Annotated in this window: 101 protein-coding genes and 2 pseudogenes (1 of these 103 cut by a window edge); 70 read left to right on the top strand and 33 right to left on the bottom strand. The window is 63.9% G+C overall.

The window, feature by feature from the left end; genetic code table 11:
- Window positions 1-591 carry the 5' portion of an ABC transporter ATP-binding protein gene (locus RQH14_RS15570; RefSeq protein WP_311214090.1) on the bottom strand. The gene continues 165 nt to the left of window position 1, outside the view, so 591 of the gene's 756 nt are visible here — the first part of the coding sequence; it begins with the start codon at window positions 589-591; the stop codon falls past the left edge of the window.
- 158 nt (window positions 592-749) lie between these two features.
- On the opposite strand from RQH14_RS15570, the gene RQH14_RS15565 reads away from it, so the two are divergent.
- From RQH14_RS15565 to RQH14_RS15545, 5 genes are read left to right on the top strand one after another with little or no spacing between them, the layout of a single operon-like run.
- Window positions 750-1,103: a hypothetical protein gene (locus tag RQH14_RS15565; RefSeq protein ID WP_311214076.1), complete on the top strand. Its 354-nt coding sequence runs from the start codon at window positions 750-752 to the stop codon at window positions 1,101-1,103.
- Complete coding sequence (locus tag RQH14_RS15560; protein WP_311214075.1) at window positions 1,103-2,689, top strand: ATP-binding protein; 1,587 nt, start codon at window positions 1,103-1,105, stop codon at window positions 2,687-2,689. The genes RQH14_RS15565 and RQH14_RS15560 overlap by 1 nt, the downstream gene beginning before the upstream one ends.
- Window positions 2,686-3,345: a response regulator transcription factor gene (locus RQH14_RS15555; protein ID WP_311214074.1), complete on the top strand. Its 660-nt coding sequence runs from the start codon at window positions 2,686-2,688 to the stop codon at window positions 3,343-3,345. Before RQH14_RS15560 ends, RQH14_RS15555 begins: the two co-directional genes overlap by 4 nt.
- Window positions 3,342-4,862: an SLC13 family permease gene (locus tag RQH14_RS15550; RefSeq protein ID WP_311214073.1), complete on the top strand. Its 1,521-nt coding sequence runs from the start codon at window positions 3,342-3,344 to the stop codon at window positions 4,860-4,862. Before RQH14_RS15555 ends, RQH14_RS15550 begins: the two co-directional genes overlap by 4 nt.
- Before the next feature lie 22 nt (window positions 4,863-4,884).
- A complete protein-coding gene (locus tag RQH14_RS15545; RefSeq protein WP_311214072.1) occupies window positions 4,885-6,090 on the top strand; it encodes a glycerate kinase in 1,206 nt (401 codons plus the stop codon).
- 4 nt (window positions 6,091-6,094) lie between these two features.
- On the opposite strand, the gene RQH14_RS15540 is transcribed toward RQH14_RS15545, so the two are convergent.
- Complete coding sequence (locus tag RQH14_RS15540; RefSeq protein WP_311214071.1) at window positions 6,095-6,883, bottom strand: DeoR/GlpR family DNA-binding transcription regulator; 789 nt, start codon at window positions 6,881-6,883, stop codon at window positions 6,095-6,097.
- A 177-nt stretch (window positions 6,884-7,060) separates the two neighbouring features.
- Entirely contained in the window at window positions 7,061-9,106 is a 2,046-nt protein-coding gene (gene acs / locus RQH14_RS15535; protein ID WP_311214089.1) for an acetate--CoA ligase, read from the bottom strand.
- Between the two features lie 509 nt (window positions 9,107-9,615).
- Between acs and RQH14_RS15530 the strand changes: the two genes are divergently transcribed.
- The 4 genes from RQH14_RS15530 to RQH14_RS15515 all read left to right on the top strand — a co-directional run bounded on the left by RQH14_RS15530 (window position 9,616) and on the right by RQH14_RS15515 (window position 13,185).
- Window positions 9,616-11,187 carry a hypothetical protein gene (locus tag RQH14_RS15530; protein ID WP_311214070.1) on the top strand — a complete coding sequence of 524 codons (1,572 nt, stop codon included), beginning with the start codon at window positions 9,616-9,618 and terminating at the stop codon, window positions 11,185-11,187.
- Between the two features lie 11 nt (window positions 11,188-11,198).
- Complete coding sequence (nth, locus tag RQH14_RS15525) at window positions 11,199-11,993, top strand: endonuclease III (protein ID WP_311214069.1); 795 nt, start codon at window positions 11,199-11,201, stop codon at window positions 11,991-11,993.
- Window positions 11,990-12,667, top strand: coding sequence for a CoA pyrophosphatase (locus RQH14_RS15520; RefSeq protein WP_311214068.1), 678 nt, complete (start codon window positions 11,990-11,992; stop codon window positions 12,665-12,667). The genes nth and RQH14_RS15520 overlap by 4 nt, the downstream gene beginning before the upstream one ends.
- 170 nt (window positions 12,668-12,837) lie before the next feature.
- The gene (locus tag RQH14_RS15515) at window positions 12,838-13,185 is read left to right on the top strand and encodes a hypothetical protein (RefSeq protein ID WP_231340511.1); all 348 of its coding nucleotides are present in this window, start codon (window positions 12,838-12,840) and stop codon (window positions 13,183-13,185) included.
- Window positions 13,186-13,404: 219 nt separating this feature from the next.
- Here RQH14_RS15515 and RQH14_RS15510 read toward each other — a convergent pair whose 3' ends face one another.
- Both RQH14_RS15510 and RQH14_RS15505 read right to left on the bottom strand, forming a co-directional pair.
- On the bottom strand, window positions 13,405-13,806 hold the full coding sequence (locus RQH14_RS15510) for a hypothetical protein (RefSeq protein ID WP_311214067.1): 402 nt from the start codon (window positions 13,804-13,806) through the stop codon (window positions 13,405-13,407).
- A gap of 3 nt (window positions 13,807-13,809) precedes the next feature.
- Window positions 13,810-14,070 (bottom strand): hypothetical protein, encoded by a 261-nt coding sequence (locus RQH14_RS15505; protein WP_311214066.1) that lies wholly within the window; start codon window positions 14,068-14,070, stop codon window positions 13,810-13,812.
- 485 nt (window positions 14,071-14,555) lie between these two features.
- Here RQH14_RS15505 and RQH14_RS15500 point away from each other — a divergent pair.
- Window positions 14,556-14,802: pseudogene (locus RQH14_RS15500) on the top strand (recombinase family protein); the annotation flags it as partial.
- 117 nt (window positions 14,803-14,919) lie between these two features.
- Here the strand turns inward: RQH14_RS15500 and RQH14_RS15495 are convergent.
- The gene (locus RQH14_RS15495) at window positions 14,920-15,120 is read right to left on the bottom strand and encodes a DUF1508 domain-containing protein (RefSeq protein ID WP_311214065.1); all 201 of its coding nucleotides are present in this window, start codon (window positions 15,118-15,120) and stop codon (window positions 14,920-14,922) included.
- A 171-nt stretch (window positions 15,121-15,291) separates the two neighbouring features.
- A complete protein-coding gene (locus tag RQH14_RS15490; RefSeq protein WP_311214064.1) occupies window positions 15,292-16,983 on the bottom strand; it encodes a bifunctional 3'-5' exonuclease/DNA polymerase in 1,692 nt (563 codons plus the stop codon).
- Window positions 16,984-17,126: 143 nt separating this feature from the next.
- Between RQH14_RS15490 and ssd the strand changes: the two genes are divergently transcribed.
- The 7 genes from ssd (at window position 17,127) to RQH14_RS15455 (ending at window position 22,681) form a co-directional block, all read left to right on the top strand.
- The gene (ssd, locus tag RQH14_RS15485) at window positions 17,127-18,245 is read left to right on the top strand and encodes a septum site-determining protein Ssd (RefSeq protein WP_311214063.1); all 1,119 of its coding nucleotides are present in this window, start codon (window positions 17,127-17,129) and stop codon (window positions 18,243-18,245) included.
- Window positions 18,242-19,642, top strand: a complete 1,401-nt coding sequence (locus tag RQH14_RS15480) for a TadA family conjugal transfer-associated ATPase (protein ID WP_311214062.1) — start codon at window positions 18,242-18,244, stop codon at window positions 19,640-19,642. The genes ssd and RQH14_RS15480 overlap by 4 nt, the downstream gene beginning before the upstream one ends.
- Before the next feature lie 197 nt (window positions 19,643-19,839).
- Window positions 19,840-20,439, top strand: coding sequence for a hypothetical protein (locus RQH14_RS15475; protein WP_311214061.1), 600 nt, complete (start codon window positions 19,840-19,842; stop codon window positions 20,437-20,439).
- The gene (locus RQH14_RS15470) at window positions 20,439-21,122 is read left to right on the top strand and encodes a type II secretion system F family protein (protein WP_311214060.1); all 684 of its coding nucleotides are present in this window, start codon (window positions 20,439-20,441) and stop codon (window positions 21,120-21,122) included. The genes RQH14_RS15475 and RQH14_RS15470 overlap by 1 nt, the downstream gene beginning before the upstream one ends.
- A 175-nt stretch (window positions 21,123-21,297) precedes the next feature.
- On the top strand, window positions 21,298-21,792 hold the full coding sequence (locus RQH14_RS15465) for a DUF4244 domain-containing protein (RefSeq protein ID WP_311214059.1): 495 nt from the start codon (window positions 21,298-21,300) through the stop codon (window positions 21,790-21,792).
- A 62-nt stretch (window positions 21,793-21,854) separates the two neighbouring features.
- Window positions 21,855-22,322 (top strand): TadE family type IV pilus minor pilin, encoded by a 468-nt coding sequence (locus RQH14_RS15460; RefSeq protein WP_311214058.1) that lies wholly within the window; start codon window positions 21,855-21,857, stop codon window positions 22,320-22,322.
- Window positions 22,319-22,681, top strand: coding sequence for an Rv3654c family TadE-like protein (locus RQH14_RS15455; RefSeq protein ID WP_311214057.1), 363 nt, complete (start codon window positions 22,319-22,321; stop codon window positions 22,679-22,681). The genes RQH14_RS15460 and RQH14_RS15455 overlap by 4 nt, the downstream gene beginning before the upstream one ends.
- 33 nt (window positions 22,682-22,714) lie before the next feature.
- Here RQH14_RS15455 and RQH14_RS15450 read toward each other — a convergent pair whose 3' ends face one another.
- Window positions 22,715-25,057, bottom strand: a complete 2,343-nt coding sequence (locus tag RQH14_RS15450; protein ID WP_311214056.1) for a DEAD/DEAH box helicase — start codon at window positions 25,055-25,057, stop codon at window positions 22,715-22,717.
- Window positions 25,058-25,148: 91 nt separating this feature from the next.
- A complete protein-coding gene (locus RQH14_RS15445) occupies window positions 25,149-25,844 on the bottom strand; it encodes a GNAT family N-acetyltransferase (RefSeq protein WP_311214055.1) in 696 nt (231 codons plus the stop codon).
- A 160-nt stretch (window positions 25,845-26,004) separates the two neighbouring features.
- On the opposite strand from RQH14_RS15445, the gene RQH14_RS15440 reads away from it, so the two are divergent.
- Window positions 26,005-26,901, top strand: a complete 897-nt coding sequence (locus RQH14_RS15440) for a rhodanese-related sulfurtransferase (RefSeq protein ID WP_159707085.1) — start codon at window positions 26,005-26,007, stop codon at window positions 26,899-26,901.
- A 7-nt stretch (window positions 26,902-26,908) separates the two neighbouring features.
- On the opposite strand, the gene RQH14_RS15435 is transcribed toward RQH14_RS15440, so the two are convergent.
- Window positions 26,909-27,439 carry a hypothetical protein gene (locus RQH14_RS15435; RefSeq protein ID WP_311214054.1) on the bottom strand — a complete coding sequence of 177 codons (531 nt, stop codon included), beginning with the start codon at window positions 27,437-27,439 and terminating at the stop codon, window positions 26,909-26,911.
- Between the two features lie 64 nt (window positions 27,440-27,503).
- Complete coding sequence (locus tag RQH14_RS15430) at window positions 27,504-27,947, bottom strand: hypothetical protein (protein WP_311214053.1); 444 nt, start codon at window positions 27,945-27,947, stop codon at window positions 27,504-27,506.
- Window positions 27,948-28,039: 92 nt separating this feature from the next.
- Between RQH14_RS15430 and RQH14_RS15425 the strand changes: the two genes are divergently transcribed.
- The 7 genes from RQH14_RS15425 (at window position 28,040) to proC (ending at window position 36,956) form a co-directional block, all read left to right on the top strand.
- Window positions 28,040-29,689, top strand: coding sequence for a methyltransferase (locus RQH14_RS15425; RefSeq protein ID WP_311214052.1), 1,650 nt, complete (start codon window positions 28,040-28,042; stop codon window positions 29,687-29,689).
- Window positions 29,690-29,696: 7 nt separating this feature from the next.
- Window positions 29,697-30,407, top strand: a complete 711-nt coding sequence (locus RQH14_RS15420; protein WP_311214051.1) for a winged helix-turn-helix domain-containing protein — start codon at window positions 29,697-29,699, stop codon at window positions 30,405-30,407.
- A gap of 125 nt (window positions 30,408-30,532) precedes the next feature.
- Window positions 30,533-33,256, top strand: coding sequence for a type I DNA topoisomerase (topA, locus tag RQH14_RS15415; protein WP_311214050.1), 2,724 nt, complete (start codon window positions 30,533-30,535; stop codon window positions 33,254-33,256).
- Window positions 33,257-33,322: 66 nt separating this feature from the next.
- Window positions 33,323-33,757 carry an SseB family protein gene (locus RQH14_RS15410; RefSeq protein WP_311214049.1) on the top strand — a complete coding sequence of 145 codons (435 nt, stop codon included), beginning with the start codon at window positions 33,323-33,325 and terminating at the stop codon, window positions 33,755-33,757.
- A gap of 89 nt (window positions 33,758-33,846) precedes the next feature.
- Window positions 33,847-34,968 carry a Ppx/GppA phosphatase family protein gene (locus RQH14_RS15405; protein ID WP_311214048.1) on the top strand — a complete coding sequence of 374 codons (1,122 nt, stop codon included), beginning with the start codon at window positions 33,847-33,849 and terminating at the stop codon, window positions 34,966-34,968.
- Window position 34,969: 1 nt separating this feature from the next.
- Window positions 34,970-35,803, top strand: a complete 834-nt coding sequence (locus RQH14_RS15400; protein WP_311214047.1) for a sugar phosphate isomerase/epimerase family protein — start codon at window positions 34,970-34,972, stop codon at window positions 35,801-35,803.
- A 322-nt stretch (window positions 35,804-36,125) separates the two neighbouring features.
- Complete coding sequence (gene proC, locus RQH14_RS15395; protein ID WP_311214046.1) at window positions 36,126-36,956, top strand: pyrroline-5-carboxylate reductase; 831 nt, start codon at window positions 36,126-36,128, stop codon at window positions 36,954-36,956.
- Window positions 36,957-37,030: 74 nt separating this feature from the next.
- Here the strand turns inward: proC and RQH14_RS15390 are convergent, their stop codons facing one another.
- Entirely contained in the window at window positions 37,031-37,669 is a 639-nt protein-coding gene (locus tag RQH14_RS15390; RefSeq protein WP_396136312.1) for a potassium channel family protein, read from the bottom strand.
- A gap of 40 nt (window positions 37,670-37,709) precedes the next feature.
- A complete protein-coding gene (locus RQH14_RS15385; protein ID WP_311214044.1) occupies window positions 37,710-39,143 on the bottom strand; it encodes a potassium transporter TrkG in 1,434 nt (477 codons plus the stop codon).
- Between the two features lie 102 nt (window positions 39,144-39,245).
- On the opposite strand from RQH14_RS15385, the gene RQH14_RS15380 reads away from it, so the two are divergent.
- Complete coding sequence (locus tag RQH14_RS15380; RefSeq protein ID WP_311214043.1) at window positions 39,246-40,472, top strand: acetoin utilization protein AcuC; 1,227 nt, start codon at window positions 39,246-39,248, stop codon at window positions 40,470-40,472.
- A 17-nt stretch (window positions 40,473-40,489) separates the two neighbouring features.
- On the opposite strand, the gene RQH14_RS15375 is transcribed toward RQH14_RS15380, so the two are convergent.
- Window positions 40,490-40,966: a hypothetical protein gene (locus RQH14_RS15375; RefSeq protein ID WP_311214042.1), complete on the bottom strand. Its 477-nt coding sequence runs from the start codon at window positions 40,964-40,966 to the stop codon at window positions 40,490-40,492.
- Between the two features lie 157 nt (window positions 40,967-41,123).
- On the opposite strand from RQH14_RS15375, the gene RQH14_RS15370 reads away from it, so the two are divergent.
- Together RQH14_RS15370 and gdhA are read left to right on the top strand one after the other, a co-directional pair.
- A complete protein-coding gene (locus RQH14_RS15370; protein ID WP_311214041.1) occupies window positions 41,124-41,696 on the top strand; it encodes a metalloregulator ArsR/SmtB family transcription factor in 573 nt (190 codons plus the stop codon).
- Between the two features lie 207 nt (window positions 41,697-41,903).
- Window positions 41,904-43,241 carry an NADP-specific glutamate dehydrogenase gene (gdhA, locus tag RQH14_RS15365; RefSeq protein ID WP_311214040.1) on the top strand — a complete coding sequence of 446 codons (1,338 nt, stop codon included), beginning with the start codon at window positions 41,904-41,906 and terminating at the stop codon, window positions 43,239-43,241.
- Between the two features lie 81 nt (window positions 43,242-43,322).
- Here gdhA and RQH14_RS15360 read toward each other — a convergent pair whose 3' ends face one another.
- Entirely contained in the window at window positions 43,323-44,654 is a 1,332-nt protein-coding gene (locus RQH14_RS15360) for an alpha-hydroxy acid oxidase (RefSeq protein WP_311214039.1), read from the bottom strand.
- 90 nt (window positions 44,655-44,744) lie between these two features.
- Here RQH14_RS15360 and RQH14_RS15355 point away from each other — a divergent pair, with 90 nt between their 5' ends.
- Window positions 44,745-45,443, top strand: a complete 699-nt coding sequence (locus RQH14_RS15355) for an FCD domain-containing protein (protein WP_311214038.1) — start codon at window positions 44,745-44,747, stop codon at window positions 45,441-45,443.
- Between the two features lie 41 nt (window positions 45,444-45,484).
- Here the strand turns inward: RQH14_RS15355 and RQH14_RS15350 are convergent, their stop codons facing one another.
- Window positions 45,485-46,516, bottom strand: coding sequence for a LacI family DNA-binding transcriptional regulator (locus tag RQH14_RS15350; RefSeq protein WP_311214037.1), 1,032 nt, complete (start codon window positions 46,514-46,516; stop codon window positions 45,485-45,487).
- A gap of 180 nt (window positions 46,517-46,696) precedes the next feature.
- Here RQH14_RS15350 and RQH14_RS15345 point away from each other — a divergent pair, with 180 nt between their 5' ends.
- The 5 genes from RQH14_RS15345 to RQH14_RS15325 are packed head-to-tail and all read left to right on the top strand — an operon-like array spanning window position 46,697 to window position 52,640.
- Window positions 46,697-48,109 (top strand): Gfo/Idh/MocA family oxidoreductase, encoded by a 1,413-nt coding sequence (locus RQH14_RS15345; RefSeq protein ID WP_311214036.1) that lies wholly within the window; start codon window positions 46,697-46,699, stop codon window positions 48,107-48,109.
- 29 nt (window positions 48,110-48,138) lie between these two features.
- Window positions 48,139-49,161 (top strand): NAD(P)-dependent oxidoreductase, encoded by a 1,023-nt coding sequence (locus tag RQH14_RS15340; RefSeq protein ID WP_311214035.1) that lies wholly within the window; start codon window positions 48,139-48,141, stop codon window positions 49,159-49,161.
- On the top strand, window positions 49,158-50,063 hold the full coding sequence (locus RQH14_RS15335) for a 5-dehydro-4-deoxyglucarate dehydratase (protein WP_311214034.1): 906 nt from the start codon (window positions 49,158-49,160) through the stop codon (window positions 50,061-50,063). The genes RQH14_RS15340 and RQH14_RS15335 overlap by 4 nt, the downstream gene beginning before the upstream one ends.
- Window positions 50,063-51,208 (top strand): mandelate racemase/muconate lactonizing enzyme family protein, encoded by a 1,146-nt coding sequence (locus RQH14_RS15330; protein WP_311214033.1) that lies wholly within the window; start codon window positions 50,063-50,065, stop codon window positions 51,206-51,208. Before RQH14_RS15335 ends, RQH14_RS15330 begins: the two co-directional genes overlap by 1 nt.
- Entirely contained in the window at window positions 51,189-52,640 is a 1,452-nt protein-coding gene (locus tag RQH14_RS15325; protein WP_311214032.1) for an aldehyde dehydrogenase (NADP(+)), read from the top strand. Before RQH14_RS15330 ends, RQH14_RS15325 begins: the two co-directional genes overlap by 20 nt.
- Window positions 52,641-52,789: 149 nt before the next feature.
- Here the strand turns inward: RQH14_RS15325 and RQH14_RS15320 are convergent, their stop codons facing one another.
- Genes RQH14_RS15320 through RQH14_RS15310 form a run of 3 tightly spaced genes read right to left on the bottom strand, consistent with a single transcriptional unit; the run spans window position 52,790 to window position 57,284 of the window.
- On the bottom strand, window positions 52,790-53,959 hold the full coding sequence (locus RQH14_RS15320; protein ID WP_311214031.1) for a M24 family metallopeptidase: 1,170 nt from the start codon (window positions 53,957-53,959) through the stop codon (window positions 52,790-52,792).
- Window positions 53,956-56,049, bottom strand: coding sequence for a DUF6807 family protein (locus tag RQH14_RS15315; RefSeq protein ID WP_311214030.1), 2,094 nt, complete (start codon window positions 56,047-56,049; stop codon window positions 53,956-53,958). Before RQH14_RS15315 ends, RQH14_RS15320 begins: the two co-directional genes overlap by 4 nt.
- The gene (locus tag RQH14_RS15310; RefSeq protein ID WP_311214029.1) at window positions 56,046-57,284 is read right to left on the bottom strand and encodes a dienelactone hydrolase family protein; all 1,239 of its coding nucleotides are present in this window, start codon (window positions 57,282-57,284) and stop codon (window positions 56,046-56,048) included. Before RQH14_RS15310 ends, RQH14_RS15315 begins: the two co-directional genes overlap by 4 nt.
- Window positions 57,285-57,670: 386 nt before the next feature.
- On the opposite strand from RQH14_RS15310, the gene RQH14_RS15305 reads away from it, so the two are divergent.
- The 3 genes from RQH14_RS15305 (at window position 57,671) to RQH14_RS15295 (ending at window position 61,182) form a co-directional block, all read left to right on the top strand.
- Window positions 57,671-58,615 (top strand): sugar ABC transporter permease, encoded by a 945-nt coding sequence (locus RQH14_RS15305; protein WP_311214028.1) that lies wholly within the window; start codon window positions 57,671-57,673, stop codon window positions 58,613-58,615.
- On the top strand, window positions 58,608-59,543 hold the full coding sequence (locus RQH14_RS15300) for a carbohydrate ABC transporter permease (protein WP_311214027.1): 936 nt from the start codon (window positions 58,608-58,610) through the stop codon (window positions 59,541-59,543). The genes RQH14_RS15305 and RQH14_RS15300 overlap by 8 nt, the downstream gene beginning before the upstream one ends.
- Window positions 59,544-59,793: 250 nt before the next feature.
- Window positions 59,794-61,182, top strand: a complete 1,389-nt coding sequence (locus RQH14_RS15295) for an extracellular solute-binding protein (protein WP_311214026.1) — start codon at window positions 59,794-59,796, stop codon at window positions 61,180-61,182.
- Between the two features lie 157 nt (window positions 61,183-61,339).
- On the opposite strand, the gene RQH14_RS15290 is transcribed toward RQH14_RS15295, so the two are convergent.
- Window positions 61,340-63,370, bottom strand: coding sequence for a beta-galactosidase (locus RQH14_RS15290; RefSeq protein ID WP_311214025.1), 2,031 nt, complete (start codon window positions 63,368-63,370; stop codon window positions 61,340-61,342).
- A 219-nt stretch (window positions 63,371-63,589) separates the two neighbouring features.
- On the opposite strand from RQH14_RS15290, the gene RQH14_RS15285 reads away from it, so the two are divergent.
- The 6 genes from RQH14_RS15285 to RQH14_RS15260 all read left to right on the top strand — a co-directional run bounded on the left by RQH14_RS15285 (window position 63,590) and on the right by RQH14_RS15260 (window position 70,300).
- The gene (locus RQH14_RS15285) at window positions 63,590-64,876 is read left to right on the top strand and encodes an ABC transporter substrate-binding protein (RefSeq protein ID WP_311214024.1); all 1,287 of its coding nucleotides are present in this window, start codon (window positions 63,590-63,592) and stop codon (window positions 64,874-64,876) included.
- A 51-nt stretch (window positions 64,877-64,927) separates the two neighbouring features.
- On the top strand, window positions 64,928-65,878 hold the full coding sequence (locus RQH14_RS15280; RefSeq protein WP_311214023.1) for a sugar ABC transporter permease: 951 nt from the start codon (window positions 64,928-64,930) through the stop codon (window positions 65,876-65,878).
- Window positions 65,875-66,801 carry a carbohydrate ABC transporter permease gene (locus RQH14_RS15275; protein ID WP_311214022.1) on the top strand — a complete coding sequence of 309 codons (927 nt, stop codon included), beginning with the start codon at window positions 65,875-65,877 and terminating at the stop codon, window positions 66,799-66,801. Before RQH14_RS15280 ends, RQH14_RS15275 begins: the two co-directional genes overlap by 4 nt.
- Window positions 66,802-66,823: 22 nt before the next feature.
- Window positions 66,824-67,465: a Poxvirus protein I5 gene (locus tag RQH14_RS15270; protein ID WP_311214088.1), complete on the top strand. Its 642-nt coding sequence runs from the start codon at window positions 66,824-66,826 to the stop codon at window positions 67,463-67,465.
- A 105-nt stretch (window positions 67,466-67,570) separates the two neighbouring features.
- The gene (locus tag RQH14_RS15265) at window positions 67,571-68,860 is read left to right on the top strand and encodes an MFS transporter (RefSeq protein ID WP_311214021.1); all 1,290 of its coding nucleotides are present in this window, start codon (window positions 67,571-67,573) and stop codon (window positions 68,858-68,860) included.
- A 150-nt stretch (window positions 68,861-69,010) separates the two neighbouring features.
- A complete protein-coding gene (locus tag RQH14_RS15260) occupies window positions 69,011-70,300 on the top strand; it encodes an extracellular solute-binding protein (RefSeq protein WP_311214020.1) in 1,290 nt (429 codons plus the stop codon).
- Window positions 70,301-70,358: 58 nt separating this feature from the next.
- On the opposite strand, the gene RQH14_RS15255 is transcribed toward RQH14_RS15260, so the two are convergent.
- The gene (locus RQH14_RS15255; protein ID WP_311214019.1) at window positions 70,359-73,514 is read right to left on the bottom strand and encodes a family 78 glycoside hydrolase catalytic domain; all 3,156 of its coding nucleotides are present in this window, start codon (window positions 73,512-73,514) and stop codon (window positions 70,359-70,361) included.
- On the bottom strand, window positions 73,511-75,649 hold the full coding sequence (locus RQH14_RS15250; protein ID WP_311214018.1) for a DUF6807 family protein: 2,139 nt from the start codon (window positions 75,647-75,649) through the stop codon (window positions 73,511-73,513). Before RQH14_RS15250 ends, RQH14_RS15255 begins: the two co-directional genes overlap by 4 nt.
- Before the next feature lie 337 nt (window positions 75,650-75,986).
- On the opposite strand from RQH14_RS15250, the gene RQH14_RS15245 reads away from it, so the two are divergent.
- The 10 genes from RQH14_RS15245 (at window position 75,987) to RQH14_RS15200 (ending at window position 84,909) form a co-directional block, all read left to right on the top strand.
- Entirely contained in the window at window positions 75,987-76,730 is a 744-nt protein-coding gene (locus RQH14_RS15245; RefSeq protein ID WP_311214017.1) for a DUF624 domain-containing protein, read from the top strand.
- A 225-nt stretch (window positions 76,731-76,955) separates the two neighbouring features.
- The gene (locus RQH14_RS15240; RefSeq protein WP_311214016.1) at window positions 76,956-78,485 is read left to right on the top strand and encodes an extracellular solute-binding protein; all 1,530 of its coding nucleotides are present in this window, start codon (window positions 76,956-76,958) and stop codon (window positions 78,483-78,485) included.
- Window positions 78,482-79,456: an ABC transporter permease subunit gene (locus tag RQH14_RS15235; protein WP_311214015.1), complete on the top strand. Its 975-nt coding sequence runs from the start codon at window positions 78,482-78,484 to the stop codon at window positions 79,454-79,456. Before RQH14_RS15240 ends, RQH14_RS15235 begins: the two co-directional genes overlap by 4 nt.
- Window positions 79,456-80,328 carry a carbohydrate ABC transporter permease gene (locus tag RQH14_RS15230; RefSeq protein ID WP_311214014.1) on the top strand — a complete coding sequence of 291 codons (873 nt, stop codon included), beginning with the start codon at window positions 79,456-79,458 and terminating at the stop codon, window positions 80,326-80,328. Before RQH14_RS15235 ends, RQH14_RS15230 begins: the two co-directional genes overlap by 1 nt.
- A 63-nt stretch (window positions 80,329-80,391) precedes the next feature.
- Window positions 80,392-81,063: a rhamnogalacturonan acetylesterase gene (locus RQH14_RS15225; RefSeq protein WP_311214013.1), complete on the top strand. Its 672-nt coding sequence runs from the start codon at window positions 80,392-80,394 to the stop codon at window positions 81,061-81,063.
- Window positions 81,063-81,752 carry a DUF1961 family protein gene (locus tag RQH14_RS15220; RefSeq protein WP_311214087.1) on the top strand — a complete coding sequence of 230 codons (690 nt, stop codon included), beginning with the start codon at window positions 81,063-81,065 and terminating at the stop codon, window positions 81,750-81,752. The genes RQH14_RS15225 and RQH14_RS15220 overlap by 1 nt, the downstream gene beginning before the upstream one ends.
- Window positions 81,753-81,803: 51 nt before the next feature.
- On the top strand, window positions 81,804-82,823 hold the full coding sequence (locus RQH14_RS15215) for an acetylxylan esterase (protein ID WP_311214012.1): 1,020 nt from the start codon (window positions 81,804-81,806) through the stop codon (window positions 82,821-82,823).
- Between the two features lie 223 nt (window positions 82,824-83,046).
- Window positions 83,047-84,201, top strand: a complete 1,155-nt coding sequence (locus tag RQH14_RS15210; RefSeq protein ID WP_311214011.1) for a 3-deoxy-7-phosphoheptulonate synthase — start codon at window positions 83,047-83,049, stop codon at window positions 84,199-84,201.
- 232 nt (window positions 84,202-84,433) lie between these two features.
- Entirely contained in the window at window positions 84,434-84,646 is a 213-nt protein-coding gene (locus tag RQH14_RS15205; RefSeq protein ID WP_017199160.1) for a helix-turn-helix domain-containing protein, read from the top strand.
- Between the two features lie 164 nt (window positions 84,647-84,810).
- The gene (locus tag RQH14_RS15200) at window positions 84,811-84,909 is read left to right on the top strand and encodes a 30S ribosomal protein bS22 (RefSeq protein WP_003792170.1); all 99 of its coding nucleotides are present in this window, start codon (window positions 84,811-84,813) and stop codon (window positions 84,907-84,909) included.
- 198 nt (window positions 84,910-85,107) lie between these two features.
- Here RQH14_RS15200 and RQH14_RS15195 read toward each other — a convergent pair whose 3' ends face one another.
- Window positions 85,108-86,070: a DUF559 domain-containing protein gene (locus RQH14_RS15195; protein ID WP_311214010.1), complete on the bottom strand. Its 963-nt coding sequence runs from the start codon at window positions 86,068-86,070 to the stop codon at window positions 85,108-85,110.
- Between the two features lie 148 nt (window positions 86,071-86,218).
- Window positions 86,219-87,052 carry an HAD-IB family hydrolase gene (locus RQH14_RS15190; protein WP_311214009.1) on the bottom strand — a complete coding sequence of 278 codons (834 nt, stop codon included), beginning with the start codon at window positions 87,050-87,052 and terminating at the stop codon, window positions 86,219-86,221.
- A 199-nt stretch (window positions 87,053-87,251) separates the two neighbouring features.
- Here RQH14_RS15190 and RQH14_RS15185 point away from each other — a divergent pair, with 199 nt between their 5' ends.
- A complete protein-coding gene (locus RQH14_RS15185) occupies window positions 87,252-87,506 on the top strand; it encodes a glutaredoxin family protein (protein ID WP_311214008.1) in 255 nt (84 codons plus the stop codon).
- 72 nt (window positions 87,507-87,578) lie between these two features.
- The gene (locus RQH14_RS15180) at window positions 87,579-88,286 is read left to right on the top strand and encodes a redox-sensing transcriptional repressor Rex (RefSeq protein WP_396136309.1); all 708 of its coding nucleotides are present in this window, start codon (window positions 87,579-87,581) and stop codon (window positions 88,284-88,286) included.
- Between the two features lie 49 nt (window positions 88,287-88,335).
- On the opposite strand, the gene RQH14_RS15175 is transcribed toward RQH14_RS15180, so the two are convergent.
- The 3 genes from RQH14_RS15175 to RQH14_RS15165 form a co-directional block, all read right to left on the bottom strand.
- Window positions 88,336-89,097: a hypothetical protein gene (locus tag RQH14_RS15175; RefSeq protein WP_311214006.1), complete on the bottom strand. Its 762-nt coding sequence runs from the start codon at window positions 89,095-89,097 to the stop codon at window positions 88,336-88,338.
- Between the two features lie 261 nt (window positions 89,098-89,358).
- Window positions 89,359-90,039: a hypothetical protein gene (locus RQH14_RS15170; RefSeq protein ID WP_311214005.1), complete on the bottom strand. Its 681-nt coding sequence runs from the start codon at window positions 90,037-90,039 to the stop codon at window positions 89,359-89,361.
- A gap of 255 nt (window positions 90,040-90,294) precedes the next feature.
- On the bottom strand, window positions 90,295-90,846 hold the full coding sequence (locus RQH14_RS15165; RefSeq protein ID WP_311214086.1) for a YceI family protein: 552 nt from the start codon (window positions 90,844-90,846) through the stop codon (window positions 90,295-90,297).
- A 207-nt stretch (window positions 90,847-91,053) separates the two neighbouring features.
- On the opposite strand from RQH14_RS15165, the gene RQH14_RS15160 reads away from it, so the two are divergent.
- From RQH14_RS15160 to RQH14_RS15115, 10 genes are all read left to right on the top strand, one after another.
- Window positions 91,054-91,719 (top strand): histidine phosphatase family protein, encoded by a 666-nt coding sequence (locus RQH14_RS15160; RefSeq protein WP_311214004.1) that lies wholly within the window; start codon window positions 91,054-91,056, stop codon window positions 91,717-91,719.
- 4 nt (window positions 91,720-91,723) lie between these two features.
- Entirely contained in the window at window positions 91,724-92,329 is a 606-nt protein-coding gene (locus RQH14_RS15155; protein WP_280623452.1) for a TlpA disulfide reductase family protein, read from the top strand.
- 5 nt (window positions 92,330-92,334) lie between these two features.
- Entirely contained in the window at window positions 92,335-93,090 is a 756-nt protein-coding gene (locus RQH14_RS15150) for a cytochrome c biogenesis CcdA family protein (protein ID WP_014922639.1), read from the top strand.
- Window positions 93,090-94,811, top strand: coding sequence for a cytochrome c biogenesis protein ResB (locus RQH14_RS15145; protein ID WP_311214003.1), 1,722 nt, complete (start codon window positions 93,090-93,092; stop codon window positions 94,809-94,811). Before RQH14_RS15150 ends, RQH14_RS15145 begins: the two co-directional genes overlap by 1 nt.
- Entirely contained in the window at window positions 94,811-95,878 is a 1,068-nt protein-coding gene (gene ccsB / locus RQH14_RS15140) for a c-type cytochrome biogenesis protein CcsB (protein WP_311214002.1), read from the top strand. The genes RQH14_RS15145 and ccsB overlap by 1 nt, the downstream gene beginning before the upstream one ends.
- A 204-nt stretch (window positions 95,879-96,082) precedes the next feature.
- Window positions 96,083-98,101, top strand: a complete 2,019-nt coding sequence (locus tag RQH14_RS15135; RefSeq protein ID WP_311214001.1) for an Hsp70 family protein — start codon at window positions 96,083-96,085, stop codon at window positions 98,099-98,101.
- Window positions 98,102-98,104: 3 nt separating this feature from the next.
- The gene (locus RQH14_RS15130) at window positions 98,105-100,174 is read left to right on the top strand and encodes a LuxR C-terminal-related transcriptional regulator (protein WP_311214000.1); all 2,070 of its coding nucleotides are present in this window, start codon (window positions 98,105-98,107) and stop codon (window positions 100,172-100,174) included.
- Window positions 100,175-100,348: 174 nt separating this feature from the next.
- Window positions 100,349-101,617 (top strand): IniB N-terminal domain-containing protein, encoded by a 1,269-nt coding sequence (locus tag RQH14_RS15125; protein ID WP_311213999.1) that lies wholly within the window; start codon window positions 100,349-100,351, stop codon window positions 101,615-101,617.
- Between the two features lie 153 nt (window positions 101,618-101,770).
- Window positions 101,771-103,660, top strand: a complete 1,890-nt coding sequence (locus RQH14_RS15120) for a dynamin family protein (RefSeq protein WP_311213998.1) — start codon at window positions 101,771-101,773, stop codon at window positions 103,658-103,660.
- Window positions 103,657-105,132 carry a dynamin family protein gene (locus RQH14_RS15115; RefSeq protein WP_396136311.1) on the top strand — a complete coding sequence of 492 codons (1,476 nt, stop codon included), beginning with the start codon at window positions 103,657-103,659 and terminating at the stop codon, window positions 105,130-105,132. Before RQH14_RS15120 ends, RQH14_RS15115 begins: the two co-directional genes overlap by 4 nt.
- On the opposite strand, the gene RQH14_RS15110 is transcribed toward RQH14_RS15115, so the two are convergent.
- Both RQH14_RS15110 and RQH14_RS15105 read right to left on the bottom strand, forming a co-directional pair.
- Window positions 105,113-105,736: a hypothetical protein gene (locus RQH14_RS15110; protein ID WP_311213996.1), complete on the bottom strand. Its 624-nt coding sequence runs from the start codon at window positions 105,734-105,736 to the stop codon at window positions 105,113-105,115. The genes RQH14_RS15115 and RQH14_RS15110 overlap by 20 nt on opposite strands.
- Before the next feature lie 6 nt (window positions 105,737-105,742).
- Window positions 105,743-106,183 carry a PLD nuclease N-terminal domain-containing protein gene (locus RQH14_RS15105; RefSeq protein WP_311213995.1) on the bottom strand — a complete coding sequence of 147 codons (441 nt, stop codon included), beginning with the start codon at window positions 106,181-106,183 and terminating at the stop codon, window positions 105,743-105,745.
- Between the two features lie 87 nt (window positions 106,184-106,270).
- Here RQH14_RS15105 and RQH14_RS15100 point away from each other — a divergent pair, with 87 nt between their 5' ends.
- A complete protein-coding gene (locus RQH14_RS15100; protein ID WP_089596061.1) occupies window positions 106,271-106,582 on the top strand; it encodes a DUF4229 domain-containing protein in 312 nt (103 codons plus the stop codon).
- A gap of 6 nt (window positions 106,583-106,588) precedes the next feature.
- Here RQH14_RS15100 and RQH14_RS15095 read toward each other — a convergent pair whose 3' ends face one another.
- The 4 genes from RQH14_RS15095 to RQH14_RS15080 are packed head-to-tail and all read right to left on the bottom strand — an operon-like array spanning window position 106,589 to window position 110,089.
- Window positions 106,589-107,470 (bottom strand): 1,4-dihydroxy-2-naphthoate polyprenyltransferase, encoded by an 882-nt coding sequence (locus RQH14_RS15095; RefSeq protein WP_311213994.1) that lies wholly within the window; start codon window positions 107,468-107,470, stop codon window positions 106,589-106,591.
- Window positions 107,471-107,530: 60 nt separating this feature from the next.
- Window positions 107,531-108,670 carry an AMP-binding protein gene (locus RQH14_RS15090; RefSeq protein ID WP_311213993.1) on the bottom strand — a complete coding sequence of 380 codons (1,140 nt, stop codon included), beginning with the start codon at window positions 108,668-108,670 and terminating at the stop codon, window positions 107,531-107,533.
- Between the two features lie 9 nt (window positions 108,671-108,679).
- Window positions 108,680-109,630, bottom strand: a complete 951-nt coding sequence (locus tag RQH14_RS15085; RefSeq protein ID WP_311213992.1) for a 1,4-dihydroxy-2-naphthoyl-CoA synthase — start codon at window positions 109,628-109,630, stop codon at window positions 108,680-108,682.
- Window positions 109,631-109,651: 21 nt separating this feature from the next.
- Window positions 109,652-110,089: a VOC family protein gene (locus RQH14_RS15080; RefSeq protein ID WP_311213991.1), complete on the bottom strand. Its 438-nt coding sequence runs from the start codon at window positions 110,087-110,089 to the stop codon at window positions 109,652-109,654.
- A 269-nt stretch (window positions 110,090-110,358) separates the two neighbouring features.
- Here RQH14_RS15080 and RQH14_RS15075 point away from each other — a divergent pair, with 269 nt between their 5' ends.
- The 4 genes and pseudogenes from RQH14_RS15075 to RQH14_RS15060 form a co-directional block, all read left to right on the top strand.
- Window positions 110,359-111,633 carry an extracellular solute-binding protein gene (locus RQH14_RS15075; RefSeq protein ID WP_311213990.1) on the top strand — a complete coding sequence of 425 codons (1,275 nt, stop codon included), beginning with the start codon at window positions 110,359-110,361 and terminating at the stop codon, window positions 111,631-111,633.
- A gap of 3 nt (window positions 111,634-111,636) precedes the next feature.
- A complete protein-coding gene (locus RQH14_RS15070) occupies window positions 111,637-112,581 on the top strand; it encodes a sugar ABC transporter permease (RefSeq protein ID WP_311213989.1) in 945 nt (314 codons plus the stop codon).
- A 3-nt stretch (window positions 112,582-112,584) separates the two neighbouring features.
- Window positions 112,585-113,481, top strand: a complete 897-nt coding sequence (locus RQH14_RS15065; protein WP_311213988.1) for a carbohydrate ABC transporter permease — start codon at window positions 112,585-112,587, stop codon at window positions 113,479-113,481.
- A 9-nt stretch (window positions 113,482-113,490) separates the two neighbouring features.
- Window positions 113,491-114,466: pseudogene (locus RQH14_RS15060) on the top strand (hypothetical protein); the annotation flags it as partial.

Raw genomic sequence — 114,466 nt, 5'->3', positions numbered from 1 at the left:
CGTGCGCCCGTTGGCTGCTACCGAGCGAAGCAGGACGTCCAGGACTTCATTGGAGGTGGTGGAGTCCAAGGCACCGGTGGGCTCATCAGCAAAGACAACCCGGGCGCCCGTGACCTGGGCCCGGGCGATGGCTACACGCTGGACCTGTCCGCCGGACAGCTCGCCCAACCGGCGCTGCTCCATGCCGGCCAGGCCCAACGCTCCAAGCCACTCGGCAGCACGGGACTCGGAGGTTGCGCGGTCTGTGCCGTTGAGCATCAGCGCCAGTGCAACGTTCTCCACGGCGGTCAGTTCCGGCAGGAGCATGCCCTGCTGGAACACGAAGCCGAACTCTTCCCTGCGCAGGCGGGACAACGCTGCGTCGCCCAGGGTATCCAGACGCAATGGTGCCGTTGGCGTGTTCAAGGTGATCGAACCGGCGTCGGGCCTCAAAATCCCGGCGAGGCAGTGCAGCAGGGTGGTCTTGCCCGAACCGGAGGGTCCAATGATCGCGATGGATTCGCCGGCGTTCGCGGTGAAGTCGACGTGGTCCAGCGCAATGCTGCCGGGGTAATGCTTGGTGAGTTGCTGGGCGTGGAGGATGGCGTTCATAAATCCAGCTTCGCCGAATGGTGCCTCCGCCGGCGTCAGTCCCGCGGTTGAACTCTGCGGCCACGCCTCCACCCGGGGTATGAGACCCAAGGCCCCGGATGAAGACTTCTTCATTCCCGTTTCATCAACCCCTCATAGTGGCCTGCAACGATGAACGCATGCAAACAATGCGACGAGTTCTCCTGCTGGGGGCGCTGCTGGTGGTTCCGGTGCTTCTTGCGGTGGCCGGAACCCTGCTTGCGGCTCCTTCAGGACCGCCGGCCGTGGATGCGAATCCGATTGAGTTGGGGCCTGGGCCTGACGGCAGGCCGGCGCCGGGCCTTGAGCCCACGCCTTCACCGACGACGCCCGCCCCTGCGCCCACGACGCCCGCCCCTGCACCCACCACGACGCCTCCGCCGGTGGCCCCGGATCCCGCCCCGCCTGTCGTGCCACAGCCGGTGGTTCCTGTTCCGGTGGTGCCGCCCGTGGTGATTGATGACGATGACGATGCTGGAGAGGTGGACGACTGATGACGATGATGGACACCACCGCAAACACTGCACCACTGCCCGCCGTCCCGGAAAGGCATCCCCGCACTGGCAACCCCGGCGCCCGGTCCGGCTCGAAAGTTCCGGCCCGTTGGCGGATCGCGGGGTGGATCCTGCTGACCACGGCCCTGACGTTGCTCGCCGTGATGCTGACCATGCGTTCCCTGCTGTTGAACGGCGCGCAAACCCAGGCACATCAGGACATCACCCAGGAGCTCCAGGAATTCCGTGCTTTCGCCGCGGAGGGTGTGGACCCCACCACGGCCAAGCCTTTTACCTCGATTGAGAAGATGCTGGAGATCTTCCTCAGCCGGCAGTCGGCGGCGCAAGGCGAGGTGATTGTGGGAACGGTGGGCCAACGCATCCTCTACACGCCCACGGGTGCGCTCAGCTCGCAGGCAAACGGCCACGACCTCCCGCGGGATCAAGCGTTGATGGACTCGATCCGCACCGGCGATGCTTCATCGGGGATCGCGCATACCAGTGAGGGAGAGATGCACTGGGTTCGCCTGCCCGTGGTTTCCGGTAACGAGACGGGTCACCTGATTGTGGGAATTTACATGGCCCCGCGTGAGGCACAGGTGGCGGGAACAGTCCTCACCATCTTCTTCGTGTCGCTGGGTGGGTTGGCTGTGACGGCTGGCATTGCGTGGCTGGTGGCAGGCCAGATCCTGTCGCCGGTCCGTGAAGTCCGCCGCGTGGCGGAGGACATTTCCGAAAGCGACCTGACCGCGCGTGTTCCGGTCAGGGGCAGTGATGACATTTCGGCGCTCGCCGTCACGTTCAACACGATGCTGGATCGCATTGAATCGGCGTACCGGACCCAGCGGGCGTTTGTCGATGACGCGTCGCATGAACTGCGCACGCCCATCACAGTGATCCGGGGACATCTTGAACTCATGGAAGACAACGAGGCAGACAGGGCCCGCACCCTGGCGCTGGTGGACGATGAGCTGGCCAGGATGGGACGGATTGTGTCGGACTTGCTGCTTCTGGCCAAGGTGGACCGTCCGGGCTTCGCGCAGCCCCGGCGCACCGACGCCGCAACACTCCTGCTTGATATTGAGGCGAAAGCACAGGTTTTGGGGCCCAGGGGATGGCCCATCCTGGAGATTGCCGAGGGCAGCATCAGCGTTGATACGCAGCGGATGACCCAGGCGGTCCTGCAGTTGGCCACCAATGCGTGCCAGTACTCCCCTGAGGAGAGCACCGTCAGCCTTGGGTCGCGCTTTGAAGGCGAAGGTGGCGCCCGTCAGTTCACCATCTGGGTTTCGGATCAAGGACGAGGCGTGGAGGAGGAAGAAGCGGCCCGTATCTTCGGCCGTTTCCACCGGGGCCAGGCGGCGCAGGATACCGAGCGTGCCCGGCCGGGTGCCGGCTTGGGACTGGCCATAGTCCGCAGCATCGCCGAAGCCCACCATGGTTCTGCCTGGGTTCGCAGCACCCAAGGAAGCGGAGCAACGTTCGGCATCACGGTTCCGTCACCGATATACGACGACGACGGCGATGCCGGCTCGGGCGGGAACGTCACCGAACGCCTGGATGAAGTGAAGGAGCACCAACAGTGAGCAGGATCCTGATCGCAGAGGATGATCGTCGGATTGCCGACTTCATCGAAAAGGGCTTGAGGGCCGCCGGCTACACGTGCCTGGTGGTGGACGACGGCGCCAGCGCCTTGCTGCTGGCACGTTCCGGCGAGTTCGGCATGATCATCCTGGACATCGGCCTTCCCATGCTGAGCGGCTTCGAAGTCCTTGAACGCCTGCGCAGCGAAGGTTCCAAGACGCCGGTGATCGTGTTGACGGCCAGCGACTCCGTGGCTGACACCGTGTACGGGCTGGAAAGCGGCGCCAACGATTACATGACAAAGCCGTTCCAGTTCGCGGAGTTGCTGGCCCGGATCCGGTTGCGGTTGAACGATGACGCTGACAGTTCGCCGGTCCTGAACCTCACACATGGTGACATGGTCCTGGACCTTCGAAGCCGTAGGGTCCGTGTTGGTGATGCCGGAGCCGACCTGACAGCCCGCGAGTTCTCGCTCCTGGAGGTCTTCCTTCGCCATCCCGGCCAGGTGCTCACCAGGGAGCAGTTGATTTCGCACGCCTGGAACATGGACTTCGATCCAGCGTCGAACGTGGTGGACGTGTACGTCCGCGCACTCCGGGCCAAAATTGGAGCGGAACGGCTGGAGACCGTCCGCGGCGCGGGGTATCGGCTGACATGAGGCAGGTCTATTACAGCTCAGCCCCCTCCACACCGGCGGATCCGGCGGAGGTTGATACGGGCAGGAAGATCTTTGGCGTCCTCCGCCCGGCAGCAGCCATCGCACTGGTCGCGGCGCTGGCCATCATGGTGGCGTTCGCCGTGAACTCGGTCAACGGATGGGGTCTGGACGGCCATGCAGCGGTGACCCTCTGCATCTTTGTGGCTGCCATGTGGTTCTGGATTTTCTCCCCCGTTGAGGACACCTACGTAGCCTTGGGGGCCGCCGTCGCGCTGGTCATCAGCGGGACTCTTCCCACGCAGAGCCTCTTTGCTGCACTGGGCGAGGACACCATCTGGTTGTTGATGGCCGCGTTCGTCATTGCCAGCGCCGTCGCGTCCACCGGTCTGGCGGCGAGGGGCGCTGCCTTCATCATTTCCGGTGCACGATCGGTCCGTCAGTTGGCGTATCTGTCCTGCCTGGGCCTGGTAGTAACCGCCTTCGCGATTCCGGCGACCTCCGGCAGGGCAGCGCTGGTCCTGCCCATCTTCCTCACGTTGCGCAAAGTGCTCCAGGACCGGCCTGCCGTGGTGAAGATGCTCGCAGTGCTGTTTCCCACGGTGATCCTCCTGTCCGCGGTGAGCTCGTTCCTGGGCGCCGGAGCTCATTTGATCACCAGCCAGATCCTTCAGTCCGCTGGGTTTCCCGGCTTTGACTTTGCTTCGTGGCTGTTGCTGGGCCTGCCGTTGGCTTTGGTCTCGTCCTTCATGGCGGCTGAACTGGTAGTCAGGCTGTTTACGGCGGCCGGTGACAGGACCAAACCCCTGGCAATCGACCTGGCCGAGCTGCAGAGGGACAGCACCCAACGCATCAGCGGACCACTGGACCTGGACGAGCAACGGTCCCTTCTGTTGCTCGCCGCCGTAGTGACCCTGTGGTGTACCGAACCGATCCACGGACTCGACCCCGCCTTGGTGGCCCTGATGGGAGCGCTGGTGGTTTCCCTGCCATGCTACGGATCCGTCACCTTGGGTTCCGCGCTGAAGAAGGTGCCCTGGTCCATGTTGATCTTCATGGCCGCCACCCTGGCCCTGGGATCAAGCCTGGTGACCACAGGCGCGGCTGCCTGGCTTGCGAATTCCCTGATGGGACCTGTCGCCGTGTTCGGCGCGGCGAAACCCTACCTTTTCGTGGTGGTTGTGGTGGTGGTATCCACTGCAGCGCACTTGGTGATCCAATCCCGATCAGCCCGTTCCGCTGTCCTCATCCCCATCGTGGTGGCTTCGGCGGCGCCCATGGGCGTGGAACCGATGGCAGCTGCGTTTGCTTCCACCGCCGCAGCAGGTTTCTGCCACACGCTCACCAGTTCAGCCAAACCGGTGGCCATCTTTGCCGAGACGGACGGTCAGCCCAACTACCAGCCGGCGGATCTCCTCCGGCTCTCAGCCTGGCTGGCGCCCCTGAGCGCCGTCGTCGTCCTGCTGTTTTCCTTCCTGGTCTGGCCCCTGCTGGGCCTGCCGCTCATCACTTCGCCATAACCCACAAGAAAAAGGTGCCCTCATGGTCATGTCCATTCCGCAACGCATTCTGGTTGCACCGTCCGGTTTCAAGGAAAGTCTCGACGCCGTGGAAGTCGCCGCCGCGATTTCGGCCGGGATCCGCCGGGTTATCCCGGGCGTCAGCATCAACTCAGTCCCCATGGCAGACGGTGGCGAGGGCACCGCCGCAGCGCTCGCCAGCGCGACCGGGGGCAAGATCATCCGTACGCGGGTCACCGGTCCGGTAGGCCTGCCTGTGGATTCCCACTTTGCTGTCCTCGGCACAGTGGACCGGCCCACAGCCGTGGTGGAGATGGCTGCTGCCGCGGGCCTGCGCCTGGTCCCCGGAACCATGCGAAACCCCGGCCTGACCACCACCCGAGGTGTGGGGGAGTTGATCCTGGCGGCCCTGGACCAGGGTGCCGAACGCATCGTGGTGGGCTGCGGGGATTCAGGAACGTCCGACGGCGGGGCCGGCGCCTTGCGCGCCATGGGCGTAAGAATCCTGGACGTCCACGGCAACGACCTCCCGGAGGGCGGCGCTGCGCTGGCAGATGCCGGGAGCGTGGACTTCTCCGGCCTTGATCCGCGCCTGGCCGGATGCCGGTTGGAGCTGGCACTGAATCCGTTCAATGTCCTCTGCGGTCCGCAGGGCGTGGCCCGGGTTTTCGGGCCGCAGAAGGGTGCCACGCCGGAGCAGGTGGAACAACTGTCCCAAGGCCTGGACCACTGGGCCGCCCTGCTGGCCGAAGCCACCGGGACGCCGGAGGAATTCCTCAGGAACGGTGCAGGAACAGGAGCCTCCGGTGGACTCGGGGCCGGTCTCGCCGCGGTGGGCGGCCGACTGGTGCCGCGATTCGAACTCTTGCTGGATTCAGGACTGGCCGGGATCGACCTCGACGCTCACATCGCCAACGCTGACCTGGTGGTCACGGCGGAAGGCGCCATCGATTTCCAGACACCCCGGGGAAAAGTCCCGGCAGAAGTTGCACGCCGCGCCCAGCGGGCAGGAGTCCCCGTGCTGGCGTTCGCAGGTTCCATTGGCAAGGACGCAGCCGACGTCCACGCCGCCGGCATTGACGCGATCGCCGGGATCATCCCGATTCCCATGGACCTGGACCGGGCCGTTGCCGAAGGAGCCACGCTGTTGCAGGAAGCTACCGAGCGCACCTTCCGGGTACTGCTGCTGGGCTCGGCCATCTCCTCCCGGGTGGGGGCTGCAGCCTAAGCTCTTACGCTCCGGCGATCCTCACCCTGGCCACATTCTCGGCCAGCACGCGTCGGGCGTCCTCGCCCAGCAACGAATCCGTGATCAGCTCGTCGGCCTCCTCCAACTGCGCGATCGAGGCGATGCCCACCACGCCCCACTTGCTGTGATCAGCCAACACAACGGTGCTCCGTGCGGATGTCATGAAGGCCCGGTCAGTTTCTGCCTCCAGCAGGTTCGGCGTAGTGAAACCGGCCTGGGCATCCATGCCGTGGACTCCCAGGAACAGGACATCGAGGTGGAGCTGCTTCAGGGAGGCCGTAGCAATCGGTCCCACCAAAGCATCGGACGGCGTGCGCTCGCCGCCGATCAGGATCACCGTGGAACCGAACCGGGCGGGCCCTGATGAGGACCCGTGATGAAAGAGGTCGGCGATGCGCACGGAGTTGGTGACCACAGTAATGCGGGGGCCGTGGACCAGTTCCTGGGCAAGGGCCCACGTGGTTGTTCCGGCGCTGAGGCCGATCGCCATGCCTTCCTGCACCATCGAGGCAGCCTCGACGGCAATGGCATGCTTCTCCGCGGTAAGCTGCGTGGACTTCAGCTCAAAGCCCGGTTCATGGGTGCTAGCATCACCGGGCAGCTTGGCACCGCCGTGGATACGTTCCACGCGGCCGGTTTCCTCGAGTGCTTCGATGTCCCGCCGGACGGTCATGGGGGAGACCCCCAGCAATTGCGCGAGGTCAGAGACCCGGACCACGCGCTCACGCTGGACGGCGTCGATGATGGCGGAGTGGCGTGCTGCCTGAAGCATCAGGGCCTTTCTGGAACTTCGTCAAACAGGGGGCTGAGTCTGGCTCCAGTCTAGGACGCGGCCCCTCCGCCCGGCGGCTCATCGGGTCGCGGCGTCGTCACGCACGCGTCACGGACCTGCCCTAAAGCACGACGACGCCGCTCACCCCGTAAGGTGAGCGGCGCCGTCGTACATTACTTACTTGCGGAGCGAATCCGCGATCTGCTGCATGATGCCGGGGTCTGCCAGTGTGGTGGCGTCGCCGGTGTCGCGGCCTTCTGCGATGTCTTTGAGGAGGCGGCGGACGATCTTGCCGGAGCGCGTCTTGGGAAGTTCCGGGACGATCAGCAGCTGCTTGGGCTTGGCGATCGGGCCGATTTCCTTGCCCACGTGGTTCCGCAGTTCCAGGACGGTTTCGTCCCCGTTGTTCACGGCGTCACCGCGGAGGATGACAAACGCGACGACGGACTGGCCGGTGGTCTCGTCCGCGGCGCCAACGACGGCTGCTTCGGCCACGGACGGGTGGCTGACCAGCGCGGACTCGATTTCCGTGGTGGACAGGCGGTGGCCGGAGACGTTCATGACATCGTCCACGCGGCCCAGGAGCCAGACGTCGCCGTCCTCGTCCTTCTTGGCGCCATCGCCGGCGAAGTACATGGCCTCGAAGCGGGACCAATAGGTGTCCTTGAACCGCTCGGGGTCGCCCCAAATGCCGCGCAGCATGGACGGCCACGGTTCGCGGACCACCAAGTAGCCGCCTTCACCGTTGGCCACTGGCTGGCCGGCTTCGTCCACCACGTCCACGGCGATGCCGGGCAGCGGAACCTGCGCGGAACCGGGCTTGGTGGCTGTGACGCCGGGCAGCGGGGCGATCATTTGCGCGCCGGTTTCTGTCTGCCACCAGGTGTCCACGATCGGGGCGGGGTGTTCCTTCTTTTCGCCGTTCTTCCCGGCGTTGGCGCCGATAACGTCCCTGTACCACATCCACGCTTCGGGGTTGATGGATTCGCCCACGGAGCCGAGGACGCGGATGGAGGAGAGATCGTACTTGTCCGGGATGTCCCGGCCCCACTTCATGAACGTCCGGATGGCAGTGGGTGCGGTGTACAGGATGGAGACCTTGTACTTCTCCACGATTTCCCACCAGCGGCCCTGGTGCGGGGAGTCCGGGGTGCCTTCGTACATGACCTGGGTGGCGCCGTTGATGAGCGGCGCGTAGGTGACGTACGAGTGGCCGGTGACCCATCCGACGTCGGCGGTGCACCAGTACACGTCCGTTTCCGGGTGGAGATCGAACACAGCCTTGTGCGTGTAGGCGCCCTGGGTGAGGTAGCCGCCGGTGGTGTGCAGGATGCCCTTGGGCTTGCCGGTGGTGCCGGAGGTGTAGAGGATGAACAGCGGGTGTTCGGAGTCATGCCCGACGGCGGTGTGTTCCTTCTCCGCGGCGTCTACAGTGTCGCTCCACCAGAGGTCGCGGCCTTCCACCCAGTTGACGTCTTCGCCGTTGCGCTTGACCACCACAACGTTCTGGACGGTATGACCTTCTTTGGACAGGGCTTCATCCACTGCGGGCTTCAGGGCACTGGGCTTGCCTCGGCGGTAGGTGCCATCGGCGGTGACCACCAGCTTGGCTTCGGCGTCCTCGATGCGGGAACGCAGGGCATCGGCGGAGAACCCGCCGAAGACCACGGAGTGCACGGCCCCGATCCTGGCGCAGGCAAGGAGCGTGATGACGGCCTCGGGGATCATGGGCAGGTAGACGGCCACGCGGTCGCCCTTGGCCACGCCGAGGGACTCGAAAGCGTTGGCGGCCTTCTTCACCTCTTCGGTCAGCTGCGCATACGTGTAGGTGCGGGTGTCCCCGGGCTCGCCCTCGAAGTAGATAGCGACGCGGTCGCCCAAGCCATTCTCTACATGGCGGTCCAGGGCGTTGTACGCAGCGTTGACCTCGCCCCCGACGAACCACTTGGCGAACGGCGGGTTGGACCAATCCAAGGCCTCGGTGAAGTCCTTGTCCCAGGTCAACAGCTCACGGGCCTGCTTGGCCCAGAACGCGGGACGGTCCGTTTCGGCCTCTTTGTAGGCGTCAGCGCTTGTGACGGCGTTCGCGGCGAATTCGGCCGACGGCGCGAACTTGCGGTTCTCATGGAGGAGGTTTTCAAGTGCCTCCACGTGGGGGGCCTGACCATTCTGAGCAGTTGAAGCTGCAGCAGTGGCCGTGGATCCGGTGGTGTCCTGGGACATGGTGAACCTCATCATTCATCGATCTTTGCTGCGCGGAACCTGCCGCGAGGTTCCCGCCCGGGCCGTCGTCGGCGTCGAACGTCTCCCCGAAAGGTCCGCAGAGTGCTGTCCGCCATCAACACTATCGCTTTGGAAGGTCCTACGTGTGCGTCGTCACAAACGTGCCAGCGAGCGGCGCGGATTTAGCGACGAATGGCATCGCCGGGGGTGGGGAACCGTTTACATGACGCGCGACTTACCTGCGCGAGTTACCCGCGCGAGTTACCTGCGCGACGGCGGCGAATGGCCGCCGCAGCATGCGCTGCCGCGAACAGTCACTTTCTGTAAGGGACCTTGGAGTTTGCTGTGGGCGAAGCCGGATGGCCGTTTTCAGCTAGAACCCTGTCAGTGGGGTGGCATAGGCTGAAGAAGTCTTGGGACGCACCTCGAGCGTGACCGGTTTTCCGCGGAATCCTGCGGGGGTCACCTGTCCGGACTGCCCATGACGCCGCCGTACGAAGGAGAAATAGATGAACCAGCTGAGCCCAGGCCCGCACGACTCACCCCGGACGGGACCGGACACCACGGCTGGAACGGCCACCGCACCGGGTGGCAACGCTGCTGGGAATCCTGACGCTGCCAAGAACGACGCCACCAAGTACGACGCCGTCGCAGGGCCGTTCACCATCCGCGACCTGACAGTCTTCGGCTCCACGCTGCTGATGTTCGTCGCTTCCCTGCTGCCCATGTTCGGAGAGCGTTACAACCTCTGGAACCTTGGAAACCTGTTTTTCCTGCTGCTGGGAATCATTCTGCCGCTGGTTGTAGTGGCACTCTTTGTTGCCCGCAGATTGCAGCCGGGAACCATCGTCCGCGTAGGTTCGCTGTCTGTTGACCAGTTCGCGTCCGTCACGGCGTCATTCGCATTCCCGCTCTTCTTCCTGACCATCGCCAACTCCTTCAACGGCGGCGTGCTGCTGGGCCTGATCGGCTCCGTGGGCCTCCTGGCCGCAACCGTCCTTGCTCCGCACCTTCCGTGGCTGTCGGCCGATTTCAAGGGCCGCACCGAAACGCCGGCCCACGTTGTTGCCCGCGAAGCCGCTGTGCCCAGCCGCAAGCCCGCGGCCCCCAAAGCGCCCAAGGAACCCACAGCTCCCAAGACCGCCGCAGGAACGTCCGCGGCTGCTCCGGCGCCCGGGTTCCAAGGATCGACGCCCGGACACCAGGCTCCGGGCGCGTCCGTTCACGGGTCGCAGGCATCTGGCTCGCAGGCATCCGGATTCCAGGTCCCTGCCGCGGCGGCGGCTGCGGCGTCCACTGGAGCAGCCCCTACGGGAGCGCAAGGCACCGGTGCTTCCGGGGCTGGTGCTTCCAGCGCTGGTGCTGCGGGTGCCGGAGGCGCTGGTGCTACCGGTTCCAGCCCGTTCGCTCCGCCAGCCAGCTACGGAGCTGCACAGTCGGCCGCAACGGAGGCTCCCGCCGTCGTGCATTCAGCGGACGGCACCTCAACAGGCAGCATTCCCTCGGACCAGTCTTCCGACGGCAGTCCCTCATCTGAAAGTAAGCCAGCAGAAATGGGCAGCCCCTCACCGGCTGGTTCCGCGACGAGCCAAGCACCGGCCGGGCCCAGCGCTCCTTCTTCCGCGCCCACTCCGGCGCAGGAGCCAGAGAAGGGTGCTGAGGCAGCGACGGAAGCCGGTGAGACTCCGGCGGCCGCTGAGCCTGCCACTACCCAGCACGTGACGCAGCCAGCAGCGCAACAGCCTGCTTCCCAGCAACCCGCCGCGCAACAGCCGTGGGCTGCCACCATGGCCACTCCCATCGTTTCCGGCGACACCCGGAGAGTCAGCGACTCGATCGGTGCCACCGTGGACCCGGCCAGCCGTCCGGAAGAATCCGATTCCCCGCACTATGAGGCGTTCTGGTTTGCCGTGGCCCAGCCGAGGACTGCGTACGACGAACACTCGGGAGCTCCTGCCTTCAGCATCGAACCCGGTGGCTGGGTGCTCGCGCTGGAGGACCGGGGGCATGAATTCCTGGTGCAGGACACCGACGGCAAGGTTGGGGTTCTTCGGGAGCTCAGCAACATCGAACGCGGCTAAGCAGGGATCCCGTGGCCATCGCTGAAGCTGGTTCGCTGCTCGCACTCAAACGCCGGGCCCGTAAGATCAACCGGGTCCTGGCGGAAAAGTATCCGTACGCGCATGCGGAGCTGGATTTCCGCAACCCGTTTGAGCTGGTGGTGGCCACGGTTCTGTCCGCCCAGACCACCGATGTGCTGGTCAACCAGGTCACTAAGATCCTGTTTGCCCGGTACCCGGATGCGCGGGCCATGTCAGAGGCTGATCCCGTGGAGTTGGAGACCATCCTTCAGCCCACCGGCTTCTTCCGGGCCAAAGCGCGGAACGTCCTGGCTCTGAGCAACCGGCTGGTGGATGAGTACGACGGCGAGGTCCCGGGCAAGCTGGAGGACCTGGTGACGTTGCCTGGCGTCGGACGGAAAACGGCCAACGTGGTTCTTGGTAATGCCTTCGGCGTCCCCGGGATCACGGTGGACACGCACTTCGGACGGCTGGCCCGGCGCTTCGGGTGGACGGCTTCCGATGATCCGGTGAAGAACGAATTCGACGTCGCCGAACTGTTCGAACCCAAGGATTGGACCATGTTGTCGCATCGGGTGGTCTTCCACGGCCGCAGGGTGTGCCATGCCAGGAAGCCTGCGTGCGGTGCCTGTCCGGTGGCCAGTCTCTGTCCCAGTTACGGCGACGGCGAGACGGATCCGGTCAAGGCAGCCAAGCTTCTGAAGTACGAGCTCGCCCCGGGCAATGAGGCACTGCTGGAGCAGCTTTTGGCGGAAACCCACCGCGCCGCGGAAATCCGCATGGAATCGCAAAGGAGGCCCGGGTGACCGCGCTTGAGGAATTGTCGGCGCTGGTGACCCGCTTCGAGGCTGGCGAACAGCAGCACTCTGCCCTGTGGGAGAGGCTTCCCGTCCTCCCGGAAACCAACCGGCCCGCAGCCGTACTCATGCTTTTTGGCGTGTTGGATGACGTGCCGGCTGAGTCCGGGCGCCCCATAGCACCGGCCGACCTTGACGTCCTGTTGCTGGAGCGGGCACACACCCTTGACGACCATCCTGGCCAGGTAGCCTTCCCCGGCGGCATGGTGGACCCGGAGGACGAGTCGGTGGTGGCTGCGGCATTGCGGGAAGCAGTGGAAGAAACCGGGCTGGACGCCGGCGGAGTCCGCGTTCTCGGCGTCATCCCCGAGCTTGGTCTGATCCGCAGCAATTTCCGAGTGACACCCGTGCTGGGCTGGTGGGATGCGCCCTCGCCTGTCCGCGTAGTGGATTACGCCGAATCCGCACAGGTGTTCAGGGTTCCGGTGCGCGACCTCCTGGATCCCGTCAACCGGGTCACGGCCACCATTTCCCGCTTCGGACGCACGTACACCAGCCCGGGCTTCACCGTGAACGGCGTGCTGGTTTGGGGCTTCACAGGGATGGTCCTGAGCGGGCTCTTCGACGAACTCGGCTGGACCGTCCCCTGGGACGCGGAAAAACTCCACGACGTCGATCTCTAGCAACAGGGGCCTCCCCGCAGCGCCACGGGTCTGAGCAGCTGCCATTCTCAGAAGCTGACTGGACTGAATGTCAGAAGTGGTTTGCACTGCGAATTTGTGCACGATAGGGGATCCATCAGCGTTCATCTGGCCCAAAGCATTGTGGCGGGCTGTTATGGCAGCATTTGGTTATGAGCGCACAGCTTGAAGTTCCTAGGCTTGAAGACCTGAGTGATATCGGGATTATGGTCGAACCGTCTGAGCAGCCTTGGGTGGTCTCTCTGGTCGCGTGGGCGCAGGACGGAAGCACCGTAACGCTTACTTGGGACGAGATCGCTGGGTCAGCGAGGATCCGCTGGACCATCGGTAACGAGGTGCGCCTTGTTATCGAACGAGAGACCCCGGTGAAGATCAGTGTCCGAGACGAGCACGGCGCCATTGAGTTCCACGTTTGGTCCCGATGGGAAGGAATCGGCGGCGAATTGATCGTGCGTGTCGGCGAGCACGTGGCGGTTCACGACACACTTCTGCATACCTAGCAGCCATCCTGTGTTCGGTCGAGGATCCTGCAACGGGCATGCCCTCGAGCCTGGAGAAGAAGCTGACTCAACGATGAATCACCTCGCCAGGGTCGAACCCCAGCGATAAGAGGTCGAATTCGATTTGACTGAGGAACTCTCTTCCTTCACCGTGTGCTGGGAGCGGTTGGAGAGCTACCGGCTTACCGGCGCTATCGAGGGAGACTCCACGCGGGGCACCTAACCATTGACTGCGTGGTTAGGTATCGATACCCACACCCGACGACAAAGGATCTCTATTTTCCGATCCCAGCCCTCCCAGACGACCCTGAGGCGGAAGCGGCCATCCTCCGGTTCTAAGGTGACGAGGGAGACTTCGCTGAAACCCCAGTTGACCTCTTCAGGATGCTCCACAGAATAATCCATTAGGGCTCCTACGAGATTCAGGGAGTCCACTGCTTCCAGATGAATCTCGACATCATATGGAACGCTGAGCACGTCACCGCCATTATCGATGACGCGTCTGAAAACGGCCTGGACGGAATAGCCATATTTTTCGAGAGACAAATTATGGAGCATTGACTCTGAGAGTGAATCGTTTGCCTTCAACCAGCCCATGAAGGCCTCTGAATCAATGTTCATTTTTCATCCATCTCTATGGTCCAGCTGGGAAGTCATGCGAAAGACCGGTTGTTCGAAGGCCGCCAAGTCGCCAGCCCAGAGGTCGTCTGCCCTGTAGGTCACGAAGCGGAAAGCAGCGGAGGGGTACTCCTCGTCGGGACCATAATCCACGGATATCCAGACGTCGACCGGCTTGCTTCCTAGATCAGCGGCAGCCGAGGCGATGCCGCGACCCAGCATCATGCCCTGGGCCAGACAGCGGGCCGCCCATTCGCTCGTGCCCACGAAAGGCCAGCCAAGAAGCCGACCTATCGGCGCCGTCGATCAGTTGATCCAGCGGGAGCTTGTTAATGTAGCCCTCGAATCCGGTGGGACCACCGAGACTTGTCACGCTCGAGTGCCGGATGTTGTGCAGCTGCGAGACGAAAAGTAGACACCCGTCCCGAATCGTCAGCCCTTCAACGACTTCAGCCTGCATCCGGGGATCCAAGCTGCCGGACTCAACGAAGGGCTGTGCCAAAAGACGAAGGGGCCTCATGGCCTCGTTCATCGACTCGATAATCACAAAGCCATAGTGCCATGGCCCGAAACGGAACCGGACATGGGTCTGGACCCCAACTAGGACCATTGCCGCATGCCCGTAAGCCGGTCGATCACCGTGCTGCCAAAGCCTGTCGTCATGTTCCGCGCGCTTGCTGGCCAAGGCCATGTACGTAAGACCCGCACGATGAAATGCACGGTGACGGGGGGATTACTGCAACCATGTCTTTATGACCCGAATGAAGATCGGCTATGCCCGGGTCTCGACGAACGAGCAGGACCTCACTGCCCAACGAAACGCCCTCCTTACCCTGGGCGGTGAGAAAAGCAGATCTTCGTCGATCACGGTCTGACGGGCACGAACAGGGTGCGCCCGGGCCTCAGCGAAGCAATGGCAGCCTGCCGACCGGCGATACGCTCGTGGTGACCAAGCTCGACCGGATGGCGCGCTCTCTATCTGATGCCAGGGACATTGCCGGTGCCTGACGGCCAGGGGACTCCTGACATTCTCAGGTCACAGTCATTTGCACTGCCGCCGGAAATCCGCGGGATCGAGTGCGGACGACTTTTGAAAATGACAGCGCTGGTTCGCTGTCAGGCGGCCCTGCGTGCCGCCGTCGAACGATCCACTACCAGTCCGGTCGCAGCGTTTTCGCGGACGGCTTTGATGCCTGCAATCACACCCTCGAGGTGCCTGAACGTCGGTGACTCGGCCACGATGGTTCCGTCGGCCGCGGTCAGGCGGAACCGGTATGTTTCGTCGTTGTCTTTGAGAATTTCAAACCTGCCAGCCATTGATGCTCCCCCTTGATGCTTCCTTGCACACATATGTGGACCAGCGAAGTACCCACATAGTGAAAGTAGCCAGAACCAGGGGAGAACGAAAGTTACTTGGCGGTACCGGTCATTCCGCCTCATATGGCGAGATATGACTGGATAGTCCACGAGGTTGTGGGTACTGTGCGGCTACTTCGCCTTGTCGTAGGACTCGACGACGGCGACACTCACCGGGAATTCGACCGGGATACGTCCGAACATGAGCTCCTTGGCCGCGGCGGCTGCCTCTTCGATGGCTTGGATACAGGCTTCCACCGCGTCGTCCGGGGCGTGAACCATCACTTCGTCGTGCAGGAAGAAGACCAGCTCCCCGGAAGGTGAGCCTTCGGCACGCATGGCCCGCAACCGCCGTCGTAATTCAGCGAGCCAGCACGCCGCCCACTCAGCAGCCGAGCCCTGGACCACGAAGTTGCGGGTGAACCGGCCACGGGACCGGGCCAGGTTATCCGCGCGGCGCTGTTCTTCGGCAGTGGTGGATTGCTGGCTGCGCAACCAGCCCGTGGATGGCGGTGGGCTGCTTCGGCCAAGCCGCGTAGTGACCGTCCTGCCGGCCTCGCCTTGGCGGGCCGCTTGCTCCACGAAGCCGACGGCGCGTGGATAGGTGCGCGTGAGCTGCGGCATGAGCCGGCCCGATTCGCCAGTAGTGGCGCCGTAGATGGCACCCAAAAGTGCGATCTTCGCTTTGGCCCGGTCGCCGCCGAAGCCCTGCGCGGCGATGCCCGCGTAGAGATCTTTGTCGCGTGCTGCTTCGGCCATTTTCGTGTCCTGGGCCAGTGCAACCAGCACTCGGGGTTCCAATTGCGAGGCATCGGCGACGATGAGTTTGTGGCCGGGATTGGCATGCACCGCGCCCCGGATGTTCCGGGGGATTTGCAGTGCACCGCCGCCCCGGGACGCCCAGCGACCGGAGACAACGCCGCCCACCACGTATTCCGGGTGGAACCGGCCGTCCCGCACCCATGCGTCCAGCCATGCCCAGCCGTTGGCAGTGTGGAGCCGGGAGAGCTTTTTGTAGGCGAGCAGGGGTTGGATGGCAGGGTGCTTGGATTCCTGCAGCTCCCATTGGCGCGTGCTCTTCACCTCAATCCCGTTCCGGTGCAGCGCCCGCATGAGGTCCTGAGGGGAGTCCGGGTTCAAGCCGGGGGAATTGAGGATGGCCCGGAGCTCGGTGCAAAGCGCTTCAAGGGCCGGAGGCCGGTGTCCCATGGGCGGACGGGTGCCTAAGACGTCGGCGAGGATCTGTTGATGCAACTCTTCGCGCCACGGGACGCCGGCGTGTTGCATTTCGACGGCGATGATGGCGCAGGCTGATTCGGCGGCGAGCAGCAGCTGGAGGCGCTGCTTTCGCTGTTCGTCGGTGGTGACGTGGGCGACTGCTTGCTGTTGGGCTGCGAATTCGGCTTTGAGTTCGGCCAGCCCCGCTTTGGCAGTGGACGGCGCGAGGTCATCGAACAGGGCGCCTTGGTCTGCCGGCGGCGCCGGGGGCTGGAGGACGCGTGGCGGCGCCGAGTCGTCGTCCTGCGTGAGCTTGACCGCATGCCGGGCGTAGTCCGTGTCCGCCGTGAATTCCGAGTGCGCCAGAATGGCCCCACACAGGGCCAGATCGTGGCACCGCTCCAGCTCAATGCCCTGGGTCAGCAGTTCCGGATACCAGTCCATGGCGCGATGCCACACCCAGCGCGGCCGCTGGGCTTCGAATTCACGCACGACGCCGGGCAGCTCACCGCGGGTGACGACGCGTGCGTCAGCCGTGGCTCTTCCGGTGGGAGAGATCCTTTGTATGGCTGCGCCTTCCGGGTGGGCGGCAAGCAGCAAATACATGGTCTCCATTCTGCCCTGTGTGCGGAGATGCCGTGGCACTGTTCCTCCACAAGCGGTGCCGGGCCAGGTGGTTTCAGTCCACTTTGTGCACATAGGAGCTTCAGCCCCTTATGGTGTTCCGCCTGGTCCACGATGGTGGATCAATGAGCAAGCGAGATCGCCGGCACAGGCAACCCATCAACCAGCCACCTGAACCGGACATGGACGGAACCTGGGTTCCCCACGATACTGCCGGTATATTGCTCGTTTCCGCCGACACCTACCTGCAGGAAGAGGCCAAACGGATTGTTGCTGCCGCTGGTGGAAGCCTCACGACAGCCACCGACGTGACCGAAGCTGTGCACGGATGGGACAGCGCCGACGTTGTTTTGGTGGGCAGCGATGTCCGGGAGTTACCCCCTCGGCGTCGCTCGCCCACAGTACTGCTCGGCAGGGCCTCCGACGGGGACGGACTCTGGGAGTTGGCTGCTTCCCTGGGGGCTGAACGGGTCGCCGTTCTCCCCGAAGCTGCGGCCTGGCTGGCCGAACACCTCAGCATGTCCGGGTCTCCCGATCCCGGGGGGACGGTCATGGGCATCATCGGTGGCAGCGGCGGAGCGGGGGCAACCACTACAGCCATCTGGCTGGCCCAGGCGGCCGCCGATCACGGAGTCAGCACCATGCTCATCGACGGCGATCCTTGGGGTGGCGGCCTTGAACTGGCCGTAACGGCCGAGGACATCCCCGGACTCAGGTGGCCCGACTTCTCCGAAACCCGCGGAAGCATAGATCCCGCGCAGTTTCGGGATTCCTTGCCGTTCGCAGGCGGGTTCGCTTACTTGTCCTGGCCCGGAACGCGGGACGCGATCCACAGCCCGGACACGCGTGCAGTAGCCGCGGTCCTGGACGCCGCACGCCGCAGCTTTGAGCTCATCTTGGTGGACATCGGGCGGAGCGGAGAAGGAGTGCGGAACCTTGCGTGGGATTGCGACAGGATTGTCCTGCTCGCCAAGGCGCACCTTAAATCCGCAGTAGCGGCAGGGCGCATCCTGAGCGAACTCCCGCCCATCGAAGCAGGGTTGGTGGTCCGTGGCAGCAGTGCCTCCTCCGTGGATGCCGGCCTCATTGCCGAGTCACTGGGACTGCCGTTGTTGGGCATCCTTCCCGAGGTGAGGGGCGTGGCAGCCGGCACCGAAATGGGACGCATCCTTGAATTCGGCCGACGCAGGCCGGTCAGCCGTTTTGCCACGTCAGTCCTGGGATTCGACGGTGGTACCCAGTGAACCCGTTCGAGGGAACGCGACGCAGACAGGGCCGGAAACTTGATTCCCTGCTCCTTGAAACCGTGCGGGAGTCCGTGCTCGCGGGCAACGGGCCAGTCACGCCGTCCACCATCGCAGCGGCGGTTCAGGCAAGCGGCAGGCTGCTGGGAACCGCTGGCGCCTTGGAAGCCGCTGAGTCCATCAACGCCGAGCTGAACGGGTTGGGCCCCTTGCAACAGTTGGCCCAGGATCCGGCTGTCACGGACATCTTCGTCAACGGCCCCGACTCCGTCTGGCTGGACCGTGGACAGGGGCTGGAAAGGTCATCGGTGCACTTCGACACTGAGCAACAGATCAGGTCCCTGGCCTCCCGACTGGTTTCCGCTGGTGGCCGTCGGTTGGATGATGGGTCGCCCTGTGTAGACGTGCGCCTCAACGGCGGCTACCGGGTGCATGCGGTCCTCTCGCCGATATCCACTACCGGAACCCTTCTTTCCATCCGTATCCGCCGCGAGAACGTGTTCACCTTGCAGGAGTTGCGGCAAAGCGGCATGTTTTCCGAGCAAGGCGAGTGGGTTCTCAGGGCCATCATGAGCCAAAGACTGAGTTTTCTGATCAGCGGCGCTACCGGCTCGGGAAAGACCACTCTGCTCTCCACCCTGCTCGGCTTGAGCCACCCGACGGAGCGCTTGGTCCTGATCGAGGACGCCGCCGAACTCAACCCTGTCCACCCCCACGTAGTGACGCTTGAATCCCGGCACGGAAACCTTGAGGGCGGGGGTGCGCTGGATCTCGGCGAACTGGTCCGCCAGGCGCTGCGCATGCGGCCGGACCGGCTGATCGTCGGAGAATGCCGTGGTGCTGAGGTCCGTGAACTGTTGACGGCCCTCAACACCGGGCATACAGGCGGCGGAGGGACCATCCACGCCAATGCGGCAGAGGCCGTGCCCGCGCGGCTGGTGGCCCTCGGAGCGTTGGCGGGGTTGAACGCTGAGGCCGTGCGGCTGCAGGTGTCCAGTGCCCTGGACGTCGTCATCCACGTGGATCGGACCCCCAAGGGGCGGAAAGTGGCTTCGATAGGGGTACTGACTGATACTTCCGAGGGACAGAGGGTGGTTTCCGCCCTTCACTGGCATCCGACAGGAATGACCTGTGGGCCCGCTTGGCCTGCCCTCGTTCGCCGGCTTGCTCCGGCGTTGTCTGCCGGGTTCGACTGGTCAGTCTTCGGCGGGGCACCGGGTACGTCAGCTGAGACGTGGTCAGTGGACGGGGTATCAGGATCCACTGTGCCGGACGCCGTGCCGGACGCTGTGCCGGACGCGGTGCCGGACCCACAGCAGGACGCGCAGCCGGACGCGGCGCCGGGCGGGGGCTGGGCGCCCCTGACTGGTTCGCCGAGCCACTGGCCCACGTCGTGATCGGCGCATTCGTCCTCGTTGCAGCACTCGCGGCCTGGCAGCACTTCCGTGGACGTCGTGTTGATGGCCGACGTGTGCGGAAAAGCTTGGGGGAGCCGGGAGGAGGGAGTGGTGCTGCCTTCCGCGTCCGTTCTGGTTCGAGGTTCCGTCACCCATGGCGGCGAAAGCGAACTGAGCCCTTACCGCTAGTGGTGCTGGTGCAACAGCTCGCGGCCTTGCTGCGTGGTGGGCGTGGAACGTCGCGGTTGTGGGACGAGCTTTGGATGGTCCATGGCTCGCGGTTGATCAAAGATGGCGGCCCGGACACGGTGGCAGAACCGGTGACTGCAGCACTCAGCCGGGAGTCGCTGCTGGTTGTGGCCGCAGCCAGGTCGGCATCCAGCCTGGGAAATTCTTCGGCTGAAGCAATTCGGAATGCTGCCGCACGGGCGTATCCCCGGCGCGGAAGCTCTGAGCGACGGGTGTGGATGGAACTGGCGGCATGCTTGGAGGTTGCAGAAACCAGCGGTTGTCCGCTGGCTGACCTCCTCACCCGTTTTGCCGCCCAGTTGGAAGCCGAAGAAGACGCAGAGGCCGCACGGCAAACCGCGCTCGCCGGACCAAAAGCCACAGTCAAGCTGTTGTCGTGGCTTCCCGTATTTGGGCTGGTGCTGGGGATGGCGTTGGGCGTGGACCCGCTGGGAATCCTGCTGGACAACGTTCTGGGAGTTGCCACCTTCGCGGCCGGACTCCTCCTGACGGTGGCAGGCCGCGTTTGGTCCTCACGGCTGGTGGCCTCTGCAGCCGGGAGTGCTTGATGCCCGGGGCGCCGGCGCTGGTGATGATCGTCGTCCTGGGATTGGCGGCTTTCGTGTGGTTCACGGGGCCGACTCGTGCCAGGGCGCGCGTGCTGATCCGGAATGCCGACGCCGCCTCGCTGAGGCGTTCTTCCCGCCGTGGTCCAGCCGGCGCCGCGGACATCTTTCAGGGGTCGGACCTCCGAAGGCAGCCAGATTCCGGGGAAGGGCTGGCCCTCAAGGATCCGCCTGATCCAAAAGGTCCGTCCGACGGTCTCCGAGATACCGCGATGATGCTGGAACTGGTGGCGTCAATGCTCGACGCCGGTGCTGGAATCGGGCGGGCACTCGAACTCATCTCCGCGTGCGCATCGCCACCCATCAGGCGATCGCTCAGGCCAGTGGTAGCCGCGCTGGCCATCGGCGCGGACTGGGAGACGGCGTGGCGGACCCCCACCCAGCACGTGCCTGAGGTGGTCCGCCTTAAGGAGGCACTGGCTTTCGCAGCTTTAACCGGCGCCCCCTCGGCATCGATCCTCTACGCGCAAGCCGCCAGGGAACGGCGTGAACAGTTCCGGTCTGCCGAGAAGCGAGCCGCTGCCTTGGGCGTGAAACTGGTAGTGCCCTTGGGCCTTTGCTCGCTGCCGGCATTCATCTGCTTGGGGATCGTACCTGTCCTGATCGCCATGCTTCCTGCCGGATGAACTGTCCAAGGAGATCGGCGCAGAGTGGGCTGCGAACAGCGCCCACTCTCCCTCCACATCGTGTGATCGCCGGGGTTATCCACTTGGAGGAATCCCCTTCTTACGGGCAGCGCCGAGCCACGGAAGAGTCGAATCAGTCGGCGGACCCGCTGGCTTTTTTGAAAGGAACCCCATTGTGAGAACACTATTCAGGGCCGAAACCGGCCGCCGTCAGGGCCGTCGTGCTGCTGGCCCGGATCGAGCCACGCTGGATCGATCCGCCCTTATCGGGAAGCCTGGAACGAGGATCCTTGGCATTGAGCAGTTTGAACTCGAGGAATTCAAGGATTCAGGGTTCGGCGAAGCCGGCTTCCGGGCCACTGGAACGGACCTTCAACTCACTACGTCGCACGGTGCCCTGGCCGTGCGGAACCGGGAAGACCTCCGGGACAAGAGGTCGCTGCGGAGGCGGTCATGGCGGCATCATGGGAGGAGCCTGTGGGGGAGCCATGAACGCCTCCGCACACGGGGAATGGTTCAGGGTGCGGAAAGCGGAATGGCCACGGCCGAGTATGCCATCGCTACCCTCGCTGCAGTGGGTCTCGCAGGCCTGTTGGTGGTCCTTCTTCGGAGCGAAGAAGTCCGCGGTTTCCTGCTCAACCTGATCCGCACGGCCCTGTCCTTGCCATGACGCACGTGCCGCCTGCCGGCGGGAGGTCACCTGCTGCCTGCGCCGGACCACCATCCAGCCAGATGGTCGGGCCACCATCCAGCCAGAAGGCCGGGCCACCATCCAGCCAGAAGGCCGGACCACCGTCCAGCCAGAAGGCGGGCGAGGAGGAGTCGGGCGCCGTGACTGCGGAGTTCGCCGTTGCCTTGCCGGCCGTGGTCTTGCTCTTGGCATTTCTGCTGGCAGGCGGCGCTGCGGGACTCACACAACTGCGATTGGAGGAAGCCGCTACGGCAGGAGCACGGGCCTCCGCGCGGGGCGAGACGGGTGGTGCCGTCGAAGGAATCGTGAGGCGGCTTGCCGGTGACGGCGTCAGCTCCTCCGTCACCGACGACGCCGGGTGGCTCACGGTGACAGCTACGTCGCGGGTAGGCGGAGGCTTGGGGTCGCTGATCCCCTGGACGTTGTCGGCCACGGCTTCCGCCCGCGCAGAATCAGCGGGTTCGGGGGCTGGTGCCGAATCAGGCGGTTCAGGGGCTGGCATCCCATGAATCTGTTTCCACGGCCTGTCCATCCTGAGCGCGGGGCGGGAACAGTTCTCGCGCTGACGCTGGGTGCAGTAGTGATGGCATTGCTCGTTGGTGTACTCCTGCTGGCCCAGGCGGGGGTCATGGCGTCCAAGGCTGCGTCCGCTGCAGACCTGGCTGCGCTCGCCGCCGCCGATGCTGCCAGGGGCCTCACTTCTGGGGAACCGTGCGCGGTGGCATCCGATGTGGCAGCGCGGCACGATGCAACAGTCACATCCTGCACCGTGACTGGAGGGAACGTAGCTGACGTGGCTACCGAGTTGGCGCATCCCTTCGATTGGGGAGTCGCCACAGGACGGGCGCGGGCAGGGCCGCCCCCATAGGCGCCGGTGTTTGCAGGGCTGACCTATGGGGGCCTAGCTGGCGTCCTTCAGCAACACACCCAACAGCGTGATGGCGGCTGCCTTGTCCAGCGGATTGTTCTTGTTGCCGCACTTGGGGGACTGGACGCAGGACGGGCAGCCGGCCTCACACTCACAGGCCTGGATGGCTTCTTTGGTAGCCGTCAACCAGATCTTGGCCTTTTCAAAGCCCCGCTCAGCGAATCCGGCGCCACCTGGATGTCCGTCGTAGACGAAAATCGTGGGCACACCGGTGTCGGCATGGAGGGCAGTGGACACGCCGCCGATGTCCCAGCGGTCACTGGAGGCAACCAGGGGAAGGAGCCCAATGGCAGCGTGTTCTGCCGCATGAAGTGCCCCTGGGAACTCTGCTTCCACCAGACCTGCCCCGTGAAGCGAGCGGTTATCCACTACGAACCAGACGGCCTTGGTAAAGAGGTCCCGGGCACCCAGTTCCAAGGGTTCTTCACCGAGGATCTCGTTGGAAATCAAAGCCTTGCGTTGGAAGGAGACAACTTGTGTAGTCACTTTGACGTCGCCAAAATGCACGGTGATGTCGCCCCATTGGACCGAGCGCGACGTTTCGAGGACCTCGATCTGGGTCACGTCGCGCGCCGTGGTGTAGAAATCGGGGTTGACCCGGCGCACCATTACGCAGTGGTCGGCCTCGTTGAGGTCCTCCACCAGGTAGCTCTCGCCTTGGTGGACGTAGATCGCACCTGTGTGGGCCTGGTAATGGGTTTGCGGCGAGTCCATGGTCCCCAGGAGCGATCCTGTTTCAGCATCAACGATGCTCACCGGACCGCCTCCGTCCGCCCGGAGGTTCACCATCCCGGCAGCACTCTCCGGATGGGTCCAGAACCATCCTGCGGGCCGTTTGCGGAGGTACCCCTGGACCACAAGACGGTCAAGCAGCCCTTCGGAGGTGGGGCCAAAGAGATCAAGCTCGGCCGGCCCGATCGGCAGCTCAGCGGCCGCGGCACACAAGTGGGGACCAAGCACGTACGGATTGCCGGGATCAAAGACTGTGGCTTCCACGGACACGTCAAAGATGGCCTCGGGATGGTTCACCAGGTACGTGTCCAAGGGGTCGTCGCTGGCCACAAAAGCGGCGATGGCATCCTGCCCTGCCCTCCCGGCCCGTCCAATCTGTTGGAAAAGCGAAGCCCGCGTGCCCGGCCATCCAGCCACGAGCACAGCATCGAGCCCCGAAATGTCGATGCCCAGTTCCAAGGCCGAGGTACTGGAAACGCCCAGCAGTTGACCGGACCTCAGGGCTTGTTCCAACGCCCGCCGCTCTTCGGGCAGATACCCGGACCTGTAGGCAGCAACCCGCCCTGGCAAGCTGGGGTCCACCTCATCCAGGAGTCGCTTGGTGATGGAGGCAATGGACTCGGCCCCGCGACGCGACTTGATGAACGCGATGGTCCGCACTCGCGAGGAAACGAGGTTTGCCAGGATGTCCGCTGTTTCGGCAACGGCGGTCCGCCGCTGTTTAGCTCCGTTCTCCCCCTTGATGTCTGTGAGCGCCGGCTCCCAAAAAGCAACCGTGGTGGAACCATGAGGCGAGCAGTCCTCGGAAACCTCCCGGACGGGGGCGCCGATGAGCCGCCCAAAGGAAACCCCGGGGTCAGATGCCGTGGCAGATGCCGCAATGAATACCGGCTCGGGGAACGTGTTTCCTGCACCGTAATAGGCACAGATCCGTCGGAGGCGCCGCATCAGGTTGGCCACGTGGGAGCCGAAGACACCGCGGTAGCTGTGGGCTTCGTCCACAATCACGTAGCGCAGCCGCCGGAAAAACTTTGCCCACCAGGTGTGGTTGGGCAGAATTCCGAAGTGCAGCATGTCCGGGTTGGCCAGGATGAAGTTCGCGTGATCGCGGATCCAACGGCGCGATGCAACGTCGGTGTCGCCGTCGTACGTCTCTGCCCGTACTGTGGGCAGTTTCAGCGCGCGGATCGCCGCGAGTTGGTCGGCCGCCAGTGCCTTGGTGGGGGACAAATACAGGGTGACGGCACCGTCGTCGTGGATCTTCCCGGGGTCGGCCAGGACCCGCAACTCGGAACGGTGTATCGCGTCCAAAGCCGGCAGTTGGTAGGCGAGCGACTTTCCGGAGGCGGTTCCAGTGGCGATAACCACGTGCTGTCCGGAGTGGGCGAGGTCCGCGGCCTGGACCTGGTGCCGGTACGGTTCGTGGATACCCAGGGCCTCATAGGCCCCCACGACGTCGGGGTGGGCCCAGTCCGGCCAAGGCTCGTTGACGGCCTTCCTTGCGGGGATGGTGTGGACATGGCGCAGCTGCTCCGGGTCCGGCGTCCGGCCCAGCAAGGAGATCAATGAATGAGGTGCAGCCACCGAATCATTCTGTCACTGTGCGGGCAGGCCGACGGCGGCACCCGGGGGCGCCGCCGTCGGACCTGGCTCAACCAGCTGTCGGACCGAGCAGTTACGCCCCTGAAAGGTCGGACCCTTCAGCGCCGCTGGAGGACATCATGAGTACGTGGCACACCACGTCCCAGCCAAGATGGGAGTAAAGCTTCTGGCCGTCAAGGGATGCCAGCAAAAGCCCGTTCTCCACATCATGCGAGAACGCTTGGGCGGCGAGGGCCTTCATGATGAAGCTTCCCAATCCACGGCGCTGGAAGTCCGGTTCGGTGACGATCTTGTCGAAGACGGCGGTACGGTCCACCACGAAGACCCGTCCGCTGGCAGCCACCTGCTCGCCGGAATGGACCACGGCGTAGTGGACTCCGTTGGATTCGGAGGTGGCGAGTTCAAGGTCGTCGTCGGGCAGCCACGGATCCTCGGAATCCTGGGTCTCCATGTCCACGATCATCATGGTTTGCGATGCCGACGTCACGGTCAGCCCGTGCTGTTCAGCCAGGTACTTGTAGCGTTGGACGTCGTTGGTGAGGACCGTCAGGATCCGAGTGGGAGCCTCTGCGGTCTTGCCCGCCAGGGCAGTGAACTCTTCGTCCGAAGGATCATGGGCAAAATACTCCCAGTCACCGGTTTTGTCGGCACGAAGTGCAGCAGGAAAGCGGCCCTCCAGACGTGATTCATAGCCGCGGCAGCCGGACCAGCCGGCTACCCAGACTTCCAAAAGATGCGCAATATCTTCAACCAAGGCGTCTGGACTCATGTAGAGAGAGTATGCCAGCGCACCATGAAGCAACAGAGCCGGATCAGCCCCGGAATGCTTGCTTATGGAATTGTGACTTCTCCTACCGGCAGGCGCTCCGCCAGCCGGTCAGGAAGTTGTGTCCGGCCGGCGATTTTACTGCACCAAGTACCCTTGAATAGTGGCTTTGAACCGAATTGTGCTCTTCTATGGCTTTACTCCGATCGCCGACCCCGACGCCGTGCGTCTGTGGCAGCGCGCCCTCTGCGAAAAACTGGGCCTCACCGGCCGGATCCTCATATCGAAGGACGGCATCAATGCCACGGTGGGCGGCGAGCTGAACAACATGAAGCAGTACGTGAAGACCACGCGTGAATATAAGGGCTTCCATGGGATCGACTTCAAGTGGTCCGAGGGCGGCGCCGCAGATTTCCCGCGCCTCAGCGTCAAGGTCCGCGATGAAATCGTGTCGTTCGGCGCTCCCGGGGAACTGAAGGTTGACGACAACGGCGTGGTGGGCGGCGGCAAGCACCTGCAGCCGGAGGAACTCCACGCGCTGGTGGAGGCCAGGAAGTCCAGTGGCGAGGACGTGGTGTTCTTTGACGGCCGCAACGCCTTCGAGGCACAGATTGGCAAGTTCAAGGATGCGATCGTTCCGGACGTAGACACCACGCACGACTTCATCAAGGAACTTGACTCGGGCAAGTACGACGACCTCAAGGATAAACCGGTGGTCACCTATTGCACCGGTGGAATCCGTTGCGAGGTCTTGTCCAGCCTGATGGTCAACAGGGGCTTCAAAGAGGTCTACCAACTGGATGGCGGGATTGTCCGCTACGGAGAAACGTTCAAGGACAAGGGGCTCTGGGAAGGTTCCCTTTATGTCTTCGACAAGCGCATGCACGTCGAGTTCAGCGAAGACGCCAAAACCATCGGCGAATGCGTCCGCTGCGCTGCTCCCACCAACAAGTTCGAGAATTGCTCCAACCTCAGCTGCCGCACCCTGACGCTGTACTGTGCCGAATGCGCCTCAAGCCCGGAAACGCTGCGCTGCCCCGGAGGCTGCGAAGCCGCGTAGTGCGGCCTCAAAGCCTGCTTACCCGGTAGGCAAAATTGGCATCGGACCTGGAACCGACGGTGATGGACAGGATGGCGTCCTTGTCCAGCTGAACCACGCTTACCCGCGCGTTGGCACACCCCAACGTCAGGTCCACCAGGGCCACATCGTTCAACGTCACGGCGAACGTCACCCGGCGGGTACCACGGCATGCCAGAGTCACGGCGTATGTTCCTCCGGGCAGCTGCACCGTTTGCTCGGACTTGGACTCACCGGGGTTCAGGTAGCCGCTGCTCGAGTAGAACGACTGACCTTGCGACTCAGGCAACGCAGCCTTCGCCCATTCGTCAAGGGCTTCGCCGGTGACCGTTTCTTCAAGGGCCGGATCGGGCGGAAGTGCGACGTTTCCTGCAGTGGAGGTGGCGGTGGCCTCCGGCCTCCCACCGTCCTCGTAGGTATATTCGCAACCGGCAATGCCGCCGCACAGGACAACGAGAAGCACGACGGCGGCCCTCGCCAGCCGCTGTGACATCACCGAGCAAGCTGCCTTGCTGCCCATGGACTGACTTTACGCCCGGGCGGCCATTGTCTGAAGACTTGTCGGTGGAAGAATCCGGGGCCTTCTAGACTGCCGTCGGAGCCAGGTGATATGCGTAGATCAGTGGGGCATCGACGCTGCTTGTCGAGATGTTGAGAGGGCCGGCGGCAGGCACTTTGATTTTCACCACATCGAGGCTGCCGTTGCATGCTGCAGCCGCATCGGCGATTTTGTTTCCGCTCGAGGAGACTGCGAAGTAGGCCTTGCCGCCGCCGTCGCACGCCATGGTGAGCGTATAGGTCCCGGCGGGCACGCTGGGCGATTCCTTGACCACGGGATCCCGGTTGAGGATCTTGCCGGAGTCCTCCAGGACCGCGCCGCTTGTTGCCGGGAGGACCTTTTCCTTCCAAGCGGGAACGTCTGCATCTGCGATGTTGACCGGCGCCTGGCAGGCGCTGACCCCCAGCAGGACAGCAGCGGCCAGGGCACCAAGGCCCGCGCGGCGCCTTGTGGAGGAGAAGTTGAGCATGATTCCACGCTACCGGGTTCCAGCGGCGTCCTTTGTCCACATAGCCCGGAACGGCACCGCCCGGCCCAGCGGGCCGCACCTACACTTGCAGGGTGACTGACACAGCATTCTTGTTTACCGCCGGCAACACTGACGATGCTCCCCGCAGCGACCAACCCGGGCTGCTCCAGGTGCTTGCCGGGGACCTTCGCGCCCTCTCCTACACCGTGGACGGCGTGGCTGCCCTGCTGGGGGAGTCGGCCTCAGCAGCGCTCAGCAGGGACCAAGTGGTTCCGGCACTCCTTGCCACAGAGCGGCTGCTGGACTCGCCGGATCCTGCTGTCCGGTCACTGACTGTGATTGTCCGTCTCTGGTTGCTCGCCATCCCGCAGTCCGTGGCTGACGTCGACTCCGCCCTGCCCGGAATCCGTACCCAAGGACTCGTGGAACTCGGCCTGGCCGCCGTGGATGCTGGGGTCGTCCGGGTCACGGTGGACTTGCGCCCCTACGGTTGGGATGCGAACGCAGACGGCAGTGGCGGTGCCGAGCTCTGGGTTGCCAGTGACCTCGCAGCCCACCAGCAGCCGGGAGTCCTGCGTCATGACCACGTCCTGGGCATCGGGCGCGCTTCCACAACGCTGGTCCAAACCACCTTCAGGCAACACACCAAACGCGCCCTGGACCTGGGGACCGGGTGCGGGATCCAGACCTTCCACCTCCTGCACCATTGCGAGCACGTTACAGCTACGGACATCTCCGCGAGGGCTCTGGCCTTTACCCGGTTCAACCTGCTGCTGAACGCGGCGGAGCTTGAGCTGGATCCCCAGGATTTGGAAAGCCGGGTGAGCCTGCGCCTGGGATCGCTCCTGGAACCTGTGGAGGGCGAACAGTTCGGCTTGGTGGTGTCCAACCCTCCCTTCGTGATCACACCCAGGACGGGAGGGGAATCATCGTCGGACCAGTTCACCTACCGTGACGGCGGACTTCCCGGTGACGGGATCGTGGCGGCGCTGGTGCAATCCCTCGCCAACGTCCTGGAACCTGGGGGCACAGCGCAAATGCTGGGCAACTGGGAGGTTTCCGAGGGGTCGGACTGGAACGACCGTCCCACTGCGTGGCTTAAGGACTCGGGGCTTGACGTGTGGTTCATCCAGCGCGAGCAAGTGGATCCGGAACAGTATGCCGAGACCTGGCTGCAGGATGCCTCGCAGAACCGTGACCGTGAGCAGTACAAGGAGTCGTACGCCGCCTACCTTGATGACTTTGCCTCCAGGAATGTCGAGGGGGTTGGCTTCGGCATGATCTGGCTGCGCCGTCCCGAGCCCGGACACCGACCCGTCATCAACCGCTTCGAAGAGATCACCTATCCCCTTGAACAACCCATCGGGCCACATCTGGGCGCGGCCGTGGAACGGGCCGATTGGGTGGCCGCCAACCCGGTGGCCGAAGCACATCTGGTAGTGGCGGAGGACGTGACCGAAGAACGCCACCAGCGACCTGGAGCTGCCCACCCCGGTGTCATTCTCCTGAGGCAGGGGGCAGGCCTCCGAAGGACCAATCTGCTCAGCACGGAGCTCGCGGGTTTCGCCTCTGCCTGCGACGGACAGTTGTCGGTCCGCCAAATCGTCGCGGCCCTGGTGTCGCTGTTGGGCGGGGGCGAGGACTTTGACGAGGATGCTTTCAGGGAGGGCCTTTACCGGGACGTGACCAACCTCGTCCTTGAGGGTTTCCTGCTCCCGGACCCAGCGCAGACCCACGAATGAGCAGCGAATGAGCAGCGACGCGACGCCGCCGGAGACGAACTCCGATGGTCCCGCAAGTGACCCTGACTACACTGATCAAGTGATTGCGAACAACGAGACATCCCAAACGTCAGGCGACGTTCCGCGGCGGAAGCGGGCCGAGACGACGGTTGAGATCACCGATCCCAAGGCCATCCGTGCCTTGGCGCACGCTGCCCGCATCGAGGTCATCTCAGAGCTTTACGCCACCCAGGTGAGCCACACAGCAACCGAACTCGCTGCCCGGACCGGCCTCACCCCCAGCGCCATGAGCTACCACCTCCGCGCCCTCCAGAAATGGGGAATCGTGGCACCGGCAGAAAATGCCGGCGATGCACGTGAGCGGCGTTGGAAAGCGGCCGGAACGGACTTCACCATTTCGGGAGGCAGCGTCGCCAGCCCCGAGATTGCCGTGGTTGACCTGGAGCTCGATGCATTCCGTCGACGCGCTTCGGCCTTCGCCAAAGCCCGGGGGGAACGCCGCCAGCGCGGTGAAGGGGGAGACGAACCGGTATCGGTGGTCCTCTCCAGCAACCTGCTTTATCTCACCAACCCGCAACGGAAGGAACTGGCGGACAGAATCCGCGAGGTAGTAAGGGAGTACGAGCTCGAGGATCCCACGCAGATTCCCGAAGGTGCCGAACGTGTGGCAACCTTGTGGTCAATGATCCCGGATGACCGCGTGGCACCCGGGCAATAACCCTCCGGCCCGGTCACCGAATGACCGCCCTGGTTTCCGTACCAAAACGCAGGATTCTGCAAACTATGGTGAACTAGGCCAATATGGGCAGCAGCCCAATTACACATTTTTTCTGTAGGAGCACCGTGCCCAGCAAGGCAAAAACCGGCAAGAAACTCGTGATCGTGGAGTCTCCCGCCAAGAGTAAGACCATCGCCAAGTACCTTGGCGAAGGCTTCATCGTCGAGGCTTCCATCGGCCACATCCGGGACCTCCCGCAGCCGTCTGATCTCCCTGCAGAACTGAAGAAGACCTCGCTGGGCAAGTTCGCCGTCGACATCGAAAACGACTTCAAGCCGTACTACGTTGTCTCCCCGGACAAGAAGAAAAAGGTTGCCGAGCTCAAGGCCCAGCTGAAAGACGCTGATGCGCTCTACCTCGCAACCGATGGGGACCGCGAAGGCGAGGCCATCGCGTGGCACCTCCTGGAGGTCCTGAAGCCCAAGGTTCCCGTCTATCGCATGACCTTTGGTGAAATCACCAAGGAAGCCATCCACCGTGCCATGGATAACCTGCGCGATGTAGACACCGCTTTGGTCGATGCCCAGGAAACCCGCCGCATCCTCGACCGCCTGTACGGCTACGAGATCTCTCCTGTCCTGTGGCGCAAAGTTGCCCGCGGGCTCTCGGCCGGCCGTGTGCAGTCCGTGGTGACCCGCATGGTGGTGGACCGCGAACGTGAACGCATGGCCTTCCGGGCAGCGTCCTATTGGGACCTGACGGGCCAGTTCGGTGCCGACTCGGGTTCCTTCAAGGCCAAGCTTGCAGCTGTGGACGGTTCCAAAGTTGCCAGCGGCCGTGATTTCAATGACAACGGCCAGCTCACCTCCTCTACCGTGGTGCACCTCAACGAGGAACTCGCCACGTCCTTGGCCTCGGGCCTGGAAAACGCCGAATTCCGCGTACGCTCCGTAGATACCAAGCCGTACACCCGCCGTCCGGCCGCACCGTTCACCACGTCGACGCTGCAGCAGGAAGCCGGCCGCAAGCTCCGCTTCTCCTCCAAGAGCACCATGCAGGTAGCCCAGCGCCTGTATGAAAACGGCTACATCACTTATATGCGTACCGACTCGTCGGCGTTGAGCGATGAGGCCCTGACGGCATCCCGCCGCCAGGCGGCAGAGCTCTACGGCCCCGAGTACGTGCCCCAGAGCCCGCGCGTTTACGCCAACAAGGCCGCCAACGCCCAGGAAGCGCACGAGGCCATCCGTCCCGCAGGAGACTCCTTCCGCACCCCGGCACAGGTGGCCAAGCAGTTGAGCGGCGATGAGTTCCGGCTGTACGAGCTCATCTGGAAGCGCACCGTCGCCTCGCAGATGGCCGACGCCAAGGGCTCCACCGCCACCATCCGCCTCGGTGCGGTGGCCGCTGACGGACGCGACGCCGAATTCTCGGCTTCCGGTACTGTCATCACCTTCCCCGGCTTCCTGGCCGCCTACGAAGAGGGCAAGGACGAGAGCCGTGGGGACGAGGAATCGGACGAAGCACGGCGCCTGCCAAACGTTGCCAAGGGCGATTCCCTGAAAGCGTCCGACATCCTGGCTGTTGGCCACGAAACGTCACCTCCGCCGCGGTACACCGAAGCATCGCTGACTGCTGAACTGGAAAAGCGTGGCATTGGCCGTCCGTCCACCTATGCCTCCACGATCTCCACCATCCAGGACCGCGGTTATGTCCGGAAACAGGGTTCCGCCCTGGTACCGAGCTGGATCGCTTTCTCGGTGATCCGTTTGCTGGAACAGCACTTCACGGACTACGTGGACTACGAGTTCACCGCGGACATGGAAGGCGACCTGGACAAGATCGCCAATGGCCAGGCCGCAGGCGCTGCCTGGCTCAAGCACTTCTACTACGGTGAAGACGCCGATCCCGGCCTGTTGAGCATCGTGAACAACCTCGGCGAAATCGACGCCCGCGAGATCAACTCCGTGCCCATCGCCGAAGGCATCACACTGCGCGTCGGCAAGTTCGGGCCCTACCTGGAAAGCTCGATCCCGACCATCGACGAGAAGACCGGCGAGGTAGTTGAGTCCTCCCGGGCCAACGTCCCCGAGGAACTTGCTCCCGATGAGCTCACGGCCGCCAAGGCCATTGAGCTCATGGAGACTGCTGCCCCGGAGGAACGCGTCCTGGGCGCTGATCCGCACACCGGGCACACCGTGGTGGCGAAGAACGGCCGCTACGGAGCCTACGTCACCGAGATCATCCCGGAGATGACCGAGGAACAGTTGGCCAACCAGCCCGTTGAGTACTACAAGAACGGCAAGCCGAAGCCGCCCAAGAAGCCCGTCAAGGCCAAGCCGCGCACAGGTTCGCTGTTCGCGTCGATGAGCGTGGACTCGGTCACCTTGGACGAGGCGCTGCAGCTCATGAGCCTGCCGCGCGTCCTCGGTGAGGATGCTGAAGGCAACCCCATCACGGTGCAGAACGGGCGGTTTGGTCCGTACCTGAAGAAGGGCACGGATTCCCGCTCCATCGGATCGGAAGAGGAAATCTTCACGATCACCCTGGAACAGGCACTGGAGATCTATTCGCAGCCCAAGCAGCGGGGCGCCCGTGCGGCTGTACCGCCGCTTGCCGAGTTCGGCCCGGACCCTGTTTCGGAAAAGAACATCGTGGTGAAGGAAGGCCGCTTCGGCCCCTACATCACAGACGGCATCACCAACATCACGGTCCCGCGCACCACCTCGCTGGAGGAACTGACCCGGGAACGCGCCGTCGAACTTTTGGCAGAAAAGCGGGCCAAGGGCCCGGTCAAGCGGACCACCACCCGCAAAGCACCGGCGAGGAAGACCGCAGCCAAGAAGTAGCTTCACCGAAGGCCGGGACAGCATGCGCGAATTGCGTCCCGGCCGGCATCGTGGTCGAGTAGAACCATGACTGAACAGACCGTTTCACCGGACAACGAACCCTTGAACGACCTCGAGGCGAAGCTCGCCTCGGCCGAACAGCCGGACGCCAACCCGGTGGATGTCATCCTCGCTTTCCTCAACAACGAGGTCTACCTGGTCAGCTCCGAAGCCGTGGACGGCCCGGACTCGTCGGTGGAGCCGCTGGTGCTTTCCAACGCCGACGGCCAACCCGTCCTTGCAGTCTTCAGCCACCCGAGCCGCGTCGATGAGCGCTTCCTCGAAGCAGCCCCGCACGTCCTGGGCACCATGGGCTCGGCGATCCTGGGCAACATCGGTGATGAACTTGGCATGGTCATCAACCCGGGCAGCGAGTTCGGCTTCGAAATTGATCCCGAAGGCATCGCCAATATCCGCCGTGACTTCAAGCGTGCTGACGAAGCAGGGCAGCCCGCGGAATAGGGCCGGCCCCACCATTCGGCCACCCTTCCGTCGACGAAACGTCGTCGCCAAGTTGCTTCGCGGGCTTCGAATCGGTGAATAATGGCAGAATGCGTCTTGGCGTTCTAGACATCGGTTCCAACACCGTCCATCTGCTGCTTGTGGATGCTCATCCGGGCGCGCGCCCGGTGGCTTTCGCATCCCATAAACGTCCGCTGTCCTTGGTGCAATACCTTGACGGTGACGGCAACATCAACGACGCCGGCCAGCACGAGCTCATCGAGTTCGTGCTGGAAGCCTGGGAGTTCGCGGCCAGCCACAAAGCGGAGGACCTCCTGGCGTTCTGTACGTCGGCCATCCGCGAGGCCACCAACGGCCCGGAAGTCCTGGCCAGGGTGAAACACGAAACCACGGTGACCCTCCAGGAACTCACGGGCAGCGAAGAAGCCTCCATGACCTTCTTCGCCGTCCGCCGTTGGTATGGATGGGGCGCAGGGCCCATCCTGGACCTGGACATCGGAGGCGGCTCGTTTGAAATGGCCTACGGAACGGACGAACTCCCGGAGTTCGCCACCTCCGTTCCGCTGGGTGCCAGCCGCCTGACGCGGGACTGGCTGCACGATGATCCTCCAACAGCCAAAAGCGTCAAGGAACTGCGTCGCTACATCCGTTCCACGCTGAAGCCTGTGGTCCGCAATTTCCACGAACTGGGCCGCGCGAACCTGGTAGCGGGCACCTCCAAGACCTTCCGTTCGCTGGCCCGTATCGCCGGTGCCGCTCCGAGCGCAGCCGGACCATACGTGAAGCGCGAACTCCACGCAGCGGACCTCGGTCTTTGGGCCCAGCGCATTTCCGCCATGACGGTGGAGGACAGGCTGTACCTCCCGGGCGTCTCGGATGCCCGTGCCCGCCAACTCTTGGCGGGCGCACTGGTGGCCGAGGCCGCGCTGGAGCTCTTTGAGTTCCCCACCATGGAAATATGTCCGTGGGCGCTGCGGGAAGGCCTGATCCTGCGGCGGCTTGACCAGCTGGTCTTCGAAGAGGCCCTGGATCCCGCTCCCCACGTGGGCAAGCGGAAGAAGGACAAGTCAAAAAAGAAAGCAGCCAAGGACGGTGCCAAGACGGTGGATACTGATGATTCCCACCCCGGAGTCAGGGAATTTCCTGTCCCCGTAAATACGCCGTCCCCTGCACCAATCCCAGCCCCTGTGGCAGGCGGGCTGGCCTCCTGAGATGAGCAACGACGTCGAACCTGAAGTGAATGACCGCCAGATCCCCGTAGCGCTGTCCAGCGCGTCCGTCTACCCCCTGAGCGTCCACGACGCTTTTGCCGTGGCGCAGGACCTGGGTTACGAGGGCGTGGAGGTGATGGTCACCAACAACGCGGTGAGTCAGAACCCGGACGCCCTGGTCCAGTTGAGCCACCGCTACCACCAGGAAATCGTCTCCATCCACGCGCCCACCTTGCTGCTGACGCAACAGGTGTGGGGCACTGCGTGGAACAAGATTGAGAAGTCGTGCCAGATGGCCGCGGATGTTGGTTGCGACACCGTAGTGGTCCACCCGCCGTTCCGCTGGCAGTCCAACTACGCCGAGAACTTCGTGGAAGGCGTCCGGGAGATCGCGGCCATGTACCAGGTGCATATCGCCGTGGAGAACATGTACCCATGGCGTGTCCGCGGCCGGGAAGCGGTGGCCTACCTGCCGCACTGGGATCCGCTGGGCCAGGATTACGACGACGTCACGTGGGACTTCTCGCACGCAGCCACTGCCGGGGCCAACAGTTTGGAAGCCCTCAAGGCCCTGGGCAGCAAGCTCCGGCACGTCCACCTCACGGACGGGTCGGGGTCAGGCAAGGACGAGCACCTGGTGCCCGGTACCGGTACGCAGCAGTGCGCGGACGCCCTCCAGCACTTGGCATCCACGGGTTTCGACGGCGTGGTGGTGGCGGAGATTTCAACCCGCAAGGCGAAGGTAGCGGGGGAGCGTGAGGAAATGTTGGCGGAAACCCTGCGCTTCGCGCGGCAGCACCTCAGCGTTCCGCTCCTGCGCAGCGTAGACAACTAACGGCGTCGAACGCTGGTCCTGGGGCTTGTTCGCCTGACGCGCCCACACCGGTGTGTCAGGCGGGCAACTGCGGGTTTGGCGCGGCCGCGGCAGTGCTTAAAAGCGAAAGCACCGGCGGCCGAATCGGGAAATGGGGGAAAACCCGCCCGGCCACCGGTGCTTGTGGCGGACATCCCCATGCCCGCCTCATCACTCGCACCCTCAATGAGGTAACTACTAAGTTACGGACCAACCATGAGTGCTGCCTGCAATAACCTTGTGAGCAAGCTGTGAATCTGGAATCCGTTAGACCCCGTCCAAGGCCAACTGCAATGATGGAGCCATGAGCAACCGAATCGCATTCCTTGGCTGTGGATCCATGAACGAGGCAATCCTGGGAGGCCTGCTCGCCGCAGGGACGGACCCTTCAGACATTGTCGCCACCGTCCGCCGCGCTGAGCGGGCCGACGAACTGGCCCAGCGTCATGGCGTCATGGCCATCGCAGGCGAAGAGGAGCCGGACAACAACAAGCTGGCCACCAAGGGCTCGGGCATGGTCATCCTGGGCGTCAAGCCGGTGGGCATCCTGGACCTGGCACGGGAGATCAGCCCGGCCCTGGGGAAGAACACGATTGTTGTCAGCGTAGCCGCAGCGGTTTCCATCGCCCAGCTTGAAGCAGCGCTGCCGGACGGCCAGCCGGTGATCCGGACCATGCCCAATACGCCCTCACGGCTCGGCCGCGGCGTCATTTCTGTCTCCCCGGGAACCCACTGCACGCCTGAGCAGCTCGAAAAAGCCAAGACGGCGCTGGCAGGTGCCGGCAGGGTGGTGGAGATTCCCGAAGAACAGGTGGACGCCCTGTCCGCCATCAGTGGTTCCGGCCCGGCCTACGCGTTCTATCTGGCAGAGGCCATGGCTGCTGCCGGCGTCGAACTCGGCCTGGACCAGGAACTGTCCGTCATGCTGGCCCGCGAAACCGTGGCGGGAGCCGGCTTCATGTTGGCCGAACCGGGAGCAGATCCCACCGCACTTCGCGTCGCCGTCACCAGCCCCAAGGGCACCACCGAGCGGGCCATTGCCACTTTTGACGACGGCGGGATCCCCAGGATCATCGCCGACGGCGCCCGCGCCGCTGCCGCCCGGGCAGCAGAAATCACCAAGCAGCTCGGCTAACCTCGGAGTTTTTGTACAGCTGATGCTGCTAAGAGCGCGTCTAAAGGGCGTTAGCTGTACAAAAACTCCATCGGCTACGGGCGCGCTGCGAAGCGCTCCAGCAGGTCCACGTGTCCGGACACGATCAACATGTCGTGGCCGGACACTTTGGTTTCCGGCCGCGCGTACGTGAAGTCCTCACCCGGTGTTTTCACGCCGACAATGGTCACGCCGTACTTGGAACGGACCTTGGATTCCTCCAGGGTGAAGCCCACGGTTTCCTTTGGCGGGTACATTTTGACGATCGCGTAGTCGTCGTCGAACTCGATGAAGTCCAGCATGCGCCCGGACACCAGGTGCGCTGCGCGGACTCCAGCGTCTGCCTCGGGGTAGATCACGTGGTTGGCGCCGATGCGGGTGAGGATCTTGCCGTGCGAGGGCGTGATGGCCTTGACCCACAGATGCTGGATGCCCAGGTCCACCAGGTTCACGGTGATGAGCACCGAGGACTCGATGGAAGTGCCCACGCCGACTACGGCTGAGCTGAACTCCTGGGCGCCGAGTTGTCGGAGGGCGTCGATGTTGGTGGCGTCGGCCTCCACCACGTGAGTCAGCACGGGTGCCCACTTTTGGACGAGCGTGCGGTCACGTTCGATGGCCAGGACTTCACGGCCCTGCTTGACCAGCTGGTCAGCGGTGGCGGATCCGAACCGGCCGAGGCCAATGACCAGCACTGGTGCGTTGTGTGCGGGGCGGTTGCCAGCCCCCGTGGTACTAGCCAATGATTGGCCTCTCTTCCGGGTAGTGGTACAGCTGGCTGCGCTGGCGCAGGGCCAGACCGGCGGCAAGGGTTACGGTGCCGACGCGGCCGGCAAACATCAAAGCGGTGAGGACATAAACGCCCGACGGCGGCAGCTCGGCACTGAGGTTGGTGCTCAGTCCCACGGTGGCGAAGGCGGAAATGGATTCGAAGAGCACCCGGTCCAACGACGCTCCGCTGATGGAGAGCAGCAGGAACGCGGCCACCGACACCAAGGTGGCGCCGGCGACGATCACCGAGATGGCCACGCGCATGGTGCCCTGGGGGATGGTGCGGCCATAGACTTTCACGTCGGCGTCGCCGCGGGCTTCGGCCATGATGGCCAGGAACATGACGGCGATGGTGGTCACCTTGATGCCGCCGGCCGTGGACGCAGAGCCGCCGCCGGCGAACATCAGGGCGTCGGTGAGGAGCATGGTGGTGGATTCCATGTGGTTCTGGTCCACCAGGTTGAAGCCGCCCGATCGCGTCATCACAGACGCGAACAGCGAATGGGTGATCTTGTCGCCGAGGTCCATGGTGCCGATGGTCCGCACGTTGTCCCACTCCATCAAGCCCCACAGGACCGTGCCCGCTGCCAGCAGGATGAACGAGACCTGGATGGTGAGCTTGGTGTGGAGGTTCCACTTCTTCCAGTTGAGCCCGTTCTGCTGGAGCACCATCACCACAGGGAAGCCGAGGCTGCCCAGGAACACGCCCAACATCAGCGGGATGAGAATCCACAGATCGGTCTCGTACGGGACGATGCCATCGGAGTGCGGCGTGAATCCGGCGTTGTTGAACGCGGAAATCGAATAGAAGACGCCGTGCCATACGGATTGCCAGAAGCTCTCACCGAGCACCATGAAACGGGGAATCAGCACGATGGCCAGGGCGGCCTCAATCACCACCGAAGTCACGATCACGATCCGGAGCAGGGTACCCACTTCACCGAGTCGGCCCGCGTTGTTCATGGCTTCCTGGGCGATCAGCTTGCCGCGCACACCCAGCCGTTTGCTGACCATGAGGGCCAACAGCGAGGCCAGAGTCAAGGTGCCGAGACCACCCACGAAGATACCGATCAGAATGACCAGTTGGCCAAAGAACGTCCAGTGCGTGGCGGTGGAAACCACCGTCAACCCGGTGACGCACACGCTGGAAACTGCCGTGAACATGGCTTGGTGCAGGGGCGTGACAGTGCCTGCGGAGGAAGCCGCAGGCAGGGACAACAAACCGGTAAAGACCAGGATCACCACAGCGAAGACGGTCAACGCCAAGCGGGCCGGTGAGGTGTTGGCAATGTTGTCGATGAAGTCGCGCACGCGGGTAAAGATCCAGAGACCTTCCCGCTCCTGCTGGTTGGGTTGCCAGTTGGCCGGGCTCGTGGACCGCGACTGGCTTTGAGACATGGCGCTCTTCCTCGGTTGAACAAGCTTTCCTGAGTAGTAAACCACTATTCCCGCGGCGTAACCGGGCAGTAGGGTCCGCCAGGCTCAGGTAGCCTGTTCTGGATGAACTCCAGGCTTGGAACACCGGCTTCCAGCATTACGCGCTCCGCACTGCCAACGACGGTGGTGTGGGACCCAGCCATGACTGCCTACAATTTTGGCCCCGGCCACCCCATGGCACCGCAGCGGCTGGAACTGACAGCGCGCCTTGCCGAGTCCCTGGGACTGTTCGGACACCAGCATGTGGCCGTCGAGGCACCCGCTGTGGCATCCGACGTCGAACTTTTAACCGTCCACAGCGCCGGTTACGTCGACGCTGTTCGACGTGTCAGCGAGGATCCGTCCACGCCGGACGAAAGCCGTGGCCTGGGCACGGAGGACGATCCCGCGTTCGCCGGGATGCACGAGGCCAGTGCCCGCCTTGCCGGTGGTTCGCTGCTGGCGGCTGACACCATCCTTTCGGGCCGAGCCGTCCGCGCCGTGAACTTCAGTGGCGGGATGCACCATGCTGCACGCGAGCGGGCAAGCGGCTTCTGCGTCTACAACGACGTCGCGCTGGCCATCCAACGACTGCTCGACGGCGGGGTGCAAAGGATCGTCAGTATCGACGTCGATGCGCACCACGGCGATGGGACGCAGAGTATCTTCTGGAACGATCCCCGCGTCATGACCATCAGCCTCCACGAGACGGGCCTCTCGCTCTTCCCCGGCACCGGCTTTGCCAATGAAACCGGCGGGCCGGACGCACCCGGTACCGCGGTCAATGTTGCGCTCCCTACTTTCACGGGGGACGCGGCCTGGCTGCGGGCCTTCCACGCCGTGGTCCCGCAGCTCGTGGGTGCCTTCCAACCCGAGGTGATCGTGAGCCAACACGGCTGCGATTCCCATCGGGACGATCCCCTGACCCACCTGACCCTCAGCATCGACGGACAGCGCGAGGCCGCGTCCGCCGTCGCGAGCCTTGCCGCCCGCTATTGCGACAACCGCTGGATCGCTACGGGCGGTGGCGGCTATGACGTCACCGGTGTTGTGCCGCGCGCGTGGAGCCACCTGATCGGAATGGTCACCCAACGTCCGGTGCCGCTCAGTATGCCCGTGCCGGAAGCCTGGCGGACGTATGTGCGCGAAACCTACGGCGTGTGGGCTCCGGAGTCCATGGGCGACGACGTGGACGTGTGGTGGCGCTCCTGGGAGGTGGGCTACGACCCCGCGGACGAGGTGGACCGGACGGTCATTGCCACGCGCAAGGAAATCTTCCCCCTGTATGGCTTGGACCCCTGGTTCGACTGACGCTTCGCTCCCAAAAGCTACGCCCCGGTCCTCTCCGTCTGGAAAACCACCCCGGCGGCCCCTACCAGCCAACCGAGCAGCGAGAGCGCGAACGCACCGATGAGGTCCGTGGACGCTTGCCCCTTGAAGAGCCACAGCACCAGGACCAGCATGCCCATGGTCATGTAGACCATGATCGCGAAGATCACCCGCCCGGAAAGCCTCGTGGCCACGTCTGCCGGGCTGACCAACGGACTGGGAGCGCCGGCGTCGGCATTGTCACGTTTGACCTCGGAAATGGTGAAGCCCAGGGCCGACGCCGTCAGTGAACTCAGCGACGTGGCGAGGACTCCCGCGGCGGTCACCAGGGCGCCGTTCAATTCCGGAGACTCGGCCGTTCCCGTGGGCACCCATGTCCCTACCCGCACCAGGACAGTGGTCCACACGAGGACGAACAAGGCGAGGAACACGCCGGCAATGATGTCAAAGATGCGACGCCGAAAAAATTCAGTCATGGCCATGCACCCCGTGCTTGTGGCGGCCGGGGCCTGGGAGCCCGGACGGACCGTGTCTCCGTTGTAGCATCGGCCCACCAAAGGGTCAACGATTTGGTACCCGTCGTGGCAGGAAACAGGGATGCCAATTGGCGTATATGTCGCTAGGGTGGGAGGCATGGTGACTGACGACGTATTTGCCGTCATAGCTGAGGCAACCAGGCGCGACATCCTGGTCTCCCTCCGCTCTGGGGATAAAGCAGTAGGCGAACTGGTGGAAGAACTGGCTGCGAGCCAACCCACAATCTCCAAGCATCTGAAGGTGCTCCGCGAGGCTGATCTGGTCAGCATGCGCGCCCAAGGCCAGAAGCGCTTCTATGCCCTGAATCCCAAGCCGCTTGCCGGCGTCGCGAGCTGGCTTGAAACGTTCGACGTCGGAACCCCGGCTCCCGCCGTCGTCGTGCCTGCTGCTGCGGAGGCTTCTGCCGCTGCCGCAACGGCAGTGCCCGTGGCCGCCACAGCGGCCCCCGCGGAGGCCGACGTCGCATCAGCCCCCAACCGTGCCGACGCCATTGGGCAGGCCGTGAAGGTCCACGCGAGTGGAACGCCCGTCTCGCTTGACCCCGCCTCCGACGACACCGTTCCCCAGCAGATCGGCCGCACCGTGGGCCGCGCTGCCACTAAGGCTGCTGACCTCCTGGCCAACCTTCCGAACCTGCCCAACCTTCCCAAGTTCGGGCGTAAGCGGTAGCGCACCCCTACTTAACGTGATCCTCATCACATTGTGAGTTGTTGTTTACCTTGCGTTTCCTTGTGTTTTCAACGATTTTCTACAGTTGTGTTAACTCAGCTGTGAGGGTCACATTGGCTCCGGATGGAGATCCCATGTCCCTCGGTGCAACCATGAGCGGGACTAATCGTCTCGCCGCGGGTCGGCGCACTGAGGATAGGAACACGCATGGATTCAAGGCTCGAAGCTGTCCGCGACACCGTGTTGGCACGGAATCCGGGGGAGAAGGAATTCCACCAGGCCGTCACTGAGGTCTTCGAAAGCCTCGGCCCCGTGCACGATCGCCATCCTGAGTTCCTCGAGGGCGCCGTCCTGGAGCGTCTTTGCGAACCGGAGCGCCAGATCATCTTCCGCGTCCCGTGGACCGACGATGCCGGCCGCGTCCACGTGAACCGCGGCTTCCGGGTGGAGTTCAACTCCGCGCTCGGTCCCTACAAGGGCGGGCTCCGCTTCCACCCCTCGGTGTACCTGGGAATCGTGAAGTTCCTCGGCTTTGAGCAGATCTTCAAGAACGCGCTCACCGGCATGCCCATCGGTGGCGGCAAGGGTGGCTCGGACTTCGATCCCCGCGGACGTTCCGATGCCGAAATCATGCGCTTCTGCCAGTCCTTCATGACTGAGCTGTACCGCCACATCGGTGAATATACCGACGTTCCCGCCGGTGATATCGGTGTGGGCGGACGCGAGATCGGCTACCTCTTCGGCCAGTACAAGCGCATCACCAACCGCTATGAATCCGGCGTCCTTACGGGCAAGGGCATTTCGTGGGGCGGCTCCCTGGTTCGCCCCGAGGCCACCGGTTATGGCACGGTGATCTTCGCCCAGGAGATGCTCAAAACCCGCGGCCAGTCCTTCGATGGCCAGCGCGTCGTGGTCTCCGGTTCCGGCAACGTGGCCATCCATGCGATCGCCAAGGCCCAGTCCCTCGGCGCCACCGTAGTGGCCTGTTCCGACTCCGCCGGTTACATCGTGGACGAGGCGGGGATCGACGTCGCGCTTCTGAGCCAGATCAAGGAAGTGGAGCGCGGCCGCCTGACGGAGTACGCCGCGCGCCGCAGCGGGGCAAGCCATGTTGCCGGCGGTTCGGTGTGGGACGTGAACGGCACCGTCGCGCTTCCGTGCGCCACCCAGAACGAGCTCGACGGCGATGCTGCCGCCAAGCTGGTCAGCAACGGTCTGATCGCGTTGGCCGAGGGTGCCAACATGCCCTCCACGCGGTCCGCTGTCTCCGTGTTCCAGGAAGCCGGGATCCTGTTCGGACCTGGCAAGGCCGCCAACGCCGGTGGTGTGGCGACGTCCGCGCTGGAGATGCAGCAGAACGCCAGCCGCGATTCGTGGTCCTTCGAGCACACCGAGCAGCGCCTCACCGAGATCATGGTGGGCATCCACGATCGCTGCGCCGAGACTGCCGAGCAATACGGTGCGCCCGGAAACTACGTGGTGGGCGCCAACATCGGCGGCTTCGTCAAGGTAGCCGACGCAATGCTGGCCCAGGGCCTGATCTAGCGCCGCCTACCCAACTGGGTAGCAGTAGAGGCCGTTTTGAGCGTTCAAAACGGCCTCTACTGCTACCTACATGGGGGCGGTTTAGTGCTGGAGCAGCCGCACGTGGTCCGGGTTCAGGTCCGCTACCTTGCTGACACCCAGCAGTGCCATGGTGCGGGTCATGTCCTTCTCCAGGATCTGGATGGTGCGGTCAACGCCTTCGCGTCCACCGGCCATGAGGCCGTAGAGGTACGCGCGGCCGATCAGGGCAAAGTCTGCGCCCAAGGCCAGGGCTGCAACGATGTCCGCGCCGCTCATGATGCCCGTGTCCAGCATGACCGCGGCCTTGCTGTTGTCCGCCTTCAGTGCCGTGGTGACCTCCGGCAGCAGGTGGAACGGGATGGGTGCGCGGTCCAGCTGGCGACCGCCGTGGTTGGACAGGATGATGCCATCGGCGCCGTGGTCCACTACCTTGCGGGCGTCTTCGACGGTCTGGATGCCCTTGACCACCAGCTTGCCCTTCCAGGTTTCGCGGAGCCAGTCCAGGTCCTCGTAGGTCAGGGTGGGGTCGAACATCGAGTTGATGAGGTCGGCCACGGTGCCGGTGTAACGCGAAAGCGAAGCGAAGGTCAGGGGCTCGTGCGTGAGGAAGTTGAACCACCAGGCCGGACGGTAGGACGCGTCCAGGACGGTCTTGATGGTCAACGCCGGCGGGATGGTCATGCCGTTGCGGACATCGCGCAGGCGGGCGCCGGCAACCGCCGTGTCCACGGTGACCATGAGGGTGTCGTTGCCCGCTTTGGCGGCGCGTTCGATCAATTCCAGGGAGCGGTCGCGGTCTGTCCACAGGTACAGCTGGAACCAGTTCCGGCCGTTCGGTGCAGCCGCGGCAACGTCCTCGATGGACGCAGTGCCCATGGTGGACAGGGTGTAGGGAATGCCCGCAGCTTCAGCGGCCTGCGACCCGGCGTACTCGCCCTCGGACTGCATCATGCGCGTGAAACCCGTGGGTGCGATGCCGAACGGCAGGCGTGATTCCTTGCCCAGGATGTCAGTGCGGAGATCGATCTTGGAGACATCGCGCAGGATGCCGGGACGGAATTCGATGTCCTGGAACGCTTGGCGGGCGCGGCGAAGGGTGATCTCTTCTTCGGCGGCGCCGTCGGTGTAGTCGAAGGGCGCCTGCGGGGTGCGGCGCTTGGCGATGTCGCGCAGTTCCCAAATGGTGCTGGCGCGCTTGAGCCGCGCGGTCTTGCTGAATTCGGGCTTCTTGAACTGCATCAGCGGCGCCAGGTCCGAAACCTTGGGGATGCGGCGCTTCAGTGCCGGCGGAAGCCCGACGGCGGGACGCGGCTGGGGGGGACGTGTCACGTTTTCGTCGCTCCCGGCGTTGGCGGGCGCGGCCGTGATCTTGGGATCGAGGGTGTCGGTCATGCGGTTCTCCCTTGAATTCTGTGGTCTTACCACTGTGGTCTAACCACACTGTAATCCATGTGGTTGGACCACATCAACTAGTATTCCGTTATGCGTACCCACGAGCTGGTCCTGCAATGGATCGAGAAGCAGCTGTCCGACGGAGACCTTGCCCTCGGCGGCAGGCTGCCGGGTGAACGCGCCATGGCTGAGCAGCTGAAGGTTTCCCGGACCTCCGTGCGCGAGGCAGTCCGTATCCTCGAGGCGATGGGCGTGGTCCGTGCCGGCGTGGGTTCGGGCAAGGATGCCGGCACTGTGGTGATTGCCGAGCCGGGCTCCGCGCTGGGTTCCACGCTGAGGCTGCACGTGGCAACACGCCATCTTCCCGTGGCGGACATCGTGGAGACCCGCGTCCTGCTGGAATCGTGGGCGGCTCAACGGGCCCATGTGGGAGTGCCGGAGCTGGAGGAAGCTGCGGAGCTGCTGGATCAGATGGACACCGCCCCGGACATCGATACGTTCCTTGCCCTGGACGCCCGCTTCCATGTGGCACTCGCGCAGGCTGCCGGCAACGCGGTGGTCAGCGCCATGATGGCTTCGCTCCGCGGCGCGATCGAGAACTACGCAGGTGAGCTGACGGGGAACCTGCCGGACTGGAACGCGACCTCAGCCAGGCTCCGGGCCGAGCACCGTGCCATCCTCACCGCGGTGAACAACCACGACGGCGGCAAGGCAGCTGAGCTGGTGGCCGCCCACATCCAGGGCTTCTACACGGAGGCCGGAGTGGGCGCAAACCCCTCGCCGAAGTGACACTTAATGCCAATGTTCGCGCCGAACATTGGCAATAAGTGTCAACTGGCGGGCGTGAGGGCGGGTGCCGCGGTGCTCTTGCGGATCTCCACCCTGGGGGAGAACTCGTCCTGCGCCTGGGTGGTGGCTTCGCCGGCTTGCTGGATCTGTTCCCGCATTCTCCGCCAGGCAAGGCTTCCGAGCTCGTTGATGGGCACGGCAGCGGTGGTCAGCGGGGGAGTGGTGTATTTGGCGAACGGGATGTCATCGAAGCCCGTCACGGAGATGTCCTCCGGAACGCGCACCCCGCGCTCGTGCAGGCCGCTGAGCAGCCCCATGGCCACGAGGTCGTTGAAGGCCAGGATTCCGGTGGCACCACTGGCAATGATGGCTTCGGTGGACTCATGGCCGGAATCGAAGTTGGATCCACCGTGGAGCATCTGCAGTTCGATCTCCGGGTGCTCGGCACGGAACTGGTCCAGGCCCACCAGGCGTTGGCGGTTGGAGGCGCTGTGCTCGGGGCCGGAGAGGAACGCCAGGCGGCGGTGTCCCAGGGAGACCAGATGCTGCGCCAGTTCCTGGATGCCTTGCCCGTAGTCCACGCTCAGGCTCGGAGTGTTGGTGGCGATGGTGGTGCGGTTGATGAGCACCAGCGGGTGCAGGGTGGGCGCCAGCTCTTCAAGTTCGGCGTCGGCCATGCGGGGTGCGCAGAGCACCACGCCATCGCAGCGACGACGGGCTTCCCCGGCCAGGATGGCTTCCTCGCTGGTGACTTCGGAGGAGTCGGCAATCAGGACGCGGTAACCATCCTGGGCGGCGGCGATGCTGAGCCCGCGGAGGATGGCCTGGAAGGTTGGATTGGCCAGATCCGGGACCACGATGCCGATAGTGTCCGTCTTGCCCAGGGCAAGGCTGCGCCCCACCGGATTGGGCTGGTACTTCAATTCCGCGGCGGCTGCCCGAACCCGCGCTGCGATCCCGGGATCCACTGCGGCGTTACCGTTCATGACGCGTGAGACGGTGGCGTGCGAGACGCCGGCCTTCTCCGCGACATCAGCTATCCCGACGCGCCTGTTGGTGTTCCTGCGTGCCATGTGGCCCCTTCCCATTGGTCGTCTCCCGAATGCACCGTCGTTGGAGCAGTGGTTGACGTGACCACCAGAGTCTTGATACAAAGCTTATAACGCTCTGAGAAAACGCTTTCTCATGATTCTTCCCATACGAAGCCGGGCCGTCAAGCGGTTCACTCCTGCCTTTTGAAAGGGGCATCCCACATGGTCACCGTCGACTCAGCCGAGACCCAGACCGAAACGGCCACACCCACAGCCCAGGCCGAAGGCGGCAAGCGGACACGCATCGCCCTCATCGGCACCGGTGGCCGCTCGGAAATGTACATCCGGGCCATCTACGGGCAGCACTCGGACGTTGCAGAACTTATTGCGCTCTCCGACGTCAACCAGGGCCGGGTGGACTTCTACCAGGAGCTCATCAAGGAGCTTGGCGGAACGGAGCCCGTTGCATCCTTCGAGCCGGGCCAGCTCACCAGCTTCATCCAGTCCAACGACATCGAGCGCGTCATCGTCACGACGCCCGACTACACCCACGCGGACTACATCGTTGAGGCGCTCGAGGCCGGTGCCGACGTCGTGGTTGAAAAGCCGCTGACGATCGACGTCGACGGCTGCCGCCGCATCACCGAAACCGTGGCGAAAACCGGCAAAAACGTGGTGGTGACGTTCAACTACCGCTACTCGCCCCGCAACACGGCACTGAAGGAAGTCATCCAGAACGGCGTGATTGGCAAGGTCACCTCCATCGACTTCAGCTGGGTCCTGGACACTGTGCACGGCGCCGACTACTTCCGCCGCTGGCACCGTGAAAAGAAGAACTCCGGCGGCCTGCTCATCCACAAGGCCTCCCACCACTTCGACCTGGTCAACTGGTGGATCAACGATGTTCCGGAGCGAGTCTTTGCCTCCGGCGGCCTGCGCTTTTACGGCGACAAGAACGCTGCAGAGCGCGGCCTGGGAGCCCGGCCGGAGCGCGGCACCGTTGATGGCCTCGAGCACGATCCCTTCCGCCTGGACATGCGCGACGACGAGCGACTGAAGGCCCTGTACTACGACAACGAAAAGTTTGACGGCTACATCCGTGACCAGGACGTCTTCACCGAGGGCATCACCATCGAGGACAACCTGGCCCTCGTGGTGGACTACCAGGGCGGCCCGACGCTGAGCTACTCCCTTAACGCCCACAGCCCGTGGGAAGGCTACCGCGTCACCGTCAACGGCACCGAAGGCCGGGCCGAACTCGAAGTGGTGGAACGCGCCGCCGTCGAGTCCAGCACCGACAAGAAGACCGTGGTGGACCCGAGCGCCACTCCCATCGAGGAAGAGGACGCCGTACGCCGCAACGGTGAACGCCTGGTGGTCCAGCGCCACTGGGAGGCTGCCTACGAAGTTCCGATCGTCAACGGCGAAGGCGGCCACGGCGGCGGTGACAACCTGCTGCTCTCGGACCTCTTCAACGGTCCCGGCATTGATCCTCTGGGCCGTCCATCCGGTTACATCGACGGACTCCGTTCCGTGTCGGTGGGCATCGCCGGCAACCAGTCCCTGGAGACCGACCAGCCCGTCCGTATCAGCGAACTTGGCCTCGGCGCCGACCTCAGCCGCAGCCAGGCCTGACCGGTTCACTACCAAACAAGGACAAGACCATGAGCAGGATTTTCGTCACCGGAGGTTCCGGTCGCCTCGGACGCAGCGTTGTGGCTGGACTGGCAGACGCCGGCCACAAGGTGATCTCGGTGGACCGGGACGCCATTCCCGCGGAGCAGCTGCCCGCCGGAGCCGAGCAGTACACCGCTGATCTTTTGGCACCGGGGGAAGCGGAGCGGCTCATCCGCGAAACAGCGCCCGACGCCGTCATCCACCTCGCTGCTATTGCCGTACCTTTCAGCGCACCCGAGGACGTCATTTTCAGCACGAACACCCGGCTCGCCTACGCGGTGGTCAGTGCGGCCACCGACGCGGGCGTCCCGAAGATCGTGACGGCGTCCAGCCCCACCGCCCTGGGCTATGGCTCACCGGCCGGGTGGCTGCCGCCGTCGTTCCCCCTGAACGAGCAGACGCCGCCCACGCCGTGGAACGCCTACGCGCTGTCCAAGCTGATCGCCGAGCAAACCGTGCAGATGTTCGCCGCAGCACAGGGCGACAAGATCCGGTATGCGGCTTTCCGCCCGTGCTACGTCCTGTCCCCGGAAGAATGGGAAGGCGCCCTGACGCAACAGGGGCACACCATCCGGCAGCGCCTGGACGATCCCGCACTGTCCGCACCGGCCTTGTTCAACTACGTGGACGCACGGGATGTGGCCGACTTCCTGGACGTGCTGTTGGAGAAGATGGACAGCATCCCCAACGGCCAGGTCTTCTTTGTGGGCGCCAAGGATGCCTTGGCTACAGCGCCCTTGGCGGAATTGTTCCCGCGCTTCCTGCCGGGCAGCGGGCCCCTCACCGAACAGCTGACCGGCACCAGCCCGGCGTTCTCCATCGACAAAGCCCGCGAGCTCCTTGGCTGGGAACCCAAGCGTTCGTGGCGCACTGAACTCACCCCGCCGTACGAAGGCGCGGATACCGCATCCGGCCAAGAGAACCACCAAGCAGCACTCAAACCCGCAGCACTCAATGACGAGAACCACGCCGGCCTGGTCCCGGCGGGAGCAACCAAGGAGACCCCATGAATTTCGACGGCGTACTGTTCTTCCCCGTCACTCCCTTCGCTGAAGACGGCACCGTGGATGTGGCGTTGCTGAAGGAGCACATCACCTCCCGCCTGCCGTTCGGCCCGGGCGGGGTCTTCCCCGCCTGCGGCACCGGTGAATTCCATGCGCTCTCCATCGATGAGATCCGCACCGTGGTGACCGCCGCCGTCGAGGCTGTTGCTGGAGCTGTTCCCGTGGTCTCCGGTGCCGGTGGACCGCTGGGTCACGCCATCGCGGCAGCCAAGGTCGCCGAGGAAGCCGGCGCGGATGCCCTCCTGGTGCTCCCGCCGTACCTCGTTACCGGTCCCACGGACGGTGTTGTGGCCTACGTCGAGGCCATCGCCGCCGCGAGCAGCCTGCCGGTGATCGTGTACCACCGCGGCACGGCCAAGTTCACCGCCGAGGCGATCACGCGCCTCACCGCCAACCCGAAGGTTGTGGGCTTCAAGGACGGAATCGGCGACGTCGGCCTGGCCCAGGAAATCGTCTCCGCGATCAACGCCAGCGGCCGCACTGACTTCGCCTTGTTCAACGGCCTGTTGACCGCAGAGCTGACCCAGGGTGCCTACCGTGGCCTTGGCATCCCGCTCTACTCCTCGGCAGCGTTCGCCATGGCACCGGAAATCGCCAAGGCTTACTACGACGCCTACGTCTCCGGTGATGAAGAGCGCCGTCACGCGTTGCTCGAAGGTTTCTACGCTCCGCTGGTCCGGCTCCGCGACCAGACCCCGGGCTTTGGCGTTTCCCTCATCAAGGCAGGCCTGCGGCTTGCCGGGCTGCCCGTTGGCCCGGTCCGTCCTCCGCTGGTGGACCCCAGCGAAGAACAACTGCTGGAGCTCAAGTCCATCCTGGCCAAGGGCCACGAGCTGGCCGGCAGCTGATGCCGGCCCGCATCACGGGCCTCACCACCCGGCTGATCACGGTCCCGCTGCTGCGCAGCTGGGGTGCCGAGGCGCCCGAGAACCATGTGATCGTCACCGAACTGACCACGGACGACGGCGGCACGGGCCACGGATTCTCGTGGACACCCACCGTTGGTCCCCAGGCGGTCAAAGCCCTTCTGGATTACGACATTGCACCGTTCATCCTTGGCCTCGAAGCCAACCCGGAGATCGTGTGGGACCAGCTCTGGAAGCGGCTGCATGAGGCCGGCGGGGGAGGCCTCACCACCATCGCGATGGCCGGCGTGGACCTGGCCCTGTGGGACCTGAAAGCACGGCAGGCCGGCACCTCGGTCACGGGGCTGTTGGGCCAGCGCCGGGAATCGGTGGAGGTTTACGGCTCTGGCGTGAACCTGCATTACACCTTGGAGCAGCTCGTGGAGCAGGCGCAGCGATGGGTTGCTGCCGGGCATAATGCCGTGAAGATCAAGGTGGGCAAGCCCGAACTCCGGGAAGATGCCGAACGCGTCGCCGCGGTCCGGCAGGTCATCGGTCCGGACCGGTTGCTCATGATCGACGCCAACCAGCGTTGGGACCTGGCCCATACCTTCCGTGCCTTGGACGTTTTGGGGGAGTACGGACTGGAATGGCTGGAAGAACCGATCCGGGCCGACGACCTCTGGGCCTACCGGCGTTTGCGCAAGCACTCTCCGGTACCCATTGCCTTGGGGGAAAACGTGCACACCATCTACCGTTTCCGCGATTTCATCGAAGCCGAAGCCGTGGACATCATCCAGCCCAACATCGTCCGGGTGGGCGGCATTACGCCGTTCCGCAGGATCGTTGAGCTGGCCCGGGCCAACAGCATCAGGGTGGCGCCGCACCTGCTTCCGGAGCTCTCCGGGCAGCTGGCGCTCACCCTTGCCGAAGCCGTGAGCGTGGAGGACGTGGAAGACGCGTCCTTCGAGCAACTCGGACTATTGGCCGGGCCTTCGCCGGTACGGATCACCAACAGCAACGGCCAGAGCACCCTAAGCAGCACAGGCCGGCCCGGGCTGGGCTTTGAGTTCACCGCGAAACAGCCCGCCCCTGAGACCGCCGCCCCTGAGAGTAAAGGAAACCGCATTGAGTACAGCAACTCTTGACCTGACAGCCATCACCGCCGCAGCCACCGAAGCCGCAAAGGTGACCGCAGCAGCAACCGATGCCGAGCGCGCGGCCTGGCTGACCGCTGTCGCCGATGCCCTGGACGCCAACGTGACCGAACTGGTGGCCATCGCCGATTCCGAGACGAGCCTGGGGACCGTCCGGCTCACCGGCGAGGTGGCCAGGACCAGCGGTCAGCTGAGGCTGTTCGCCAACGTGATCACCGAGGGCTCCTACCTTGAGGCCGTCATTGACCACGCCGATCCGACGTCCACCCCGCCGAAGCCCGACCTGCGCCGCATCCTGCGACCCATCGGCCCTGTGGCGGTGTTCTCGGCGTCGAACTTCCCATTCGCTTTCTCCGTGGCCGGCGGCGACACCGCCTCCGCGCTGGCCGTGGGTTGCCCGGTGATCGTCAAGGCGCACTCCGGCCACATCCGGCTCTCTGAGCGGACTGCCGAGGTTGTCAGCGAAGCTCTGGCCAAGGCCGGAGCGCCGGAAGGGATCTTCGCCCTGGTCAGCGGCCGCGAGGCAGGCACAGCCCTGGTCGAGGATCCCGCCATCAAGGCCGTTGGCTTCACCGGCTCCATTCCCGGTGGGCGAGCCCTGTTTGATCTCGCGGCCTCCCGTCCGGAGCCGATTCCGTTCTATGGTGAGCTCGGCAGCCTGAACCCCGTGGTTATCACTGCGGATGCCTTGGCCGAACGTGGCCAGCAGCTCGCCGCGGGCTTGGCGGGCTCGTTCACGATGGGCGCCGGCCAGTTCTGCACCAAGCCGGGCCTGGTCTTCATCCCGGCCGGCACGGACTTTGCCTCACACCTGGCCGAGGCCAGCAAGGACAAGCCCACCGCTGCCATGCTCACCGAGCGCATCGCCGAGGCCTACCCGGACGGGCTCCGTAACGTCGCAGACCAGCCAGGGGTCGCCGTCGTCAGTGGCACTGTGCAGCAGAACAGCCTGGCCGACGGCGCCGCACCCGTGGTGTTCTCCACCAGTGCAGCCAACGTGCTGGAGCGCCCCGAAGAGCTGTTGGAGGAGTGCTTCGGCCCCACCACGCTGCTTATCGAGTACGCCAACCAGGAGGAACTGTCCGCAGCCCTTGCAAAGGTTCCGGGCAGCCTCACGGGCACCGTTCACGCGGAACCGGGTGAAGATGTATCTGCACTTGTGGAGCAGCTCAGCGGTTTGGCTGGCAGGGTCCTGTTCGATGGCTGGCCCACGGGTGTTGCCGTGAACTGGGCCCAGCAGCACGGCGGTCCGTACCCGGCCACCACATCGCTGTTCACCTCCGTGGGAGCTACCGCCGTACGCCGCTTCCAGCGTCCGGTGGCCTACCAGGATGCTCCGGAGACGGTCCTGCACCCGGCCTTGCACGACGCCAACCCGCTGGGCATCCCGCGCCGCGTGGACGGCGTGCTGACGCTCAGCTAACCCCCCGCCCGCACCCAACTAAGTCGCAGTTAATGTCGTTCTGAGCCCTCAAAACGACATTAACTGCGACTTACTTGGGTAAGCGCACACGATAAAGGGGCGGGGTCACCATCACGGTGACCCCGCCCCTTTTGCGTTGGGTGCAGGTGCTACGGGCGCAGCGTCAGCGGACGACGGCGGCCGTCCACGTCGGTGGTCGGCCACCGGTCGTCGGTGGTCAGGACGCGCACGCCGGAATCCGTGAGCAGGACAGTGTCCTCGATCTTCACACCAGGGCCGGACGGGTTCCACGTGAAGGGCTGGTTGAGCACCACCGCGTCCGTCACATCTGCCGTGACCCGGGGATCGCGGCCTGCGTAACCTGCCGGCCCGCCCTGGTGGTGCAGCGTCCACTGATCCTCGCCGAAACCATGCCGTGCATAAGCCAGCTTGATCTCGGCGAAGATCTCATTGAGCCGGGCTCCGGGGACAGTGGCACGGAAGATGTCCGCCTCCACGGCAGCAATCCGGGCCTCGGCGTCGAGCTCGTGGGGAGTGCCGGCGTCGAACGCCACCCACCGGGTCACGTTGGCAACCAAGCCATTCCGGCGGGCGCACACCACGGCCATGGCACGCCGTCCGATGGGGGAGTGCGTGGCCAGCGGATGGCGGAAGTCGCTGCGGGAAGCACCGTTGCAGAGCAGGACCAGCGGTTCGGCTCCCACCGCCACAATCCGCGCGGCCAGGTCCGAAACGAGCTGGAACTCCGTGGTCTCCGGGGTTGCCGCGGTGAGGACATCGGTCATGGCCGTGGCGGCATCAGCGGACAGTTCGGCATAACGGGCAGCCTCGGCCGGGAGCAGTTCCTGGCGGGCCGCGCGCAGTTCCGCGGTGACGGCTGCTTCCACCAAGGGGTCACCATCAACGGCCAGCCCGGCCGCGACCGCATGCAGTTGGCCATGCCACGGCACGGTGTGAAGGCTGACGCCACCGGGCAATTCCTCGGCAGCGATGCGCCCGGCCTCGTTGTTGAACGTCACCAGGTGGTCGCCGTCGCGGTCCACCAGAAGGGCTGCGATGGGGTCGCCGGCCAGGCTGATGTGGACCCGGCTCCCGTCCAGGTACCAGGTGAGCGCTGTGTTGGACGTCAGAAGGAGCGAATCCCGGCCGGCGGCGTCCAGGATGTCCAACACGCGGCGGCGCTTCACTGCGCGGTCTGCGGCGTTGCCGGGCGCGGTGTTGCCGGGCGCCGTGCGGGCTGGCGCCGCTGCGCTCACCGTCGTTGGTGCCTGCGTTGGCGCTTGGCCGGTGAACGGCGTGGATTGAGTAGGCGTGGTCATGCCGGTTCCCCCAAAGTTGAGATGAGTTGTTCAATGTCTTGTGTTGCCAGGAAGCCATCCGTGACGAGCACGGTGACGGTCCTGTGGACAGGGTGGCCGGGTTCGGCCGATACCGGGCGGTCCCAGGCCAGGGAAAGGCCGACGCCGGGATAGCCCGAGTGCCGCACGAACCACAGGTCCGGCGCTTGCGGTGAGGCAAGGAACACCAGGGTTGCCGGGTGACCCAGCCCGGGGTCGCCGGTGACGTGCGCGGCGCCGGCTGTTCCGGCGTCGAACGTTCCCGACCACGCCAACCACGGCGCCGCGGTGCCGTGAACAGCGTCCTCACCGCGTGAATCCGGGGTCCAGATGGTGGCGTCGCTGACTTTCGGCAGCCGCCAGAAGAAGCCTCCGTAACCACCTTGCGGCCGCCCGTTGGAACCCGGGCTGCCCAGCAGCACCGGGCGTCCGGTGGCGGACTCCAGCGTGAAGTCCAGCGTCAGTTTCCATGCTGAAGGCCCGACGGCGGCCCAGCGCCATTCGCGCTGTTCGCGGAGTACCGGTGATCCGTCGGAACCGAGCCAGCTCAACTGTTCACGCCGCTGCCCCTCGGAGTGGTCAACGGACTCCGTGACGATGCGGCCGTGGTCCTTCCGCCAGACGTAGGCGCCGGCATCCCGGGTGTAGGTGCGCCCGCCCCAGAAGTTGATGCCGTCCACGTCCTGGATGGCGACGCCCGCGCCCAGATGCCACACGTGGTCTTCCGGGACATGATCCGTCACCACGGTCCCCGCAAGTGTTCGCACTGGGTGCAGGTAAGGCCGGGGTGACGACGTGGGGCGGATGCTCGTTCCGTCCTGGAGCGTGGCGACGTGCGTGCCATCGACGCGGAATTCCGGCAGTTTCGAAGGGGCGGCCCCGGAGCCTGCAGCGGCACCTGTCCAGGGCACTCCGAGCTCGGCAAACGTGGCTTGCCCCAGCGCTGCCCGGCGGATCAACGATTCGATGCCGTGCACCACGGGGTGGGCGTCGTCGCCCTCGCCTTCCCACGTGACAAAGTCCGGGTGGATCAGCCGGGGAGCCTCCGCAGTGCGGATCGCCTCGAGCACCGACACATACGCGCCGACGCCACTGAGGGGGCTGAGGAGATCCTCCTCGCTGCCGGCGGACAGCAGGTTCTCCAGCAGGTCGGTCCGTCCGAAGGTCTTGGTCCTGACCCCCTGGGGCGTGGTGATCTCCACGCGGTCCTCGGTATAGAAGAGCGTCAGCTGCCCCACCGTGCCGTAGACGGTGACTGCAGGTGCCGATTGCACCGGTGCGCACAACGTCAAGGCGCACGTCAGCACAGGTCCTCCCGCCAACCCAGTGCCTTTGGTGGTTCGGACCCTCACTACTGAGGTGTCGTCGCTCTCGGTGTCATTGGCCCGGTAGAGGTCCGTCTCCACGGAGGCAACGTCGGAGACCGTTCGTGCCCCGGCAAGCCGCAGCCCCGTAGCCACAGCGTGTGCCAAGGCATTGGTGACCACACCGTCCACCACGTCGGTCCCGTTCAGGCTGCGCGTGCCGGCCCAACGGGAACGCTTGAAGTAAGACTGGGTCCTCAGCCACAAACCTGTTGCGCTGAGCCCGCGGACCTCTCCAATCTCACCGGCGGCCACCAGCGCTTCAATGGCGGGGAGGGCCTCGGAGCCCAGGCTTTGGAAGCCCACCTGCACCAGGCGGCCGGCGCTCGCGGCTGCTGCCATGACCTGTTGGTATTGCTCCATGGAGGCCACCGGGGGCTTTTCAAGGTACACGTTGGCGCCGGCCTTGAGCGCCGCCAGGGCCAGGGGAGCGTGCGTTTGGATCGGCGTGGAAATGATCACGACATCCGGCTCGACTCCTGCCGCCAACAGCTCATCCAGGGAAGGGAAGACCTCAACGCCAGGGCCAAGTTTTCCGTCGGCGGGAGGACGCGGATCGGCGACGGCCACCAGATCCAGCGTGCCGGCCGAAGCCAGCCGATCCAGGTTGGCGAGGTGCCGTTCGCCGAAGCCGTGGACACCCACCAGTGCGACACGGGGGAGCCGGGAGTGAACCTCCGCAGCGGAGGCTGTTAAGGGCTGGGTCATGAGGCTGTCCTAGTGAGGTCAGGTGCGGGGGAATTGCCGGATTGGGTGGGTTTCAGGGCTGCGGCAAGGAAGACCGCGGCCTCGTCCTGCATGGCCTGGGTGAAGACGTGGGGTTCGGGCCAAAGGCTGCCGGTGTACCGGGCGGGCAGGTGCTCCATCAGGTGCTGGTGGGCATCGCGCATTCCCTGTTCCGGGAAAAGCTGGTCAGCCATGCCGTATTGGACCAGGACCTTGGCGTCGGAGCGCACGGCCAGGTCCGGCCAGTCCCCCAGCTTCGAGAGACCGGGGGAGTGAAGCAACCATGAGTGGGCATCCAGGTACGCCGGCAGCAGCGAGCCAAAGGTGGTCATCATGCACGTCACTACGTAGCTGCGGATCAGGGGACTCAAGGCAGCGAGCACCATGGCACGCCCGCCTCCGCCGGAGAAACCGAGGCAGCCGAGCCGTTCGGAATCCACCCCTGGGAGCGTCGCGAGGATGCCCAGCGCGGCAAGGTCGTCGTGCGCTGCGGTTCCGGCGACGCTGCTGCCGAGCAGCGTCGCGGCTTTGGCCACGGTTTCCTCGTGGGCAGCTGCTGCCGCGTTGTACTGTTCAGCTGCGGAAGGTTCGACGCCGGACTCCCGCCAGAGTGCCCGCTGGCCGTTGACGGCGGTGGCGGTCCGCCAGGGCAGGGTGTCCAGGCCAAAGCCCCGGCTTCCCCACATGAAGGTGTCGTGGGCCAGCACTGCGAAGCCCTGCTGTGCCATCCATGTGGCGAGTGCGCGGCCGTCATATAGCTTCTTTCGCACCTCGGCCGGGATGGGGCCAAAGGGACGCAGCGCCTGGCCGGAGCCGCCCGCGTTGGAGGCACCGCCGTCGTGATCTTCTTTGTCGGCCGGAAGTGAGTTGCCCGGAAGGGACACGAGCCGCTCCGCGCCGTAGGCCTTGACTCCACCATGGCAGTGCAGGGCGAGGATGCCCGGCAGCGGGCCGGTTTCCCCGGTGGGCCGAACGAACCAGGCCGATGTCCTCGGCCCAAAGCCCAACTGCCAGGACAAGTGGGAGGTGGTGACGTCGTCGTGCGCTGTTTCGGAGTGCACCGTGTACTCAAGGTCCGGTGTTACGGAAGGTACGCCAAGTGTGTCGGCCAGTTGCTGCGCGGCCGGAGAAGCCGCGGTGAAGCGATGGCGGAGGGCGTAGTCCGGCCAGTCTTCGTAGCGCGCCAATGCGCTTGGACGGGTGGGTGTATCTGCCATGTCAGCAGCGCTCACGGCAGTCGCAGTCGGTGGGGAACAATGGTGTCCTGACTTTTCGATGCGTCGAGGGTGTGCGGGGGCGCACGCCGGGCGTCTTCAGCGTGGGGAAATCGGATGGGGCGGCTTCATCAGAAAACGCTTTCTCAAAAATTAGCAAAAGGCTGTACATGGGTCAAGAAAACGTTTACTTTGGTACGGAGCCGCTGAAGCCCGGGACCTGAATCCCGGCCCCTCAGGGGAAGCGCCGGAACATCGGCGCCCCGGAAGGCAAGCACCAACCAGACTCGAAGTGCGTGGATGGCCACGATGACCAAAGGAGACCACATGGCCGCTGTATTACACACGGGGACGCCGCAAGGCGTTCGCGGGCCGGCGAGGGGGAAACGATGAGCGCTATTGGCGAACTCTCGACAATGACCCGCCGCAAGGGCCCCATGACCAAGGAGGAAAAGAAGGCGAACGGCCGCGACAACAAGGCAGCGTACATCTTCCTTTCGCCATGGTTGGTGGGTTTGGTGGCCATCACTGTTGGCCCCATGTTGATGTCGTTGTACTTGTCCTTCACGGACTACAACCTTCTGCAGCCGCCTGAGTGGGTAGGCCTGGATAACTTCGTCCGCATGTTCGGCGATGCCCGTCTTCACAACTCGCTGGGTGTGACCTTCACGTACGTGCTGGTGGGTGTTCCGCTCCAGTTGGCGGTGGCACTGATCATCGCGCTGGTCCTGGACAAAGGTCTCCGCGGACTTCCGTTCTACCGTTCCATCTTCTACTTGCCGTCCCTGCTGGGCGGCTCCGTTGCCGTTGCCATCCTGTGGAAGCAGATCTTCGGCACCACCGGCCTGGTCAACCAGGTCCTGGCGATGGTGGGCATCGAAGGCCCCGGTTGGATCTCAGACCCCAACACCGCCCTTGGCTCCATCATCCTGCTGCACGTCTGGACCTTCGGCAGCCCCATGATCATCTTCCTGGCCGGCCTGCGCCAGATCCCTGTGATGTATTACGAGGCAGCCGAAGTTGATGGCGCCACCACATTGCAGAAGTTCTGGCGGATCACCCTTCCGATGCTGAGCCCCATCATCTTCTTCAACCTGGTGCTGCAGATCATCGGTTCGTTCCAGTCGTTCACCCAGGCGTTCATCGTCTCCGGCGGCAACGGCGGCCCGTCCGACTCCACCATGTTCTTCACCCTGTACCTGTACCAAAAGGGCTTCGGCCAGTTCGATATGGGTTACGCCTCAGCGATGGCCTGGTTCCTGCTGGTCATCATCGGTGTCTTCACTGCCATCAACTTCATCGCTTCAAAGTATTGGGTGTTCTACGATGACTAAACTCCAGACCCTCCCCGCAGCTTCCTCCGACGCCAAGGCTGGCAAGTCCGGAAAGAGCCCGCGCCGCCGCGAGTCCCGTGGCAGCCTCGCTTTCAGCCGCAGTGCCCGCATCAAAGGTTTGATCAAGCACGCCATCCTGATCATCGTGGGCGGTGTGATGATCTACCCGCTGCTGTGGATGGTGGTTTCCTCCCTGCGGCCCAACGATCTCATCTTCCGCGAACCCGGCCTCTGGCTGGAGAACCTGGAAATGAGCAACTACACCGATGGCTGGTCCGCGCTGACCCACCCGTTCGGGCATTACATGATCAACTCGGCGATCGTGGTCCTGGGCTCCATCCTGGGCAACCTGATCTCCTGCTCCATGGCGGCCTACGCTTTCGCCCGGCTGCAGTTCAGCGGCAAGAAGATCTTCTTCGGCATCATGCTGCTGACCATCATGCTCCCGTTCCACGTGGTGATTGTGCCCCAGTACATCCTGTTCTCCCAGATCGGCTGGGTGAACACCTTCTGGCCGCTGATCGTACCCAAGCTCCTGGCCACTGACGCGTTCTTCGTGTTCCTCATGGTCCAGTTCATCCGCGGTATCCCGAAGGACCTCGATGAAGCAGCACGCATCGACGGCGCCGGCCACCCCAGGATCTTCCTCCGCGTGATCCTGCCCCTGATGGTCCCGGCCCTGGCCACTACCACCATCTTCACGTTCATCTGGACCTGGAACGACTTCTTCGGAGCCCTCATTTACCTGACGGACCCGGACATGTTTACCGTCCCTGTGGCACTGCGGGCATTCGTTGACTCGCAGTCGGCCACCAGTTGGGGATCGCTCTTCGCGATGTCCATCGTGTCCCTGCTCCCCGTGTTCCTCGTCTTCCTGTTCGGCCAGCGGTTCCTCATTAAGGGCATCGCCACCACCGGCATCAAATAGGCCGCGAGTATCGCCGGAAGAGGGCGGCGGTTGCCGCCCCCTTTTGGCGAGTGACGCCCGGGGCCAGGTGTCGACGGCGGTGCGTACCGCCGTCGACATGCGCGCCGACGACACTGGGTACCGGCGTCGAGCCTTTGAACAACTAAGACAAGTTTGCATCTTGTAATACAAGATTGTGACTTGTATCATAATCATCAGTAAGAAAACGCTTTCCCAATCGCATCAGGATCAATGAAGATCGGAGACAACAGTGCCGGTACATCCCAAAGGTGAGGCAGTCGCCCCCGTAGCAGGGTCAACAGCTTCGGCTCCCGCAGCCCAGGCTCCCAAAGCCCGGCGTAACAAGCGCAAACTTCGCGCCTCGGCGTTGGTCGCTGCCACGGCAGCAGCCGTCCTCGCCCTCACCGCTTGCGGCGGCGGCGGAGGATCGGACGCCAAGAGCGCCGACGGCAAGGTGGAGCTGCGCTTCGCTTGGTGGGGCGGCGACAAGCGGGCCCAGGTAACCCAGGCGGCCATCGCTGCGTTTGAAGCCGAGAACCCCAACATCAAGATCAAGCCCGAGTATGGCGACTGGAGCGGCTACTGGGACAAGCTGGCCACCCAAGTGGCAGCCAACGATGCTCCTGACATCATCCAGATGGACGAAAAGTACATCACCGAGTACTCCACCCGCGGCGCCCTGTTGGACCTCTCCAAGTACCAGATCGACACCTCCAAGCTCGACGAAGCCGCGCTGGAAGCCGGCAAGGGCGAGAAAGGCCTGACCGGCATCGCTGCAGGCATCAACGCCGCAACCATCTTGGCCAACCCGGCAGTCTTCCAGGCAGCAGGCGTCGCCATTCCGGATGACAAGACCTGGACCTGGGAAGACTTCGAGCGCGTTGCCGCCGAGGTCACCGCCAAGTCGCCCAAGGGCACCTACGGCGCCGCCGCCTACGGCACGGATGAAGCATCCCTCGGAGTATGGCTCCGCCAGAACGGCAAGTCCCTCTACACGGAGGACGGCAAGCTGGGCTTTGAGCCTTCGGACATCGCCGAATGGTGGGGCTTCCTGAAGGAACTCAGCGAGAAGAAGGCTGTTCCGTCGGCATCGGAGGTTGTTGAAGCCGAAGCCGCTCCGCTGGACCAGAGTGGTCTGGCTACCGGCAAGAACGGCCTGGCTTTCTGGTGGTCCAACCAGCTCCCGGCACTCGAGAAGGCTGCCGGCGGCGAACTCCAGATCCTGCGCTTCCCGTCCAAGACGGGCAAGGCTGAAGACGCCAAGCTCTGGTACAAGGCTTCCCAGTTCTGGTCCGCGTCATCGCGTACCAAGCACCCGGAAGAGACTGCCAAGTTCATCGACTTCCTGACCAACAACGTCAAGGCCGGCGAGGCTCTGCTGGCAGACCGCGGCGTGTACCCGAACTCCGAGATCCGTGAGGCCATCGCACCCAAGCTGGCCAAGGCCGACGTCAAGGTTGTCAGCTTCATTGACGGGATCAAGGGCGAACTTGGCGAAGCGCCTGCAGCACCGCCGAAGGGCGCTGGTTCCATCCAGGAAATTGTGAAGCGGTACACCTCGGAGGTCCTGTTCAACAGGCTCTCCACTGAAGAGGCCGGCAAGAAGGCTGTGGACGAAATGAAGTCCGCCATCAGCTAACTTTTCCTCAGAAAACAACCGCGCCCCGGACGGATCATTCGTGATCCGGCGGGGCGCGGTTTTTTCGTGTGCGTCAGCCTTCGTGTGCCGGCCCAACTGGGTAGCAGATCATGTCGTTCTGACGCGTGAGAACGGCATGATCTGCTACTTACTTGGGTTAATCTTCCGCGATGACAGCCACGGCTCCGGCGGGGACGACTCCGGTGAAGCGCAGGCCGCTGAGCAGTTCGGCGCCGTCGGCCTTGACCGTGAGGTCTTCCCTGCTGTGGTTGATGGCGAACAGGAAGCTGCGGCCGTCGTCGGAGCGCCGGCGGGAAAGTTCGACGCCGGCAGTCGCCTCGGCCACGGCCGTCACCCCGGCGTCGTCCACCAGTCGAGCGGTCAGGGCATCGATGCCGGCGGCATCCGGGAGCGTGGCGAGGTACCAGGCCGAACCGTTTCCGACGGATCGACGCGTCAGTGCCGGGACGCCGTCGAGCGGGTAGTCGGTGAAGGTCGCCAGGACCTCGGCCGAAGCGCCGGCGGACCCGGCAACGTGCACGTGCTCGCTCCACACGGAGCCGGAAGTTCCATCGCTCAACGTGACCGAGGTGCCGGGGAACAGCGGGTGGAATTCCTCGCTGCGTATGCCCAGCAAGTCACGGAAAGCGCCGGGGTAACCGCCCAAACGGACGTGGTCGCGCTCGTCGACGATGCCGCTGAAGTAGCTGATCAGGACCGTGGCGCCACGGTCCGCAGCGGCGGAAATCGAAGCAGCGGCCTGGTCCGTCACGGAGTACAAGGTGCAGACCAGGATGAGGTCGTAGCCTGCGAGGTCCGCTGAGGGATGGACGAAGTCCGCGGTGATTCCGCGGAGGTACAGGGAGCGGTGGAACGCCCGCATCGTATCGAGGTATTTCAGCGAATTGTTGGGGTGCGAGTCCAGCTCCGACGCCCACCAGGCCTCGTAATCGAACACGATAGCCACCCGGGACTCCACCCGGGATCCCTTGACGGGTTCCAGCCTGGCCAGTGCCTCGCCGAGGTCCACCACATTGCGCCACACCTGGGTGTCGCGGCCACCGTGGGGAACCATGGCTGAGTGGAATTTCTCCGAGCCTGCCTTGCTCTGCCGCCACTGGAAGAACATCACGGCATCGGCACCGCGCGCCACGTGGGCGAGTGAGTTGCGGAGCATTTCGCCGGGCATCTTGGGCTGGTTGTGCGGCTGCCAGTTGACGGCCGACGTGGAGTGTTCCATCAGGATCCAGGGCTGTCCGCCTGCTACGCCACGGGTGAGGTCTGCGCTGAACGCGAGCTCGATTTCGCGTTCCGGGTCCGCGGCCACCAGATAGTGGTCGTTGGCAATCACGTCCATGTCCTTGGACCAGTCAAAGTAGTCCAGGGCCTTGGTGGCGCTGGAGACCATGAAGTTGGTGGTAGCCGGGATGGCCGGGGTGACCTCGCGGATCACGGCCAGCAGTTCGCGGTAGTAGTCCATGAACACCCACGAGTTGAAGCGGGCAAAGTCCAGTTGCTGGCCCGGGTTGAGGGTGGTGGGAGCCGCGCCCGGCGGGATGATGTCAGCAAATGAGGCGTAGTGCTGGGACCAGAACGCTGTTCCCCAGGCCTCGTTCAGGGCCTCGATGGAGCCGTAGCGCCGCCCCAGCCAAGCCCGGAAAGCGGCGGCGTCTTCTTCTCCGTGGAACTCGCCAACGTGGCAGCCAAGTTCGTTGTCCACGTGCCACAGCGCCAGGGCGGGGTGGTCCTTGTAGCGTTCGGCGATAACCCGCATCATGGCGGTGGCGTACTTGCGATAGACAGCCGACGACGGCGTGTAGTGGCGTCGCGAGCCACGTTCCAGCCGCACTCCTTCCGCGGTGACGGGAAGGATCTCGGGGTATGCGCGGGCAAGCCAGGCCGGGGGAGAAGCGGTGGCGGTAGCGAGGGCCACTTTGATTCCGGCTCCATGGAGGTTGTCCAGGACATCGTCCAGCCAGCCGAAGTCGTAGTTGCCTTCGGTGGGTTCCAGAAGTCCCCAGGAGAAGATGGCGACGCTCAGGAAGTTCACGCCGGCTTCCTTCATCAGCTCGATGTCTTCCAGCCGGATGTCTTCGGGCCACTGCTCAGGGTTGTAGTCGCCACCGTAGGCGAGTCCGTCGATGCTGTTCCAGACAGGTGCGCTGCTGGTGTTTTCGGGGGAGGTCAAGGTGACTCCTTCGTCATGGTGGCGGTTTCAGTCTCTGCTGTGGCCGGAGCGTATGCAAGCAGCGTACCGATGAAATCACTGCGAAGCAGGTTCTTTGGAAAACGCTTGCCCAGATTGATAATTAGGGATATTGTATCGATTCAGAACGAGTGTAAGCGAGATCACTGCCACGTTGTAGAGAACTCGACCAGCTTGCACCAACTGAGCAAGGAGGCTCTCATGATCGATAGAAGGAAATTCCTGGGTACGGTGGCTCTGGGCACTGCGTCTGCCGCGTTCCTGGCCGCGTGTGGCCAGTCTTCGTCACCGGCCCAGACTGGTTCGGCGGAGAACCCCGTCACCATCACGTACACGTGGTGGGGCAATGACGACCGTGCCGAGCGCACCCGTAAGGCCATTGCGTTGTTTGAGTCCAAGAACCCTGACGTGAAGGTCAACGGCAACTTCTCGGACTTCGCGGGGTACTGGCAGAAGCGGGCCACGGAGGCTGCCGGCGGTGGCTTGCCGGACGTGATGCAGTGGGATTTGTCCTACCTGCGGGATTACGGCCAGCGGAACCAGCTCCTGGATCTGGGCACGGTAAAGATCAACACGGACGCGTTCGATAAGTCCCTCCTTCCCTCGGGCCAGATCCGAGGCAAGACCTACGGCATCCCCACCAGCACCAATGCCTTCGCGGTGTATTACGACCCCGCCAAGCTCGCTTCGCTGGGTATCGCGGAGCCGGATGGTTCCTGGAACTACAAGGAGTTCAACACCTTCCTGGCCGAGGTTGGCGCGAAGGGCAACGGCACCTTGTTCGGCGGCACCGACTACACGGGTATTTGGTGGAACTTCAACATCTGGTTGCGGCAGAACAACATCCAGGCCTTCACCGATGAAGGAAAGCTTGGTTTCTCCAAGGATGACCTGAAGAAGTGGTGGAACCTCACCGCGGACCTGCGCGGTACCGGTGCGATTGTGGGCGAGGACAAGGCTACCCAGCTGCTGCCCAAGTCCCCGTTCGGTTCCAACGTGACCGCCACTGAGGTCACTTGGGATAACTTCATGGCCGGTTACCTCGCCGACTCCGGCGCCAAGGAACTCAAACTCGTCCCGGTCCCCTCGGATGATCCGGATAACCTGGGCCTGTTCCTCAAGCCCTCCATGCTGATGGTGGCCAGCGCCAAGACCAAGAACAAGGACGCTGCTGCCCGGTTCATTGACTTCATGGTCAACGATCCCGAGGTGGGCCAGATCTTCAAGACCTCCCGCGGTGTTCCGGCGTCGAAGACCCAGCGCGACGGCACCACGTTCGAAGGCACGGACAAGCTGGTGGTGGACTACGAGAAGTCCATCGAGAAGTACCTCAAGGATGCCCCGGAGCCGCCCATTGTTGGTTTCGGCACCCTGGAGTCCACGTTCAAGCGGGTCACGCAGGACCTGAACTACGGCAAGTTGACCGTGGACGGCGCAGCTGATGCGTGGTTCAAGGAAGCCGAAGACCTTATCAAGCAGAACGCCTGATTCAGACCTTCTGTGTCTGATCCCGGCCTTCCTAACTGACGGATTATTCTCGTGACGCAAAGCCCAACCCTGAGCAGGCGTGCCGCCTCCGCTCCCACGCCGCCGCGCAAATCGCGGCGGCGTGGGGCGGACACCCGCGCCGGTTACACCTTCCTGTTGCCGTGGCTGCTGGGATTCATCGCCCTGACCGTGGGCCCGATGATTTCCTCGCTGTACCTGTCCTTCACCAACTACAACCTCTTCGATGCCCCCAAGTGGATCGGTGTCGATAACTACGTCACCCTCTTCCAGGACGAACGGTTCCTGCAGTCGGTGGGCGTGACCATGCAGTACGTGGTCTTCGGAACCCCGCTCAAGCTCGCGGCGGCGTTGGCGATCGCGATGCTGCTCAACAGCAAACGCAAGGGGCAGGGTTTCTACCGGTCCGCGTTCTACGCACCCTCGCTGATCGGTGCTTCGGTATCCATCGCGATCGTCTGGAAGGCCATGTTCGGCGATTCCGGCCCGGTGGACCAGGGCTTGTCCTTCTTCGGGATCAACCTTGGCGGCTGGGTGGGCAACCCCAACATGACCATGGGCATGATGATCCTGCTGACCGTCTGGCAGTTCGGCGCCCCCATGGTGATCTTCCTGGCCGGCCTGAAGCAGATCCCCACGGACCTGTATGAGGCCGCCTCGATGGACGGCGCCGGCCCGGTCCGGAAGTTCATCAACATCACCTGGCCCATGCTCTCCCCGGTGATCTTCTTCAACCTGCTCATGGAAACCATCCACGCGTTCCAGATCTTCGCCTCGGCCTACATCATTTCCAACGGTGAAGGCGGCCCGGCAGGCTCCACCCTCTTCTACACCCTCTACCTGTACTTGCGCGGTTTCTCCGATTTCCGGATGGGTTACGCCTCGGCCATGGCCTGGCTCCTGGTGATCGTGGTCGGCATCATCACGCTGATCTTCTTCAAGACCTCCAAGTCCTGGGTCCACTACAGCGGTGATTCGAAATGACAACCATGGCAACACCCACCCAAAACCAACCCACCACGCCCGCCACCCCGGCACCGGTCTACAACCCGAAGTCCGAGTCCACCACGGTCAAACGGATCAAGAGCACCATCTTCCACATCGTCGCCCTGGCTTTGGTGGCCATGGTCCTCTACCCGGCCCTGTGGATGATCTCCGCGTCCTTCAAGCCGAACTCCGAGATCGGCGGCGCCAACAACGCGTTGTGGTCGGCCAACTTCAGCGTCAACAACTTCATCACGGCCATGGAAGGCATCGGCGGGGTCTCCACCCTGACGTTCTTCACCAACTCGTTGATCCTGGCTGTCGGCGCCGTCGTCGGAACGGTCCTCTCGGCGTCCATCTCGGCCTACGCGTTCGCCCGGATCAACTTCCCCGGCCGCGGACTGTTCTTCGGCATGATGATCGCCACGCTGCTGTTGCCCTTCCACGTGGTCATCATCCCGCAGTACATCGTGTTCCAGCAGCTTGGCCTGGTGGACACCTACGTGCCCTTGCTGATCGGCAAGTTCCTCGCCGCGGACGCGTTCTTCGTGTTCCTCATGGTCCAGTTCATGCGTGGCCTCCCGGCCGAACTGGACGAAGCAGCCAGGATCGACGGTGCAGGGCACGTCCGGATCTTCGGGTCCATCATGCTCCCGCTCATGAAACCGGCCCTGATCTCCACCTCGATCTTCTCCTTCATCTGGAGCTGGAACGACTTCCTCGGCCCGCTGCTCTACCTCAACACCCCCGAAAAATACCCGCTGCCACTCGCGCTGCGGCTCTTCGTGGACCAAACCCAGTCCTCGGACTACGGCGCCATGATCGCCATGTCCGTCCTGGCCCTCCTCCCGGTCCTGGTCTTCTTCCTCGTCTTCCAGCGCTACATCGTCGAAGGCGTCTCCACACAAGGCCTCAAAGGCTAAGGGATAACAGAGAATGAGCACTATGAACGCCACTGGCAAGTCCTCGGGGAAGCCCGGAATTCCGGTCAACCGCTTTGCCCTCTTTGCCGAGACCATCCTGGCCGGGGTCATCGTGCTCCTCTTGTCCGTCCCCCTGGTGACGGCGCCGGCTGCCTATGCGGCCGGCGTCGCGCACCTGGAAAGGCACCTCAGCGGCAGGGACGATTCCCTGCGGAGCTTGTGGGGCAATTTCCGTCGTGCGCTTCCCGGCAGTTGGAAGTTTGGCATCACGACGGCGGTAGCCGCCGTCGTGATTGTCCTGAACCTGTTGCTCGCTTTGGTGGGTCAACTGCCCGGCCGTGCAGTCATCCTGCCGGCCACGTTGATTCTGGCTGCGGCCGGGGCGATCCTCCTGCTCCGCACCGCTGCCAACTGGAGCGGTGGCGTGAACTGGGACGGCGATGCAGGCCGGCAGCCTGTTGAGGTGCCGGGCCAGCAACGCTGGGCAGCTGCCTACTCAAGCGCCAAGGATGACTCGGTGCGTGACTGGAGCGGTTCCTTGCTGCTGCTCGCCGCCCTCTTCATGGCGGTCGTCTTCGTCTGGATGTTGCAGGCGTTGTTCGTGATCGTGCCCGGGACCCTGGTCCTGGCCGCCGCAGCCATTAAGATCCGCTCCAATCGCTGAGTTTTTGTACAGCTAATGCCCTTTAGGAGCCTCCTTAAGGGCGTTATGTGTACAAAAACTCCATAAGAATCCGCCCCCAACCCGCTGAATCGAGCAGTCCACCCCGTGTCGCCGCGCCAGTTCCCTCCGCGCCCCAAATCCACCATTTCAACCGATGCATCCGCCGCACGGACACGCTCCACGGAAACCTGGCACTACCCGCTGCGGCACCACAATTACCGGATCTTCGTGGCACTCTCGCTGGTGGGGAGCGGCGGAGTGTGGATGCAACGGCTGGCGCAGGACTGGCTGGTTCTCCAGCTCACGGGGAGCCCGGCCGCTGTGGGCCTCGCCGTGGCGTTGCAGTTCCTGCCCATGCTGGTGGTGGGCCCCATCAGTGGTGTGCTGGTGGATCTTTTCCCCAAACGACGCATCCTCCTTGTCTGCCAGTCTGTTGCGGTCTTGCTGGCTGCCGGACTTGCGGTGTGGAACGCAACCGGCGGCACCGACGTCTGGGTGGTCTACGCCTCCTGCATCGCCTTGGGCGTCACCAGTGCCATCGATGGACCAGCGAGGCAGGTGTTCGTCAACGAGGTGGTGGGCGATACCGGACTCCCCGCAGCCATCGGCCTGAACAGCGCCGTTAGCCAACTGGGTGCCATGGTTGGACCCGCGCTTGCCGGCGTGGTTATTGCCCAGGCAGGTCCGGCCGCGGCGTTCGCTGCCAATGCCGGCTTGGGAATGGCCGTCCTGGTGATGATCATGTCCATCAGACCAGGCGAGCTCCACCACTCACTCGAAGTCAGTGGGCAGGAGCCGCGGCGGGGCCGGATCCTGGCTGGTTTCCGCTTTGTCCGGGCGCGCCCGCCGTTGCTTCTGACCATGCTGCTGGCAGGCTTGCTGGGCGCTTTCGGCATGAACGGACCCGTGGTCCTGGCGGCCTTCGCGGACCAGGTGTGGCACAGCGGTCCAGCTGGATTCGGCCTCTTCAACACAGTCAGCGCCTTGGGGGCCTTGGCGGGTGCTTTGGTGGCCACGCGGATCAAGCGCTTTGGCCGCAGGGGGATTGTTGCCAGTGCCGGGCTTTTTGGCCTGACGCAATTGCTCGCCGCCGTGATGCCTACGCAGGAATGGTTTGTGGTGATGCTCATTGTGGTGGGCTTCATGACGCTGCTGTTCCTCACAAGTGCTGCCACCGCCGTCCAGTTGGAGGCCGGCGCCAGCGTTCGCGGCAGGGTCCTGGCCCTTTATTTCCCGTTGCTTCTGGGTGGGCACGCGCTGGGTGGATTGTTGGCGGGATGGCTGACGGAGGATTTTGGCGTCCGTACTGGGTTGGTGGTCACCGGTGCGCTGGGTATGGCCTCGGCTGCTGTGATTGGTTTCCTGCTGTGGAGCTTCTCAAGACGCCGGCGCTGAGCTCGTACATCTCGATGAGCGGTTTTGTGAAAGTTTGGGAGGAAACAAACAAAGTTTCCTTGAAGGGTGACGTAGAGCACACCTAGGCTGAGAAAGCGTTTTCTCCGACGTGCATCTGCAAGACTCACCCTGCCCAGACAAGGACCCCAGATGTCGATCCGTGCAACAAAGAAGTTCGCGCTCAAAGCTGCAGCCGCCGCGGCCGTTGTAGCCATCACCATGACAGGCTGCGGCAGCTCGCCGCAGGCCGCCTCCGACGGCACAGTCACCCTGCGCTTCAGCTGGTGGGGCTCGGATGTCCGCCACAAGATGACCCAAAAACTTATTGACGCCTTCGAGGCCGAGAATCCCACCATCAAGGTCAAGGGCGAATACGGCGACTGGTCCGGCTATTGGGACAAACTCGCTACGCAGGTTGCCTCGCAGGACGCTCCTGACATCATTCAAATGGATGCCGCTTACCTGGGCGAGTACGCCGAGCGCGGTGCCCTCCTGGAACTTAAGGACGTAGACCTTGGCAAGTTCGATTCTGCCGTTGCAGATGCAGGCAAGGTTGAAGGTAAGCAGTATGCCGTCACTGCCGGTGTGAACGCGCAGGTAGTTCTGGCCAACCCATCGCTCCTGTCGGCCAGCGGTGTCACGTTGCCCGATGACAAGACCTGGACCTGGGACGAATACAACAAGACGGCGGCCGCCATCACCGAAGGCAGCAAGAGCGGCGTCTATGGCTCAGGAGCCGTCAGCGGCGACGCTCCCATGAATCTCTGGTTCCGCCAGCACGGCAAGTCGCTGTTTACCTCGGACGGCAAGTTCGGCTTTGACGAGGGCGACCTCACGGGCTGGTACGAATACCAGGCCGAACTCCGCGATTCCAAGGCCGTGCCGCCCGCCTCGGTGATGACAGAGGACGCCACCGCTTCTGTAGACCAACAGGGCCTGGCTACCAACAGGTTCGGGCTCGCGTGGTACTGGTCCAACCAGCTGAGTGCCCTGACCAAAGCGTCCGGCCAGCCCTTGGAGATCCACCGTCCGCCGAGCACTGACGGCAGCGCCGCCAGTGCCAAGCAGTTCTACAAGTCTTCACAGTTCTGGTCTGCGAGTTCCCGCACCAAGCACCCGGCGGAGGTGCAGAAGCTCATCGACTTCCTGGCCAACAATGTGGAGGCCGGCGAGATTGCCCTCGCAGACCGCGGAATCCCGGGCAACTCGGAGGTCCGCGCCGCAGTCCTTCCCAAGCTGACACCGGAGGACGCAGCCACGGCAAAGTTCATTGACGGGATCTCCTCCGAGTTGGGAGACGCAGTGCCGGTACCCCCGGCAGGTTCCAGTTCCGCCGTCGAGGCTTTTGGCCGATACGGCCTGGAGGTGCACTTCAACCGGATGTCACCCGCGGACGCTGCGAAGAAGGCCATGGACGAAGCCAAGAGCGCGCTGGGTTAGGTTCACTGAGGCCCAGCGAGGTGGCATTTAATGACAGTTCAGACGAGGAACATTGTCATTAAATGCCGTCTCGGGGGCTGAAAGTCCACGTGCCAGGTCCGGCCGGAACTGTACGGTCCGGGAGCACCACCTGGGCCGTCATGCCTGCGGGAATGCTGCACTCCAGCTCCATGCCGTCGGCCGTCCGTTGCCAGGAAACAGCAACCACTCCGCGCTGGGTGGGCACGCTGCCCTCGGCACGTTCCAGCCGGCACACCGGCGGTTGAATCACGACGGCGGACGCCCCCGGCGCTGTCACCCGGACACCGAGGAGGTACTCAAGGATCTCCCGGACTACGGAAGCAGACCAAGCGTGGGACTGGCTGTAGTCGCTGCCCTCATCGAGTTCCCAGGCTTCCCAGGTGAAGGAGCCACCGGCTTCCAGCAAACGTGCCCAGCCAGGCTGGCCTGGCTCCGTCAGGAGATCCAGGACAGCGTCCACGCGCCCCTGCGACAGCAGCGCCCGGAACAGTCGGTGCACCGTCATGGGGCCCTGCCGCATCCCCATTCCGGCGATGCGTTCGGCGTCCTTGGCCGCGTGCACGGAAGGGGTGATGCCCAGCGACAACGGGAACGACGTCGCATGCTGTGAGGCATTCAGGCTCGGCCGGCCGTCGGTGTACAAACCATCCATCATCACGCCTTCCACGCGCAGCCGGGTGTTGATGTGCCCCGCCAGCTCCTCGGCCGCTTCCTTGTACCGGGTGGCCTCGTGCGCAAGGCCTGCAGACCCGCAGAGCCGGCTGACGGCGTCGAGCACTGACCAGGACTGGGCGTTCACCGTGGTGCGCGCCGCGCAGTCCATGTCGTAGCCGAAGCGGCCCGGCGCCGGCCAATCCACGATGCCGTGGAGGTACGGGCCCGCACCGCCGCCAAGGTCGGTGACCAGCCCGGCGGTGGGACCGTTGCCGGGGATGTGCCGGAGCACGTACCCGGCCGTGTCCTGAAGGCAGGGGAGGAGTTCCTGGACCAGTGCGTCATCCCCACTGAGCCGGTGGTAGTCCTCCACCCATTCGGGCATCATGAGCGAGAAGTCGGGGATGTCGCGCTTGCCGTCGCCGTTGGGATACACCGCGTTGTAGCGACCCCGCTGATCGGGTGAATCCCAGTAGCGCTTGGCTGATCCCGCGAATTCGCGCAGTGCCTTGGCCGTGAAATGACGCTCACCGAACAACGCCATGGTGGCGTAGGAGATGTTCACGGCGTCGCCCAGGAACTGGCCCTTCTCGCGGGTGGGCGTGTCCACGAACTGTTCCTGCACACCGAGCAACGCAGAGTCCCGAAGGAGCGCGAAGACCCTGTTCAGGGTGTCGTCGGAGCTGTGGAAGCTGCCTTCGGCCGGGTGTTCAGCATGGATGACCGTTGCCCCCACCGCACCGAGGTCAGCGATGCCCACGCCGGGAAATTCGAGGTAGCGGAACCCCAAGTGCACCGCTGCCTCGTAGCGCTGCGGACCGTCCTTCTGCGTATACGGGAACGCCATGTCCGTGTTCTGGCTGGGTGTCTTTCCTGGGTCCACCCGACCATCGGCCCGCAGGTTGTACCCTGCCCGAACCATCACGGTCCGTCCGTGCCGGCCCCGGAGGAACTCCACCACCGGGCGCCCGGGGATCACTGCGCCGAAGTCTGCCACCGGTGTGCCGTCGTCGGCCGTGAAAATGTCGACGGCGGGAGCATGGTTCCGCGCGACGCTGGCGTGATGTGGATTGAGGACCGGGAAATCGGGGACGGGATGGGCTCCGATCGAAAGCGCAGGCTGCCAGTCTTCCGGCTGGGCTGCGGCGTCGAAATGCTCGATCGGGTCGCCCTCATCGTTGCGGTACCCGCTCTGGCGGTAGGGACCCTCGGCCACCAGCCAAGCGGGCCCGGATCCGAACACGTCCCGGGTGCCGTCGTCGTACTCCACCGTCAACTGGGCCAGCAGACCAGGGCGGCCGGCCGCGCGGCCCTGGCCCGGACCGTACCAATGCGCGACGGCGGTCAGGGTGGCGGTGCCGCTCGACTGCAGTGTGTCAGTGACGTCGGCGGCGTTGTAGAAGTGTTCGCCCGGGTAGCCGAAGTTGGTGGTCTCCAGGCAGGGACTGCCGTTGAGGGTGAACGCGGCGTGGTGGCTTGCCGCAGCGTAGAGACGGGCGCGGACCACGGGCTGCTTGGGGCTGAAGGTTGCCTTGGCAAGGGTCCACTCGTCGGGCTGGCGGAGGGGAGTGGTGGTGGTCCAGTCTGCCAGCGAGCCGGGGTCGGTGAAGTCGCTGCTGTGGAGGGTCTTCCCGTCGCTCCGGAGATCAAGGGAGAGGTATTCGGCCTGGCTCCGTGGCCCCTGGTGGAAGGCGATGCCCGTGCCGCCGGTGTTTGCGACGTCCGAGTCCAAGGCCGTGGTGCCGTCAATGGTGACGGTGATGCGCTGCCCGTCGTCGGTGACCACCAGATTCTGCCAGCCGTCGTGGGGAGTGGCGCCCGCCCGTGAAACAGCGGTTGCCTCAAAGGCCGGGGTTTCGGCCAGTGCCTCCGTGGCGGGCGCAGCCATGGCTCCGATCTCCCAATCGGGAGCCTGCCGGAGGACGGCTGTACGGTTGGGTTTCATTTCCAGCAGCAGCCCGGTTCCGGGTCCCTCGCTGCGAAGGAGAATTCCGGCAGTACCCAGACGCAAGCGGAAGCGGGCATTGATGACCGTGTTGCCGCTGGCTGGCACGGGCCAAGGAAGATGTGGCGAGCCGCTCACACGCAGCAAACCCTCCACCAGTTCCAGCGGCGCGCGGCCTCCCGGGGCGCGATGAATCCACTCGGCGTTCCAGCCGCTTGTTCCCGACTCGTAGAGCCCTGTGCTGAAGGGGGCCGGCGCGCTCGGCGCGCCCACAGCGCCGGTGGCGTCCGTGACCTGCACGGTCCACTGGTAGTCACTGTCAGGGCTGAGGTTGGGGCTGTTTTCGGGGCTTGTGGAGGACTGGTGGTGCTGCTGGTCCGTGACAACAGTGCCCGAATCCCACACTTCTGTTCCGGCGCGGTCCATCACCCGGAGGCGGTACGCACCTTGGAACGATTGCCCCGTGTCAGCGGAAGGACCGGCATCCAGCTGCCAAGCGAACCCAGGCAGTGCCGGGGCCATCAGGCACTGCGTTCGGCCCTCCACCGTGAGGTTCGTCGCGAGGAGTGGTGATGCCGGGGCGTTGGAACTCATCGAGCTGACACCAATTCCTCGATGTCAGGGGTGCCGAGTATTCCGTCACTGATCCACACCTTGACGGAACGGGTCAGCGAATCGCCCGCAGCCAACTCGACTGCGGTGTCCCAAGCCAGCGCCGAACCCACGGCCGGGTAGCCGCTGCATCGCACAAACCATGGGTCCGGGGACTCGGAAGGTGCGCCAAACACCAACGTGGCCGGCCCGCCGTCGAACTCTCCGGTCCACGCCAGCCACGGCGTCACTGAACCATGTACGGCGGGTTCGCCCTCGGCTGTGGAGGAGAACACTCGCGGAGAGGCATTGACAGGAAGCCTCCAGAAGAAGCCGCCGTAGCCACTTCCCGCGGCACCGTGCGAGCCAGGACTGCCCAGCGAGGCATCCACGACGGCGGTGAGTTCCGTTGTGATGTCCAGCCGCCACGTTCGCGGGGTGACGAGCGAACGACGGAAAGTGCGACGCTCCTCCAAGAGCAAGCCGCCATCGGCGGCCAGCCAGTGGAGGTCCGCCGTGGAGTGGTCCGGTCCGTGGGTGACTCCGGCGATCCCGATGCTGCCGTGGTCGTTCAGGTCCACGTATTTTCCTGCCGACCGGCGATAACTGCGCCCACCCCAGAAATTGCTGCCGTTGACGTCCTGCAGCGCGAAACCGGCGCCGAGATGCCACACGTGGTCCGAAGCAAGGTGGTCTGTCACCACAATGCCGCCGCGGGTGGTCACCGGATGAAGGTAAGGGCGCGGCGACAACGCCGTGGCAAGGTCACTTCCCTTGCGGAAGATGGCTGTGGGAGCTTCCTCACTGGGATCGCCGGCACCTTCAGAATCCGCATCGGGGGCGAAGAGAGCTTCGGATCCCGTTGCGTCTGGTCGCGCCCACGGCAGGCTGAGTTCGGCGAACGTGGCATGGGACAGTGTGGCCCGTTCCAGGATGTCCTCGATGCGGGGGATCACTGCATGGGCTTGATCGCCGGATCCCACCCACGTCACGAATTCCGAGGGAATCAGGGCAGGAGCCTCGGCTGTCCGGATGGCTTCCAGGACGCGCATGAAGGCGCCGCTGTGATCCAAGGGGCTGAGCAAGGCGGTGCCGTCGGAAAGGTGTTGGAGCAGGTTCTCCGTGAGATCGTCCCGCCCGAAGACATGGGTGGTTTCGCCGGCTTCGGTGCGGACCGTGACACGGTCTTCGGTGTAATGGAACACCGCTGTTCCCTCGGTGCCGTGAAGCGTGACATACGGTTCCACGGATTCGGTGGCACACAGCGTGAGGGCGCAGGTGATGGGCAGTCCGTTGACGGTCTTCATGCGGATCACGGAGGTATCGTCCGCTTCAATGTCGTTGGCGCGGTAGAGGTCTGTGTCCACGAAGGACAGGTCTTCTGCCTGGCGGGCTCCGGCGATGCGGAGGGCAGTGGCAATCGCGTGGGCCAAAGGGTTGGTTGCGACGCCGTCCACTACGTCCACGCCGTCGAGGCTGCGTTTGCCCGCCCAGCGCGAGCGTTTGTAGTACGCGCGGTCGCGGACCCAACGGCCGGTAGCGGAGATGCCCTTGAGCGTGCCGATGCCTGGAAGTTCTTCCGTGGCTTCGCCGTTGGCCAGCTGTTCCAAAGCGGCCAGTGCATGGGAACCCAGGCTCTGGAAACCGATCTGTACGCTGCGTCCGGCTGCGGTTGCGGCCTCCTTGAGTCGGAGGAAGTCCTTCATGGAGGCTACCGGGGGCTTTTCCAGGTAGAGGTGGGAATGGGACGCCAGGACGGACAAAGCCAGTGGGGCGTGGGTCTGAATCGGAGTAGCCACGATGATCACGTCCGGGTGGTGATCGCCGGCCAGCAGGGCATCCAGATTTTCGTGGACCGCAGTTGTCCCGGGCAACGCTCCAGCGGACGGTGGATTGGGGTCCGCCACGGCAACGAGTTCCACCACACCCAGTGCACTCAGTCGATGGAGGTTGTGGAGGTGGTGTGTTCCGAAGCCGTGGACTCCTACCAGGGCAATCCTGGCGGGTGAGGTACGGAGTACGGGCGCAGGCGCCTTTTGGGGTGTGGGTGCCGTGCGGGGTTCGGGTGTCGTCCGGGGTGCCGGTGCAGCCCGGTGCGGGTCGGGGCTGGTGATGGACTCGATGGAAGGGGTGTCCATGGCTCTCCTCTGCTGGCGCTGCAACGAAGGCGGTGACGCCGTCGTCAGGGTATTCACGTAAGTATCCGGCGGGTTCAGGCTATACCCAGCAAGCGCTTTCCCATTTCCGGCTCCGCCCAGTGTAGCGCGGGCTCCCAGTAAATGTAACGATTCAAGAATCATCTTGACTCCAACCTTGCCCAGCGTCTAAGTTGACGGGAAAGCGTTTACTTAGTGACATGGCCCACTTGGGTCGATCCCAACTGGCTGGCATTAGCGGTCGTTCTGAGCGTCCAGAACAACCACTACTGGCAGTTACTTGGGCCTGTTCTGCAACGATGGAGAAAGGGGGAGCGCCATGGCCTCTGGTGGATTTGGCTTCCGTGCCTACACGCTCTTCGACACACTCGTCTGGATAGCTTGCCTGAACGTGTTGTGGATCGCCTTCACTGTCCTCGGCGGAGTTGTCCTGGGAATCGGGCCCAGCACCGCTGCGGCCCACGTCCTGGTCCGCGACAAGGTTCGGGGAAATGCCACGCCGTTGATGCGGCGCTTTGCAAAGGAGTACTTCAAGAACTTCGGCAAGGGCAATGCTTTGGGTTTGCCCATAATCGCCGTGGGTGTCGCCCTGAGCCTGAACTGGGGCTACTTCTCTGCAGGGTGGGACTTTGGCTCGCAGATCGCTTCCGCCGGAATCCTGATGGCGGCCCTCTTTGTAGCCGGCGCGGTCTGCTACCTGTTCCCGATGTTCGCCCGCTATGACATTCCCCTTGCCCAGTACTTCCTGATGTCCTCACGCTTTGCGATGCGGCATCTGGCGGGAACTGTGATTCTCCTGTTCGTCACGGCGGCGGCGCTGTTCGTGTGCCGGTCGGTTCCGGGGCTGATTCCGTTCTTCGGAATTGGTGCGTGGCTTTATGTCACGGGGTGGCTTTGCGACCGCTTCTTTACAGCCAACGATGAGGCGATGTCAGCTACCGTCGGCGATGCGGCCGCCAACGCGGTGCCCGCCAGCGCAGTGCCCGCCGCCAGCGCACCGCCCGCCACCGGCGTCGGCCCTGTTTCCACCACCAACCCCAGTACGGAGGCCAGCCTTGTCTGAGCTCAACCGCGCCCGCCCCGCTTTGAGCGGGCCGCCGGTCCTTCACCGCTCCCTCGATGTTCAAGGAGGCAGTGAACTCGTCCCCAACGCTTCTGGCGCGAGTACTAATGAAACGTATCAAGATGCAAATGGCCAGCACATATGGAGCCTCAAAAGGTTCCCAGGTGTGCCGTCAAAGCAAGAGTCGAAAGACACCAACCCCGATGAAGTGGAGCAGGTAAGAAAATGATCCGTAGAAAACACACGCTGGCCGCCGCCGTCGTCGTTTCCGCAGCCCTGGCGCTGACCGCCTGTGGTGGCGAAGCGCCGGCGTCGGACCTTTCCTCCGTCAAGATCATGGCACCGTTCCTGGAGGCGCAGCCGCCAACAGCTGATGGTGCCGTACAGAAGAAGCTCGAGGAACTCACGGGCAAGGACGTCAATATCACGTGGACGCCCAACGCGTCCTACGAAGACAAGATGAACATCACCTTGGCATCTTCGGAGATCCCGCATGTCCTGGTGGTCCAGGGCAAAACGCCCGGCTTCGTGAAGAACGCCGAAGCCGGCGCCTTCTGGGACCTCACGGACAAGCTCAACGACTACCCAAACCTGAAGACCACCTTCCCGGAGGTCCAGCAGAACGCCAGCGTCAACGGCAAGGTCTACGGTGTTTACCGCGGCCGCAACCCGATCCGTGCAGCGGTCATGTTCCGCCAGGATTGGCTGGACAAGCTGGGCCTGAAGGCGCCCGAAACCACCGAAGACCTCTACAAAGTTGCCAAGGCGTTCACCGAACAGGACCCGGACGGCAACGGCCAGAACGACACCTACGGCATCACCATCCCCAAATGGGGCGCGCTGGGAACCAACAGCCCGTATGACCTGATCGAGACCTGGTACGGCGCCGGCAACCGCTGGACCGAGCGCGACGGCAAGCTGGTCCCCAGCTTCGAAACCGACGAATTCCTCGAAGCCAACCGCTTCATCAAGAAGATGGTGGATGAGAAACTCATCAACCCCGACTTCGCCACGTTCGACGGCACCAAGTGGAACGAACCGTTCTTCAACGGTAAAGGTGGCATCATCGTGGACGTCGACTCCCGCGTCAGCGTACTGATCAACCTCTTCAAGCAGGCCAACCCGAACGACTTTGAGAACAAAGTGGGCTTCGTAGGCAGCCTCAAGGGACCGGACGGCGAACTCCACGCACACCCCACCGACGGGTACTCCGGCTTCCTGGCCATCCCCAAGTCCAGCGTCAAGACCGAGGCTGACCTGAAGAACGTCCTCACCTTCCTGGACAAGTTGAACAGCAAGGAAGTTGCTGTCCTCATGAACAACGGCATCGAGGGCGTGAACTTCACTGTGGAGGAAGGTCTCGCTGCAACCATCAAGCCCGAAACCCCCGAGGGCAAGATGGTCAACACCGACATCAAGAGCTTCGCCCAGCTTGGCACCAACGTCACGGGCAACAACTTCTACCCGGTCAAGCAGGCCTCCGAGTACGAGCAAAAGGTCTTCGATGACCGCGTCTCCGTCATGGCCGAGGACCTCAAGAGCGCCGTGTACAACCCGGCAGCTGCCTTCGTCTCGCCCACCTACGTCGCCAAGGGCGCGCAGCTGGACAACATCGTGGCCGACGCCCGCATCAAGTACCTCGCAGGGCAGACCGACGAGCAGGGCCTGAAGGACGCCATCAAGCTGTGGAACACCAGCGGCGGTGACAAGGTCAAGGAAGAAATCAATAAGCTCTGGCAGGAAAACAAGAAGTGACAGCCCCGGTTGTAGAAGCCAAAGCCTCGGAGCGGGCGGCCACCAAGCCGCCCGCCCCGGCGCGGCGGCGCGGCTTCGCCGTCCACTTCGCGCACTACAAGTGGCTGTATCTGCTGTTGCTGCCCGGAGTCCTGTACTTCGCGATCTTCCGGTACGGGCCCATGTACGGCGTGTCCATCGCCTTCAAGGACTACGTTCCGTTCCTGGGCGTCAATGGCAGCCCCTGGGTGGGTGTCACCAACTTCACGGACTTCTTTGCGAACCCGGACTTCCCGCGGCTGTTGGGCAACACGCTGATCCTGGCGTTCCTGAACCTGGGCATCGCGTTCCCGCTGACCATCATCCTGGCGTTGCTCCTCAACGAGGTCCGTCTTTCGGTGCTCAAACGCACCGTTCAGACGCTCGTGTACATTCCGCACTTCCTGTCCTGGACCATTGTGGCGTCCCTGAGCTTCCTGCTCTTCGCCCTGGACATCGGACCGTTGTTCCAGTTCGTCAACGGCCTGTTCGGGACCAACGTGGACATCCTGTCCGATCCCAACTGGTTCCGGCCCCTGATCGTTCTCCAGGAAATCTGGAAGAACACCGGCTGGGGCACCATCATCTTCCTCGCCGCGCTGGCCACAGTGGACCAGGACCAGTACGAGGCAGCAATTATCGACGGCGCCGGCAGGTTCCGTCGCGTCTGGCACATCACCTTGCCGGGCATCCGCTCCACCATCATCGTGATGCTCATCCTGGCCATCGGGCAGATGCTCAACACCGGCTTTGAGCAGATCTACCTCATGACCAACGCACTCAACCGCAGCGTGGCCGACGTCTTCGACACCTACGTGTACTTCGTGGGCATCACCCAAGGCGCCTATAGCTACAGCACCGCCGTCGGGCTCTTCAAGTCCCTCGTGGGAATCGTGCTGATCTTCGGCACCAACTGGCTGTCCAAGCGGTTCAACCAGAGCGGACTGTTCTAATGAAGATTCACAACACCCGCGGCGGACGGGTTTTTGATGCCGCAAACTATGTCTTCCTGAGCCTGGTGGGCATCATCACCCTGCTGCCGTTCATTTACGTGATTGCAGGGTCCTTCGCCAATGAGGCCGAGATCACCCGGCGGGCGTTCTTTGTCTGGCCCGAGCAATTCACGCTGGGCGCCTACGAGTACATCTTCTCCACACCCGCCTTTACCCGGGCCCTCATTACCACCGTGCTGGTAACGCTGGTGGGCACCCTGGTGCAGCTGGTGCTCACCGTGACCATGGCGTACCCGTTGGCGAAGAAGAACCTGCGGGGCCGGAAGCTGATCATGTCCCTGGTGGTCTTCGCCATGGTGTTCTCCGGCGGCATGATTCCCACGTTCCTGCTGGTCAAGGACCTGGGCCTGCTCAACAGCTATTGGGCGCTCATCCTGCCTGCGGCCATCAACCCGTTCAGCCTGATCATCATCAAGAACTTCTTCCAGGAACTCCCTCAGGAGCTGGAAGAGTCCGCCAAGATGGACGGTGCCACGGAAATCGGAATCCTCTGGCGGATTCTGTTGCCGTTGTCCAAGCCGGTGCTGGCCACGTTCGCGCTGTTCTACGCCGTGGGGATCTGGAACGACTTCATGTCGCCCCTGCTCTACCTGAGCGATAACAACATGTGGACCCTGCAGATGTACCTGCGCCAAGTCACGGCCGCCTCGGACCTCCTGGGTACCGGCAACGTGGATCCCTCCTACATCCCGCCGGAGCAGGGCATCAAATTCGCCGTGATCGTGGTGGCCACGCTGCCCATCCTGATCTTCTACCCCTTCCTGCAGAAGCACTTTGCCAAGGGCATGCTGATCGGTTCCGTCAAGGGCTAGGCGCCGCTTCCTGCGGCCGCGGCATACCGCCGCGCCGCCGCTGCATCATCTGAAAGGACACCCATGAAAATCCTCCTCGCGGGCGACTCCACTGTTGCCGCCTGCCCCAGTTTCGAGTACCCCATGAGTGGCTGGGGCGCCCATCTTGCGCCCGAGACGTACTGGTGGGCTGCCGTCCACAACTACGCCAAGGGCGGCGCCACCACGGAGTCGTTCCGCGAGGAGGGTCTTTGGTACCAGCTCATTAACCAGACCGTTCAGGGCGACCTGGTCCTCATCCAGTTCGGGCACAACGACCAGAAACGTGAACACCTGGCCGCGCGCACGGGCTACACCGAGAACCTCAAGCGCATGGTGGCCGAGGTCCGCAGCAAGGGCGGCATCCCCATCCTGTGCACCTCGGTGGAGCGCCGGCACTTTGCGGACGGGCAGCTTGAGGTCACTCTGGGGGACTACCCTGTGGTGGTCCGGGAGCTTGGCTTGGAGCTCGGCCTGGAGGTCATTGACCTCAACCATTGGACGCGTTCCCTCTACCAGGAGCTGGGGGAGGAGGGTTCCAAGGAGCTCTTCTTCCACTTCGCTCCGGGTGAGCATGCACACTGGGCCGGCGGCCTTGAGGACAATACCCATTTCCACGAGAAAGGTGCCCGGCGGATCGCGGCGTTCGTGGCGGAGCACCTGGAATCCATCGGCTACGGATTGCCCGCGACCCTCAGCGCGGGGGCGCGTGCGTGATGCACTCCAACCCGCTGCGGGGTCCTGCGGATGTGGCTGATTGGGTGGCGGAGGGGCCGGTTCAGTTCGGAACGCATGAGGTGGAAACGGACGACGACGGCGGACTGGGCTCCGGCGGCGACGCCACCAGCGCCCTGGTCCTGTCGGGCTCCCTTGATGCGGAGGAGCACGGCGACCACGCACATTGGACACTTTGGTGCCCGGAGGAACTGCCCGATCACGTCAGGATCACCTGGGAGTTCCTCCCCTTGGAGGAGCCCGGCCTGGCCATGGTGTTCTTCGCAGCCGCCGGCCACAGTGGAGCGGACCTGTTCTCTTCCACTGTGGCTCCCCGCACCGGCTTCTATCCGCAATACCATTCGGGAGCTATGGACGCCCTCCACATCTCCTACTTCCGGCACAAGCACGCTTCTGAGCGCGCGTTCCGAACCTGCAATCTCCGTAAGAGCGCGGGCTTCGAGCTCGTGGCGCAGGGAGCCGACCCGCTTCCGCCCGCCGGGGATGCCGATGGGTTTTATCGCATGGAAGTGATCAAGGACGGCCCCCGGGTTGCCTTTTCGATCAACGAGCTGTTGCTTTTTGAATGGACCGACCCCGCGGCCGCACCCCTCCGGGGCGGGTACTTCGGAATTCGCCAGATGGCTCCCCTGAAAGCCGCCTACCGGAACCTCTGCATCAGCCAGTTGTAGCCCCTTACGCCCTGTGACGGGGCACACGAAACCATGACGTAGGATGTCCACATGCCCCTCTTTGACCTTCCCCTTGAGCAGCTCCGTGACTACACCTCAAGCGTGGTCCCGCCGGCAGATCTCGATGCCTTCTGGGACCGCACCATCACCGAGGCCAGGACCTTGCCACTTGATGCTGTGTTCGAGCCCGTGGACAACTACCTCTCAGTGATCGACACCTTCGATGTCTCCTTTGCCGGCTTCGGGGGAGACCGCATCAAGGGCTGGCTGCACCTGCCGGCACACCGCCAGCCGGGCCAGCAACTTCCCGTGGTGGTGGAGTACATCGGCTACTCCGGTGGCCGCGGATTGGTCAACCAGAACACCCGGTGGGCCCAGGCCGGCTACGCGCACTTCATCATGGACACCCGCGGGCAAGGCTACGGCGGCGTCTCGGGCGACACCCCGGATCCGCACCCGTCTGCCGGCGGAAACAACTACGCCGGGCTCATGACCCGGGGTTCCGACCACCAGGACAACTACTACTTCCGACGCGTGTACGTGGACGCGTTCCGTGCCGTAGAAGCGGCGCAGAGCCATCCCGCCGTCGACCCCTCCAAGGTAGTCCTGGCAGGCGTCAGCCAAGGTGGCGGCATTACTGTTGCGGCCGCTGGGCTGGCGGCTGGAAGGCTCGACGGCGTCATCGCCGCGCTGCCCGACGTCCCGTTCCTGCAGGACTTCCCCCGCGCCATTGACATCACCCCGCGCGGGCCCTACCCGGAAATCGCCGGCTTCCTGGGTCGGCACCGCGAAAAGTATGAGCCAACGCTGGCCGTCCTGAACTACTTTGACGGCGTACACCTGGGCCGTGCCGCCACCGTTCCTGCACTGTTCTCCGCTGCGCAGATGGATGACATCTGCCCTCCGTCCACTGTGTTCGCGAGCTACAACAGCTACGGCACCGGCTCCTCGGGCGCGCCGGGCGGTGCACCCGAAAAGGACATCGAGGTCTACCGCTTCAACAACCATGAGGGCGGCCAGGAACACCACTGGATCAAGCAGTTGCAGTTCCTGCGCAAACATTTGTCATGATGGCGGACGCGATTTGCCCGGTGTGAAGAACCGCGGTTATGGTGTGGCTATGACAAACCGTTGGTATGCGTATTTTTCGTTGGCTCTGGAGGGGCCCGCGTCTAACTGACACGCATCCAACTTTCCTTCAGAGCCAACAGGGCAGAGATCATTCTCTGCCCTTCGCCATATCCGGCGGGTTCTGAAAAGGGGCCCGCTCCGCATCCCGGAACAGGACCCAGACATGACCAGCATCGCCGCAGAACCCACCGAATCGCTCGACTCCCCTGAAACGGGAGCCGCTGACGCCGCGCATCCGTCCACCTCCAACCTTCGGGTGGCACGCTTCGAGCCGCTTCCGGCGCCCCAGGACCTCATCGCCGAGTTGCCGCTGGATGCCCGCTCAGCTGCCGTCGTCGACCGCGGCCGTGACCAGGTCCGGGCCATCATGGACGGCGTGGACGACCGCCTCCTGGTCATCGTTGGCCCGTGCTCCATCCACGATCCCAAGGCCGGTCTCGAATACGCCCGCCGTTTGGTGAGCCAGGCGGAGAAGCACAAGGAAGACCTGCTGATCGTCATGCGGACCTACTTCGAGAAGCCCCGCACCACCGTCGGCTGGAAGGGCCTCATCAACGATCCCCACCTGGACGGCAGCCACGACATCGCCGCCGGCCTTCGCGCGGCCCGTGGGTTCCTGAAGCAGGTCACGGCCCTTGGGCTGCCCACGGCCACCGAGTTCCTAGAGCCGATCAGCCCGCAATACATGGCTGACCTCGTTTCGTGGGGCGCGATCGGTGCCCGCACCACCGAAAGCCAGATCCACCGCCAGCTCGCCTCCGGGCTGTCCATGCCTATCGGCTTCAAGAACGGCACCGATGGCGACCTGCAGGTGGCGATTGACGCTTGCGGCGCCTCTGCCGCCGAGCAGGCCTTCCTGGGAATCGACGACGACGGCCGCGCGGCTCTCGTAGCCACCTCAGGCAACCCGGACACGCACGTGATCCTGCGCGGCGGACGCAAGGGACCCAACTACTCCCAGGACGATGTCGCGGCTGCTTCCTCCAAGCTCGCTGCCAAGGGCCTGAACCCGCGCCTGATCGTGGACGCCAGCCACGCCAACAGCGGCAAGAGCCATCACCGCCAGGCTGAGGTTGCCCTGGAAATCGGTGCGCAGCTCGAAGCAGGGGAGACCTCGCCGATCGCCGGCGTCATGCTGGAGAGCTTCCTGGTGGGCGGAGCCCAGAACCTGGACACCGCCAAGCAGCTTGCGGGGGAGCAGGAACTCGTTTACGGCCAAAGCGTCACCGATGCCTGCATGGAATGGGACGTCACAGCCTCGGTGCTGGAGCAGCTCGCAGCCTCGGCCCGGAAGCGTCGCGCGGTGGTTGCGGAGTAGATCCGTTTCGTGGCTTCGCTGCGCAGCATGCCGTGCGTTCGGCAATGCCCGCAGCGAGCCCCCGTTAGGGGTCCTGCCCGGCCGGGGAGTGGCATCCCACTTACGGGAAAAGCTTTCACATTGGCCCCATCAGCCTCTAGAGTATCTAGCACATGGTTGTTTGATGGCTCAGCATCGGCACACCGTTCTACTGGGGGTGTCCTAACCGGCTGAGAGCAAAGGAATATGGGAAATGTCCGCAGAGACTAACTTCTCGAATGCGCGTTTCATGACGGTGGCCGAAGTGGCCGACGTCCTGCGTGTTTCCAAAATGACCGTGTATCGCCTGGTCCACTCAGGGGAAATGCCCGCCGTGAGGTTCGGGCGCTCCTTCCGGGTTCCTGAAGAGGCCGTTGCCCAGTACCTCAAGGGTGCCGTGGTGGACGGACAATCCGAGACCGCCTGAGGCTGCCGGGGTCCGTCCCGCGGACCGTGGTCACAGGGTGCCCCTTTGAAGCGGTACTCTGTTAAGGAACGTTTTACGTCAATGTAAGAATCTGTCAGTTGTACTTGTCTGCTTCCGCGGATCTGTTCCAACAGACAGGAACTTCTAGTTTGTAAGGAACTTTCGTGGGTTCAGTTATTAAGAAGCGCCGCAAGCGTATGGCCAAGAAGAAGCACCGCAAGCTGCTTCGTAAGACTCGCCACCAGCGCCGCAATAAGAAGTAGAGATACTTCATCAAGCGTGAATGCCCGTTGCCTCTCGAGGTGGCGGGCATTTTTGCACCCCAGCCCTCTCTCACATCCCTCGGGTTGGGTGGGGTTGCTCTCTCACATCCCTCGGGTTGGGTGGGGTTGCTCTCTCAGGTCCCTCGGGTTGGGTGGGGTTGCTCTCTCAGGTCCCTGGGGTTGGGTGGGGTTGCTCTCTCACATCCCTCGGGAGAAACCCGAAGTTACCGAGGGATCCCGCCATGCTGATCGGAGAGCGCTCTTGATCTTCTGAGTGGCTGACGAAAAGTTGTCCGCCAGGTCATCCTTTCCGAATTTCAGGACCGTCCAACCTGCTGTTTCGAACGCCTTGTCGCGTCGCCGATCGCTAAATATCTGGTCCCGTCCAAGGTGATGACCGCCGTCGTACTGTATTGCAACCCGCCGATCACGGAAGCCCAAGTCCGCAGAAGGCGAAAAGGGATCGTTTGGCCGGAGGTGCACCTGGAGTTCCGGCTCGGGGATGCCGGCGTCCAACATTGCCAAGCGGAGCAGTGACTCTGGCGCAGAGTCGGAGCCAACACGCATGAGCTCTAATGCTTCGCGTGCCCTGACGACGCCCTGCAGATTCCTGTGCCTGCCCACCAGTTCGCGAAGTGCCTCAAGTGTGGTGAAAGGTGTGTCGCGTTCTTCGAAGTCCGGCCTGGGTCTGCGAATGAGTTCGTCACCCATACATACGAGGTCGCCGAGCGGAAGGCGTCTTGCGAGATCCAACCAGGTACGCGACCGAGTGCTGATCCGGATGCCTTGAACATTTTCGATCTCGTCGGTGGAGGCCACTACCGTGTGTCCGATCACGCCTTTGCGGCGGACTGACGGGAGAATCCTCGGCTTGCTGAGATGCAATTCATTGGAATCAGACAGCCACGGTGGAAGGCACAAACCATGAAGCCTCGCAGCCGTTACATGGGATATCCAAGCCCCTGGACTTGCGGCCGACAGCGACCTTGCAGCCGCCGACAGCTCGAAATCCCAATCCGACGGACGGTAGAGGCCGCGGCTGACTCCATCTATTCCGATGCGATTCCAGAGGTGCGATTGCTTCAGGCCTGCAGCCTCGGCCTCGTCAAGGGTGAACGGTGCGCTGATCAGTGCGGGCGGAAGGGGCGTGGCATTCGGCATACTTGGCATTCTTGCCCAGAAACGCTTGAGTCATCGTAAGTTATCCACAGGCTCGTTGAGGCAGTCGAGGGATGTGAGAGAAGGTTCGGTTCAAGCCCGAGGGATGTGAGAGATGGTTCCGTTTACGTCCGAGGGATGTGAGAGAGGGTCAGATGCGGGGGCCGCGGAACCTTGAGAAACCCCGCCACAGGCCGTAGACCGCTCCGCCAACCGTGGCGGCTTTGAGCCCGAGCGTTGCTGCGCGGCGACCGGAACGGAAGTCGTACACGGGCCAGTTGTTCTCGCGGGCGTGACGGCGCAACTTGGCGTCCGGATTGATCACCACGGGATGGCCCACCATGGTGAGCAAAGGTATGTCGTTGGCGGAATCGCTGTACGCCCAGCAATGATCCAGATCCAGGCCCTCGCGATCGGCGACGAGCTGGACCGCGACGGCTTTCGCCGGTCCGTGCAGGATGTCGCCCACGAGTTTCCCTGTGTACATGCCATCTTCCACTTCACCGACCGTGCCAAGGGCGCCGGTCAGCCCGAGTCGTGTGGAAATGACCGTCGCCACCTCGATGGGTGTAGCCGTGACGAGCCAGACCTTGCGGCCAACCCTGAGGTGCTGTTCCGCGAGTGCCTTGGTCCCCGGCCAGATCCGCGACTCGATCATTTCGTCGTAGACCTCTTCGCCCAGGGCTTTGATGTCGTCCACAGTGATGCCGGCAGCGAGGGTAAGCGCCGAGTCGCGGACCGAGTGGACGTCTTCCATGTTCTCGCCGCGCATGACGAATTTGAACTGCTTCCAGGCGAATCCGGCCGCTTGCGACAACGTGAAAGCTTTGCGTTCGTACATCTTGCGGGCTACGTGGAAGAGACTTGCACCCTTCATCAAGGTGTTGTCGACGTCGAAGAAGGCTGCTTCGCCCGTGCGCTTCTGCACGTTGTCCTTCTGCACCAAGGCATCTGCGACCACGGCGGCGTTCTTCTCCTCGGGCATGCCTTGAGTCTAGTCAATCGCCGCGGTCCGCGTTCGAGGGCGCACGGTGTCGGGCCGGTGGGGCGTGGGATGTGAGAGATGGTCGGGCCGATGGGCGTGGGATGTGAGAGGGGGTCGGGCCGGTGGGCGTGGGATGTGAGAGATGGTCGGGCCGGTGGGCGTGGGATGTGAGAGATCGTGGGGCCGGTACCTTTGAGGCATGGCTATTCCCGACGTCGTTCTCCTCACCAAAGCTGACTGCCACCTGTGCACCGAGGCGCGTGCCGCCGTCGAGCGTGTCACAAAAAGTCTTGGCGTGCAGTGGACGGAGCAACGGATCGACGACGATCCCCAACTGCAGGACCGTTTCGCGGAAGAGATTCCCGTAGTGCTGGTGGACGGCGTCCAGCGTGACTTTTGGAAGATTGACGAGGAACGGCTCTCCCGGACCCTGAAGAAGGTCCTGGAAGGCTGAGGGGTTACCCGTTGGTAATGGCTTTTGTTGAGTCCGGCCGGGCGTCATAGAGTGGAACAACAAAGCGACGCAATGGAGAATACCGTGACTGCGCTGGAACCGTCCCCGGAGGCTGCAACCGGGGACAACGAACCTGCCGCCAAGCAGATCCCGCCCGCGGCTGTGGCCCGGATGACGCTCTATTTGCGCGCGCTCAACTCCCTGTTGGCCGAAGGCGTGGAGCGGGTCTCCTCCGAAGCGTTGGCCGAAGCTTCAGGCGTCAGCTCGTCCACCCTCCGTAAGGACCTTTCCTACGTGGGCTCGTATGGGACGCGCGGTGTCGGCTATGAAGTCCAGTATTTGAGCCGCCACATTGCTGCTGCCCTGGGCCTGACGCATGACTGGAAAGTCGCCATTGTGGGTGCCGGTAACCTCGGCAAGGCACTGGCCCGGTACGGCGGCTTTGAGTCCCGTGGCTTCGACGTCGTAGCCATTTTCGACGCCGACCCCATGGTGATCGGCAACGAAGTGGGCTGGCTGCGCGTCAGCGACTCCGCGGAGCTCGAGCGGGTCCTGGAACGCACCCACACCAACATGGTGGTGCTGGCGCTGCCTGCCACGGTAGCCCAGGCTGTGTGCGACCGCGTGATTGCCGCCGGGATCCGGAGCATCCTCAGCTTTGCGCCGGTGCTGTTGCAGGTCCCTCCGCATGTGAACCTCCGCAAGGTGGACATGGCCACTGAACTCCAGATTTTGGCGTATCACGCACAACGGGCGCAGACACCGGGCCAGGCTGTTTAGCCTTCGCCGGGTCCGCGCCCGCGCTTGCAGCGTCTGAAACTCTGCGTGTTTAGCGGCCGTACGGGTTCTGGTACGGGGTGCCGAAAGGCTGCGCCTTGCGGAAGTACGGGGCCGACGCCGGCAGGTACAGCATGACGATCGCCGCGACTCCCAGCAGGATCACGATGAGCTGCAGGATGCCGTAGGTGGCACCGAACTGGAACAGGCTGGTGAGGCCCAGGACGGAGATGGCGGCGAACACGGTACCCAGGATCCGTGCCCAGTTCTTGCCCTTGCGGACCGGGAAAGCGACCAGGGCGTAGAGGCCGAGGGCCACAACCGCACCGATGACGGCGCTGATGCCGATCACACCGCGCATGCCTTCCATGGACCCTTCGGGGAGGTCTGTGCCCTGCTGGCTTGCCTGCTGGTTCATGGCGTTGATGAACGCGTCGGCACCGGTGGTGGCCAACAGGAGTGAGCTGATGGCGGAAAGAACGCCGGCCGCTACGATCATCCAGAAGGCGTAGTTGACCATGGGCGGCACAGCGGTGGGACCGGGCTGCTGGCTGGGCCAGTTGGTGTCCTGGCCGTACTGCGGCGCAGCGGGGCCCTGCTGGCCATACTGCGGCGCGGCGGGCTGGCCGTACTGCGGTGCAGCGGGGTTCTGCTGGCCGTACTGCGGTGCGGCGGGGTTCTGCTGGCCGTACTGCGGCGCAGCGGGACTCTGCTGGCCATACTGCGGCGCGGCGGGAGCTGCCGGCTGGGTGCCCGGCTGCTCGGGCTGGTTGGCATCGCCCGGGTTTGACGGCGGGTAGGGAGGGTTGCTCATGGCATTCCTTTGCTTGTTCGACTGCGGGTGCGGCCGCCGGGATCAGCAAAATGACCCTGCCCCCAGCGTGGTTCTGCTTCCACCGTACCTCCCGGGTCTGACGCTGCAGATGATCCCACGCAGGTATTTCCTGCTCGCAGCAAAAATCATCATGTTGGCTTACGCCTTCATGATGAAGGCCGCGGCAATCCCGGAGGATTTACCGCGGCCTTCAGCCTGCATTACCGCCGATAAGGCACGACGGCGGCCGTTGCGTCAGCGTTAAGCGTGACCCTTGACTGCCTTGAACCAGAGTTGTGAGTTCGGGAGCCACATCAGGACCACTGCTACAGCACTGACGAGGAAGCCGAACCAGTTGCTGCCGAGGCCCGTGCTGGAGCCGCCGGCACTGGCTGCACTGAAGATGGTGAGGAGCAAGGAGATACCGGCCACGATGGTGAGTGCGAGGCGGGCCCACTCTTTCCCTTCCTTCATCTTCATCGCCAGGACCACCTGTGCGGCTGCTACGGCCAGGGTGAGGATGAGGATGATCAGCAGGATTGCTGCAACGCCCGGGGCGAACGCAAAGAGGGCGATGATCGCGAAGAATCCGATCAACCCGAACAACAGGCCCAGGAGTCCGGAGATCACCCAGATGAAGTAGGAAACCTTCAGCTCGGTGGGGAGGCCCTGGGTCTTGAACATCCCGGAGAATCCGCCCTGGGGCATGACGTCGTTGAAGTTCCGGGGCCCGTCGGTGGGCATTTCAAAGTGGAAACCAGGCTGTCCAGGGCCTGCCTGTGGCGGGCCGGGCTGTGCCGGGCCGGGCTGTGAATATTGGCCCGGTTGCGACGGCGGCTGGTAACCCTGGGGTGGCTGGTAACCCGCAGGAGGAACATTGCCGGGCTGCGGAGGCTGGGAGCCGGGCTGCTGTGGCTGTGGTGCTTCGTCTGGGGTACTCATGGCATCACTGTAGACCGCAGGTTGAAGGTTGCATAGGAACTTCGGAGCCAACTCGCAGGTAAATACAGGCTGTTTGCCGAACAATTGCGGGGTGACTTCCGGATATGCGAAACGGCGCCCCCACAGCGTGAACTGTGCAGGGCGCCGTTTGGCTTGCCTGGCTACGGATCCGCGTCTTGTTGGCCATCCTCTGCGAAGTGCGGTGTGGATGGCGAACAAGGGCGGGACCCGTGCGCCGGGGCCGGGGTGGAGGGACTATGCGGCGGCCGGTGCGATGAAGGCGAGTTCCAGGTTGATGACAACCTTGTCGCTGACCAGCACGCCACCGGCTTCGAGGACGGCGTTCCAGGTGAGGCCGAAGTCCTTACGGCTGATGGTGGTTTCGCCGGAAACGCCGGCGCGGGTGTTGCCGAAGGGATCCACTGCGACGCCATTGAATTCGGTCTCGATGGAAACTTCCTTGGTCACGCCCTTGATTGTGAGATCGCCCACGAGGTCGAAGCTGTTGCCGTTGGCCTTGACGTGCCGGGATACGAACGTGATTTCCGGGAACTTCTCCACGTCGAAGAAGTCTTCGCCCTTGACGTGGCCGTCGCGGTTGACGTCGCCGGAGTCGAAGCTGGCGGTCTGGATGGTGGCGGTGACCTTGGAGTCGGTCAGGGCTTCGCCAACCTCAAGGGTGGCCGAAGCGTCCTTGAACTGGCCGCGGACCTTGCTGATTCCTGCGTGGCGGACGGTGAAGCCGATCTCGCTGTGGGAAGCGTCGAGGGCCCAGGTGCCGGTGGTGACGGTAGCGGGGAGAGTCATCATGGTGTTGCTCCTATATCGATTGGTAGGTAGTGCGTGCTTGCCTGGTTGAGCCCATTGCTTGAAGCGTCAACCGAGCTTCGTGTCTAGTATAAACATGCATATGCATCTTTTATTCCAACTCCGGGGAACATTTCGGAAAAACTTTGAGTTCTACTAGCGGTAGAAGATTTCGGATCGCCCCGCTTCTTTGAGAAACTGGTAAACATGCCCCAAGCAACTGTCCACCTGCTTCGCCATGGCGAGGTCCATAATCCCGACGGCGTCCTGTACGGCCGCCTGCCGGAATTCCACCTCTCAGAGCGTGGCCGGGAGATGGCCCGTATGCTGGCCGACCACTTTGTGGCACGTGTCGGCCAGGGGGCCAAGATTGTCCACTTGGTCGCCTCACCGCTGACCCGCGCCCAGGAAACGGCCATGCCCACTGCAGAGGCCCTGAACCTGGAGATCACCACCGAGCCCCGCATCATCGAGGCCGAGAACCACTTCGAGGGGCTGCACCCCACCAAGAGTGAATTCCTGAAGCCCAAGCACTGGCTGTACTTCCGCAATCCGCTGCGTCCCTCCTGGGGCGAGCCGTACAAGGAGCAAGCCGCCCGGGTTCTGGCCGCCGTTGAAGACGCCCGGGCCAAGGCGGTTGAGTTGGGTGGCGACGGCGCCGAAGCCATCCTCGTGAGCCATCAGCTCCCCATCTGGTCGACCCGTTTGACGGCAGAGGGGCGCCGGCTGGCACACGATCCCCGCAAGCGCGAATGCACGCTCACCTCCCTGACATCCCTGACCCTGGATGAGAACGGCAAGATCGTGCGCGTCGAGTACACCGAGCCTGCTGCCGTGCTGCTTCCCGGCGCAGCGAGCACCCCGGGGGCATAGAAGCATGGACAACAACCTCTCACGCCGCGGTGTGCTGACTGCCGGTGGCGTCCTCCTCGCAGGGCTGACCATGGGCCTGTCCGCATGTGCCCAGGAAGATTCCCTGGCCAAGCAAGCCAAGGCAGGCGACAACAAGAACTACGTGGCCGGCGATGGTTCGGTAACCGAGTTCGCCAAGGCGGACCGTGCCGCGCCAGTGGCCCTCAAGGGCACCCTCTTTAATGGGGAGACGGTGAAGCCCGAGGACCTCAAGGGCAAAGTCACGGTGCTGAATTTCTGGTTTGCTGCCTGTGCTCCCTGCCGCATCGAGGCGCCCCAGCTTGAAGCCCTGCACCAGGACTTCAAGGATCAGGGCGTCCAGTTCTTCGGCGTCAACCTGCGCGACGAACAAGCTACCGCAGAGGCCTTCGACAAGACCTTCAACATCACCTACCCGAGCTTCAACGACAAGGACGGTGCTGTGCTCCTGTCCGTTTCCGGCATCGTGCCGCCGGGCGCAGTTCCCACCACCCTGGTCCTGGACAAGGATGGCAAGGTTGCCTCCCGCGTGCTCGGCGAAATTGAGAAGAGCACCTTGAAGGCCCTCATCACTTCTGCAGTGGCCGAGTAGCACCCATGAACAGTCCCTTCGCCGAGACGATCCTCAACGGATCGCTGCTGCTGGCTGTGCCGGTGGCCTTGCTGGCCGGGCTGGTCTCCTTCCTTTCGCCATGCGTGCTGCCACTGGTCCCCGGTTACCTTGGCTACGTCACGGGACTGACCGGCGTCGACCTCCAGAAGCAGCGGCGTGGCCGCATGCTTGCCGGCATCGGCCTGTTCGTCCTGGGCTTCTCGGTGATTTTTGTTCTCCTGGGCGGCGCCTTCGGGCAGTTGGGCACGTTGCTGACCGGCCCGCAGAACGCCTGGATTACGCAGTTGCTGGGCATCCTGGTGATCATCATGGGCGTGGTGTTCATGGGCGGCTTCGGCTGGTTGCAGCGCGACGCGAAGATCCATGCCAAGCCACCCGCCGGCCTCTGGGGCGCACCGCTCCTGGGACTGACCTTCGGCCTGGGCTGGGCGCCCTGTATTGGGCCGACGTACTCCGCGGTACAGTTGCTGAGCTTGTCCGGTGGTTCCTCGGCAGCCAAGGGCGCGCTCCTGGCGTTCGTCTACAGCCTTGGACTGGGTATCCCGTTCCTCCTGATTGCGCTGGCTGTCCGCCGGGGCATGGGAGTCATGTCCTTCTTCCGCAAGCACCGCCTGGCTATCCAGCGGATCGGCGGAGGCATCCTGATTTTGCTCGGCATCCTGATGGCCACCGGCGTGTGGGGAACCTGGGTGACCGAGTTGCAGTACTGGTTCCAAAACGATGTGAAGTTGCCAATCTGATGAGCGAGTCCGTGAAAGCCAAAAAGAAGTTACCAGCCGCTGAAAGCACCTCCGCAGAAGGCACATCAGGCGAAGGAAAACTCCAGCAGGCCAAGTCCGAGGCCGCACTTCCCGCCCTCGGGTTCAAGGGCATGCTCCGGTGGTCCTGGACCCAGCTGACCAGCATGCGCACAGCATTGTTCCTGCTGCTCCTGCTCGCCGTCGGAGCGGTGCCTGGCTCCCTTTTCCCGCAGCGGCCCGCGAACCCTTCAGTGGTCACGCAGTACATCAAGGACAATCCGTCCTACGGCGAGCTCCTCGACGCGTTGCAGCTGTACGACGTCTACTCGTCGGCCTGGTTCTCGGCCATCTACATCCTGCTCTTTATCTCCCTGATCGGCTGCGTCACGCCGCGCGCCATCGCCCATTACAAAGCCATGAAGTCCCAGCCGCCGCGCACCCCCAAGCGCCTTTCGCGCCTGCCGGAGTACGGCACCTTGGCGGTACCCGCCGACGCCGGGATCCCGGCGTCGAAGGCCATCAACGATGCCGCCGGGCTGCTGAAGAAGCGCGGCTACCGCGTGGAAGTCAGGGACGTCGACGGCGCCCTGCCGTCCTTGGGTGCCGAGCGCGGCTTCCTGAAGGAAGTGGGCAACCTGGTGTTCCACACCTCGCTGATCGGGGTGCTGGTGTCCGTGGCCATTGGCGGCCTGTACGGGTACAGCGGCCAGCGCATCCTGGTGGAAGGCGAGACGTTCGTCAACACCCTGGTGGGTTACGACCAATTCACGCCGGGCACCAACTTCCAGAGCAGCGCGCTTCAGCCGTACTCGATGCAACTGGACAAGTTTGAGGCCAAGTTTGACCGCGAATCTCCGGGCAAGGCGGGCCAGCCCATCGACTACACGGCTGAAGTGACCACCAAGGAAACCCCGGATGCGCCGGGCAAGAAGGAAACCCTGAAGGTCAACGACCCCGTTTCCCTCGGAGGAACCAGCCTCTACCTGACCGGCAACGGCTACGCACCCATGGTCACCGTCCGCGACGGCGAAGGCAATGTTTCCTTCCAGGGTCCCGTCACGGCCAAGGTCCAGGGCGACAACTACTACTCGTCGGTGGTCATCAAGGTCCCCGACGCGAAGCCGGAACAACTCGGCTTTGTGGGCTTCTTCCTTCCCACGGCATTCGTCACCGAAGACGGCACCTCGTTCAGCGCTTCCCCGGAACTCTTCAACCCCCAGCTGAGCCTGAATTCCTTCTACGGCGACCTCGGCTTGGACAAAGGCGTGCCCCAGAACGTGTTCGAACTGGACGTCAAGGACCTGAAACCGCTCAATGCCCGCGACCTCGCGGCAGGCGGCATCACCTTGACTCCCGGGGCTACCGTGGACCTGCCCGACGGCAAGGGCAGCATCACGTTCGATGGCGTCAAGAAGTACATCGGCGTGGACATCCACCACAACCCCGGCCAGCTCTACGCATTGATCTTCGGCTTCCTCGCAGTCGGTGGCCTGGTCATGTCGCTCTACATCAACCGCCGCCGCGTCTGGGTCCGCACCGGCACCCACTCGGATGGACGCACCATGGTGGAATACGGACTGCTGGCCCGCGGCGAAGACCACCGCCTTGCCGGCGAAGCAGCAGCACTTCGCGAGATCTTTGCCCGGGAATGGAACATCTCCCAGACGCAGGACACCGCTACAACAACAGCAGGATCTTCCTCAACCTCGAAGGACCAGTAATGCCCGTCATCAACGAAACCCTGGGCCAATACAGCGAGCTGTTCATGCTGTTGGCCGCCGGCACGTACACCGTGGCGTTCATCGCCTTTGCCTGGGACCTGGCCAAGAGCAGCAAGATGCTCCGCGCCGTGGACCTGAAGGCTGCGGCCAGCACCGCCGGCGAGAAGGTCACGGTTGCTGCAGGCCGCGTCGCGGGAGGCTTGGGAGGTCCCGACGCCGGTGGGCCGGCAGGCCGCGCGGAGCGTCCGACGTCGGGCCTCACCTATGAGGGCGGCACCGCCGCCGGCGACATGAAGTACGCCGGCGAACGCCGCGCACCTGCCCGCGTGGCCGTGGCCCTGACGGTGTTGGGTGTCCTCATCCACGGCGCGGGTGTTGTCACCCGTGCTTTCGGTGCAGGACGTGTGCCGTGGGGCAACATGTACGAGTTCCTCACCACCGGTGCCTTTGTGGCGGTTGCTGTGTTCCTGGTTGTTCTCGTCCGCCGCGACCTGCGGTTCCTTGGCACGTTCGTGATCGGCCTGGCCATCATCATGCTCGTTGCCGCTTCGGCTGCTTTCTGGACCCCCGTGGGTCACCTGGTTCCGGCCCTGCAGAGCTACTGGCTGATCATCCACGTCTCCATCGCAGTCCTGTCGTCGGCTCTGTTTACCCTGACGTTCGCTATGTCTGTGCTGCAGTTGCTGCAGTCATACCGCCAGAAGAACCTTGCTGCCGGCCGCAAAGACAACCTGGGCTTCATGCGCCTGGTTCCCAACGCGCTGAGCTTGGAAAACCTCTCCTACCGCATCAACGCCATCGCCTTCATTGGCTGGACGTTCACCCTCATGTTCGGTGCCATCTGGGCTGAAAAGGCCTGGGGCCGCTTCTGGGGCTGGGACCCCAAGGAAGTCTGGACCTTTGTGATCTGGGTGGTCTATGCGGGCTACCTGCACGCCCGGGCCACGCGTGGTTGGACCGGAACCCGCGCAGCCTGGTTGTCGATTGTTGGCTACGCCTGTGTGATCATCAACTTCACACTGGTGAACACGGTCTTCAACGGCCTGCATTCCTACTCCGGGCTCTAAATCGAATACTTAGCCGTAGTCGGGGCCCGAGCCCCAATCCGGGCCTGAGCAGGGGCGTTGTCCCCGGCTCGGGCCCGGGCCTCGGAAAACAACAAAACGGTGCACTAAACAAGCCTTTTTCCTGCCCAAGGCAGGTGCTACCTTGTTCAGAACCCGCTTGTGATGCAGCCCGCTAGCGACGCGCAGTGTTCTTTCGAGGTACCCATGAGCTATGTTCTCGCCATTGACGTCGGGACAAGTTTTACCGCAGCAGCCCTGGTTAAGCCCGACCAGAGTCCAACCCCTACACCGGAAATCCTCCCGTTGGGACTGCATGGCAGCGCCGTGCCCTCCGTGTTGTTCTACGCCGACGACGGCCGTGTGCTGGTAGGCGAAGCGGCCGAACGCCGTGGCCTGGACGATCCCCACCATATGGTGCGTGAATTCAAGCGCCGGATCGGGGATTCCGTTCCCCTCGCTGTTGGCGAGAGGTGGCTTGCTGCCGAGGACGTGTACGCCACCATGGCCGGTTGGGTAGTGGACAGGGCCCGCGAACGGGAGGGGACGGCGCCGTCGTCGATCATCATGACGCACCCCGCGGCCTGGGGCCAGCACCGGACGTCCTTGGTCCTCGCCGCGCTCAACGTGGCAGGTCTGCAGGACATCACCCTGATCAGCGAGCCGGAAGCAGCAGCCCTGCACTACGCCTCCCAAACGCGGGTGGAAGACGGCAGCATCATCGCTGTGTACGACCTCGGCGGCGGCACTTTCGACACCGCCATCCTCCGCAAAGCCGGAGCCGGAAACTTCGAGTTGCTGGGCCGCCCCGACGGTATTGAAACCCTGGGCGGCGCCGATTTCGACGCCGCTGTCCTGCGTCACGTGATGGGTCACGTCAGCGCTGCAACGGACATGGACCCGACGGCGCCGGAGACCTTGGCGGCCTTGTCCCGGCTACGGCGGGAATGCCGCGAAGCCAAGGAAGCGCTGTCCATGGACAGCGAATCCAGCGTGGCCGTGTCACTGCCGGGCACACAGCAGTCCGTGCGGCTGATCCGGGCCGAATTCGAAGCGCTGATCGAGGGACCCCTCCGGGAAACCGTGGAGGCGCTGGAGAGAAGCCTGCAGAGCGTCCACGTGGACGCGCATGAATTGAGCGCCGTGCTGCTCATTGGTGGGTCCTCGCGCATTCCACTCGTGGCCGAGATGATTTCGGTGGAACTTGGCCGGCCCATCGCCGTCGACGCCGATCCCAAGTCCTCTATCTGCCTGGGTGCAGCGGTGGCTGGTTTGCGCTCAAGGGGGGAAGGCGCCGTGGATGCGGCGACCGCGGCCACTCCAGGCGCAGCGGCCGCCGGGACGGTGGCAAGTGGTGCGCTGGGGCGTCCGCATGCCGCCACCCGGGCTCCGGCCCTGGGCGTCCTCAAGTCAGCGTCCGCAAAGCCGGGCCGGCATGCTCCCCGGCCACGTGTCCGGATGGCGGCAGCCGCGGCTGTGGCCGCAGCCGCTTTGACCATCGCTACTGCTACGGCAGCACAGAGTCCCGAAGGCAGCGGACTGCTGGCAACCATGTTCGGCAACCAGGCTGCTGATGTCATGCGCGACGCCGGAGCCCAGGCTTCCGGGGGACAGGGGACTGGCGCTGGTGGCGGGAAGGCCGGAGAGACCCCGGCGGTCGGCAAGCCGGCGGGGGGACTCGAGGCCAGCGCCAGGGCTGGAGTCACCAAGGCAGGGAATGGAGCTGGGAAGAGCCCGGCCCGGACCGGAACCGCGAAGGCAGGCACTGGATCGGGTACCGCTGCGGGATCTGCCGCCGGACCGGCTGCCGGCACTACACCCGGTGGAACGGGCACCACTGCCGCTCCTGCTGCGCCGGGCACGGGAACACCCGCCGCGCCGGGCACTACCCCGGCGCCCACCACACCCACTCCAGCACCTACTGGCGGCGCAGCCAGCGGGCCTACCCCGCCCCCTACGACACCACCCACCACGCCACCACCGGCCACTGAACCCGCAACGCCGCCTACCACCCCGTCGGATCCGGTCAGCCCACCGCCACCGCCGCCGCCGCCGTCGCCCGAGCCAACAGAGCCGCAGCCTGAACCGACGGTCACGCAGGACCCGCCACCGCCGTCGCCGGAACCAACGCCGGAACCGGTAACTCCGCCTGCCACGGCTGATCCCTTACCCCTGCCCACGGAGACCGCGCCGGTTGCGGACCCGGCGCTGCTTTCGGCGGTCTAGCCCATGACGGGACACGACCATCAGCCCGGGCACATTCCGCCCGGGCCACGCGATCACCCGCTCATGGAATCTCTCCCCAGTGACGAGGCAGACCTGCCCAACATTCCGGAACTGACCGGCGATTCCGCGAAAGTCCGCGAGCTGCTCCTCGCCCTGTCTGTGGGGTTCACGCTGCCGTCGCCCCTGCCGCGCGGCCTTGAAGGCCATGATGGGCTGGACGCAATCATCACGGCAGCCGTGGATGCGGGCCTGCTGCAGGCCGACGGGTCCATGGTGGGGACCGTCCAGTATGCCCTGCTGAAAGGAACCCCGACCTCCCGCATCCGCTCGCTGCAGAGGGAACTGGTGGACAAGGTCCTGGACGAAGGCCGTCCCCTGGGAGACCTGGCCCGCGACCTCGCCAGGAATGGGTTGCAGGATGCCCGCGTTGCCGCAGAACTCGAGGAAGCAGCAAACAGCGTCCTCGATACGGATCCGCGGCTGGCCGTGGATCTCTATGCCGAAGCGCTTCTTGCCGGGAACAACGAGCTCCACAACGCCGCGAAGCGTGCCCAGGCCTTGGCCGCCATCGGGGACCTCGACGCGGCGGGCAGGATCGTTGACAGGCTGCTCGCCCTGCCCGAACCGCCCGACCTTCGCCTGGGAGTGGACGTGGCAGCCGCGGTCTGGGCACAGCGGGGAATGTTGTCCCGAAGCGCCGATACGTACAGATGGCTGGGGCCGGACAGGTTGGAAGGGTCTGCGCCACTGGCCGCAGTGGCCATGATTGGCGCTGGAAATGCGGTGCAGGCGGAGGAGCTGATGTCGGCCGCCGGAGCATCCGGTTCGCCAACCTTGCTGGCGGTGTCTTTGACGCTCACCCAGGAGGGCCTGAGGCAGACCCTTGGCCCCAACCCCCAATTGGCCCTGCCGGAGCTCATCAGGGCCTCGGACATGATGAATGCCTCGGGCGCGGCCCTTCCCTTGCCGGAGACCCCGGCCACCTTGGCGGCGCTCTGTGCTCTCCACAGCGGGGAGCCTGCGGTAGCGGAAACAGTGCTCAGGGCCGCATTGGCCGCGGGCCAGGGCGGGGATGCCGCGCGTCCCAGGCTGTTCCTCCTGCAGGCATGGACCGCCATGCAGCAGGACAACGCTGACGAGGCACGGTTGGCCATCAACGAGGCCGTCAAGGCAAACCATTGGTCGCTGGCACCCCGGGATGAGCTCCTGCTGGCAGCACTGGAGGTGGGCCTTGCAAGGCGCGGCAGCGATGTCCACGGGCTGGTGCTGGCGTGGGACAGGGCCCGGGAAGCCATGATGCACGTTTCAGTGGATCTGTACAGCCTGCTGCCGTGGGGCGAGTTGATGATTGCCGCTGGACGGTTGCGGGAAACACGTCGCGTCTCGCACTATCTGGACGGTGCCTGGGAGCTGTTGGGGAGGCTGGGGAACCCGACACTCTGGTCGGTGCCACTGCATTGGGCGGCAGTGCAGGCTGCGCTGCTGAGCGAGAGCCCCGCTGAACTTGCGCCGCATGCTGCCGCGCTGGTGCGGGCAGCCGAACACAGCAATCTGGCCTCCGTTCTCGCTGCCGGCGGGAAGGCTTGGGTTTCGGTACTGGCCGGACGATTTGAAGCGTCCGACGTCGAAACGGCGGCCCGTGGGATGGCGGCCGTCGGCATGCCCTGGGAAGGGGCCAGGCTTGCCGGCCATGCCGCCGCGCATGCGGAGGAACGGCGTGACCTCGTGAGGCTGCTGGCCTGTGCCAGGGACATTCATCCCCAGGGCGCTCCGGCCGGGGCGGGCCACGACCGGGTGGAGGAGCCGCACCGCAGCGTTGCGGCCACCCCTGCTCCGGACGGTGCCAGCCCGGGTGCGGGTGATCAGTCGGGGCTAAGCGCCAGGGAGCGCGAAGTGGCCCGCCTACTCCTTGAGGGCAAGACCTACCGGGAGATCGGTGAGGCAATCTATATCTCGCCTCGCACTGCCGAACACCATGTGGCACGCATGCGCAGGCGTTTGGGGGCCGACAGCCGATCGGACCTCTTGGTCCGCCTGCGCCTGGCCTTGGGGGAGGGGTACCCGCCACCGTGAGCGGCAGCCCCCTCCACCCCCTAACGGAAAACCCCGCGACCCCCTAACGGTGGGGCACCCGGTAGGGGGACCAGCCCCGATGCCCGAGCCGTCACCAGGCCATACGTTGAAGGGGAGCCCGGCAAAGGCGCCGGGCCATTTACCACCCACCACAGAATTTGAGGGAGCACTCCAATGCCTACACTCGCACAACAGCTCGTGCAGTTCCTGATGAGCCTGTTCAACGATCCCGATGCCGCCGAGGACTTTGTCCGCGACCCCGAGGCTGCCCTCGCCGCAGCCGGCCTCCGTGACGTGTCCTCGGCCGACGTCGATGCTGTTCGTCCTGTGGTCCTGGACTACGCACCGATCAACGCCCGTTCGTCGTTCGACCGTGAATACAACACCGGCGGCAACCACGCCTCGACTGGCGGCGGCGCCGGCTGGGGTGGAAACGACGACGACGATCGCCCCAACGGCGGTGGCGGCGGCGGTGGCGGACGCCCCGATCATGACGACGACGACCACGGCCACAGCGGTGGCGGCGGTGGCGGCGGTGGCTGGGATGGCCATGACGACGACGACCACGGCCACGGCGGTGGCGGCGGTGGCTGGGATGGCCATGATGATGACGACGGCCACGGCGGCGGGGGTGGCGGCGGTGGCGGAGACGACCACGATGACCACGCCCACGCCGTTCAGCAACTGGTCCACGTGGTGAACAACTACTCCTACACCACCACCATTGACGACCGTGACACGATCACCGACCAATCGGTGAACCAGAACATCTGGGCAGACGGCGACGTCACGCAGCTCTTCAACCAGGACGCCGTGATCGCCTCGGGCGACGGCGCCATCGCTGCCGGTGATGACGTCAAGGACTCCGGCAATACGACCACCACCACCACCAATACTGATGATCATTCAACCGACAACTCGCTGACCATCAGCGAGTCCGGCCCTGGGGACGTCGAAGTGGGCAACACGGACATCGAGGTCAAGGATTCGTTCAACGACAATTCGGATAACTCGGTGACCAAGGACTCCTACAACACAGATGTTGATGTAGACGTGGACATCGAGGACTCCTTCAACGAGGACAACTCCAGCCATACGGACAACTCCGTCACGGACAACTCCGACAACTCGAACAACTCTGTCAACGTGGCCGATTCGTTCAACGACAACTCCACGGACGTGGATGTAGACGTCGAGGACGTTCAGCTCATCAACGAATCCGTGGTGGTCCAGGACAACGAGCTGGACCTTGAGTACTCGCCGGACAACTCCACCAACGTCGAAGTGGACGATGTGAACGTCATCAACGATTCGATCGTGGTGGCGGACAACGAATTCGAGTACGACAACTCCACCAACCTGGATGTCGAAGACGTGGATGTCGAGTACAACGACATTGACGACTCGATCGTCGTGGCAGACAACGACGTAGAAATCGATTAGCACCCAGGAGATGCGTAGGGCGTAGCCCGCTGCTGCATGAAGTACCCCGGCAGTGCCCGGCAGACGGCCCACCGTCTGCCGGGCACTTCGTGGCCTCACAGGACGGCAGCACCGGAACAGGCAGCACCGGAACAGGCAGGGAAAGGACACGCGGTGGCGGATACAGTACGCATGACCACGTTGGTGGAGCAAGGCATGGCACTGGTGCGGGACCGAAACGATCTCCGGCGACGCCTGGAAAATACCCGTAACCGCCTGCAGGATCCCAGCGTCCGTGTGATCGTGGTGGGTGAGTTCAAACAAGGCAAAAGCCAATTGATCAATGCCTTGGTGAATGCGCCCGTCTGTCCTGTGGATGACGACATTGCCACCACTGTGCCGACGGTCGTACGGCAGGGGGATCCGGCGTCGGCCGTTATTCTGGTTCCCGCCGCGGACGGTGGCACACCGGACGGTACTCGGGCGGACTCCGACACTGGCGGCCACGAAAGCACGCTGGAACGCAGGCCCGTGCAGTTGGACCACCTTGCTGACTACGTCTCCGAAAAAGGCAATCCGGGAAATGCGAAGAACATCGTGGCGGCGGAGGTTGCGCTGCCGAGGAAGCTGCTGGCCGGCGGGCTGACGGTAGTGGATTCGCCCGGGGTTGGAGGGCTGGGGTCAACGCACACACTGACTACCCTGACGACCCTTCCGTCAGCGCACGCCATGGTGTTCGTCTCCGATGCGTCCCAGGAATACACCGAACCGGAGATCCGGTTCCTGCGCCAAGCCATGCGCATCAGCCCCAATGTGGTGTGCGTGCTGACCAAGACCGATCTCTATCCGAGCTGGCGGCAGATTGAGGACCTCGACCGGAAACACCTTGCCGAGGTGGGGCCGGACATCCCACTGTTCCCCGTTTCCTCGGAGCTGCGTCTCCAGGCTGCGCGTCTGCAGGACACGGAACTGAACGCCGAATCAGGGTTTCCTGAGCTGATCCACCATCTGAGGAACAACATTGTGGGGGAGGCCGCCAGAATGCAACGCCGGTCCGTCGGTCACGATCTTTTGTCCGTGGCGGAAAACCTGAGGCTCGCCCTGCAGTCCGAGCTTGGTGCGCTGGAAAACCCCGAGGGTACGCCGCAGATGATCGCCGGCCTCAACGCGGCCAAGGAGGACGCCGACTCGCTGCGCAAACGTTCGGCGCGCTGGCAGATCACTCTCAACGATGGCATCGGGGACCTCATCGCAGACATGGAGTACGACCTGAAGGACAGGTTGCGCCGGATCCAACGCGAAGCGGAAATCGCCATTGATCAAGGAGATCCCGGCCCCGCCTGGGAGCAGTTCACCCAGTGGCTGGAACAGAGCACCGCGGCAGCGGTATCGGATACTTTCGTGTGGACCAGCGAACGCGCCCAGTGGCTGGCCACCCAGGTGGCGGAGCACTTCTCAGAAGATGAGGTAGCCCTCCCCGCGCTGAAGGTCGCCGACACCGGAGGCGTGCTGGACCCCGTGGCCGATATCCAGGTGATGGAGAACGGGCGCCTCGGACCCCTGCAGAAAGTGCTGATCGGGATGCGCGGATCCTACGGTGGAGTGCTGATGTTCGGCCTCCTGACCGGTCTTTTTGGAATGGCCCTCATCAATCCGCTCTCCGTCGGTGCCGGTCTCCTGCTGGGACGTAAAGCCTTCCGGGAAGACAAAGCGGCCAGGCTCAAGCAACGGCAATCCGAAGCCAAAATCCTGGTCAGGAAGCACGTGGACGATGTGGTGTTCCAAGTAGGAAAACAGCTACGGGACAGACTCCGGCTGGTGCAGCGGGCCACCCGGGACCACTTCACGGAGATCGCCGAGGAGCACCACCGCTCCCTGACGGAATCCGTGGCGGCTGCCCAAAAAGCTGCCGCAACCTACGCGGTGGAAAGGGACATGAGGATCAAGGAGATCCGGAACCATCTCAAGGCCGTGGACACCTTGGCCACGGAAGCACAGCAGCTACTGGAAACTGCTCCGTTGACGGAACACCAACCCAAACCCTCAACCGTCCCGGCCACCTGATGGAACAGGGAATAGCCGGGGCCTCGGAGCTGCTCCGGCAGGCACGCGAAGTCTTCCGCGATGACGCCGCTGCGCTCGCGGTGGTGAACGAGTTGGACAGCCGGCTGGAAGGGCCGTTGCGCATAGCAGTTGCCGGGATGGTCAAGGCCGGGAAATCAACACTGCTCAACGCCATCATTGGCGAGGAAATCGCGCCCACGGACGCCGGTGAATGCACCCGCGTGGTCACGTGGTACCAGTACGGACACACTCCCAAAATCACGGTGTACCCATTCAGGGGCGGACCTCAAAACCTCCCTGTGACCCGTGCGGACGGCCGGTTGGTCTTGTCCATGGGCGATATCCCTGCTGAGGATGTGGAGCGTCTGGTGGTGGACTGGCCATCAGCCAGCCTGCGCGGGCTCACCTTGATCGATACTCCCGGCATCGCCTCGTTGTCCGAGGACGTCTCCGGGAGATCAACGGCTTTCCTGCTGCCCGACGACGAACCGACGGCAGCGGACGCCGTCATTTACCTCATGCGGCACCTGCATGCCTCCGATGTCCGGTTCCTCGAGTCCTTCAAGGACACCGCCGCCGGACGATCCGGCACCGTCAATGCCTTGGCTGTCCTGTCCCGGGCCGACGAGATCGGTGCCGGAAGGATCGACTCCCTGATTTCCGCAGCGGTGATCGCCGACAGATACAGCCGGGACCAGAACCTCAAACCCTTGGCCTTGGGTGTGGTCCCTGTGGCCGGGCTGCTGGCACAGAGCTCACGGACCATGCGCCAGACGGACTGTGAGGCCATGGCGCTGTTGGCGAAGATGGACCGGAACCAGCGGGAGCGGATGATGCTGTCCGCAGACCGTTTCGTCCGCGTCGAAGAACCCCAAGGCCTCCACCCGGCCACCAAAGCGTCGCTGGTGCAGAGGTTTGGGCTGTTCGGGATCCGGTTGGGTGTTGCCCTGATCCGGGGCGGGACCACTGATCCCACTGAGTTGGCCCACGAGCTCGCACGCCGAAGCGGCCTGGGTACCTTGCTGGACGCCATCAGCTATCTCTTCCAAACCCGTGCCGACGCACTCAAGGCGCGTGCCGTCGTCGTGGGCTTGGAGTCGCTGGTTCGCGGCGCTCCCCGGGAGCGGGCGGCACCGCTGGAAGCGGCTTTGGAGAGGCTTCAGGCCGGCGCCCACGAGTTCCGGGAGCTCAAACTCCTTGCCGCGTTGCGTACGGGGGGCGTGGGACTGGATGAGGAACACGAAGTGGAAGCTGAACGGCTGGTAGGCGGGCGCGGCAGCACGCCCGCGTTGAGGTTGGGCATGGACCCGGATGCGGGTCCCGGTCAGATCAGCGACGTTGCCCGCGGTTGTTTGAACCGTTGGCGGCTGATCGCGGAAAATCCCTTGACCGAGCCGTCGGCCCTGGAGGCGTGCCGCGTTGTCATGCGAAGTTGCGAAGGGATGCTGGCCGCTATGCCCGCCGCTCGCTGAGCCGTTCGCTGTATTTTTCGCTCAGGAGCCAGGCCGTAGTCGAGGGGAAAAACAGCAGGATCAGGCCTGCCGCGGCAAGGATGAACTGGGATGCCAACAACACCGTGGCCAGGACGCCGTCCGGGTCGGGAGCCACCACGAAGTCGGCCGTGATGACTGTGACCACTGCGTGCAGGAGGACCAGGGGTGCCAGTGTCCACCGTGCCCAGACGCGGCGTTTGAAAAGGATCGCCAGCAGGACCGCTTCCATGGCCACTACCAGCGCGATCATGGCGAGGCTGCCCAGAAATACGACGGCGGTGGCCCCCTCAACTGCTTGGGCGTCACCGTCGGGAACCATGCCTCCGATGACGCCTTTCAGACGTTCAAAGTGGGCGTCACGGCCAAGGAAGCTTAGGACGACGACGGCGATTCCCGCCACGAAGCTGGCGACCCACAGGGAGCGGGAGAGCCGTGCGGTGCCTGGTGGCACTACGGCCGCGGTAATGGGAGGCGGCACGGACAGGGAAATACCTGGACGCGGTGGTGGGGGAGGCGCTGTTGGCCCGCTGGCCGATGGTGTGGTGGAAGGTAACTGCCGTGAACCATCAGCTTGCTGGGCCATGTCTGCCTACTTCAGCTCGTCGGTGTCATGGGGATCGGGCTCACTGCGCTTGGCGTCGCCGGGCTTGAAGCCGTTGCCTGTTGCCTCACCTGAAGCATCCGAGGGCTTGTCGCCGAGCTCGCGTTCCTTGGCTTCAAGGTCCGCCTTGAGCTTCTTCAGTCGGTCGTCCTCGGCCTGGTTGCGGCGGCGGGTTTCCAGGTTGCGGAGGAATTCGGGGTCATCGTCCGGGGCCGTGGGATAGCGGCGGACCGGCTTTGCCGTGGGCTTGCCATAGGGCCGGCCGAAGATGAACCAGAGGATGGCGCCCAAGAGCGGCAGGACAATCATCACGATGATCCAGGCGGGTTTGGAAATACCGCGTGTTTGGTGGCTGTCCGTGCGGATGACGTCCACCAGGGCATAGACGAAGATAACCAGAACAATGACGACGCCTACAACCCGGAGCATGCACCAAGTCTAGTCGCCGGAAGCCGTTCACTGGACGCCCTCTTCCGGCTGTGATCAGAGTGCAACCATCCGGCCCGCTAAACTTGGATGGTGGCTTTCCTGAAGTATTCCCTCATCCGTCTGGCGCTGTTCGTGCCGTTGTTCGTACTCTTCGCCTTTTTGGGAGTTGGGTGGATCCTGGCGGTCATCTTTGCCGGGCTGATCGCGTTCGCCATCAGCTACCTGTTCTTCCAGAAACAGCGCGACGCCGCCACTGCCGCCATGCGCGAACGTTTCTCCGGGCGGGCCAAGCCCATCCGCACCGCCGGCGAGGTTGAAGACGCCGCCGTCGAGGACGGCTTGGTGGAAAAAAACCCGGACATCGCCGTCAACAACGACAAACGTCCGGGTTCCGTCTAGGAGTTTTTAGAAGCCGCGGCTCAGGATCAGTCCCAGCGAGAACAGCAGGCTGTACCCGAGGTTGATCATGCCGGTCTGCTTGAGCACGGGAATGAGGCTCTTGCGCTTCTTCCCATTGACCATCAGCCAGGCGGGCATCAAACACGCGGGGATCAGCAGCAGGACGATCAGCATCCACGGCTTGGTGGGTGCCAGCACGATGACCAGCAGGATGGCGACGGCCAGCATCAACACGTAGCTTTCACGGGCGTGCCGGTCCCCAAGACGCACTGCCAAGGTCCGCTTTCCGGCGGCTGTATCCGTGGGGATGTCCCTGACGTTGTTGGCCATCAGCAGGGCGCAGGCGATGAGGCCTGTGCCAATGGCGCCGATCACCGCGGCCAGGCTGACTTGTCCGGCCTGGGTGTAGGTGGTGCCGAGGGTGGCAACGAGCCCGAAGAAGACGAACACGAAGATATCGCCCAGGCCCATGTAGCCATAGGGATTCTTGCCGCCGGTATAGCCCCAGGCTGCCAGGACGCAGCCGATACCCACCAGGATCAGCCACCACGTTTGGGTGATGATCACCAGGATCAAGCCGCAGATCATCGCAGCGCCGAACAGCCCGAACGCGGCCCACTTCACCTGCTCCGGCAGCGCAGCGCCGGAGCCGACGAGACGCAGGGGACCTACGCGGTCCTCATCGGTGCCGCGGATGCCATCGGAATAGTCATTGGCGTAGTTCACGCCGATTTGGAGCAGGAGCGCCACGAGCGCAGCCAGGATCGCATTCGGCAGCCGGAACGCTTGGAGCTCGTACGCCGCTGCCGAACCGATCAGGACGGGCGCGATGGCCGCGGGCAGTGTGCGGAGCCGGGCTCCTTGGATCCATTGTGCAGCTGTCGCCACGTGTAGTACCTCGTGTATTTCGCGGTTGATCTAAAGTCAGTTTCGGGAGGAAGAACGTGTCTATTGTCCCTGATGCAGTTCGGAAAGCCGTTCAATCATGGCCAGCCGGTCCGGTTTCCCATTGGGCAGCATGAGCAGTTCCTTGTCAGCGAACACCGTTTTTGGGGCCAGGACACCCAGCACAGCCTCGCGTCGGGACGTGAAGCCCTTGATGCCTTCGGGGCTGGGATCGGTCACTGCTACGTAAGCTGCCACGGCTTGGCCCCACTCGTGCGACGGGACACCGGTCACGAAAGCCGCGGTGACGCCGTCGATCTCTTCCAGCTTGCCTTGGAGGTAGGCGGCGGAGGCTTTGACGCCGCCGGTGATGATGACATCGTCCGCCCGGCCCAGTACGGTGAGCTTGCCGTCGTCGTTGAGCTCGCCGAGATCTCCGGTGACGTACCAGCGGACGCCGTCCTCCTCGAAGAAGGCGGCTTTCGACGCGCGGGCGGCGTCAAGGTAGCCCGCGGCAACGGTGTCGCCACCCAGCAGGATGCGGCCTTCCAGCTCGCCCTCGCCGATGCGGACCTCGACGCCGTCCAGCGGCTCGCCGTCGTACACGCACCCGCCGCAGGTCTCGGCTGAGCCGTAGGTGGTGACCACCTTGAGTCCCTCCGCGTGGGCGGAGGCAAGGAGATCAGGCGACGCCGGAGCGCCGCCCAGCAGGATCGCGTTGAAGCGGCGCAGCACGGCCAGGGTTTCCGGGGCGGGGGAGTCCAGGAGCCGCTGCAGTTGCGTGGGCACCAGGGAGGTGAAACGGATCTTGTCCGTCAGCTCCTCGGCTGCCGCGGTGAAGGCCTCGGGCGTAAAGCCGTCAGACTGGTCCATGACCCACGGCCGGGTGCCTGCGTACAGCGAGCGGACCAGGACCTGCACACCGGCCACATACTGCAGTGGGAGCGCGAGCAACCACTGGCCCTCACCGCGCAGGGCCACGGCGGTGGACACGGATGAAGCCGCGAGGGCGTCGATGGTCAGGACGGTCGCCTTGGGCGTGCCCGTGGAACCGGAAGTGCGGACCACCACAGCGGCATCCTCGACGCCGGTCTCCACCGGGATGGCCTGCGGCCCGCCGTGGTCGCCAGTGACGATTTCGACGGCGGGGCCCTCGCCGTGGAGGGCAGCCATCAGTGCTTTGAGTACGGGATCGATGTCCACAGGGGAGTCCTAGAAGTAGTAGGGGAAGCTGGACCAGTCGGGGTCGCGTTTCTGGAGGAACGCTTCCTTGCCCTCCACGGCCTCGTCGGTCATGTAGGCGAGGCGGGTAGCTTCGCCGGCGAAGACTTGCTGTCCTGCCAGGCCGTCGTCGGCCAGATTGAAGGCAAATTTGAGCATGCGGATGGCCTGCGGGGACTGGCGGGCGATGTCCGCGGCGTACTCCAGGGCCACTTCCTCCAGGCGAGCGTGGTCCACAGCCTCGTTGACGGCACCCAGGCGAACCATGTCATCGGCCGAATATTCGCGGGCAAGGAAGAAGATCTCCCGCGCGGCTTTCTGCCCGATCTGGCGGGCCAGCAGCGCAGAGCCGTATCCGGCGTCGAAACTTCCCACCGTGGCGTCCGTCTGCTTGAACTTGCCGTGCTCGCGGGAGGCGATGGTGAGGTCGCTGACCACGTGGAGTGAGTGGCCGCCACCTGCCGCCCAACCATTCACGACGGCGATGACCACCTTGGGCATGGTCCGCATGAGCCGCTGTACTTCCAGGATATGGAGCCGGCCCGCGCGGGCGGGGTCGATGGTCTCCTGGGTGTCCCCTTCGGCGTATCTGTAGCCGTCACGGCCACGGATCCTTTGGTCTCCGCCCGAGCAGAACGAATGCCCGCCGTCTTTCTCCGATGGCCCGTTGCCGGTGAGCAGCACCGTGGCGACGTCAGGGGTCATCCGCGCGTGGTCCATGGCGCGGTAAAGCTCGTCCACGGTTCCCGGGCGGAAGGCATTGCGGACCTCGGGGCGGTTGAAGGCGATGCGGACCGTGGGGAGATCCTTGACCGTGCCGTCCGCGGAACGCTCAACCTGCCGGTGGTACGTCATGTCCTTGAAGTCATCAAAGCCGGAAACTGTGCGCCAGCGTGAGGGGTCAAAGACGTCGGAAACCTTGGCAGGGAGTTGGTTGTTCACAGTCCGAGTCTAGTAATGGCCTTAGCTGATGCAGAACTCGTTGCCCTCGGGGTCGGCCATGGTGTGCCACTCGTGGGGTCCCTGGCTGGCGGTCCAGAGGTGTTTTGCTCCGCGGTCCTCCAACTGTTTCCGCACGTCATCCTTGTCTCGTCCATCCAGGCGGACGTCCCAATGCACGCGGTTTTTGACGGACTTCTGGTGGGGATCGGTTTGGAACAGGATGCGCCGGCCGGTCTTGGGGTCCGTGTCCTCGGCAGGTACGATCGCGCAGCCCTCGGCCCAGACCAGCTTGCCGTTGTGGGTGATGGTCTGGTCCTCGGTGGCGTAGCCCTGCTCAATCATGGAACGGATGAACGCTTCGTCCTGGGGTTCCACGCTCCACTCGAGGGTCTCGGCCCACCAGTCGGCGAGGTCATGCGGCTTCCGGCAATCGACTACTACCTGGATGTTCAGTGTCATACACGCCACGCTATGCCCGACGGCGGATGGCTGGTAGGTCTTTGCGGTCATGTTTGGTCCGCGTTCCAGAAGGACTGCTGGTAACGGCCTCCTGAGTCTTCTCCAACGTTGGAGATGTGCTTACGTTTTCTTGACATATTGTCATGACATAGATCACAGTGGGTGCAGGAAAGGCTTTTCCTACCAAGGCAGCGTGGCCCCCGCGCCACGTCCTACTTCCGCAGTCAGGCCCCCGTGGACTGGCAGCCCCGTGAGAAAAGGACAGAGCATTGTCAGAGCAGACACGCATCTCCAGCATCAGCCGCAGGCAATTTGGATTGACGGCATTTGGCCTCTCCGCCCTCGCCGTCGGACTTTCTGCCTGTAGCGGTGGCGGCACCTCAGCTGAGGGCGGCGCCAAGACCCTCCAATTGGTCCTTTCCGGGGATACCAACCAGGGCGGCGCTTTCGCGGCGGCCGCCGCCAAATACAAGGAAGCCACCGGGATCACCATCGAGGTAGTGGACGTCCCCACCGCGGACATCGCTACCAAGCTCAAGAATGCGGCAACGGCCAACGATCTTCCGGCGCTGGCCCGGGTCACGGGCCTGGACCCCCTCTGGGTCAACCAACTCCAGGACCTCAGCGAGATCGCCAAGGCGCGGAACATCGATGAGAAGTTCCTGCAGACGGCCCCCGACGGAACGCTCCCGGCCATCCCGTCAGACCTCACCGCAGTGGGCCTGTTCGTGAACAAGAGCCTCTTCGACAAAGCCGGAGTGGCCTACCCCACAGCTATCGGGAACAGCTGGACCTGGGACGAGTTCGTAACAGCCGTGAACCAGGTGCGCGAGAAGGCCGGGGCCAAGTACGGCATGGTGATGGACCGTTCAGGCCACCGCCTGCGCGCCATGATGTACGAGTTCGGCAGCGATGCCTTTGCAAAGAACGGCGACAAGTACGCTGCGGATGACCAGGCCGTGGAGACCTTGGAGTACTTCCAAAAAATTAACGACGACGCCACGATGCCCAAGTCAGTGTGGCTCAGCGGCGAAGACGGCAACGCCATGTTCAAGAGCGGGCAGGTGGCGGCCTACTACTCCGGCAGCTGGCAGGTGGCCGACTTCAACAAGAACATCAAGGACTTTGAGTGGCTGTCCGTGCCGCTGCCCAAGAAGGAAGTCAACGCCACCAACCTCGGAGGCGGCTTCATGGTGGCTTTCAAGGACACGGGCGCGGACGAAGAAGCCAAAAAGTTCATCGACTGGTTCTACGACGACGCCAACTACACCGAGTTCGCCAAGCTGGGCGGCTACCTGCCGGTCAAGGAAAGCCTCAAGGTGGAGTATGCGTACCAGCAGGCATCCTTTGAGCTCTACCAGCAGCAGATTGCCGGGAACCAGGCCAAGGGCGACAACGCCATCAAGCGCGTCGTGGCCGAGGCCTATGCCGAGACCCCCTTCTCCGGAGACCCCTTGAGGGAGGAAACCGTGAAGATGTTGGGCGGCAGCCAGGATGCCAAGACCACGGTGGAGAACATCGTGAAGCTCTACAACGGCGCCTAAGCCATGGCCAATTCAACGCTCAGCCCGGCGGTGATGCCGGAACAGCCCGGCTCGCCGGCGGTGCGCACCAAGTCCCAGCAACGGCGGCGCAACCGCTATGTCATCGCGCCACTGATCCTGGTCGGCGTCAACGTGGTGTTGTTCCTGGTGTTCTTCGTTTGGCCAGGTGCCCTGGGGCTGATCTATTCGTTCACGGATTACCGCGGCGTGGGCAAGCTGAACTTCATCGGCCTGGCGAACTTCCAAAAGCTCTTCGCTGACAGCACCTTCTACGCGGCGCTGACCCGGACGTTCCTGTACACGGTTCTTTCGGTGCCGTTGGTTTACGTCTCATCCCTGGGTATCGCCTCGCTGCTGGTCAGCAAAGCCACGCGGGGGCGGACAGCGGCCAAGGTGATCATTTTCCTGCCGTGGCTGATCTCGCCGATCGTGGTGGGTGTCATCTGGAAATGGATGTTCGGCCAGGACTTCGGCTTCGTCAACTTCGTCATCACCACTTTGGGCGGCGGCGCGGTGCCCTGGTCCAGCAACGGCAACCTTGCGTTGATGGTGGTCATTTTCGCCTCGGCCTGGGGCGGTACCGCCTTCAACATGCTGCTGTTCATCGCGGCGCTGAAGAACATCCCGGAGGCACTCCTGGAGGCGGCCGAACTGGATGGCGCCAACGCCTGGCAACGGTTCCGGCATGTGATCCTGCCCGGCATCGCGCCGACGTCGTTCATGGTCATCCTGCTCTCCACCATCCATGCGATGAAGGAGTTCGCCATGATCCAGGCGCTCACCAACGGCGGACCGGGAACGGAGAACACGTTGATCGTCCAGTACATCTACAAGACCGGCTTCGAACAATCCAAGGTGGGTTACGCGAGCGCGGCCTCCATGGTGCTGATGGTGGTCCTGTTGGCTATCGCGCTCATCCAGCTGCGCTTCAACAAGAAGAAGGGCTGAACCATGGCAACAGCTACCAAAATGCCTCCTGCTGCAGGAGCCAAACCCCCGGGCAAGACCCGCGACGCCCGTGCCAAGCGGAAGAACCTGTCCGCTCCGCTGACGGCCGTGCTGTGGGTCATCGTGGCCATCTACGCGCTGCCGTTGCTGTGGTTCCTCCTGAGCTCGTTCAAGCCCGGAAGCGAACTTTTCAGCTATCCGCTGTCCATGATTCCGCGGGAGTGGACGTTCCAAGGGTTTGTGGATGCCTGGGAACGGGTGGATTTTGCCCGGTACTTCCTGAACACGGCCACGGTTTCGCTGGTCACCACAGTCCTCACAGTGTTCTTCAGCGCGTGCACCGGCTATGCGCTGGCCAAGTACAACAACAAGGGAACGCGGCTGTTCTTCGTGTGCATCCTGGCTACCACCATGCTGCCCACCGAAGTGATCCTGAACCCCACGTTCTCGGTGATCCGCGACCTGGGGCTGTACAACTCCTTGGCGGGCATCATCGTGCCCTCCGTGCTGACCGCCACGGGTGTGTTCATGTTCCGCCAGTTCTTCCTGACGGTCCCGGACGATCTCCTGCATTCGGCCAGGATCGACGGCGCCAGCGAACTGGCCATCTTCTTCCGGATCATGCTCCCGCTGTCCAAGCCCATCCTGTTCACGCTGGCCATTTTCTCTTTCCAGTGGCGGTGGAATGACTACATTTGGCCACTGATCGTGCTGAACGATCCCAAGTGGTACACCCTGCAGGTGGCGCTTCGCAGCATTGTGGGCGCAGAAAATATCGACTGGCCCGTGCTGCTGGGCGCCTCCGTGATCTCCATCCTTCCGTTGGTGTTGGTGTTGGTGTTCGCGGTGTTCCAGAAATACGTACTCAACGCTGACGTCAGCGCAGGACTGAAGGATTAGGGGCTAGGAGTGAATCACCAAACAGCGTCAGTTGCGGTGGATGCAGCGTTCCTTGACGAATTGATCGAGGCGGCCGACCGCCACGTGGACAGGCTGCTGGAAGCGTCCGACGGCGGCGTGGCAGCTTTGGCTCACCGCCCCGCCATGGGCAGGTTGCTGGCTTTGGCCACCGTCTACACCCAAGCCGGATCCGTTCACGTCGGCTCGGCCAGGCTTCCCGGGCTCATGGCGGACTGTGTCGCCAGGCTCGAGCACCTGCAAGGGCCCACCGGTCTGTTCGACGGCACCAACCTTAGTTCGCCGCCGGACTCTGCCTTCACCATCAACGACGCCTGCATGGCCCTGGACATCCTGGGTTCCCCGAAAGATGGCTTGGCCGGGACCGTCAGCCGGCTTCGCGCCGTCGTCGGGCGCATCACTGATGCTTTGGTCAGCGGCGGCGTCCACACCCCCAACCACCGTTGGGAGCTGTGTGCCGCGCTGGCACGCATCCACGCGCTGCACGAATCTGAGGGCAATGCGCGTCCGGACGTCCAGCTGCGCATCGGCCAATGGTTGGCTGAGGGGATCGATCAACTGCCGGATGGAATGTACTCCGAAAGGAGCCCGCTCTACGCCACCGCCGTGACCAATCCGTCCTTGCTGGCGATCGCCGATCATGCCGGCCGGCCCGGACTCCTTGACCATGTCCGGGCCAACCTGACGGCGTTCCTGCCGTGGTTCGGCGGCGATGGCAGTGTGGAGTCGTTGTTTTCGCGCAGGCAGGACCAATGGTTCAGGTTCGACGGCGAAGCCTTCCAGTTGCTGTACCGCCGGCTGGCCAATCAGGACGGGAACGGCGACTTCGCTGTTGCTGCGGCCTGGTTACAGCAATTCCCGCTGCTGGAACCGGCCAAGGCCCTGGCGAGGGTCAGGCTTGATCCATGGTTGGCCGCGGAGCTTCCAGCCGCGGAGCTTCCAGCCGCGGAGCTTCCAGCCGCGGAGC

Source organism: Arthrobacter sp. WCS2018Hpa-7 (genome assembly GCF_031843805.1).
Taxonomy (GTDB): domain Bacteria; phylum Actinomycetota; class Actinomycetes; order Actinomycetales; family Micrococcaceae; genus Arthrobacter.
This window is presented reverse-complemented; position numbering and strand designations above follow the sequence as displayed.

What these genes read in the sequence shown, in the direction of transcription:
- RQH14_RS15490 (WP_311214064.1), bottom strand. Translation starts at nt 16,983, where the DNA reads ATGTATTTGCTGCTTGCCGCCCACCCGGAAGGCGCAGCCATACAAAGG.
- RQH14_RS15125 (WP_311213999.1), top strand. Translation starts at nt 100,349, where the DNA reads ATGCCTACACTCGCACAACAGCTCGTGCAGTTCCTGATGAGCCTGTTC.
- RQH14_RS15170 (WP_311214005.1), bottom strand. Translation starts at nt 90,039, where the DNA reads ATGAGTACCCCAGACGAAGCACCACAGCCACAGCAGCCCGGCTCCCAG.
- RQH14_RS15225 (WP_311214013.1), top strand. Translation starts at nt 80,392, where the DNA reads ATGAAAATCCTCCTCGCGGGCGACTCCACTGTTGCCGCCTGCCCCAGT.
- RQH14_RS15195 (WP_311214010.1), bottom strand. Translation starts at nt 86,070, where the DNA reads ATGCCGAATGCCACGCCCCTTCCGCCCGCACTGATCAGCGCACCGTTC.
- RQH14_RS15305 (WP_311214028.1), top strand. Translation starts at nt 57,671, where the DNA reads ATGAGCGCTATTGGCGAACTCTCGACAATGACCCGCCGCAAGGGCCCC.
- ssd (WP_311214063.1), top strand. Translation starts at nt 17,127, where the DNA reads ATGAGCAAGCGAGATCGCCGGCACAGGCAACCCATCAACCAGCCACCT.
- RQH14_RS15540 (WP_311214071.1), bottom strand. Translation starts at nt 6,883, where the DNA reads ATGCTTCAGGCAGCACGCCACTCCGCCATCATCGACGCCGTCCAGCGT.
- RQH14_RS15105 (WP_311213995.1), bottom strand. Translation starts at nt 106,183, where the DNA reads ATGCTCCGGGTTGTAGGCGTCGTCATTGTTCTGGTTATCTTCGTCTAT.
- RQH14_RS15455 (WP_311214057.1), top strand. Translation starts at nt 22,319, where the DNA reads ATGAATCTGTTTCCACGGCCTGTCCATCCTGAGCGCGGGGCGGGAACA.
- RQH14_RS15360 (WP_311214039.1), bottom strand. Translation starts at nt 44,654, where the DNA reads ATGACCGACACCCTCGATCCCAAGATCACGGCCGCGCCCGCCAACGCC.
- RQH14_RS15515 (WP_231340511.1), top strand. Translation starts at nt 12,838, where the DNA reads ATGAGCGCACAGCTTGAAGTTCCTAGGCTTGAAGACCTGAGTGATATC.
- RQH14_RS15135 (WP_311214001.1), top strand. Translation starts at nt 96,083, where the DNA reads ATGAGCTATGTTCTCGCCATTGACGTCGGGACAAGTTTTACCGCAGCA.
- RQH14_RS15100 (WP_089596061.1), top strand. Translation starts at nt 106,271, where the DNA reads ATGGTGGCTTTCCTGAAGTATTCCCTCATCCGTCTGGCGCTGTTCGTG.
- RQH14_RS15150 (WP_014922639.1), top strand. Translation starts at nt 92,335, where the DNA reads ATGAACAGTCCCTTCGCCGAGACGATCCTCAACGGATCGCTGCTGCTG.
- RQH14_RS15565 (WP_311214076.1), top strand. Translation starts at nt 750, where the DNA reads ATGCAAACAATGCGACGAGTTCTCCTGCTGGGGGCGCTGCTGGTGGTT.
- RQH14_RS15430 (WP_311214053.1), bottom strand. Translation starts at nt 27,947, where the DNA reads ATGCTCAACTTCTCCTCCACAAGGCGCCGCGCGGGCCTTGGTGCCCTG.
- RQH14_RS15110 (WP_311213996.1), bottom strand. Translation starts at nt 105,736, where the DNA reads ATGGCCCAGCAAGCTGATGGTTCACGGCAGTTACCTTCCACCACACCA.
- RQH14_RS15340 (WP_311214035.1), top strand. Translation starts at nt 48,139, where the DNA reads ATGAGCAGGATTTTCGTCACCGGAGGTTCCGGTCGCCTCGGACGCAGC.
- RQH14_RS15550 (WP_311214073.1), top strand. Translation starts at nt 3,342, where the DNA reads ATGAGGCAGGTCTATTACAGCTCAGCCCCCTCCACACCGGCGGATCCG.
- RQH14_RS15350 (WP_311214037.1), bottom strand. Translation starts at nt 46,516, where the DNA reads ATGGCACGCAGGAACACCAACAGGCGCGTCGGGATAGCTGATGTCGCG.
- RQH14_RS15330 (WP_311214033.1), top strand. Translation starts at nt 50,063, where the DNA reads ATGCCGGCCCGCATCACGGGCCTCACCACCCGGCTGATCACGGTCCCG.
- RQH14_RS15130 (WP_311214000.1), top strand. Translation starts at nt 98,105, where the DNA reads ATGACGGGACACGACCATCAGCCCGGGCACATTCCGCCCGGGCCACGC.
- RQH14_RS15250 (WP_311214018.1), bottom strand. Translation starts at nt 75,649, where the DNA reads ATGGACACCCCTTCCATCGAGTCCATCACCAGCCCCGACCCGCACCGG.
- RQH14_RS15080 (WP_311213991.1), bottom strand. Translation starts at nt 110,089, where the DNA reads ATGACACTGAACATCCAGGTAGTAGTCGATTGCCGGAAGCCGCATGAC.
- RQH14_RS15220 (WP_311214087.1), top strand. Translation starts at nt 81,063, where the DNA reads ATGCACTCCAACCCGCTGCGGGGTCCTGCGGATGTGGCTGATTGGGTG.
- RQH14_RS15210 (WP_311214011.1), top strand. Translation starts at nt 83,047, where the DNA reads ATGACCAGCATCGCCGCAGAACCCACCGAATCGCTCGACTCCCCTGAA.
- RQH14_RS15385 (WP_311214044.1), bottom strand. Translation starts at nt 39,143, where the DNA reads ATGTCTCAAAGCCAGTCGCGGTCCACGAGCCCGGCCAACTGGCAACCC.
- RQH14_RS15245 (WP_311214017.1), top strand. Translation starts at nt 75,987, where the DNA reads ATGGCCTCTGGTGGATTTGGCTTCCGTGCCTACACGCTCTTCGACACA.
- RQH14_RS15510 (WP_311214067.1), bottom strand. Translation starts at nt 13,806, where the DNA reads ATGAACATTGATTCAGAGGCCTTCATGGGCTGGTTGAAGGCAAACGAT.
- RQH14_RS15495 (WP_311214065.1), bottom strand. Translation starts at nt 15,120, where the DNA reads ATGGCTGGCAGGTTTGAAATTCTCAAAGACAACGACGAAACATACCGG.
- RQH14_RS15215 (WP_311214012.1), top strand. Translation starts at nt 81,804, where the DNA reads ATGCCCCTCTTTGACCTTCCCCTTGAGCAGCTCCGTGACTACACCTCA.
- RQH14_RS15355 (WP_311214038.1), top strand. Translation starts at nt 44,745, where the DNA reads ATGCGTACCCACGAGCTGGTCCTGCAATGGATCGAGAAGCAGCTGTCC.
- RQH14_RS15155 (WP_280623452.1), top strand. Translation starts at nt 91,724, where the DNA reads ATGGACAACAACCTCTCACGCCGCGGTGTGCTGACTGCCGGTGGCGTC.
- RQH14_RS15310 (WP_311214029.1), bottom strand. Translation starts at nt 57,284, where the DNA reads ATGGCAGATACACCCACCCGTCCAAGCGCATTGGCGCGCTACGAAGAC.
- RQH14_RS15260 (WP_311214020.1), top strand. Translation starts at nt 69,011, where the DNA reads ATGTCGATCCGTGCAACAAAGAAGTTCGCGCTCAAAGCTGCAGCCGCC.
- RQH14_RS15275 (WP_311214022.1), top strand. Translation starts at nt 65,875, where the DNA reads ATGACAACCATGGCAACACCCACCCAAAACCAACCCACCACGCCCGCC.
- RQH14_RS15345 (WP_311214036.1), top strand. Translation starts at nt 46,697, where the DNA reads ATGGTCACCGTCGACTCAGCCGAGACCCAGACCGAAACGGCCACACCC.
- RQH14_RS15380 (WP_311214043.1), top strand. Translation starts at nt 39,246, where the DNA reads ATGAACTCCAGGCTTGGAACACCGGCTTCCAGCATTACGCGCTCCGCA.
- RQH14_RS15165 (WP_311214086.1), bottom strand. Translation starts at nt 90,846, where the DNA reads ATGACTCTCCCCGCTACCGTCACCACCGGCACCTGGGCCCTCGACGCT.
- RQH14_RS15230 (WP_311214014.1), top strand. Translation starts at nt 79,456, where the DNA reads ATGAAGATTCACAACACCCGCGGCGGACGGGTTTTTGATGCCGCAAAC.
- RQH14_RS15270 (WP_311214088.1), top strand. Translation starts at nt 66,824, where the DNA reads ATGAACGCCACTGGCAAGTCCTCGGGGAAGCCCGGAATTCCGGTCAAC.
- RQH14_RS15545 (WP_311214072.1), top strand. Translation starts at nt 4,885, where the DNA reads ATGGTCATGTCCATTCCGCAACGCATTCTGGTTGCACCGTCCGGTTTC.
- RQH14_RS15420 (WP_311214051.1), top strand. Translation starts at nt 29,697, where the DNA reads ATGAGCAGCGACGCGACGCCGCCGGAGACGAACTCCGATGGTCCCGCA.
- RQH14_RS15560 (WP_311214075.1), top strand. Translation starts at nt 1,103, where the DNA reads ATGACGATGATGGACACCACCGCAAACACTGCACCACTGCCCGCCGTC.
- RQH14_RS15410 (WP_311214049.1), top strand. Translation starts at nt 33,323, where the DNA reads ATGACTGAACAGACCGTTTCACCGGACAACGAACCCTTGAACGACCTC.
- RQH14_RS15190 (WP_311214009.1), bottom strand. Translation starts at nt 87,052, where the DNA reads ATGCCCGAGGAGAAGAACGCCGCCGTGGTCGCAGATGCCTTGGTGCAG.
- acs (WP_311214089.1), bottom strand. Translation starts at nt 9,106, where the DNA reads ATGTCCCAGGACACCACCGGATCCACGGCCACTGCTGCAGCTTCAACT.
- gdhA (WP_311214040.1), top strand. Translation starts at nt 41,904, where the DNA reads ATGGATTCAAGGCTCGAAGCTGTCCGCGACACCGTGTTGGCACGGAAT.
- RQH14_RS15530 (WP_311214070.1), top strand. Translation starts at nt 9,616, where the DNA reads ATGAACCAGCTGAGCCCAGGCCCGCACGACTCACCCCGGACGGGACCG.
- RQH14_RS15145 (WP_311214003.1), top strand. Translation starts at nt 93,090, where the DNA reads ATGAGCGAGTCCGTGAAAGCCAAAAAGAAGTTACCAGCCGCTGAAAGC.
- RQH14_RS15255 (WP_311214019.1), bottom strand. Translation starts at nt 73,514, where the DNA reads ATGAGTTCCAACGCCCCGGCATCACCACTCCTCGCGACGAACCTCACG.
- RQH14_RS15470 (WP_311214060.1), top strand. Translation starts at nt 20,439, where the DNA reads ATGCCCGGGGCGCCGGCGCTGGTGATGATCGTCGTCCTGGGATTGGCG.
- RQH14_RS15180 (WP_396136309.1), top strand. Translation starts at nt 87,579, where the DNA reads ATGGAGAATACCGTGACTGCGCTGGAACCGTCCCCGGAGGCTGCAACC.
- RQH14_RS15070 (WP_311213989.1), top strand. Translation starts at nt 111,637, where the DNA reads ATGGCCAATTCAACGCTCAGCCCGGCGGTGATGCCGGAACAGCCCGGC.
- RQH14_RS15175 (WP_311214006.1), bottom strand. Translation starts at nt 89,097, where the DNA reads ATGAGCAACCCTCCCTACCCGCCGTCAAACCCGGGCGATGCCAACCAG.
- RQH14_RS15300 (WP_311214027.1), top strand. Translation starts at nt 58,608, where the DNA reads ATGACTAAACTCCAGACCCTCCCCGCAGCTTCCTCCGACGCCAAGGCT.
- RQH14_RS15335 (WP_311214034.1), top strand. Translation starts at nt 49,158, where the DNA reads ATGAATTTCGACGGCGTACTGTTCTTCCCCGTCACTCCCTTCGCTGAA.
- RQH14_RS15405 (WP_311214048.1), top strand. Translation starts at nt 33,847, where the DNA reads ATGCGTCTTGGCGTTCTAGACATCGGTTCCAACACCGTCCATCTGCTG.
- RQH14_RS15370 (WP_311214041.1), top strand. Translation starts at nt 41,124, where the DNA reads ATGGTGACTGACGACGTATTTGCCGTCATAGCTGAGGCAACCAGGCGC.
- RQH14_RS15375 (WP_311214042.1), bottom strand. Translation starts at nt 40,966, where the DNA reads ATGACTGAATTTTTTCGGCGTCGCATCTTTGACATCATTGCCGGCGTG.
- RQH14_RS15160 (WP_311214004.1), top strand. Translation starts at nt 91,054, where the DNA reads ATGCCCCAAGCAACTGTCCACCTGCTTCGCCATGGCGAGGTCCATAAT.
- RQH14_RS15320 (WP_311214031.1), bottom strand. Translation starts at nt 53,959, where the DNA reads ATGACCACGCCTACTCAATCCACGCCGTTCACCGGCCAAGCGCCAACG.
- RQH14_RS15240 (WP_311214016.1), top strand. Translation starts at nt 76,956, where the DNA reads ATGATCCGTAGAAAACACACGCTGGCCGCCGCCGTCGTCGTTTCCGCA.
- RQH14_RS15400 (WP_311214047.1), top strand. Translation starts at nt 34,970, where the DNA reads ATGAGCAACGACGTCGAACCTGAAGTGAATGACCGCCAGATCCCCGTA.
- RQH14_RS15435 (WP_311214054.1), bottom strand. Translation starts at nt 27,439, where the DNA reads ATGGGCAGCAAGGCAGCTTGCTCGGTGATGTCACAGCGGCTGGCGAGG.
- RQH14_RS15315 (WP_311214030.1), bottom strand. Translation starts at nt 56,049, where the DNA reads ATGACCCAGCCCTTAACAGCCTCCGCTGCGGAGGTTCACTCCCGGCTC.
- RQH14_RS15185 (WP_311214008.1), top strand. Translation starts at nt 87,252, where the DNA reads ATGGCTATTCCCGACGTCGTTCTCCTCACCAAAGCTGACTGCCACCTG.
- RQH14_RS15460 (WP_311214058.1), top strand. Translation starts at nt 21,855, where the DNA reads ATGGTCGGGCCACCATCCAGCCAGAAGGCCGGGCCACCATCCAGCCAG.
- proC (WP_311214046.1), top strand. Translation starts at nt 36,126, where the DNA reads ATGAGCAACCGAATCGCATTCCTTGGCTGTGGATCCATGAACGAGGCA.
- RQH14_RS15445 (WP_311214055.1), bottom strand. Translation starts at nt 25,844, where the DNA reads ATGAGTCCAGACGCCTTGGTTGAAGATATTGCGCATCTTTTGGAAGTC.
- RQH14_RS15205 (WP_017199160.1), top strand. Translation starts at nt 84,434, where the DNA reads ATGTCCGCAGAGACTAACTTCTCGAATGCGCGTTTCATGACGGTGGCC.
- RQH14_RS15065 (WP_311213988.1), top strand. Translation starts at nt 112,585, where the DNA reads ATGGCAACAGCTACCAAAATGCCTCCTGCTGCAGGAGCCAAACCCCCG.
- ccsB (WP_311214002.1), top strand. Translation starts at nt 94,811, where the DNA reads ATGCCCGTCATCAACGAAACCCTGGGCCAATACAGCGAGCTGTTCATG.
- RQH14_RS15285 (WP_311214024.1), top strand. Translation starts at nt 63,590, where the DNA reads ATGATCGATAGAAGGAAATTCCTGGGTACGGTGGCTCTGGGCACTGCG.